Origin of the sequence: Bradyrhizobium macuxiense (genome assembly GCF_001542415.1) — a bacterium.
GTDB lineage: Bacteria > Pseudomonadota > Alphaproteobacteria > Rhizobiales > Xanthobacteraceae > Bradyrhizobium > Bradyrhizobium macuxiense.
On the sequence record NZ_LNCU01000070.1, the window covers coordinates 57,672 to 173,014 of the forward strand.

At 58.0% G+C, this 115,343-nt stretch carries 78 protein-coding genes and 5 pseudogenes; 36 read left to right on the top strand and 47 right to left on the bottom strand.

Annotated features, from left to right (window positions below; translation table 11 throughout):
* Positions 1–1,146 precede the first annotated feature (1,146 nt).
* Together AS156_RS19675 and AS156_RS19680 are read left to right on the top strand one after the other, a co-directional pair.
* Entirely contained in the window at positions 1,147–2,265 is a 1,119-nt protein-coding gene (locus tag AS156_RS19675) for a branched-chain amino acid ABC transporter substrate-binding protein (RefSeq protein ID WP_066507745.1), read from the top strand.
* A 57-nt stretch (positions 2,266–2,322) separates the two neighbouring features.
* Positions 2,323–2,559 (top strand): hypothetical protein, encoded by a 237-nt coding sequence (locus AS156_RS19680; RefSeq protein WP_066507748.1) that lies wholly within the window; start codon positions 2,323–2,325, stop codon positions 2,557–2,559.
* A gap of 177 nt (positions 2,560–2,736) precedes the next feature.
* Here the strand turns inward: AS156_RS19680 and AS156_RS19685 are convergent, their stop codons facing one another.
* From AS156_RS19685 to AS156_RS19710, 4 genes are all read right to left on the bottom strand, one after another.
* Positions 2,737–3,198 carry a hypothetical protein gene (locus tag AS156_RS19685; protein ID WP_066507751.1) on the bottom strand — a complete coding sequence of 154 codons (462 nt, stop codon included), beginning with the start codon at positions 3,196–3,198 and terminating at the stop codon, positions 2,737–2,739.
* 1,108 nt (positions 3,199–4,306) lie between these two features.
* Positions 4,307–4,861, bottom strand: coding sequence for a hypothetical protein (locus AS156_RS19690; RefSeq protein WP_136626317.1), 555 nt, complete (start codon positions 4,859–4,861; stop codon positions 4,307–4,309).
* Between the two features lie 1,064 nt (positions 4,862–5,925).
* On the bottom strand, positions 5,926–6,345 hold the full coding sequence (locus AS156_RS46075; protein ID WP_136626318.1) for a DUF7694 domain-containing protein: 420 nt from the start codon (positions 6,343–6,345) through the stop codon (positions 5,926–5,928).
* A 1,074-nt stretch (positions 6,346–7,419) separates the two neighbouring features.
* Complete coding sequence (locus AS156_RS19710; protein ID WP_066507760.1) at positions 7,420–8,754, bottom strand: DUF3422 family protein; 1,335 nt, start codon at positions 8,752–8,754, stop codon at positions 7,420–7,422.
* A gap of 544 nt (positions 8,755–9,298) precedes the next feature.
* Here AS156_RS19710 and AS156_RS42215 point away from each other — a divergent pair.
* On the top strand, positions 9,299–9,670 hold the full coding sequence (locus AS156_RS42215; protein ID WP_136626319.1) for a hypothetical protein: 372 nt from the start codon (positions 9,299–9,301) through the stop codon (positions 9,668–9,670).
* Between the two features lie 765 nt (positions 9,671–10,435).
* Here AS156_RS42215 and AS156_RS40960 read toward each other — a convergent pair.
* Positions 10,436–10,702, bottom strand: coding sequence for a cold-shock protein (locus tag AS156_RS40960; protein ID WP_082747613.1), 267 nt, complete (start codon positions 10,700–10,702; stop codon positions 10,436–10,438).
* 261 nt (positions 10,703–10,963) lie between these two features.
* Between AS156_RS40960 and AS156_RS19720 the strand changes: the two genes are divergently transcribed.
* From AS156_RS19720 to AS156_RS44660, 12 genes and pseudogenes are all read left to right on the top strand, one after another.
* Positions 10,964–11,842: a LysR family transcriptional regulator gene (locus tag AS156_RS19720; RefSeq protein ID WP_066507764.1), complete on the top strand. Its 879-nt coding sequence runs from the start codon at positions 10,964–10,966 to the stop codon at positions 11,840–11,842.
* A gap of 1,474 nt (positions 11,843–13,316) precedes the next feature.
* A complete protein-coding gene (locus AS156_RS42220; protein ID WP_136626321.1) occupies positions 13,317–13,661 on the top strand; it encodes a hypothetical protein in 345 nt (114 codons plus the stop codon).
* A 909-nt stretch (positions 13,662–14,570) separates the two neighbouring features.
* On the top strand, positions 14,571–16,040 hold the full coding sequence (locus tag AS156_RS19735) for an acetyl-CoA carboxylase biotin carboxylase subunit (protein ID WP_066507768.1): 1,470 nt from the start codon (positions 14,571–14,573) through the stop codon (positions 16,038–16,040).
* A gap of 1 nt (position 16,041) precedes the next feature.
* Complete coding sequence (locus tag AS156_RS42930) at positions 16,042–16,545, top strand: acyl-CoA carboxylase biotin carboxyl carrier protein subunit (protein WP_066507772.1); 504 nt, start codon at positions 16,042–16,044, stop codon at positions 16,543–16,545.
* A gap of 1 nt (position 16,546) precedes the next feature.
* Complete coding sequence (locus AS156_RS19745) at positions 16,547–18,154, top strand: acyl-CoA carboxylase subunit beta (protein ID WP_066507773.1); 1,608 nt, start codon at positions 16,547–16,549, stop codon at positions 18,152–18,154.
* Between the two features lie 772 nt (positions 18,155–18,926).
* The gene (trpD, locus tag AS156_RS19750; RefSeq protein ID WP_066507774.1) at positions 18,927–19,952 is read left to right on the top strand and encodes an anthranilate phosphoribosyltransferase; all 1,026 of its coding nucleotides are present in this window, start codon (positions 18,927–18,929) and stop codon (positions 19,950–19,952) included.
* 3 nt (positions 19,953–19,955) lie between these two features.
* A complete protein-coding gene (trpC, locus tag AS156_RS19755; protein ID WP_066507775.1) occupies positions 19,956–20,771 on the top strand; it encodes an indole-3-glycerol phosphate synthase TrpC in 816 nt (271 codons plus the stop codon).
* 238 nt (positions 20,772–21,009) lie between these two features.
* On the top strand, positions 21,010–21,339 hold the full coding sequence (locus tag AS156_RS44650; RefSeq protein WP_245312973.1) for a nucleoside-triphosphatase: 330 nt from the start codon (positions 21,010–21,012) through the stop codon (positions 21,337–21,339).
* Between the two features lie 462 nt (positions 21,340–21,801).
* Positions 21,802–22,257 carry a flavin reductase family protein gene (locus tag AS156_RS19760; protein WP_245312982.1) on the top strand — a complete coding sequence of 152 codons (456 nt, stop codon included), beginning with the start codon at positions 21,802–21,804 and terminating at the stop codon, positions 22,255–22,257.
* Between the two features lie 1,802 nt (positions 22,258–24,059).
* Positions 24,060–25,598 carry a class I adenylate-forming enzyme family protein gene (locus AS156_RS19770; protein WP_066507778.1) on the top strand — a complete coding sequence of 513 codons (1,539 nt, stop codon included), beginning with the start codon at positions 24,060–24,062 and terminating at the stop codon, positions 25,596–25,598.
* Positions 25,599–25,816: 218 nt separating this feature from the next.
* Positions 25,817–26,146, top strand: a pseudogene (locus AS156_RS44655) (preATP grasp domain-containing protein); the annotation flags it as partial.
* A 600-nt stretch (positions 26,147–26,746) separates the two neighbouring features.
* Positions 26,747–27,094: a peptide ligase PGM1-related protein gene (locus AS156_RS44660; protein WP_245312983.1), complete on the top strand. Its 348-nt coding sequence runs from the start codon at positions 26,747–26,749 to the stop codon at positions 27,092–27,094.
* A 196-nt stretch (positions 27,095–27,290) separates the two neighbouring features.
* Here AS156_RS44660 and AS156_RS19775 read toward each other — a convergent pair whose 3' ends face one another.
* Both AS156_RS19775 and AS156_RS40980 read right to left on the bottom strand, forming a co-directional pair.
* Entirely contained in the window at positions 27,291–27,956 is a 666-nt protein-coding gene (locus tag AS156_RS19775) for a 2OG-Fe(II) oxygenase (RefSeq protein ID WP_066507779.1), read from the bottom strand.
* Positions 27,949–29,184, bottom strand: a complete 1,236-nt coding sequence (locus AS156_RS40980) for a GFA family protein (protein ID WP_082747614.1) — start codon at positions 29,182–29,184, stop codon at positions 27,949–27,951. Before AS156_RS40980 ends, AS156_RS19775 begins: the two co-directional genes overlap by 8 nt.
* 821 nt (positions 29,185–30,005) lie before the next feature.
* Between AS156_RS40980 and tcuC the strand changes: the two genes are divergently transcribed.
* Complete coding sequence (tcuC, locus tag AS156_RS19785) at positions 30,006–31,625, top strand: MFS transporter (RefSeq protein ID WP_245312974.1); 1,620 nt, start codon at positions 30,006–30,008, stop codon at positions 31,623–31,625.
* Positions 31,626–32,183: 558 nt separating this feature from the next.
* On the opposite strand, the gene AS156_RS19790 is transcribed toward tcuC, so the two are convergent.
* The 12 genes from AS156_RS19790 to AS156_RS19845 all read right to left on the bottom strand — a co-directional run bounded on the left by AS156_RS19790 (position 32,184) and on the right by AS156_RS19845 (position 47,066).
* The gene (locus AS156_RS19790) at positions 32,184–33,026 is read right to left on the bottom strand and encodes an electron transfer flavoprotein subunit beta/FixA family protein (RefSeq protein WP_066507935.1); all 843 of its coding nucleotides are present in this window, start codon (positions 33,024–33,026) and stop codon (positions 32,184–32,186) included.
* A 502-nt stretch (positions 33,027–33,528) separates the two neighbouring features.
* The gene (gene nifA / locus AS156_RS19795) at positions 33,529–35,313 is read right to left on the bottom strand and encodes a nif-specific transcriptional activator NifA (RefSeq protein ID WP_245312975.1); all 1,785 of its coding nucleotides are present in this window, start codon (positions 35,311–35,313) and stop codon (positions 33,529–33,531) included.
* 153 nt (positions 35,314–35,466) lie between these two features.
* Positions 35,467–36,246 (bottom strand): SDR family NAD(P)-dependent oxidoreductase, encoded by a 780-nt coding sequence (locus AS156_RS19800; protein ID WP_245312984.1) that lies wholly within the window; start codon positions 36,244–36,246, stop codon positions 35,467–35,469.
* Positions 36,247–36,823: 577 nt separating this feature from the next.
* Entirely contained in the window at positions 36,824–37,843 is a 1,020-nt protein-coding gene (locus AS156_RS19805) for a nodulation protein NodZ (RefSeq protein ID WP_066507782.1), read from the bottom strand.
* Positions 37,844–38,108: 265 nt separating this feature from the next.
* Entirely contained in the window at positions 38,109–40,142 is a 2,034-nt protein-coding gene (locus tag AS156_RS19810; RefSeq protein ID WP_066507937.1) for a carbamoyltransferase family protein, read from the bottom strand.
* A 166-nt stretch (positions 40,143–40,308) separates the two neighbouring features.
* Positions 40,309–41,097: an ABC transporter permease gene (locus AS156_RS19815; protein WP_066507784.1), complete on the bottom strand. Its 789-nt coding sequence runs from the start codon at positions 41,095–41,097 to the stop codon at positions 40,309–40,311.
* Between the two features lie 4 nt (positions 41,098–41,101).
* Positions 41,102–42,022 carry a nodulation factor ABC transporter ATP-binding protein NodI gene (gene nodI, locus AS156_RS19820; RefSeq protein WP_136626324.1) on the bottom strand — a complete coding sequence of 307 codons (921 nt, stop codon included), beginning with the start codon at positions 42,020–42,022 and terminating at the stop codon, positions 41,102–41,104.
* Between the two features lies 1 nt (position 42,023).
* The gene (nodU, locus tag AS156_RS19825) at positions 42,024–43,733 is read right to left on the bottom strand and encodes a nodulation protein NodU (protein ID WP_066507786.1); all 1,710 of its coding nucleotides are present in this window, start codon (positions 43,731–43,733) and stop codon (positions 42,024–42,026) included.
* A gap of 13 nt (positions 43,734–43,746) precedes the next feature.
* The gene (gene nodS, locus AS156_RS19830) at positions 43,747–44,376 is read right to left on the bottom strand and encodes a nodulation methyltransferase NodS (protein ID WP_066507789.1); all 630 of its coding nucleotides are present in this window, start codon (positions 44,374–44,376) and stop codon (positions 43,747–43,749) included.
* A gap of 51 nt (positions 44,377–44,427) precedes the next feature.
* A complete protein-coding gene (gene nodC / locus AS156_RS19835; protein ID WP_066507793.1) occupies positions 44,428–45,759 on the bottom strand; it encodes a chitooligosaccharide synthase NodC in 1,332 nt (443 codons plus the stop codon).
* Between the two features lie 15 nt (positions 45,760–45,774).
* Positions 45,775–46,413 carry a chitooligosaccharide deacetylase NodB gene (nodB, locus tag AS156_RS19840; protein WP_245312985.1) on the bottom strand — a complete coding sequence of 213 codons (639 nt, stop codon included), beginning with the start codon at positions 46,411–46,413 and terminating at the stop codon, positions 45,775–45,777.
* 17 nt (positions 46,414–46,430) lie between these two features.
* Positions 46,431–47,066 (bottom strand): NodA family N-acyltransferase, encoded by a 636-nt coding sequence (locus AS156_RS19845; protein WP_066507940.1) that lies wholly within the window; start codon positions 47,064–47,066, stop codon positions 46,431–46,433.
* Between the two features lie 496 nt (positions 47,067–47,562).
* On the opposite strand from AS156_RS19845, the gene nodD1 reads away from it, so the two are divergent.
* From nodD1 to AS156_RS19880, 7 genes are all read left to right on the top strand, one after another.
* Positions 47,563–48,507: a transcriptional regulator NodD1 gene (gene nodD1, locus AS156_RS19850; RefSeq protein ID WP_066507797.1), complete on the top strand. Its 945-nt coding sequence runs from the start codon at positions 47,563–47,565 to the stop codon at positions 48,505–48,507.
* A 625-nt stretch (positions 48,508–49,132) separates the two neighbouring features.
* Positions 49,133–50,140: a LysR family transcriptional regulator gene (locus tag AS156_RS19855; protein WP_082747647.1), complete on the top strand. Its 1,008-nt coding sequence runs from the start codon at positions 49,133–49,135 to the stop codon at positions 50,138–50,140.
* Between the two features lie 517 nt (positions 50,141–50,657).
* The gene (locus AS156_RS19860) at positions 50,658–51,371 is read left to right on the top strand and encodes a MerR family transcriptional regulator (protein ID WP_082747617.1); all 714 of its coding nucleotides are present in this window, start codon (positions 50,658–50,660) and stop codon (positions 51,369–51,371) included.
* A 734-nt stretch (positions 51,372–52,105) separates the two neighbouring features.
* Positions 52,106–53,209, top strand: a complete 1,104-nt coding sequence (gene hisC, locus AS156_RS19865; protein ID WP_066507799.1) for a histidinol-phosphate transaminase — start codon at positions 52,106–52,108, stop codon at positions 53,207–53,209.
* A gap of 296 nt (positions 53,210–53,505) precedes the next feature.
* Complete coding sequence (locus AS156_RS19870) at positions 53,506–54,534, top strand: LLM class flavin-dependent oxidoreductase (protein WP_066507801.1); 1,029 nt, start codon at positions 53,506–53,508, stop codon at positions 54,532–54,534.
* 1,099 nt (positions 54,535–55,633) lie between these two features.
* The gene (locus AS156_RS19875; protein WP_136626325.1) at positions 55,634–56,107 is read left to right on the top strand and encodes a NolY; all 474 of its coding nucleotides are present in this window, start codon (positions 55,634–55,636) and stop codon (positions 56,105–56,107) included.
* Between the two features lie 724 nt (positions 56,108–56,831).
* Positions 56,832–57,563 carry an outer membrane protein gene (locus AS156_RS19880; RefSeq protein WP_066507805.1) on the top strand — a complete coding sequence of 244 codons (732 nt, stop codon included), beginning with the start codon at positions 56,832–56,834 and terminating at the stop codon, positions 57,561–57,563.
* Positions 57,564–57,910: 347 nt separating this feature from the next.
* Here the strand turns inward: AS156_RS19880 and AS156_RS19885 are convergent, their stop codons facing one another.
* From AS156_RS19885 to AS156_RS19905, 4 genes and pseudogenes are all read right to left on the bottom strand, one after another.
* The gene (locus tag AS156_RS19885; RefSeq protein ID WP_066507807.1) at positions 57,911–58,636 is read right to left on the bottom strand and encodes a LuxR family transcriptional regulator; all 726 of its coding nucleotides are present in this window, start codon (positions 58,634–58,636) and stop codon (positions 57,911–57,913) included.
* A gap of 881 nt (positions 58,637–59,517) precedes the next feature.
* The gene (locus AS156_RS19895; protein ID WP_245312976.1) at positions 59,518–60,264 is read right to left on the bottom strand and encodes a ferritin family protein; all 747 of its coding nucleotides are present in this window, start codon (positions 60,262–60,264) and stop codon (positions 59,518–59,520) included.
* A 1,089-nt stretch (positions 60,265–61,353) separates the two neighbouring features.
* Positions 61,354–62,742: pseudogene (locus AS156_RS19900) on the bottom strand (alpha,alpha-trehalose-phosphate synthase (UDP-forming)); the annotation flags it as partial.
* 341 nt (positions 62,743–63,083) lie between these two features.
* Positions 63,084–63,317, bottom strand: coding sequence for a hypothetical protein (locus AS156_RS19905; RefSeq protein WP_066507812.1), 234 nt, complete (start codon positions 63,315–63,317; stop codon positions 63,084–63,086).
* A gap of 135 nt (positions 63,318–63,452) precedes the next feature.
* On the opposite strand from AS156_RS19905, the gene AS156_RS19910 reads away from it, so the two are divergent.
* The 8 genes from AS156_RS19910 (at position 63,453) to hemN (ending at position 74,526) form a co-directional block, all read left to right on the top strand.
* Positions 63,453–66,608 carry a DUF2169 family type VI secretion system accessory protein gene (locus AS156_RS19910; RefSeq protein WP_160331119.1) on the top strand — a complete coding sequence of 1,052 codons (3,156 nt, stop codon included), beginning with the start codon at positions 63,453–63,455 and terminating at the stop codon, positions 66,606–66,608.
* Entirely contained in the window at positions 66,598–67,674 is a 1,077-nt protein-coding gene (locus AS156_RS19915) for a pentapeptide repeat-containing protein (protein WP_066507815.1), read from the top strand. Before AS156_RS19910 ends, AS156_RS19915 begins: the two co-directional genes overlap by 11 nt.
* 3 nt (positions 67,675–67,677) lie before the next feature.
* Positions 67,678–68,085 carry a DUF4150 domain-containing protein gene (locus AS156_RS19920; RefSeq protein ID WP_201456071.1) on the top strand — a complete coding sequence of 136 codons (408 nt, stop codon included), beginning with the start codon at positions 67,678–67,680 and terminating at the stop codon, positions 68,083–68,085.
* Positions 68,086–68,139: 54 nt separating this feature from the next.
* The gene (locus tag AS156_RS19925; RefSeq protein ID WP_066507819.1) at positions 68,140–69,096 is read left to right on the top strand and encodes a hypothetical protein; all 957 of its coding nucleotides are present in this window, start codon (positions 68,140–68,142) and stop codon (positions 69,094–69,096) included.
* Positions 69,097–69,113: 17 nt separating this feature from the next.
* Positions 69,114–69,770, top strand: a complete 657-nt coding sequence (locus tag AS156_RS19930; protein WP_066507822.1) for a DUF3540 domain-containing protein — start codon at positions 69,114–69,116, stop codon at positions 69,768–69,770.
* Between the two features lie 5 nt (positions 69,771–69,775).
* Positions 69,776–71,548 (top strand): tetratricopeptide repeat protein, encoded by a 1,773-nt coding sequence (locus AS156_RS19940; RefSeq protein ID WP_082747620.1) that lies wholly within the window; start codon positions 69,776–69,778, stop codon positions 71,546–71,548.
* Between the two features lie 794 nt (positions 71,549–72,342).
* A complete protein-coding gene (locus AS156_RS40985) occupies positions 72,343–72,543 on the top strand; it encodes a hypothetical protein (protein WP_082747621.1) in 201 nt (66 codons plus the stop codon).
* A 648-nt stretch (positions 72,544–73,191) separates the two neighbouring features.
* Complete coding sequence (gene hemN / locus AS156_RS19945; protein WP_066507828.1) at positions 73,192–74,526, top strand: oxygen-independent coproporphyrinogen III oxidase; 1,335 nt, start codon at positions 73,192–73,194, stop codon at positions 74,524–74,526.
* Positions 74,527–74,990: 464 nt separating this feature from the next.
* Here hemN and AS156_RS19950 read toward each other — a convergent pair whose 3' ends face one another.
* Positions 74,991–75,506 (bottom strand): hypothetical protein, encoded by a 516-nt coding sequence (locus tag AS156_RS19950; protein ID WP_245312977.1) that lies wholly within the window; start codon positions 75,504–75,506, stop codon positions 74,991–74,993.
* Between the two features lie 930 nt (positions 75,507–76,436).
* Between AS156_RS19950 and AS156_RS19955 the strand changes: the two genes are divergently transcribed.
* Positions 76,437–78,041: a carbohydrate porin gene (locus AS156_RS19955; RefSeq protein WP_082747622.1), complete on the top strand. Its 1,605-nt coding sequence runs from the start codon at positions 76,437–76,439 to the stop codon at positions 78,039–78,041.
* A gap of 92 nt (positions 78,042–78,133) precedes the next feature.
* Entirely contained in the window at positions 78,134–78,259 is a 126-nt protein-coding gene (locus AS156_RS45645; protein ID WP_283807933.1) for a hypothetical protein, read from the top strand.
* 235 nt (positions 78,260–78,494) lie between these two features.
* On the opposite strand, the gene AS156_RS19960 is transcribed toward AS156_RS45645, so the two are convergent.
* The 10 genes and pseudogenes from AS156_RS19960 to AS156_RS20005 all read right to left on the bottom strand — a co-directional run bounded on the left by AS156_RS19960 (position 78,495) and on the right by AS156_RS20005 (position 90,651).
* Positions 78,495–80,966: an AAA family ATPase gene (locus AS156_RS19960; RefSeq protein WP_066507832.1), complete on the bottom strand. Its 2,472-nt coding sequence runs from the start codon at positions 80,964–80,966 to the stop codon at positions 78,495–78,497.
* Positions 80,966–81,205, bottom strand: a complete 240-nt coding sequence (locus AS156_RS19965) for a hypothetical protein (protein WP_136626326.1) — start codon at positions 81,203–81,205, stop codon at positions 80,966–80,968. Before AS156_RS19965 ends, AS156_RS19960 begins: the two co-directional genes overlap by 1 nt.
* A gap of 984 nt (positions 81,206–82,189) precedes the next feature.
* Positions 82,190–82,665: pseudogene (locus tag AS156_RS40990) on the bottom strand (IS5/IS1182 family transposase); the annotation flags it as partial.
* 310 nt (positions 82,666–82,975) lie between these two features.
* Positions 82,976–84,019 (bottom strand): IS110 family RNA-guided transposase, encoded by a 1,044-nt coding sequence (locus AS156_RS19980; protein ID WP_066507836.1) that lies wholly within the window; start codon positions 84,017–84,019, stop codon positions 82,976–82,978.
* Positions 84,020–84,087: 68 nt separating this feature from the next.
* Positions 84,088–84,942 (bottom strand): annotated as a pseudogene (locus AS156_RS19985) (IS5 family transposase); the annotation flags it as partial.
* Between the two features lie 433 nt (positions 84,943–85,375).
* Positions 85,376–85,582 (bottom strand): cold-shock protein, encoded by a 207-nt coding sequence (locus AS156_RS19990; RefSeq protein ID WP_066507838.1) that lies wholly within the window; start codon positions 85,580–85,582, stop codon positions 85,376–85,378.
* Between the two features lie 279 nt (positions 85,583–85,861).
* Positions 85,862–87,328 (bottom strand): XopAG/AvrGf1 family type III secretion system effector, encoded by a 1,467-nt coding sequence (gene xopAG / locus AS156_RS19995; protein WP_201456072.1) that lies wholly within the window; start codon positions 87,326–87,328, stop codon positions 85,862–85,864.
* Between the two features lie 752 nt (positions 87,329–88,080).
* Positions 88,081–88,593 carry an Hcp family type VI secretion system effector gene (locus AS156_RS20000; protein ID WP_146990136.1) on the bottom strand — a complete coding sequence of 171 codons (513 nt, stop codon included), beginning with the start codon at positions 88,591–88,593 and terminating at the stop codon, positions 88,081–88,083.
* Positions 88,594–88,787: 194 nt separating this feature from the next.
* The gene (locus AS156_RS42230; protein WP_136626327.1) at positions 88,788–89,147 is read right to left on the bottom strand and encodes a hypothetical protein; all 360 of its coding nucleotides are present in this window, start codon (positions 89,145–89,147) and stop codon (positions 88,788–88,790) included.
* A 22-nt stretch (positions 89,148–89,169) separates the two neighbouring features.
* Positions 89,170–90,651, bottom strand: coding sequence for a type VI secretion system Vgr family protein (locus AS156_RS20005; RefSeq protein WP_082747624.1), 1,482 nt, complete (start codon positions 90,649–90,651; stop codon positions 89,170–89,172).
* Between the two features lie 228 nt (positions 90,652–90,879).
* On the opposite strand from AS156_RS20005, the gene AS156_RS42235 reads away from it, so the two are divergent.
* Both AS156_RS42235 and AS156_RS20010 read left to right on the top strand, forming a co-directional pair.
* Entirely contained in the window at positions 90,880–91,083 is a 204-nt protein-coding gene (locus AS156_RS42235) for a hypothetical protein (RefSeq protein WP_136626328.1), read from the top strand.
* Between the two features lie 803 nt (positions 91,084–91,886).
* Entirely contained in the window at positions 91,887–93,284 is a 1,398-nt protein-coding gene (locus AS156_RS20010) for a hypothetical protein (protein ID WP_066507842.1), read from the top strand.
* 351 nt (positions 93,285–93,635) lie between these two features.
* Here the strand turns inward: AS156_RS20010 and AS156_RS20015 are convergent, their stop codons facing one another.
* The 12 genes from AS156_RS20015 to AS156_RS40995 form a co-directional block, all read right to left on the bottom strand.
* Positions 93,636–94,370 carry a sulfite exporter TauE/SafE family protein gene (locus AS156_RS20015; RefSeq protein WP_082747625.1) on the bottom strand — a complete coding sequence of 245 codons (735 nt, stop codon included), beginning with the start codon at positions 94,368–94,370 and terminating at the stop codon, positions 93,636–93,638.
* A 432-nt stretch (positions 94,371–94,802) separates the two neighbouring features.
* Positions 94,803–95,693 (bottom strand): serine/threonine protein kinase, encoded by an 891-nt coding sequence (locus AS156_RS20020; protein ID WP_160331120.1) that lies wholly within the window; start codon positions 95,691–95,693, stop codon positions 94,803–94,805.
* Positions 95,694–95,943: 250 nt separating this feature from the next.
* Positions 95,944–99,510, bottom strand: a complete 3,567-nt coding sequence (gene tssM, locus AS156_RS20025; RefSeq protein WP_136626329.1) for a type VI secretion system membrane subunit TssM — start codon at positions 99,508–99,510, stop codon at positions 95,944–95,946.
* Between the two features lie 13 nt (positions 99,511–99,523).
* Positions 99,524–100,399, bottom strand: coding sequence for a type IVB secretion system protein IcmH/DotU (icmH, locus tag AS156_RS20030; protein ID WP_066507848.1), 876 nt, complete (start codon positions 100,397–100,399; stop codon positions 99,524–99,526).
* Between the two features lie 14 nt (positions 100,400–100,413).
* The gene (gene tssK, locus AS156_RS20035) at positions 100,414–101,754 is read right to left on the bottom strand and encodes a type VI secretion system baseplate subunit TssK (protein ID WP_082747627.1); all 1,341 of its coding nucleotides are present in this window, start codon (positions 101,752–101,754) and stop codon (positions 100,414–100,416) included.
* Positions 101,755–101,831: 77 nt separating this feature from the next.
* Entirely contained in the window at positions 101,832–102,338 is a 507-nt protein-coding gene (gene tssJ / locus AS156_RS20040) for a type VI secretion system lipoprotein TssJ (protein ID WP_160331121.1), read from the bottom strand.
* Complete coding sequence (gene tagH / locus AS156_RS20045; RefSeq protein WP_082747629.1) at positions 102,301–104,043, bottom strand: type VI secretion system-associated FHA domain protein TagH; 1,743 nt, start codon at positions 104,041–104,043, stop codon at positions 102,301–102,303. The genes tssJ and tagH overlap by 38 nt, the downstream gene beginning before the upstream one ends.
* 582 nt (positions 104,044–104,625) lie before the next feature.
* On the bottom strand, positions 104,626–105,639 hold the full coding sequence (locus tag AS156_RS20050; protein WP_245312978.1) for a pectinesterase family protein: 1,014 nt from the start codon (positions 105,637–105,639) through the stop codon (positions 104,626–104,628).
* Positions 105,640–105,829: 190 nt separating this feature from the next.
* Positions 105,830–107,119, bottom strand: a complete 1,290-nt coding sequence (locus AS156_RS20055) for a glycoside hydrolase family 28 protein (protein WP_066507855.1) — start codon at positions 107,117–107,119, stop codon at positions 105,830–105,832.
* A 544-nt stretch (positions 107,120–107,663) separates the two neighbouring features.
* On the bottom strand, positions 107,664–108,602 hold the full coding sequence (locus tag AS156_RS20060; RefSeq protein ID WP_066507857.1) for a hypothetical protein: 939 nt from the start codon (positions 108,600–108,602) through the stop codon (positions 107,664–107,666).
* A gap of 706 nt (positions 108,603–109,308) precedes the next feature.
* The gene (locus AS156_RS20065; protein ID WP_082747630.1) at positions 109,309–111,330 is read right to left on the bottom strand and encodes an acyltransferase family protein; all 2,022 of its coding nucleotides are present in this window, start codon (positions 111,328–111,330) and stop codon (positions 109,309–109,311) included.
* Between the two features lie 698 nt (positions 111,331–112,028).
* On the bottom strand, positions 112,029–112,844 hold the full coding sequence (locus tag AS156_RS40995) for a Ulp1 family isopeptidase (RefSeq protein ID WP_066507859.1): 816 nt from the start codon (positions 112,842–112,844) through the stop codon (positions 112,029–112,031).
* Between the two features lie 789 nt (positions 112,845–113,633).
* Between AS156_RS40995 and AS156_RS41000 the strand changes: the two genes are divergently transcribed.
* Positions 113,634–114,188, top strand: a complete 555-nt coding sequence (locus tag AS156_RS41000) for a DUF2478 domain-containing protein (RefSeq protein ID WP_082747649.1) — start codon at positions 113,634–113,636, stop codon at positions 114,186–114,188.
* Positions 114,189–114,352: 164 nt separating this feature from the next.
* Here the strand turns inward: AS156_RS41000 and AS156_RS41005 are convergent.
* Positions 114,353–114,645, bottom strand: a pseudogene (locus tag AS156_RS41005) (insulinase family protein); the annotation flags it as partial.
* Positions 114,646–115,343 lie beyond the last annotated feature (698 nt).

The following is a 115,343-nucleotide window of genomic DNA, read 5'->3' on the forward strand; positions in this document are numbered from 1 at the left end:
TCTCCCGTATGAAGCAATCGAACGGCGCCAAGAGCGGATTCGTAAATCACCTCAATATGAAACCCTGTGCCGTGGGTCCGCCATACCCCGGGATGCATTCCGCTGTGAAGTCGGAAATAGTTCGAAAGTCAATAGAATGATCATGACGTTGCGATAGCGACACATCTAGAGGGCTGCCGGCGACATCGCCGCGATTGCAAATGCCCCCCCCCTCAACCCGCTAACTGGGGTACCACCGCAATAGCGGTGGCTAAGCGCAACAGTGGTGGCCGGAGCTCTGCCTGGATCGATAGTCTCTCGTCCAGCCCACTGACCTACCCAGCACCGAGAATTAGGTGCCGGTCGGAGGAGACCTATTTGTGCGTGCCATACTGATTTCCCGTGCTTGGGTTCCGATATGTGCCGCCTTTGTGAGACGATCCCATTCCGCCTGAGTAGGAACCGCCGTGGCTCGAGGTGTGGTGACCTCCTCCGTAAGAGACGCGCCCGCCGTGGCTGCCGCCTCTCGCCTGCGCGAAGGATGTCGAGCACACCAGGACCAATGCGAGAATCGCTATTCGTTTCAAAGTAACTCTCCCTCAACGTCTCAGATTCAAGACCACGACACTTTTTCCGAAACTCTCTGCCCGTGCGCAACCGGCACTCGCGCTAGTCAGATTTCCGGCGTGCTCGCACGAAGACGGATATGGAGCTAACGCGCAGGCTGGTTGAAGGCAATGCCTACACCGTTTTCGGGCAGCCGATCACGGGAAACGACGCGCTCTGTACGCTGCGGACAGACGTATTGCTGTTAGGAACTCGCAATTCGTCTAGTGTTCATAGCTAGCAACCATGTGCCTCAGTTCGCGGGGATCAATCGTGCTGAACAAAGGAGAGACCAGTCGAACGCATTGTAAACTGCGTCTTCTTGCGCGGGTGACTTTCTCCCCTGCGCATGCATCCCAACTCGGTGTCTTGCTGACGCGCCGGAGGCCCGACTGCTCTCGCGTCGACCCAAAGCAGGGGCCAATCTGCGGTACATCGAGTGTGAATTGATGGACCATCGTGACCTTGTCTCCAGTAGCTTCTTGGCACTGATCGCGGCGGGGCTCGTGCTGCTCGGCTCGAGCCTGCTTGTCTTTGCCTTCACTTTGTGAGGACCATCCCATGAGATCATCCAAGCTGATCGGCCTCGCGCTCGGCGCATCTTTCATGCTCTCCACCGCGGCACTCGCGGACGACCTCACCATCGCCGTAGCCGGGCCAATCACCGGCGGCGAATCCGCATTCGGCCGGCAGATGAAGAACGGCGCCGAGATGGCGGTGGACCAGATCAATGCTTCGGGCGGCGTGCTCGGCCAGAAGCTCGCGCTCGACGTCGAGGACGATGCCTGCGACCCCAAGCAGGCGCGCTCGGTCGCGGAAAAGATTGCCAACGCCAAAATCCCGTTCGTCGCCGGGCATTTTTGCTCTTCATCGTCGATCCCAGCATCGGAAGCCTATGCCGACGGCGGCGTGCTGCAGATTACGCCGGCTTCAACCAACCCGCTGTTCACTGACCGGAAGCTGTGGAACGTGGCGCGCGTTTGCGGCCGCGACGACCAGCAGGGCCAAGTCGCCGCCCGGTACATCATAAAGGACTTTAAGGGCAAGAACATTGCGATCCTCAACGACAAGACAACCTACGGCAAGGGCCTTGCCGACGAGACAAAGAAGGCCCTCAACAAGGCCGGCGTCATCGAGAAAATGTACGAGTCGTACAATAAGGGCGACAAGGACTTTAACGCGATCGTCTCGCGTCTCAAGCGGGACAATATCGAGCTTGTCTATGTCGGCGGCTATCATCAGGAAGCGGGCCTAATCCTGCGGCAGATGCGCGATCAGGGTTTGGAGACCGTGCTGATGTCAGGCGACGCCTTGGCGGACAAAGAATATGCTTCGATCACTGGAGCCGCCGGCGCAGGCACGCTCTTCACATTCGGACCCGACCCGCGCAAGAAGCCAACGGCGGCCGCGATCGTCGAAAAATTCCGAGCCAAGAACATCGACCCTGAAGGCTATACGCTCTACACCTACGCTGCGATACAGGTGTGGACGCAGGCGGCGGCCAAGGCTGGTACGTCGAATCCGAAGAAAGTGATGGAAACGATCAAGGCAGGCTCTTGGGACACTGTGATCGGCAAGCTGGAATATGACGCCAAGGGCGATATCAAGCAGCTCGACTATGTCATTTACAAGTGGGACGATAAGGGTGGCTATGCTGAGGTGAACCCGAAGGGTTCCTGACTTATCTCAACCCGACACAAGACGTTGGTGTTTGACGGCGGAGTTAGGCGGTGATCAATGCCGATCAGTCGGTTTCTCCTGGGCAACAAGCTAACCCCGGAAGAAATTGAGCGTCTGAACTCGGCCTACATACAGACGCTGCGCTCGCTTGGTTTGGTTGATCGTAACGACCCCATCGCCGAACTCGTCGCAAGAAAGATTCTCCAGATCGGAACCGCAGGTGTTCGCGATCCAGCAGAGATTTCTAAGCTCGCCGTCGAGCAGCTTGGCATCGGCAGACCGCCATCGCTGTAAGGCCGGCGTGGCGAGTTCGTGCGGATATTTGGTTTCCCGGAAGCCAAACAGGACGCTCTATGAGTTCATCTCGGCATACGGGGTCGTATAGCCTTTAAGATCGCCGAGCATGCTGCGGTCGGCTGACGCGCTGCAGCCAGCAAGATCGAGCGCGGCCGCGATGCGCGATTTGGTCTGTCACCCGGATCGCTCCGTTTCGGATCCACGATCGTGCTTCACGTCAGATTGACAAGATGACGGCTCGGATGCGGGCCGCGGGTGGCGCCGCTGCGGCGATTTTCCTTGAGTTCGCCGGCGCGCGTACGGCGTGATCGGTGGGACTTCGCAGACAGCACTTGCAAACTCGGGAGCATCTGCATCGACGGCTGGCGATGGTTCGACAACCTGAACCAGGCTTTCCATGTATTCCAGCACGGCGCGTCCTTTTTCTGTGATGTGCCAGCCGCACGAGTCACGTTCGACAAGCTTCATCGCGAAGATATTCAGATCAGGAACGCGGGCGGCAAGCCGCCTGGTGCGCTCGGACCAGTCCTTGCCGCTCTTGGCCAGAATGGCCATGTCGCACTTCAGAGCGTCGAGGCTGGCTGCGCCATTCGGATAGCTAACGAGAAGCTTCAAGATGGTGACTTGAAGGTTCATGTTCACTGCGTGCGAACTAAAAATGGGCGAGCTTTTGAAGAAGACCAACGCATGAACATCACACAAAAAATATGACCAACAAATGTGCCTCAAGCGCTCGCACTGGACAAGCCCAAACGTGGACGGAATAGGACGTACGCCTCAGACGTTTGCACACGGACCGCGTAGCTGCTTCCGTGAGACTGGAGTATGGGTTTACGTCCGCTTGGAGAGCTTGAATCGTAAGTAGAGCCACATCCGATGATCTCGAAGTAGGTCACGAACGAGCCTTCGGCATGCACCTTACTTTTGCGGGATAGATCCGGCTGAGTGGCTTGGCGGCCAGCCTACAGGCTGATTCGTCCGATCGGCCGCGTTGGCGCCGCTTTGACGGGAAGAGACTGTTTAGCGGTATCTGCCAGCGGTCGCGTCGACGCATCGCCATGACCACAGACGACATTGCGGTCACAAGCAATAACTAGACTTGCACTTAATGCGACCCTTGCCGGCGAGCAGAATGGTAGACCGGGCCGATCGTGCTGCCCGTTCGTTTGAGCACTCATGTTGAGCTACCGACAGGGCTGCCCTTGAGGAAATTACCGGTCGGTCCAGCCGGGCCGCAACGCGGAACATCCGAGACGCGCCCAGGAAGGGTATTCGCGACGAAGAAGCTTACATGGATGGTTTGGGTCACGAACGAGTCGCTCGTCATCTTGCCATCGCCGCTAGTCGCTAGCTTCTCCTATTTGTCGCTCCGGCGCGTCCGAAAGTAAACGCAGTATAAGATGAAGTGGCGCAAGATGGAGCGGACGCGGACTACTCGAACACGTCGCAAGCTGCGCCCTTTTCGACATTCAATAGCGCAGACCACTTCGTGCATCTCGCAATCGGCGATACTTTTGGTGACCAGTCCAGCGAGCCCGTTTAGCCACGCTTTTCCTCGTAGGGGCAATGCAGCTCGTCTGGTGATGTGGTAGCCTGTAGCTCGCGCCTTTCGTTCAGTGGGAGGCGGGTGCGTCCGCCCTATACATCTTGCGCTTCAAACCCGCAGATGGCTGGCTGCGCATGGCGCGACAGAAACAAACAGGATGAGAGCGCTATTCCATCGCTAGCTTAACCGCGCCGATATTCAGTTACGTCGAGGATGATGGATAAGATAGACGACCAGGCTTTGATCAGAGCTCAGCAGCCGGTTCGGATTGCTCGACCGTATGGTCAACTCAGCCGTGTAGCGCTCACCATTGATCAAGAATTCCATCCTCCAACGGCGCCCCAAGGTCGGCAATTGCCCCCAGGCGAGCAGTAAGTCCGTCAGCTCCTTCGATACCTCTTGGCCGCCGTTACCCCATTGGCGGTGGTCCCAGTCCCGGCCGACGAACCTTCCGAAATCCTGTAGCCCGCTGCCGTCGACGGAGGATATCCCAACTGCCCCGGCGACCGACGATGGACCGGCTTCCTGGTCGTCCCCGCCGCAAGCCGCACGGGAATCGTACGGCGCGCAGGGCCCCGCAGCCTCAACGAACGATGAGGGGGAGATTTGATCCCACAGGATTGGTGGCGAGGCAGGCTCGGTATCACGACCGTTCCATGGTGAGGCCGGCTCGATGCCAAATGCTGGAAGCTCATCGGACGCAGCATCCTGCAGCGCGCTCTGTTGTGACGACGGCGCCGCGGAGAACGACATCTCGGCCTCGCACGCCGATGGGTAGTGAGGCTCGTCACGCAACCTGGCCAAATTCAGGCCGCTATCGTAGTACGGAGTGTCCGACAATGATTTCAGATCGCCACGAGTCGAATAAGGCTGCGCAGCTCCAGCCGACAACGATGTCCCTTCAACCACCCCGCAGAAACCGTCGTTGCGCCCTGCCGCTAACCCGTGGGGTGCCATTCCAAACGCGTTGGGCCTAGGGACAAGATCGATGTTAGTGCCTTGCGGATTGTATGGGGTCCGCTCCCTTATTCCTGGCGCCCACTGCGCCGTGTAGGGCCGACCACGGATGCTCACATCGCTCGGTTGGAACTGCCCCGGCAGTTTGCCGCTTCTGCGCAGTTCACCGATCAGAACGTCCGGCGCCGGATCTCTGCCCGGCTGCCAGCCCGAGCCAAGAACATATCCGAAATCCTCCGCGGGCAGGTCTCGACGGAAGCCCGAGGACTGCTCCCCAGCGCCGGCGGATGACGATGGTCCAGGGGCCTGATGGCTCGGCGACAACGCACTGTCGAGGCGTCCCCCAGATGGGGGAAATCCCCGCAATGCGCCGTGCTGTGGAGCACCTTCCCGGGCTGCCATACTTTCCATGAATGGCCTCACCAGCTAACCTTCGCAGCGAGTTTGCCATCAATCGAACGTAGTTTTCGGTGAGGTCACCCTTGTTGGCTTCCCTTTCGAAGTGCGAAATAAGTGCCGCATCAACTTCGAAGTAGAGCGCCTCCTCGTCAGATGGCCTATCGGGCGAGCTATGCTTTTGCTTCCGATGCGACGGACTGCCCGTCATGGCCCATCTCCGAATCGGACGAGACTGTGTTTCAGTATGTTGGCAGCAAGGGGCAAGCCAACAACTCCATGCTGAGCCTCGGAACGATTCGCGGCGCGACGGCCTACTTCGAGTGCCGTGTTGCTTGCCGCAACTTTCCTCTTCCGAACGGCAAACGCTGAGAGGCGAGCGGCGCGGCCGGCGCCATCACACCCATATCCTCCCAGTGACGGATCGCACAGAACGACGGAAGCCGTGGCGTCGATCTAGGCTATCACGAGATCGCGCTCATCTGGGTAAACAACATTGCAGCTTCGGACGGCCCAAGCCCAATGATGCCCACAAAGCTCGCCGGCGGCATCGGAATGTCGCGATCAGTGGGCTTCCAGAGATGCAGGCAATAACGGCTATTGTTCACGTACCGCGAATGAGGCGGATGCAGCTGCATCGCGCATTCCTCTTCATCCCAGAACAGGTCTTTGACGAAGGACATCTCTTCCCAGTTTGGGCAACGCCGCGGAGTCGAGACGGACACTTGCTCCCATCCTGGGCGCACTAGTCCGCTGATCTTGAGCTCACATCCGCAAGGCCCCTGCACAAAGAAGAGGCCACAAGGACCTGATCCAGGAGCGCTAGCGAAGCGGCCATATCGCACTCGGCCCGCCTCCAGTTTTTCTAAGATCTGCGAACGCACTTCCCCTCCTTTGCCTCGCGGATAGCCTTGAAATCCACATAAATAACGTTGCTACGCAACTCGCCAAGCGGTGCCAGCTGAGTCTTCGACATAACGCTCCGGTACCATTCTCCAGCTTGTATTAACTGCCGCAGTTCGAACAATCTGCCGAGCAAGCCGCAGATGTCGATCATTCCTTGTCCTCCGCTGCACTCCATCGCACCATCATGCCCTTCTCTCGGCGATCAGCCGAACTGGTATGAGCGACACGCCCGGGCAGCACATAGCCACCCGTCATCGCTGGATCGTGCACATGAGCACGCGCTCGCATCAGCTCGAGCTGGTCGCGAGAGCCTTATCGGGCAGCCCTTGTTGGTTTTCAGCATTCAGCTTTTCCTCTCTTTCGCTCCCGCCGACCTCGTACGAGCCTGCCGCAAGACGCATGACGCGGTCCTCGCGATTGGCAGAGGTTTCTCAACTGCCTTCAAGAATAACGCGCCGACGGGCTTTGCTATCACTCTCTGCCAGTCTGTTCGGATGAAACCCCGCGTTGAACGTCTTGGCTATGAGCGCGTCTCGTGCGAGCAGCAATTGACTATCCATCGATGGCGGCTACGCTTACGTTTAAGCGAGCCCCTCTGTCCGGCGTAGGCAGCGGACGAGCGCGGGCGGGTCGCTTGCCTCGTTTGCAAACCGCCGCTTATCGTCGCGCGCGTTCAGCGCTCGTGAAGACGCACCAGCATATGAGGTCTGCGTCACCAGATTCGTTGATCGCTGATACGTCGAGAATCGATATGCTCAAGCCGGTTCTTCGTCAGTGTGTTTTCCATCGTAGCAGGGCGAACCAGCTAACGCTTTCAGCGATCGAGGATCCCCAAAGCCGACGTTGTCCAATACCGGCTCTCCACTTAGCATTTTCGTCCATCAGCCCTCGCTGCTCTCCGCAGCCTGTAACAATGCCAATGAGTCATCTATGTGGCCACATGAACCAGACATGGTTCGAACTACGCTACGTCTTTAAGTGGAGATCGATTCAATGAACGCGATTGTTGAGACGATCTGCGAATTTCGTGAGGTATCCACCGTAACCTCACCCTAGGAAGTTCGTTGGCCCGCCACTGAGGATATGTTGTCGTGCTTGAGGTGCCGCTTTCGAACATTGTAACTCACGATCCAGATCACGCCGACCGCGATTGGCACGAAGATTGCGGTTAGAAAAGAGGAGTCTACACGCAGTCCGACGTCTTGCGCCCCCTTCGCGAGGTAACCGAACAGGCTGACTACATAGTATCCTATCGCCGCCACCGATAATCCCTCAACCGTGCACTGCAGCCGAAGTTGCTGTCTCGTACGCTCGCTAATCGCGTGCAGAAGATCACGATTCTGTTGCTCGATCTCGACATCGACGCGGGTTCGCAACAGATCGGCCGCGCGCGCCAGCTTGACCGACAGACTCGCCTGACGGTCCTCCACAGTTGCGCAGGTCCGCATCGCTGGCGCCATCCGCCGCGCCAGGAAGGACGACCAGGTCGGATAACCCGCGACATCGCTGCCTTCAATGATCGACAGTCGCGATTGGACCAGCTCATTGTAAGCTCTACTTGCGCCAAAGCGAAACAGGCTGCCTGTCGCGCCCCTTTCGAACGAGGCGGCCAGCGCCGTCAGTTCGGCAAGCAGATGGTTGTTGAATTGCAGCCCCTCTGAGCCCTGCATTTCTTCCAGCGCCTCAACAAGACGACGATCGATGCGGTCGACGGACGGCGCAAGCTCAATGGCCGCTGACAGTCCAAGCAGCGCCAAGGGACGGTAAGTCTCGATTTCCAGGACCCGCTGGACCAACGCGCCGAGATCTTGCGGTTTCAACCCAAGGTCGCAGACAAGGATCCTGGAGAAGCCCCTTGAGTCCACGCGAAAGTCTGAGGCCACAACGCCCGTGGCCCCCTTTGTGGCAACCATAGCGAGGCTGCTCTTGTCAAAAAGCTGTTCAGCGCGTTTGGTCGGCGAGATCCCCTGCTCTACTTCCAACTTGTTTGCGACCAGTAATGGTCCGGCTTGCCGCAAGGCGCGGATCAACGATTGAACGGTTCCATCAACTTCCTCGAATTGACGAGCCTCAGGACCATTTGCGGCACTCCAGATCCAGGTGAACGTCGCAAATTCCGAATGCTGCTCCCAGCGTAGCATAGCAGGTCCGATCACGATCTGATGATGTTTCGCCGAAGGTTCGGGCGGTGACAGATTGTGCTGCTGGCAGAAATCGACAAAGCGGTGGCGATCGCTGGCGGCCGCTTCGTCCTGCGCAAGGAAGGCGAAGTGAATCACACTGAATGGCGCGACAAGGCGCGTGAAAGGGCGCGCGTGCACTTCATTGAGCACGGCGTCGCGTTGCGGATGCAACTTGAAGGTCCCCAAGTCCAATTGGTCGAGCATGTACTGACGCCTCGCTTCAGAAATGAGCAAGCAACGGTGAGCAGCCTCGATACAAGCGGCATTGGCACACGGAAAACGGGCGCGCCGTCCGCAGATCGAAATTGCGTCAACGATCAACACAGAGGTCACCTTCGGCTCGTGAAAGTTCCCCTGCGAGAGCACTATCAAGGCTGGAAATTAGGACCGCGACGCATACTGCATTATCGATCGACACGTCGAGGCTCAAATACGACTCCCACCCTGTTGCAACGCCAGCTTGCTGGCGCGCGAAAGCGTTGCAGGATTTGGGCCAGTGACATTCGCTTTCGTTGCTATGTCGATTTTGAAGGCGGCGACGGGTTTCTGGCTTAACGCGCGCACCTTTTGACCGCAGCGCGCAAGGCTGCGTACAGCATATCAGACTGGCCACTAGAGCAAGCTGACCGCGTCTAGCCGCTGCCAACGCGTCGGACAATTCGACAAAGTCGAGGAGGCTTGCAACAGGGTCCTGGAATATCTGACGAAAGAAAAAATGACGTGAGGTTTAGAGCCACGCCGCGGTGCGATGCCCGACGCTGTGCGTGGCGCGAAGCTGACAAACGTCGCAGCGTCTGATGATGCCAATCAATGGAGCCGACTGCTCGATGACGACGGGCTGGTACGGCAGATGGGCTGTCTCAATGTTTGCGGACTTCGCGGCGTATGGGGCGCGAAACAGCGTAATGAGCGGATTTCTAAACAAAACGCTGGCGTATGGGTGCTGGAGCCGGCCTGCATTGTACCGGCCAAGCCCGATTCTAGACGTCGATGCAGGGACCTGACGGCTCGCCAAATCGTTCCCGCACGCGCTGGCAAACATGGTCTTCTCGTCGCGGGAGATGCGCAGCAGTTCTCGCCGGTGGCACGCCGATTGCTCAGCTGGAAACGTTCGAGCTGAGAGGCGGTATGCTGCTGTCCTTGCCATGATCGCCGGCATCGAGCAGATGTTCGTCCGGCTTGGTGACGTTTTGCAGCGACCCCCGCCATCGCTCAGCCGACTAGCGCATGCGAGAAGGTGTACGGATGACACATTGGCGGACTTCAAAACATGCCATGTTCGAGAATGACAAAGCCGCTCGGACGCCAGGTGCTAGAGCTCCACAGGCGCAGAGAGCCTGGAACTTCTGGCCGCTTGCAGCGCTTCTTCTTAATGCGCTCCTTTGGGCCGGGATCTGCTGGCTCGTCGCGATATTATCGTGATCGACGTGGCGCCGCGCCGAAGAGGCAAGCCTGCGCACAGGCAGGGCGCGGTAGAAAGTTCCGCAGGAACGGCCAATCCGAGATACGTCACCGGTTAACGTGCCGCTGAGCCGCTCCAGGCCGCGACGATTTATGACGCCCTATCGGGTTTGGCGACGTCAAAGGCGGTGCAGAGTTGGCATTGTTACGCAAACAGAAGCACTCAGTGCCGGCCTGATTGGGCGCTGGCGGAGGACCCAGCATCAAGCTGAAGCGTTCGATCAACGGACCTGTTCTTGCGTGAGTACGCCGACGAGACTCCTGCATGGCAGGCGCCTACATTCAAATGGTGCACCCACCTTTGCCTTGATCACGACGACGACAATCCGCGCTTCCCGTTCGATTTTTCCCATACTTTACGCGAGAACGGCGTTATCCCGCGGCCGCGTTGTTAGGTCCTCTCTTTGGCTTGCATCTGCCTAGCTCAAACGTAAGCGTCATCTTCAAGCCAGGACTTTGAGAAATTGCTGCAACATGCATTGGGTGACAGAAGGCGCAGATTTTCCGCACGCACTTTTCCGTCTCGGCTTATCACCGTGTCGAAGCTCACCCGAGCACCCAACGGAAGGCTCCCATAACTTGGCTTTCTCCAGGGCGTTCGCATGCACAAAAATATCCGCCCCCCTTCATCCGGGGTGACAAAGCCATAGCCCTTGGTTGTATTGAACGCCTTGACTAGACCCTTCGCCATATGGCGTCCCACTTCATTGCTCAAGCTGACAACCGGAAGAACAATTCCGAGGGCAAGCAAGCTTGAGGTTGGTCAGTCCTATCGGACAGATCGAGGTACTGTCCAACAGGCGAATTGAAGACGCGATATGTACGTTACGTACATATCTTTTTCTGTCAGCAGCCACTTTACCCGAAATCTGGTCGTGCTTTGCTGGCCGCGTATGATACTGAGGCTACCACTTTAGAGCCGATACAGTTCGTCTTCACGTTGCGCTAAAGAATGCTCCGAGCACTAAACATTCCAATTGAAGCAATCCGCACTATTGTGGCCATAGCCGAGATGGGCAGCTTGTCGAAAGCCGCAACCAAGCTCGGACTCAGTCAGCCCGCCGTGAGCGCTCAAGTTAAGCGATTACAGGGGCTTATTGGCGGGCAACTGTTCATCAAAACCGCGAATGGTACCACCTTCACCGACTTGGGCAAACTTGCCCTCCAGCAGGCACGGATAATACTCAACGCGAACGACCAGATGCTCAGGCTTGGAGGCGATGAGAACGCATCCCTTCATCGCATTGGCCTAAGCAGCCTTTTTGCTCAAAGGCTTTTCGAGCGCGCAGGGAAGAGCGATCTTTCGGATTTGTCTATACATGTTGATCAATCTGGTGCCATTCGCAAGGGTTTGATCGAAGGCTACATAGACGTAGCTTTCATTTTCGCTCCTCATGTCGATGCTGACCTTGCAAAGACCGTACGTGAACAGCGAGCATTCCCGGCTATCTGGGTTCGCTCGCCCGATTTTGTTCTCAGTCCGGGCGCTCCTATCCCAATAATAACGCTTCCTGGCCAAGATTGGATGATCGGACCATTGGACAGAATGGGATCGGCGTACAAGGTTGTTCTTCACACCTCTGACTACCTAGTGAGGTTGACGGCCGTACGTCTTGGCATCGGTTTGACCGCACTGCCTTCCTTCTCCGTCCCGGACGACTTGATTGAATCGCCCGACTACTATTTGCCTCAATTGTCTGATCTGCGAGCCGTCCTATGTGCGAGGCCAGGACTGCGTGGTGACGTTGCGACCAGACTTGTAAAACGGATCAAAGGGATATTCGACGACCACATTCCCGACCCACGAGGTAAATCCGCGCTCGGCAATTGACTCTGGGATCATTAATGACCGGGTGCATCGTGACAGCCGTGGGCGACAATGAGCAAAAGCGGCGCGTTCGGTGTAGGAGGCGGTGCCAGGACTACCCGGGTTCGCGCTAACGCGGGGGAATCTGCAACGGCAGGCAACGCCCCTGGCCGGCCTCGATGCTGCTGCTAAAGGCCGGCCTTGCCAAGGCCAGCCGACCCGTATGTTCCAGCATCAGTTCGTGTACGCTCAACCGCAATGGCAATGTTTACCATCGGCGAGGTCTCGGTAACGGGCTCTGCTTTCTGCTCCGCCTCCATTCGCCGTACCGCCGCCTTCCGGTCACCTGCCTCTAGCCGACCCCAGCTTGGATTGGCGCGCAGTCTCAGCTCCGACAAAAGTGTAAGCACCGTTACTTTTCGCTCGGAGATCGGCAGATATCCCACCTCTCACCAAACGATGGCATCCAAGCGAAACTCACTGTTCTCCTCGGCTGAGAAGATGGAAACCCGACGCACCTTGCTGGGGACAACGTGCGCCGGGTCAGTTGGAGCGTTGCTGCGACACAGGGCTGTCTCGACGATTCACAAGCAGCGGATCGTCTCAACGCTCCCTGGTACTCAAGCAAATGTCATGCCTGACTAAAGCTGCCGTTCATTCGCCTGACCGCGGCAGCCCGCTCGGATTCCGACGGCGGCACCAACTCCTTACGCACCACGGAGCTCGGAGCTCAGGCCGGACCAGAATATCCTAGCCAAGCGTTGGACTCAGGAACTCCTGCCGGCGAGCGGTTTTCTAAGAAGCGACGAGCATTAGAAGTGCTGACTGGACTCTGGCTCGCCGTCGCTTCCGTTCGATTGCCACTCTTGGGCACGTCGAGCCAGCTTATCGTATTCCTCGGCAATCTTGAGAAGCCGATCTCTCGACTTTCCGAACGCCAAGGATTCCGCTTTGGTTCGCGTTGCTTCCGCACGACCTCGCCAATGGTTGGCATCGCAGAGTTTACTCTTCAAGTTCATGGCGCCAACATGCAATCCATAGATCAAGGGAATGCGACACCCGATCTCCGTATATATACGTAAGCCGCACCCGCGAAACCCGACCACGCTGCCGCTCGCATCGCCATGCTCCCAACATCGCTTTGCTGTCAGCTTGCGCTTCTATTCTCCGAAGCGGAAGACCCTGCCGGCGAGTACCGCGACGCGCAATTGATCGCAGCGGATCACGCAAGCTTCCGACTTTCTCGCACAAGTAGGTGAACGCTTGCGATACCGCAGATCATACGTGCTTGCGGATCATCAACGTGAGCGGAGATCTTCAGTCGGACGGGGACTCGCCTTGTATTTGCGCCTGCGCTCGGATCTGCGAGCTCGATAATTCACAGGCTCCTTCAACGAGGGACTTGAATCGTACGTAGCGTGAGATTGTACGGTCTTCGACAAGTTAGGACGACCTCCGACACACGAAAAAGCTGACTGACAGGTAATGGGAACTGCAAATGTCTCAAAATTCCACACTTGCGTTGCGACAGTCAGCCGCGGTTCTCAAGCATTATACCGAACTCGGAATGCCCTGCGCACCGGATGACATGACAGTCAAGCCGCGACCGAACGCCGGCGAGCAAGTCCAAATCGAGGTACGCCGCTCTCTCCTCAGCGCGTCTGGGCCTGCGATGAAGGATGGAACACCTTGCATTGCAGATGGCGTGCGCAGTTATTCAAACGACTGGGCGATTAAACCATGGGCCTTCACCAGCCATGGTTCGGACGCATCGCTCCTCGATGGTTCGCTATTCTCGGTCGCGTGCGATCTTGGCGACACATCCAATGTCGTTCGCTTCTGAACGCTTCACCGCTACTTTGCGTCTCGCCCGGGCCACAAGAATGTCATTTCGCGTGGCGACTACGGGCTCATCGGTCGCCTGCCGACCTGCTGGCTCCCGGCAGGGCGACCCGGCCACGTCGCAACCCAGGCCAGACCTCGAGATATCCTGCCAATGAGAACGCCAATTGCACAGTCATTTAACCCTCGTAGCTCGCCTGCCTGGTCAGTTTAGCTGCGGCGCCGCAGGACGCTCAAATTGAGCGGCCGGTTGTACAACGGCTCATGTCAACACCGTCGCATGGACATGACTAGTGCAGTGTTGAGTTAGCAGACACGAACGCGCGCTTCTGCACCCATTGATCCTTCGGTCTCTGCCTGCTTCCGGTAGGCAGGTCATGACCACACCCTGCGCAGAAACAACAGACCAGATAACGGAATACGATGGAGGACATCATGAATCAAACGCAAGGAACACATTGGTTTTCGCTCTTCCAGGTCCACCGGCTTGCAACTGCTCTCTTTGTTGCGACGACCGCTCTATGTCCTGAGCGGGCGTTTGCGCGCGACCAACCTCCTACGACCGAGGAGAAAGAGGCCTGCATCGACGACGTGTTTCGCTTGTGTAGCAGCCACATACCTGACCGCACCGCAATCACTGCCTGTCTCAGAGCCAAGCAGGCGAACTTGAGTAAGCAATGTCGGTACGTAATATCGGTCCGGGATAGTGACAAAGGCAAAGTCGATTCGAAATAGGACAACCACCCTCCTTAATCGGTACCGGCCGGAGCCTATTCGCCAGCGCGCACCGCAGTAGCGGTAACGGCGGATTTCTCATGTCAGCGGCCGAGTTAGAGGAGGCAGTCGAGAGGCGCAAAACCGACGGCCACCCACGGAACGCCTTCTTCAGGTGTTACTCGGACAGAGGCAAATGCACACACCACCGTTTGATACAGTACTAGTCGCCAACAGGGGCGAGATTGCCGTACGGATCATCAAGACACTGCGCAAGCTTGGGCTTCGTTCTGCAGTTGTCTACCACGAGATCGATTCGAACACTCCAGCCATCTCCATGGCGGATACAGCGATTGAAATCAGCGGTCTCTCACCCATCGCAGCCTATCTGGACATCGCGCAAATTGTCACTGCCGCGCACAAGGCTCGCGCTGACGCGCTGCATCCGGGTTACGGCTTTCTCTCCGAGAATGCGGAGTTCGCCAGGGCAGTAAGGAAGGCCGGCATAGCATTTATCGGACCGGCACCCGAAACTATAGAACTAATGGGCGACAAGATCCGGGCCCGCAAATTCGTTCAGTGCAACGGCTTTCCGGTCGCGCCATCGGCGGTCGACGAAGATGATCCTGAGGGGTTCGTTGTTAGGGCGCGGGCTATTGGAGCCCCTTTGCTGGTAAAACCATCGGGGGGCGGTGGCGGCAAGGGCATGCGGATTGTGCGCGACCTTGATTGTCTGGAAGATGCGATTGAACAGTCACGTCGTGAAGGTCAGCGGTATTTTGGGGATAGGCGCGTATACGTCGAACGATACATCGAAAGACCGCGTCATATCGAGGTGCAAGTACTCGGCGACCGCTTCGGAAACGTCGTCCACCTCTTTGAGCGCGAGTGCTCAGTGCAACGCCGCTTCCAGAAGATCATTGAGGAGACGCCCTCGCCAGCACTATCACCCCAGTTGCGACAACGGATCTGCGAGACGGCGGTTGGCATCGCCCGTGCCGCCAACTATCAAAATGCCGGCACCGTGGAGTTCATTTTCTGCGCTGGAGAGTTCTACTTTCTTGAGATGAATGCCCGCCTACAGGTTGAGCATCCGGTAACCGAGTTGATTACGGGCGTCGATCTTGTTGCCGAACAAATCCATGCTGCCGCCGGCCGAGCGCTTGGATTTTCGCAGTCAGACATCGTCTCGCATGGGCATGCAATCGAGATCAGATTGTACGCGGAAGCTCCCGAACGTGGATACGCACCGACGACCGGCAAAGTCCTTCTTCTCGAGTACCCCGATGGCGTCAGGATCGACAGCGGCATCTTGCAAGGCCAAAACATCACGACGGCGTTCGATCCCATGCTCGCCAAGATCATCGCGCACGCGCAAACGCGGGGAGAGTCGGCGCTGAAGGCGCATCGCGCGATCCGTGAGATGATTCTGCTCGGATGCGAGACGAATGCAAGCTTTCTCGCGCGCATACTCGCCGACGAGGCATTCCTCGCAGGAGAGATCCATACCGGATACCTTGAGGAACATCCACACATCGCAGCGGACAATTTTTCTTTCGGTTTATCCGCATTTCTGGCTTCAGCCGCGCTTCTGACGAAGCCAGTTCGTGAATCGGCCGACGCTGTTCCCCCGCTTCATGCTGCACTGGGCAGCTGGAGGAATTGACGTGTATCACTGCTTCGAGATTGACGGCGTAGATCATCAGGTATGGCTTTCAGCGTCCCGGCGGGACTACCGCCTGCACTTACGCGACCAAGTGATTGCGCCGGTCGGATTCGCGCATCATAGCAACAGTAGCGGCATCTTGAACATTGCCGGCGAGAGCGAGCCGGTCAGGTTCGTCATCGACGGCGACATGATTCACGTGCACATCCGTGGCAGGACGCGCACGTTACGTTATCGCGATCCCTTGCAAACGCTGGCGTCCGTGAGCCAAGAAGCCAGTTCCCTAGTGGCCCGCGCGCCAATGCCGGGCGTGGTCGTCACGACCACGGTCTCGCCCGGCCAATCCGTCACCGCTGGCATGGCGCTTATGATGATTGAGAGCATGAAGCTGGAGACCATTATACGCTCTCCGCAGGATGGCGTGGTCGACCGAATTCACTTCAAAGAAGGCGAGAGCTTCGAGCGCGACGCCGCGCTGGTCACGCTTTCGAAGGAAGGACGTTGACATGCAGAGGATCGCTTCTGTGGTGGACGTCAACTCACAGGTATTTCGACACAACGAGCTCCACAACAGGCGGCTTGCAGCCGAACTGAAGGAGCGACAACGTTCTGCTCGATTTCATCGACCCGAGCGAGAACTTCAGCGACTGCGCCGTCAAAACAAGCTGTTTGTTCGTGACCGGATCGAGACCTTGCTCGACCCTGAAACTCCGTTCCTCGAGCTTTCGACCTTGGCCGCTAACAAGGCCTACGACGGCGAGGTGCCTGGCGCAGCGCAGGTCGTCGGCATCGGCATCGTCGCGGGACGCGAGGTGATTGTTCACGCGGATGACGCCAGCGTGAAGAGCGGTGCATGGTATCCGCTCTCTGTTAAGAAGATCGTGCGGGCGTTGGACATAGCGATCGAGAACCGTTTGCCGGTCATCCACCTGTGCGACTGTGCCGGTGGCTTCCTACCTTTGCAAGCGGAGTTCTTCGCGGATCGCTACTACGCGGGCCGAATCCTCCGTAATCAATCCATTCTCTCCAAGATGGGAGTGCCGCAAGTCGCGATCGCCATGGGCCATTGCACGGCTGGCGGCGCCTACGTCCCTGCGCTTAGCGAATACAATATAATTGTAGAAGGCACAGGAGCGATTTTTCTTGGCGGTCCGCCGGTCGTAAAAGCGGCCACCGGCGAAAATGTGTCGGTCGAAGAGCTCGGCGGCGCAAATATGCATACGAGCGTATCTGGCACGAGCGATTATTTGGCAAGCTCCGAGATGCATGCGATTGCAATCGCCCGAGACATCGTCGCCCGCTTCCATCGTCCCGAGAAGACCCTGATCGACCGAGCGGCTCCGGAGCCGCCATCATACGATGAGTCCGAGCTGTACGGTATCATTCCCAAAGACACTCGGGTGCAATTCGACATGCGACAGATCATTGCTCGCCTTGTCGATGGCAGCCGGTTCCATGAATTCCAACAGCGCTATGGCACGTCTCTGGTGTGTGGCTTTGCGCGGCTTCATGGATATCAAATAGGGATCCTTGCGAACAATGGTGTGCTGTTCGGCGATAGCGCACTTAAAGGCGCTCATTTTATCCAATTGTGCGACAAGAACCGGACGCCCCTTCTTTTCCTGCAGAATGTTACGGGGTTCATGGTCGGCCGCGAATACGAGCGGCAAGGCATCACCAAGCATGGCGCCAAGCTGATCATGGCTGTGTCCAGCGCATCGGTGCCCAAGTTCACGGTCATTTGCAACGGCTCTCACGGCGCAGGCACATACGCTATGGCCGGACGCGCTTTTGATCCTCGCTTTGTCTTTACCTGGCCACAATCAGAAATTTCAGCGATGGGCGCCGAGCAAGCTGCGGGCGTTCTCACCCATGTCAAGGCGAGACAATTGGCCCGTGAGGGCGGCCGCTTGTCCGATCAAGAATTGGCAACCATACGCGAACCGATTCTCCAAGAGTATCGGGAGCGATCGAGCGCTTACTATGCTACTTCCGAAATCTGGGACGACGGCATTCTTGATCCCGTCGACACCCGAAGCGCCCTCGCAATCGTGTTGAGTGCTTCGCTAAACGCTCCGATCGCAGCGCCGCATTACGGCGTCTTCCGAATGTAGGAGGAGGACCCAACGGCCGTGTGAATTTGCCCTCCGCCGCCCGGAGCCAGAATTCACTGATAGCAAGTCCCGCCATCCGCTTGGACGACGCCGCTCGAAACGTCGGCGCCGGATCAGCCGCAATGTCATTCGCGCCGCCATCCTGCCTCGACTGTTATGGTAAGCTTGCAAGTTTGGACTGCTGGCACTGGCGATACTGCGGACAGCGGGTGTATTGGCACATTGCATGGCTCGGCCTGACGGCTCAGGAGCCGATGAATCAATGCTTTCGGGGCAGACGGGAATGGGGCTTGAATCCCACGTAGCGTCAGGTTGTAGGCTTGCAAAGAACGCTAGGATCAAGCCCCCCCTATGATCAAGCCAACGGGTCACAGTGGCTTCACTACGCCAAGGGACGGTTGCTCGGCTGCAACGCCAATATGGGTGCGATGCCCATTCGGCTCGAGTCCGGGCCTGAAACCTTGGAGGATTTCATGTGTACTCGCAGTCGGACAAGGAGCGTCCCGAAGACCCGTACAGGGTAGAGACGAATCCATCTAAGTCCGGCGCAGTTTGAGATGAAACATGGTTGAAAACGCGATGAAGTTTCTACAGGCATGCGCGAAGAACAACCGCCCCCGAGACAAGGACGGCTTTGATACTTGTCGAGCCACGTGTGATGCAAGGTCGTCAGCCGTCGTGGAGGCAACACACATTGTATCTCGGTCTGCGATCTCACCTCTCCGCCCACCTCGGCTGCGATTATCAACGAAACGGAGCGCTGTAGCGCACGATGGACGTCCTTAGATCGATCATTGGCAAAGTCGCCACCGGCGCCACTCTGACCCGCGACGAAACTGCCCTTGCCTTCGACAGCATGATGTCGGGGCAAGCGACGCCCTCGCAGATCGGCGGTCTGTTGATGGCAATGCGCGTGCGTGGTGAAACGGTAGAAGAAGTCACCGGCGCGGCGTCCGCGATGCGGACTAAAATGCTGCGAGTCAGTGCGCCACCCGACCCTGTAGACATTGTCGGCACGGGCGGCGACGCCTCAAGCTCGGTCAACGTATCGACGTGCGCGTCCTTCATCGTTGCCGGCGCAGGCGTTCCCGTGGCAAAGCATGGCAACCGCGCGGTATCCTCACGATCAGGCGCCGCGGACGTCTTGGCCTGTCTCGGCGTGAAGATTGATCTCAAGCCTGAAGACGTTAGTCGTTGCGTGCACGAAGCCGGCATCGGCTTCATGTTTGCGCCAACTCATCATCCGGCGATGCAGCGCGTCAGCCGGATCCGAACCGCACTTGGAGCCCGCACCATCTTCAATCTAATCGGACCGCTCTCCAATCCGGCAGGCGTCAAGCGGCAGATCGTCGGAGTATTTTCACGTCAATGGGTGCAGCCTTTGGCTCAGGCGTTGAAGAACCTCGGCGCCGAGTCGGTGTGGGTGGTGCATGGCTCGGACGGACTAGATGAGATCACCCTCGCCGGGCCTACCTTCGTTGCCGCACTTGAGGCGGGTACGATCCGTACGTTCGAAGTGACACCGGAAGAGGCTGGGCTGCCTCGTTGCAGCACCGAGGCGCTGAAGGGCGGCAATGCCGATGCCAATGCGGTGGCACTGCAACGCGTGCTTGATGGTGCGCCAGGCCCCTACCGCGATGTCGCTCTTGTAAATGCGGCGGCTGCATTGATTGTGGCTGGCCGGGTCACGACCTTGAAAGATGGCGTCATGCTTGGACAGAAATCGCTCGATAGCGGTGCCGCGGCGGCGCGATTGGCGCACCTAATCACAGTCTCCAACGTCCGGCCGCCGAGCTGACCGATGTCCGACATTCTGACCAAGATCGAAGCCTACAAGCGTCAGGAAATTGCGGCTGCTAAGCGCTCGTTGCCGTTGCCAGACGTCGAGGCGCTCGCGCGTCTTGCCCCCCCTCCGCGCGGCTTCGTCAGCGCGATCCGCGCTAGACACGCCGCACGTGAGTACGCTCTGATTGCTGAGATCAAGAAGGCCTCCCCCTCCAAGGGCAGCATTCGCGCCGATTTTGATGCGCCTTCACTTGCGAGCGCCTATGAGGCGGGCGGTGCGGCCTGCCTCTCGGTATTGACGGACACGCCGTCCTTCCAGGGGCATCTCGAGTTCATGGCCGCCGCACGCGCGCAGACGGCTCTTCCGGCGCTGCGGAAGGATTTCATGTTCGACACCTATCAGGTTGTTGAGGCGCGCGCCCATGGCGCCGATTGCATCCTGATCATCATGGCCGCGCTAGATGACGGCGCTGCCCGGGAGATCGAAGCTGCCGCCCTGACCCATGGCATGGACGTGCTGGTCGAAATCCATAACGGCGCGGAACTCGAGCGTGCTCTCACCCTTCGCTCGCCGATGATCGGCATCAACAACCGAAATTTGCGCACTTTTGAGACGACGCTTGCAACCAGCGAGGCTCTGGCTCCGTTCATTCCAAAGGACCGTCTGATTGTCGCTGAAAGCGGCATCCTCGGGCCCAACGATCTCGCCAGGCTTTCACGCGTTGGCATATCCACTTTCCTGGTCGGCGAGAGCCTGATGAGACAAGCCGATGTCACCGCGGCGAGCCAACTGCTGCTGCGCGCTGCATCGATTGGGACCGGATGGCACTGATGACTGGCAAACCCACTCAACGAGGCCGTAATAGCTTCGAATTCTCATCGCAAACGGCATCAAGGTGCCGCGGCAGCTCTATAGACGACTCAGAACTCGCTAGTTCATGGCATCCAATCAGGCCACCCCTGAGGTACCACTCGCTTTCAATCCACCCGTGGGCCGCAATCGGCACGCGTGGGAGGTGGTTGTGCTGTATGCCTCATTACAGCGCCCCCGCCGGGGCGGAGCAACGAGCTTGGCGTATCAGGCGAGGCTCGCCTGGCCATGGATCGCTACCAGCTCGCAATCTCCGCTGCGGCAATCGGGCCATCAATACACTGTTGGCGAGGCCAACATTCTCAGCATCACGCGCGAGCGTCAATGGATTCAATCAATGACGGCCTCACCAACGATGGAAGTGTTGGATTCAATCGCACAGATAGAACGCATCGTTCGCAAATTTCGAGAACTGATCGACACAGACGCATCGATCCCGCCGGAGTTGCGCGGTGTGCTGCACGCGACGCTCGATCACCATCTTCTCGCCGCTAAAAAGCGCGTTCTCAACGTTGTCAGAATGCAATAGAGGCCCTGATGCCCTACGACAGGGAGACGCGGAATCCGCTCGACACTATGGAAATCGACGCCAGCCGGCGTCCGGGTGCCTTCCGACGTCTTTCAGGCAACCGGTGCCGATCGCGGTCGCGGGTTCTGAAAGCGCTTTACGGTAAGGATTTCGTGCAGCGAGCGGGAAATGGCGAGGTTCTTGAGACTGCGGCGGTCGAGCGCGGTTCGGCGCGATGCGGCGAGCCGTTGCCTGCCTTCTAGGTTCACAATCGCCACCGATCCACGGACAGTCGCAGCTGCACACCGTCCATCGCTAGTCGCATCGAACAACCCGCACGAGAAGCCCGATTAAAACAAAGCAATATGCGCACAACGATGCGCTGGAACCGCGTACCCACTCTATAGGCAGGTTATGAGCTCCCAGTTTCCGTTCGATATGTACGATATGCCATCCATCCAGGCGACAGAATTCCGTCAGGCCATGCGAAACCTGGCGAGTGGTGTCGCAATTGTAGCGACTGGAAGGAAGGTCTGTCGACGTGGGCTGACGGTCAGCTCTGTGACCTCAATGTGCATTGACCCGCCCTGCCTGCTGGCCGCCATCAATTCCAGGTCTGAGACTCATGACGCGATACTTGCCAACAGAAGTTTTGGAGTGAGTCTTCTCCGGGGTGATCAGGAGGACCTCGCGCTACGATTTGGCGGCCGGGATGCCGCCAAAGGTTCCCATCGCTTCGATACAGCACAGTGGGATCAGGGCGTTCTCGATGTGCCACTCTTGCAGGGCGCGGTATGCACGCTCGAGTGCAGTTTGTACGATCACAAGACGATCGGCACACATAGCATCTTTATCGGCCGAGTTATCGCGACACGGCCAGGTCATGGCGCGCCATTGATCAACTTGCAAGGCGCGCTTCGAACCTTACCGCAATGCTGAGTGCAGTCTGCGCGTATTCTTATCGGGAACGAACATCGGTCAGACTATTCGAAGGCCGCAATGAGGAGCCGAGCAATGGTGATAGAATATTCGCCCCAAACGGGACTCCAATTGGTGAATCCCTATGATTTTTGCGACTTCAAGGTCGTGTTGAAGGGCCCAGTTAACCCTACCACTTCAGCCTTGAGAGGGATCACGCTCGTTGACCGAGGTAATGCATTGGTCCCTATTGATCTAGTGCCTACACTGCCTGGTCGCCCCCAGGACTATGAGACCTGGGAAACAGGCTATGCCAAGATGGTCGCAAGCGCCCGGAAACGGGGCTGGATTGACTCCGACGCTGATGCCATTCGCGCACACATCGAAAGCAGCCTCTGATTGGAGCAGTTCCAATCGATTCGATCGGCGGCGCAAAACTAGAGCAACCGTGCAATTGGTCGTGTGAACTCGACGTCGACCGCGCTACCCGTCAGTTCGGCAACAACAGACCAATATCGAAACCAGCATTGCTGGCGTGAAGACCGAACTGAGTCGCAAGCCCTACTACAATTGGCAGGCTGGTAGATCTTCCCACGTTCGCCCGGCGAACGTAATCTTGCAAAGTCGCAGCTTCGCGAAGGAGGGCCTTGCTCGTTGCCGGTTGGTCCGCTCTCGCCTTTTCACCAACGTCCCCGTAAATGCCGGGCTCCCAATTCGTGCCGGACGCGCGGCTGCATTCAGCCAGACTTCTTTTCGTCGAGCTCCACTCAGCCGCGGAGCTTCGGACATACTCACAATGCAGAGCCAAAGGGCTTGAATCGGACGTAACGTTAAGTTGTACGGTCTTAGGGAGGTGGCGCCGGTCTCGGAACAGGCAGGGTAAGGATTGCGAATGTCTCAACGTCTAAGGATCCCGCCGCAGGTGTTCGCTTCAATCATGAGTCCCGGTGACGGGCGTGTCGAACTGATTATGCGCCGGCTGATAATTGTATCGCTACGGTGGGCGAACAATTATGTCGGATTCGGCAATTGCGAACCGACACTATACACCTGTTCTGATCGGCATCACTGGAGAGACGGTGAGGGTCCGAGGGCGTCGAAATCCATCCGACTTCGCCCGCCTCCTGGGATTCACCCGTTCGAAACCGAGATCCTCGACTGGCTCCAATACGTCACGAAGCCGGTTCGACGAGCGACCCTTTCGTTCTGCTGGTCTAGGTTGGTGTGCGCCGTTGACATGGCGCCAGCATCTCGCAGACGGGCGGGGGATCATGCGATCGCTGGCGTTCTCAACGGGCCCGGGTTGTAAGTATCGCTCGGCATGACTGGTACGACGTTGGAAACGATTGCCCGGCATCTTGGAGCGGCACGGTGAAGAAACCCGATGGCGCAAAGAAGGTCCTATTGATCGACCACACAGAGGGCCAATGCCGAGCCATTGTTGGATTCAAAGATGGAGATGCCAGAGCGGCCTATATGTGCGGCGAGCCTGTCATTCGAAGACCAGGCAAGAAACAATCGTCGTGGTGCGACTATCACCACTGGCAGATGCACGCAAGCAATGCCGAGCAAAACTCGGCAGTTGAGCAGGCACCGAGACTTTCAGCTCTTAAGGGGCCTCCATCGAGGCAAGTTCCGTGACAAATGGCATCGTCAAAAGCTGCGCTTTCTTGCGGAAACCGCCTGATGATCGTCCGCGCCTGGGACATCCCGACGGAACAGCCCCAGATTGGGACCTCACGATGGACTTCATTGGATCAACGATCTGATGCCTGAAGGCACACTTATTGTGCAGATCTCAACGATGGGGGGGGGAAACTGAGGTGAATCTCTGCACGCTGATTGAGCGTAACGCGTCATTCGCTCCCGACAAACCCGCGATCCATTTCGATGGTGAGACTCTAAGCTACGCCGCCTTCCATCAAAGGATCGAGCATGTCGCCCGCGCCCTACAAAGCCAACTCGGCGTCGAGAAGGGCGACCGCGTCGCGATCCTCAGCCAGAACCGCCCTGACTACCTGGCCCTGCTTTATGCCTGCGCACGGCTCGGCGCAATTCTGGTTCCACTGAACTGGCGACTTGCGGTCGGCGAGCAGCTCTTCATCCTGTCCGACGTTGGCGCCAAAGTGCTCGTTCTTGAGCAGATCTTCGACGCACTCCTGCCCGCTCTGACGAAGCAACTGCCCGACACCCTCGTTGTCGGGCTGGATTTTGAGCCTTCTGGCGGCAGCAAGTGGGACAGCCTGCTGGAGCGAGGCTGCAGCGACAGTCGCAATTCCGATGCAGACCTGTCCTGCCCTTTTCTGATTGTCTACACGTCAGGGACCTCGGGACGCCCGAAAGGGGCCGTGCTGCGCCAGGAGGCGCTGCTGTGGAATGGGGTTATGAGTCAGCACATGCATGACCTTGGCTCGGCCGATCATGTCTTGACAGTGTTGCCTCTATTTCACGTTGGCGGCCTGAATATCCAGACTACGCCCGCGCTGCATCACGGCGCGACCGTTACCATCCATTCGCGTTTTACACCAGAGGCGACGCTTGCTGCGTTTGAGCGCGATCGACCTACGCTGGCCGTTTTGGTGCCTGCCACAATACAAGCTCTGACCAACCATCCTCGATGGCCGACGACGGATTTATCCTCCGTGAAGGCAATTTGCACCGGCTCGACAATGGTCCCGCAGCACCTTATCGAACGCTTTGTCGCGCGCGGGGTGCCAGTTTTGCAGGTTTACGGCTCGACGGAGACTTGCCCCATTGCAGTATATACGAAACTCGGCGGCGACCTTGCGCGCAAGGAGACGATCGGCTTACCGGGTCTATGCTGTGAAGCCACGATCATCGACGATGCAGGCAATACGTTGCCGCCATGCAATCCAGGCGAGATCGCAGTGCGCGGGCCCAATATCTTCAGCGGATACTGGGGCAATCAAGAAGCAACCCGCAAGGCTTTTCATGACGGCTGGTATCGTACTGGTGACATCGGCCGCCGCGATGCCGATGGGTATTTCTCAGTCCTTGATCGCAAGAAGAATCTGATCATTTCCGGCGGAGAGAATATCTACGCGGCGGAAGTCGAGCGTGTGCTGATGGAGCACCCCGATGTCGCCGAATGCGCCGTCATTGGTCGGCCCGATCGGCGGTGGGATGAAGTGCCAATCGCCTATGTGATCAGGCGGCCGGGCGCCCGTACTGAAGCGGAAGCGCTGACGGCGCACGTCCAATCGCAGCTCGCCCGGTTCAAAACGCCGCGCGAAATCATCTTCACGGAAGAGCTCCCGCGAACGGCGTTGGGTAAGGTCCAGCATTTCATGCTGAAGGAGATCGATCTCGATCAAGCCAGCAAGAAAGCAGCACTTGAATAGCGCGGACTGTCGGCTGGCAAAGCCTCCGTTGCCAACCGCAGGTGAGCTTGCGTCTCAAGGTTCACGAAACTCGCTGGGGCCAAGTCTTTCATGCGAATGCGCTGCTGCGGGTTTTCTCGTGGCGACGGACCGGGCTCTCTGTCCAATAGCGCGAACGCGAAATGCTCCGGAGATTGTTGATGCCACGGATCCTGATCATGAATGCCGGCACCGCGCAAATGTCGGGCACGGATCTGACGGCGATCCAACTTACGCTCGCAGCCAAGTCAGCTTGGCGCTCCGTTTGGTTTGCACAAGAGGGCGACCTAATAGTCTCTCCCGTAGCAATCCCAACCGAACTGCTAGCCTTGGTCGGCTCCACGCTTAAATTCGACCCTTCGACCCTCTCGGTGCTTGTGCCCGAAAGCGCCCGCGAAGCGACGGCCCTTAGTGATTCCACCCTGCACTCCGACACCACCGTTGAACGAATCTACCGCCATATCCGTCGGACAACACCTTGGCGAATATGTGCTTGCTATCCTACTGAGGGAGTTGCGCGTCTATCCGCGGCACTCGGCATACCCCAAAACGGGGACGACTTCACCCTGCAGCGGGGGCCTGATCTATTGAATCGCAAGAGCCACTTCCGTCAATTGGCTACAAGCGTCGCAATTCCGATGCCCAATGGATGCGCAACAACAAGCCCAGACGAGCTATTCAGAGCAGTCGCCTCCCTGAGGTCTGAGACTGGCAGCGTGATTGTAAAGCTGGATAATGGAGCCGGTGGGCTTGGAAATGTCATACTAACCAGCAAGGAAAGCGATCCATTACCGGGGGCAAGAGAAACCCGGCAAGTCCTTTGGTCGTCGTTTGACCCAAACGCAGTTTGGGCAGAGATGACAACTCCATCATGCAGGACAGCGGTTGTAGAATCATATCACTTGGCTCGTTCTATATTTTACCTTGAGTTCGAAATCGAGGCAAATGGTTCAATCGCATATGTCAATAGTGGGAACATCCGTCTGCGTCGAAGCAAGGATAGATCCGAAAGGGCTCTCGTGTGGACTGGACTCGAACTTCCAAGCGATCTGAGCAATCAGCAATGCCTGACAGCTCGCGCGCATGCCTATCGATTTGTCGAGCTTGCGAGGATCTTGGGATATCGCGGAATGATCAACATCGACGGCATTTTCGCAACCGATGAGCGACTGTTGTTTAACGAAGCAAACGGTCGATGGGGCGGAGGCTCGGTATTACACAGCATTGCTACCAGGCTGCTTGGTCCCGATTATTCCGATTCCTACGTGATTTCATCTGTGCGAAACGTCCGATTAAGCTCCCTCCAAACAGCAATTGACCATTTCGCCAATGAAGGATGTCTGTTCGACAGCCCACGGAAGGAACGGGTTATTCCGCTTGCCGCAGACCAAGACGCAGGCACGGTAGAATGCCTCGTGATCGCGCGAAGTAGGCCGGCGGCCCGCGATTTGGAGGATAGACTATTGAGGATGGCCTGATCGGAGCCACTGCGCGGTGTTCCAACTCTTCAATTCGCTCGAAGCGGCCTTCCTATTCCCAAACTAATGTGCTTGAAATCTGGTACTTGCCTCCGTCTGCTTCGCCTGTCCGAAGCCAGACAAACCTCCTGTGACTCCGAAAGGTCGATAGATCGGTTCGGACGACATCTCAACCATTGCTCCTCGCTGGCCGAGCTCAGCGGCCAACGGCGGAATTCTTGATGATGCGGCGGTTCGCTCCGCCGTGTTTTGAGCAAAAATAGACCAGCGACCGGCGCTCCCCGGCGTACACCGGCTTTACTTCATGCCGGAACCTGCATGTGGTGATAAGTACGGTCCCCAATAGAGGGCGAAATACTTGGGGGTCGCGCTCCGTTGGATATACCACGAATTCCCCTCCCTCGAAATCTTTGGCGAGCTGAACGATCACCGAATACTCGAAGTCAGGGTCGCTCTCAGCGTCCAAATGGATGCCGACAAAGGACCCAGGCGGCATGCGATGCATTTGGCATCGGCGAATGACGTACTGAGATGACGCTCCGAAGATACTTTCAAGCGCGAAGGCCCGGTCATTGCTTTCGAGTAGTTCGATGATCTGCGTTGAAGCAGAACCATTCACGTTGCTGGGAAGACGGCCGGGGTGATCTTCCCGCAACCGCTTTACAAAGACCTTGTGGGAATCGTCAGCATCTCCCTTCCGAACGTCCGCTTCGGGAATGTCTGACTGCAGCCGATCGATCTTCGCCAAGTCCTTTTGGGTGAACAGCATCCCCGGGGCAACGAGGACCGTACCCTTGTCTCTCAACTCTACGCGGTACCTGGCGAGGGCCTCTTGTGAAAGAAAACTCGATTTATCACTCACAGTGCGCGCCTTTCAGGTTCATTCGAAACTCCAACTTCTGGGAGCCTTCTGATGCTCCTGGCATCGCGCAGATCGCCCGCTCCCAATCCTCGCCGTCGAACGTTTGTATTCTTACGCTTTCAATAGTTGTTCTATCCAGGCATCGAACATTTACGCTGAATCCGGAAGGATTCGACCGCGGTCGATAAAAAGGCTTCACACCACAAACCCGACAAAATGTGTGTTGAGCGATATTCTTGTTAAACTGGTACGTAGTGAGGAGTTCTTCACCGCACTCGATGCTTAGGCTATCGCCGGGAACGAGCATGTGCAAAAATCCGGACATTCGGCAGATTGAACAATTGCACTTCACCGCGGAGATCTCTTCTGACGCTCGGACGAGAAACTTGACGGAGCCACAATGACAGCGGCCACGGTGTACGACCTGCGGTCGATTATCTCCGTCGAATTGACCAATTCGGATCAGATTCCGGCACCACTCCAAGCTGACGCCATACGCGCGATCGAATTCATCCAGGAAACGGCCATTGTCTTCGGCCGTGATCAGTTCGCCAATCAGCCTGCTTGTCATCTCTGCGTGATATTTTTCTGCAGGATCCTCGCTACCCACATGGATCTGGAAATAGTGGAGATCGTCGGACCGCACATCAAACGTATTGACAATGGTAGTCCAAAGCGACTGGATCATTTCCGCAGCATGCAGCTCAAACGCAACCATGTGAGCGCAACGCACTATGGGATCCCTCGACGCCAAGCCATGATATAGCGCGCGCAGGTACTTATTCGTTGTGGTGCTGTAGTTCGGCTGTATTGCTCGTCCAAGCAGTCGCGATGCATCTCTTCTAAACAGTTGTGAGTGGAACTTTTCTGTGTCCAGAATACGCGGCAGCGCAGCATTGCCGCCCTGAAGAATCCGATTATGGCCTCCCGTCTCATCCCAGCAGATGAAATTCGCGACCACACTGGTCATCTCGACGTCCCGAGGAATGTCTCGATTTTGATGTATTGCGTCGAATATGAGCTCCCTTTGCGATCCCGCTTGCAGGTATGGGAACGCTTGTGACATCGCAAGATACTCGGGTAGTAGCTTGGCTATCTCATCTCTTGTCATCTCCGCAGTGAACGGATGCCGGCCGAACACAGCCCGGACCTGGTCGGCCAAGGACTGGCCGATCGGCACCTCCGAATGTTTGGGCAGTTCAAAACGAGAACGATGGGAAGACGTCATTTGAACACCGGCTATGCAGAGAGAAGTTTCGTTGGACGAAAATCGAAAGAAACAAACAATGGCGAACCGATATGCGCTGAGGTCTCCCCCACAGCCCGTACAGCGCTGGCCCTCTGCAAGACGTGCTTTACATTGTAGCCTCGTGTCAGCGCCAACGATTGGTACTCGCAGTCAGATTTACGACCGATCCAGCAGTTCTTAGCGTGAATGAATGCAGCAACGATGCCGTCCTCGAATTCAGACGCGCCGATAATCCTCGTGTCGCGAATGCCAGTCGCCTCAGCAATCGATGCAAGATTCTGGTTTTGGCTTGGTCCCACACCGAGGACTCGAGGAGACTTTTGCTCGAGTTCGATGAAGCCTAAGTAGGCGGCCCATGAGCGGGTGTGCGCCCCATCGCCAGTTCGAGCTCAATATCGATCTGCCGCTCGCTCCAGATCGGGCAGCCGGCAGGCTGGCACGACCTGCAAGATAATCGACTTCCGATGCCGCTCTCGTTGAGAGCGGTTGTCTCAGTGAAGACATGTTGGTTTCCATCAACGGATTGGCAAACTTTTCTGCATTGGGGAGATACGGGTCCAAGGAGAGCGTCGCCCGTCTTGCAAGTATGCGTACACTTGGCGTCGGCCCGGAGGGGTTGCATGCACATAGCAACCGCCGTGCCAGAGCGCCCTTGGTCCTTAAGCTTACGGCTACGCCGGAAAACTTGCCGCCGGCTAATCACTCCAGGTGTTTCGAAGCCGACAGGATTTGTGCAATGGTTCGAAACGACACAACGATCACAACGACTGTTGGCAACTCTACTTCCTGGCCGGTATGCCATGAAGATTGCTCTGACGGCGGATCAGCTTGTCCTGAAGATCAAGGCAATGCTCCGCTTGGTCCCCGGCTGGTTCCTCGCAGAACATGCGATAAATCCTGAAAATCTGTGCGAGCGTGCGACAGTTGCCGAAAATATGCCGAAAAGATCAGGCGCTTTCGGGTCGGTCGGTAGTGTCTATGATGAGAGATTCCGGCCCAAGTTGCAGTTGGGCTGGCGTGAGGTTTTCCGCAACCGGCCATTTCAGACGGGGAGGAAACTCGCAGTGCCACAAATCTTCATCGCGCAGGCACCTACGGTAAAATCGCGCATCGGCGCAATTTTGCGTGCGACTAGCGGCAATTTTCTGGAGCAGTTCGACTTTTTTCTGTTCGGCTTTTACGCCAGCGCGATTGGGAAGGCATTCTTCCCGTCCGAGAGCGAGACGGCTTCTCTGCTCAACACCTTCGGCGTGTTCTGGCTCGGCGCCTTGATGCGTCCGGTCGGCGCGATCGTGCTCGGAGCCTATATTGACAAGATTGGCCGTCGGCAAGGTCTGATCGTCACGCTCTCGCTCATGGCAATCGGCACTGTGATCATTGCCTTCTGTCCCAGTTATGCGACGATCGGCATTGCCGCCCCCATCATCGTGCTAGTCGGACGGCTGCTGCAGGGCTTTTCCGCCGGCGTCGAGGTTGGCGGCGTCTCGGTCTATCTGTCGGAAATTGCAACTCCCGGCAAGCGTGGTTTCTACACGTCGTTCCAGTCCTCCAGCCAGCAGGTCGCGATTTTTGTCGCGGCGATCGTTGGCTACGTGCTAAACGAATCGATGTCGGTCGAAACCGTAGCTGCCTGGGGCTGGCGCATCCCGTTCTTTCTCGGCTGCCTCATTATTCCGCTTATCTTCTTCCTGCGCCGGACGCTGGAGGAAACGCCAGAATTTCTGGCCATGAAGAAGCATCCCACGGCGCGCGAGGTCTTTAGCTCGGCCCTCACCAACTGGCGCGTCATCATTCTCGGCATGATGATCGCGATCTTGACTACAACGACGTTCTATTTCGTCACAGTCTACACGCCCACATTCGGCAGGAATGTCTTGAAACTGTCGACTCAGGACGCTCTCTTGGTGACGCTTTTGGTTGCTGTCAGCAACTTCATCTGGAATCCGATTGGCGGCGCCGTCTCCGATCGAGTTGGCCGCAGGCCGGTTTTGCTAACCATTGCGGGCCTTGCGCTGGTGACCACCTATCCGGCCTTGCATTGGTTGGTAAGCGTACCCACTTTTGGCAAAATGCTGGTAGTCGCAATGATGTTCTCGTTCTATTTTGGCATCTATAGCGGCACTATGCTGGGCGCTCTTGTTGAGATCGTACCGTCGCATGTGCGTACAACCTGCTTTTCTCTGGCTTTCGCACTCGCTGCCGCGTTGTTTGGCACCTTCACGCCACTCGCCTCGACTTGGTTAATCGACCGAACGGATGATAAGGCTTCACCTGGCCTTTGGCTGATGTTAGCAGCCCTGCTCGGCATCATCGCGGCACTCACCGTCTATCCAGGGACCGCCAAGCCATCGAAAGTTGCGAAGCCGTTCCGGCCTGAAGAGCCGGACAAGACTTTAGGATTGCAAGCCGCACCGCGCTAGCCAAAGGTCCCACGCTTCAGTCAAGATTCTCCCTTGCGGCCACATAATGAACCGTGGCCAAGGGCGTCCAGACAGTGCTGGTCCTATACCACTGCATGGATCTTCAGCCACCTGATCATCCTCTACCCGGCCCTCCACCGGCATCGGCGCGTCTCTTCGCGTTGATGCCGGTGACCTGATCGTCCGCGCCAACATTGTCCTTTTGTTGGGATATGTCGACCAGCCAACCTCCGTCGTTCGCGCCAGTTCGGCCATTTCTGGCTCGGCCGGCTGCCCCGCAGCATCGGGCAGAGGCGAGGCAGGTTAGCAGATGCGGCTATTGCACGGCTGGCGATGCGGCGCTCCGCTCTGGCGAGCTGTTATTCGATCCAGGAATATTCCCGGCTCGAACTACAGCATATCCCTGCTGCGCTTCGCCATAGTCGACGCTTTCGCGTTTGCGGCCCTGGCCCCGACCATTGCTATCGACCTTTTGATTTCGATCATGCCCTCTCCTTCCTGGCAATGGAGCGTCGCCTTCACGCGTGATATCATTGCTCATGGCCTAGCTTCTCAAGCTCACGCATCTCGTGCCAGTGTCGCAAGGTCGGTCTCAAGCTTTGGCTGGTGTTTGAATATGGCATCGATCAACGCTTGCGCCGGCTGCTCGGAGGCCTCCACCAGCGCTGCCTTCTCAGCGCGCGCAGAGGGCGCAAACACCCGCTTGACAACTGTCGGGGAGCCCTTGAGACCGCATCTGGATAGGTCTTCGACGCCGGCGTCTTGCGCGCTCCATTTCACGATTGGCACGCGAGCGGCGCGCAAGGCGTCGGCCATGGCACCGCGGCGAATTTGGTTGGTCGCCTCCAGCATGGTAATGAGACAAGGCAATCTGGTGTGCAGGACCTGGACACCGCCTTCGGAGCGCCGCTCCGCTTCAATTGTACGCGCGGCGAGATCCAGGGCTCTGACCCTGGCGACATAGGTCAACTGCAGCACGCCGAGCCGTTTCGCGATGCCGGGGCCAACCTGCGCGGTGTCACCGTCGATCGTCTGCTTGCCGGTAAAGATGAGGTCTGGCGGAGCATATTCCTTAGCGATCTTTCGAATGGCGGTTGCCAGTGCGTAAGTTGTTGCCAGCGTGTCGGAGCCCGCGAAGCAGCGGTCGGTGAGCAGAACGCCTCGATCGGCACCAAAAGTCAGCGCCTTGCGTAGGGACTCCTCGGCAGAGGGGGGGCCCATTGTAAGTACGGTAATTTCACCGCCAAACTGATCGCGCAACTGCAGCGCGGCCTCCAGCGCGAAGAGGTCGTATGGATTGATGATGGTCGGCACGCCCTGACGCATGATCGTATTGGTCACCGGGTGCACGCGGATCTGCGCGGAGTCAGGAACCTGCTTGATGCAGACAACGCTGTGCATATGCTCCTCCAGAAGTTGCCGTAGCCTGACCAAGAGAACAGCAAGTGTCGTACCAAAGTGCAACGGGCTCAACGAATGACATCGAAGGCAGAGGCTTCGGCGAGGCGACAGTATTGCGGCCTGTCGTTGATGACCCACGAAACAAACTCGACATTCGTGGCGGTTGCGACAGCGCGTGCCCAACGCATGATGTGTCGCTGATCGAGGAAAGCTCAACTTGCAGGAAATCACTGCTACTATGCGATCATCTCGCCGCAGGGGGTCTGGCGCTTAGGCACTCCCCTGACTCCGCATCCGGTTCGCGCGGCGGATGCCTTGCACCGCGAAGAGCACATCGACCGGTCGTGAAGCAAGTGCACTTCTCCCGAGACCGCTGATCTACCGCGGAATCGTCGATCATGATCATATTCCGCGCCGCCGCGCGTGGCGCAACGTATCCTGCATCCAATTGTCTTGGTCACGACTGTTGCGGTTTTGACAGAACGCGAGTCCGAAGGCTTGTTCAAAAACGCTTTATCTCGATGCCGTATTTCCTCAGCGCGTACCCTATCTGGCGCGGCGTTAATCCAAGCAGGCGCGCTGCCTTGGCCTGCACCCACCCGGATTTTTCCATGGCTGCAATGACCCGCTCACGATCGGTTATTTTCGCACCACTTACCAAGGCTGCGCCCGGAGGTGCCAGGGCAGCGAGTTCGCCGCTGACAGGAGAGGCCGGCGCAGCAGCTTCAGTTAGCGGCCCAGCGAGCTTCACGGGCATGGATGCGCTCGGTACCGGCTCGCGCGCCGTCTCGTCCGATTTGCCCTTCCACAGCACCGAAGACAGACACTGGCCATGGCAGCACGCAAAGTCATTTCGCAAGATCGAGGGTCCGGGCGCTAGGGTCGCAGTGCGCGCAACGCAATTCTCGAGCTCGCGGATGTTGCCGGGAAAGCCGCACTTCATCAGGATTTCAATAGCACTCACATCGAAGCTCAGCGCACGGCCGTTCTCGCGGTTGAATTTTTTGAGGAACTCAGCGGCGAGAAGCGGAATGTCGCTGCGTCTTTCGCGCAACGGCGGCAGCAGCAAAGGAACCACGCTGACCCGATAATAGAGGTCAGCACGGAACTCGTTCCTTGCCACAGCCTCTTCAAGGTTCTTGTTGGTCGCGGCAACTACACGAACATCGACCTTGATTGTCTGGTTACTACCGACACGCTCGAATTCCTGCTCCTGCAGGACGCGCAGCAACTTGGCCTGGAACGAGGCCGAGATCTCGCCGATTTCGTCCAAGAACAGCGTCCCTTTGTCGGCAAGTTCGAAGCGCCCCTTGCGCGAATTGAACGCGCTGGTAAAGGCTCCCTTCTCATGCCCGAACAATTCGGATTCCAACACCGTCTCAGGGAGCGCCGCGCAATTAAGCTTGACGAACGGCCGTTTGGCGCGCGACGAGAGCGCGTGAATAGCCTTGGCGACCAGCTCCTTACCAGTACCGGATTCGCCGCGCACCAGAACCGTGCTGTTCGATTTGGCTATCACCGCAATCTTCTCCAGCAGCGCTCGCAACGGCGGGCTGTCGCCAATGATCCCGTCGATATGAACCTTCTTACGTTCCCGCGGAGGTTGCCTGAACTCTTGCTTTTGCAGGCGATCTTTCTCGGTCGTCAGCCGCTCGCCGTCGTCCGCTGACAAACGATGTAGTTTCACGGTCTGGCCAACCAGATTGGCGATCATGGCGAGCAGCCGCACCTCGTAATCGAGGCGGCCGCTCGAGCTTACATCGAGGATGCGATCAATGCTCAGCGTACCGACGACTTTCGCATCAATCCGAATCGGAACACCGATGAACGACACTGACATGTTGACGCAGGCACCGAGCGCATTTACATCCGCAGCACTGAAAGCCGCCTCCGTTGCTACGTTCTCGGCAATCAGCGGTTTGTCGGTCGCTACGATATGGTCAATAGCCTTCTTCGGCAGGCACGTCCGGTAGCGCTCGTCGCTGCCCTCGCTCCAGCCGGCGCCCACGGTCAGGTCTGGCATTCCATCATCGTCGAATAGCAAGACGATGCCGTTTCGCATCTGCACAAACGATTGAAGAAGATTGACGACATTGGCCAACGCAACTTCGAGCCGACCGGGCGCAGCCAGCACCTTCGATATTTCGGAAACGGCAGTCAGTACGCTCTCGGGTGATGATTCAATAGGGACCTCGCGTTCGCCCTCTGACTGTGAGATAAGCTTTTCGCGTGCGGAAGGGATATGCAGCATGACACCTTGTTCGGGTTTGCGAGTTTCGTGTTGCATGTCATTGTCGATCTAACGTCAAGTCTTGACGAGATGACATAGAAAGATGGCATCTTTTCCTGCACGGCAATCAATTGCATACGCGGATTTGGCGGCAAGCAGGAGTTTCATTGGCGGAGCTCAAATCAACTGCGAATTGCCGCGTCTCGCCGACTATAGGTGTTGGCCACCATTGATCGGCATTTCGGTACCCGTGACATAACTTGCCGCATCCGAACAGAGAAAGAAGATGACCTTAGCGACTTCTTCGGGCGTACCCACGCGGCGCAGGGGGATGTTTGGCACGAGACGCGCTTCGGTGTCCGGCGACAACATGTCAGTCTTGATTTCCCCGGGTGCGATCGCATTCACGCGAATGCCATGCGGTGCATAATCATGCGCCATTTCGCGAGTAAGACTCGCGAGCGCGGCCTTCGAGGTCGCATAGGCGCTGCCGGCAAACGGGTGCACCCGTGAACCCGCAATTGAGGTGACGTTGACGATCGATCCTGACGCGGCTTTCAGCTCGTCCAACAGACCTTGCGCCAGCAGGATCGGTGCCACCAGGTTGAGGTGGAACACCCTCATCCATGTTTCGATTGATGTCGTCAACGAGGTCAGCCGGGTACCATCTAACGTTTTCGGTGAAATGCCAGCATTGTTGATTAGCGCTTGCAACGGTGCGCCCGCGAGGCGGTTTTTAACCTCGGCGATTGCGCGCGGCAGCATCCGATGGTCACTGAGGTCGACCTGCAGATGGTCGTCGACCCCTGACTCCCAGGGGCAGCGCCCGCCATCGAACGGCTGACGGGCGCAAGAAATGATACGCCAACCCGCTTCCGAAAACAGCTTGGCGGTGGCGTGACCGATGCCGCGCGATGCCCCGGTCAGAAACACTGTCTTCCGTTCTTCGTGCTGGGCGCACGGCCTCTCAGCCTGAAACCGGCGACCCACATCTACCGCCGACCGCGGACCGGTCACCGGATTGCCGTTTGGTAGATCGATAATCAAGGGGCACCTCCCATCCTCTAGCCGCGCCCGTGCGCGCGCTGCAGGATTTGGGCCACTGCGACGACGAGGAATGCTTGGCAGTTCCGCGCGCAAATGTCCTGTTCTGGCGGATTCCAGACACGTCTCGTTTGCTTTCCGACATCAGCAACCGCGCGATAGAGCCTGCCTCAAATGCTTCTCAGGCGTGAACAAGCGTTGCGATACCGCGTATCGTGGATCCTTAAGGATTAACCAACCAAGGCGCGACGCTGCTTGATTCCAGCGACTCATCTACGGACGGTTCCAAGCGTATGAGACTGGCCAGATGGCTGCGGCCTCTGATCTCATTGACACCCTTAAGCAAGCCGTCAATCAAAACTGCGCGGGAGAGACTTCTATGTCGATAGCTCCACCGGGAACCATTCTTCTGCTCCTCAAATGGCGCTGCAGCTGACGCGAAGGCGGATCTGACGTGACCAGGCTCGTACGTGAGCTTTGTCCCCGACGAGCCCACAACTGATACTCGCCTGCATCATTTGCCTCAACGGGGGGGATCGACCAGATTTAAGCTTTCATGAAGCTCAAGATCTTCTGGCAGCTCCTCAATCAGGATTATCCGACTTGGATCGTTCAAGTCGAACTCAAGACTCCGTGGCGCGAAGAGGCGGGCGTAGCGCGTAAAGGCGCTCGTCGGCGGGAACCGAATCACGGTGTCGCAGCGCGCGAGGAGATACATCTCGACGAGAGCGGAGACGCCGCCATCGACCCCGAGCGCCGGACTATGTAACGGGCCAGCCTGCTGGGTATGAAAGTGCTTTGGGATAGTGATGATATCAGGAAACGCAGCCGTGAGCCGGTCAAGCACTTGCGCACTGTCCGTGCACAAAAGCACCTTTACGGACTTTGGGTGCGGTAACGCCTTTGCCTTGTGAATGGCCATGCATACTTGCTGCAACGCGAATTCCGGATCGGCCCAGTAAGGCGCATGACCCATGATATCTTCGCCATTGCCATGCCGCACATGAACGCCGATTATGCTATATTCTGCAAACTGATCTCGATAGATGGCGTCAATCCGCCTCTGGATTTCAGGCCGCGGTTGGACGCTCCGAAATACCTGTCTTTCTGCGTCTTCATCGCAACCCCACATCAAGCAGGCGTCACACACCACCGTGTTGGCGTCGCAATCCTCTTGGCTGTCAAACAGCTGACGCAGTTCGTCACGCTCTCGGAAAATTTGTTCGTCCGGACGGAATACGCTGTCGATTGAGGGCTTATTCCACCACCGTGGGAAGAATGGGCCGGGGAACGAGAATTCGTTAATCTGATCATCGCAGATGACCCGTACGCCGGCAATGTTCTTAATAGGTTCGAAGAACACTGGAAAGGCATTAAGGAATGGCTGATCGAGATAACAGGAGCCCCGCCAGTCGATAGCGAGCGTCCGGTTTGTTCGATTTGCGTAGCTCCAGGCCGCCGCCAGCGACCATAGGCAATCACCGAACCCTGTGCGTCGGCGAGAAACCACAAACCGCTCATTCATCGAACCACTAACACGCATTAGCCTTGCCTCGTTCCCTGATACCGGCTGGATAGCGGAGCATGTACACCAGACTCTTCCCGAGCCATCGTCCCCGATCGTAGTGCAGATCAGTTCCGCTGCTAACACTTCACCGCATGAGCCGCCGTGTCGGGCTTGCTAACTTCTTACATGCCCGCGGACGTTGCACCGCGCACCTTGAACCCAGTCGGTTAGTACGCCGCGCTACTAATCTAAAGCAACCTTGTGTGAGCACATAGAAGACCGCCACATCATCAGCTCCCCTCTACATTTGAGCGCTGCTTGGATACACGCGAATAACGTGTGGGGGATGCAGGTTGACGCGGCGCTGCTCCCACAGACGCCGCAGTTCGCTGACGAGAGCTTCACGCCTCGCCTGATCGATTGTCACCGTATCAAGGAGTTCGCCGAGAACGCCTTCGCCCTTGATCCGCATCAGCAGATCGAACAAATCATGTGAGATCCGCACACTGTTACGACTGGCGTGACCCGTACGGATTTCGCAGACGGTCTCCTGCCGATCTCGCCCGGTATACGCACGAACTTGATAGAGAGATGCATACGGCGGCAATGAAATCGCGAGCGCTGTCCAGTCCTCCAGCTTCGTAGCCCGTTTCTTGACGAGGAATGGCCCGACCACCAGTCCATCCAGGTCGGTTGTCAGAAATGTTGCGATTGCGTCTGCCACCGAATCCACAATCGGCTCGGCATTATTGTTAAATGACGTATTGAGCAGGACTGGGATGCCGGTCCTCCGCTTGAACGCATCAATGACGTCCCAGTAGGCAGGATTTGTCTTGTACGATACCGTTTGCAGCCGTGCTGTGCCATCGACGTGAGTGATGGCGCCCAGCAAGCCGCGCTTGTCGTTGCGGACGCGAACGACGAAGTTCATGAAGGGGAAATGGCGCTTGCCATCCGGGAGTTCGAAAAATTCGTCCGCATCCTCCTCGAGTACGGACGGCGCGAAAGGTCGATAGCCCTCCCGCTTCTTGACCATCGCGTTGATTCGGTCCCTGTTAGCGGCGGGCCGCGGATCGGCAAGAATGCTGCGGTTGCCAAGAGCACGGGGGCCGAACTCTGACCGACCCTGAACCCAGCCAATCACAGCCCCGTTAGCCATCCAATCTGCTGCCCTGTCCGCAACGTTATCACTGCGTTCGATGTCGAGGTGACGGGCCCATGCATTCAGTTCCTGCTCCACCGCGCCATCACTGCCGAGGTCGGGGCCCCAATACCCCCCCTCAAGGCGCTCACGGGGAGCAGGTCGCCCCAACTCGTCGGATACCATGAGGGCAGCGCCTAACGCGCAACCAGCGTCGTGTGCCGCAGGTTGCACGAAAATGTCTTCGAAAAGTCCTGAATACAGAATCTTACCGTTCACAGTGCAATTGTGGGCAACACCGCCAGCCAGGCATAACCGCTTCATCCCAGTGAGGTCGCGATAGTGCCTGAGAACATGAAATACGATCCGCTCCAGAGCCTCCTGCAACGAAGCGCTCACATCTCGATGCTGCTGCGTGAATGGCATTCCCTTTTTCCGGACCTCGATGTTGCGGAGCAACGCCGGTCCGATTCGGTCAAGGTGGACGCGGTACCCGCCATTGGCTGAGAGTTCGTAGAACTGCTCGAAGACCTTGCGATATGTGGCTGGATTACCGTAAGGGGCGAGCCCCATCACCTTATACTCGTCGAATAGCCCGTAACCTAGATATCGAATCGCCTCAAGATAAAACAGCCCCAGAGAGTTATTCTCCGGGAAGGTCGTCAGTTGATCAATTTGAGCGCCAGAGCCCACCGCGACGAGACCAGATAGAAAGTCACCGCCTCCGTCGATGGAGAGGATCAGGCTCTGCTCAAAGCCCGACATCGCAAATGCGCTAACGGAATGGGTCAGATGATGGTCCACGAATGAGATGCGTGATGGATCAACCTCGGTACCGAACTCCTGCAACAGCAGATTTTGCAGCAACAGTTTGGCATCCAACGGAAGCGAGAGATCCGGCTGTGAAATGACCAATCGTCCGAGCATAGCGTTGCAATAGGCCTCGGTCGCGTAGAACGCGATGCGGTCAATGTCGCAGAGCTGCACCCCGGCTGATGCTAAGCAGTGCTGTATAGCATTGCGTGGGAACTTGTTCGAATGCTTGATTCGATTGAGCCGCTCTTCCTCGATCGCTGCGATCACACGTCCGTCGCGGACCAGTACGGCGGCCCCATCGTGGAGAAATGTGTTCGGGAGATCGAGTGGATTTTCGTGGACCTTGTCTAGACCGCCGCTCATTCCAAGACACAGCATTTTTCTCTCCATTCACCCGATAGCGAGGCCGCCGTGGCCTGTCACACAATCATTTTCTTATGCGTAAGGTGCGTAAACGCACGCCGAGGGTCGTCGACTTAAGAGGCGCCCAGGCCGGGTTCGTAACAGCACATCAGTTGTCTCCTTGCTTCCGTCGCGCTCGGCGTTAACGCATGAGGCGCCGACGAAATATCGCCGTGGACAGGAAGAACGGAAGCACCGCATAAACGCAAAGTGCACTGACATGCAGGGCGATGCTGCCCGCTGGCCGTCCAAGCATCGCTGGGCGGATCAGTTCGACCGAATGTGCCAGAGGCAGGACGCTCGCCACATGCTGCAATGTGCTTGGCAGTTGATCCAGCGGAAACACGGCGCCGCACAGGAACACCATAGGTGTCATAACGAGCGTTTGGTAGAACACGAAATAATCGTAGCTGGGCGCGAGAGATATAACGATCATGGCCAGGCTTGCGAAAACGACGCCAGTGAGCGCAATCGCCGGCACCGAATAGACAATAGACGGCCACTCCGCATAGCCTAGGATGGCTGCAACGGTCCAAATAGCCGTTCCTGCCAGAACCGCCTTGCTGGCTGCCCACACCAATTCACCTAAGACGATGTCGCCCAGTGTTAGCTGCGTGGACAGGATTGCGTCCCAGGTGCGCTGAGTATCCATGCGGGCGAACACCGCATAGAGAGTTTCGAACGTGGCGGCGGTCATCGCGCTAGTTGCGACCATGCCAGCCGCGAGAAATGCGATATATGGAGTGCCGTCAACGCGACCCACAATGATTCCGAGGCCAAAGCCAAGGCCAAACAGGTTGGTCATCGGATCGGCGAGGTTCCCGAGAACCGATGCGACCGCCACTTTCCTCCATGCCAGAAAGTTGCGATGCCACACCGCAGCCCAGTTGTATGCGTTAGCGGGCATGACCGGTGAATAACCTTCACTCATCGCTTCAATTCTCCAACTCCCGCCCGGTCACTCTCAAGAACACATCCTCGAGGTTCGGAGGACGCTGCAGAAGCCGTAGACCCGCGCGCCCACGCAGTTGCGCGCGCACCTGCTCCGGATCTGATGAGTAGCAAAATAGCGTCTCGCCGCTTACCTCCATGTGCCGCACATAGGGCCCGACCTGCGCACACAGATCACGCGGATTTCCGCCATAGATCTCGACCACGTCACATCCGATATGCGCGTCAATCAATTCTTGAGGCTTGCCTTCAGCAATCTTGCGGCCTTGCTCGAGCACGCAAAGCCGGCTGCATAATCGCTCGGCCTCTTCCATGAAATGGGTGGTCATAAGTATCGTCTTGCCGCGCGCCAGCAACACGCGTAAGCGCTCCCAGATCAGGTGCCGCGCATGAGGATCTAGACCGGTTGTCGGCTCGTCCATTATCAATAGATGCGGATCGTTGATCAGTGCACGTGCCAGCGTCAACCGCCGCTTCATACCACCGGATAGCTCCGCAACGCGCACCTCCGCCTTGCTCTCGAGCCGGGCGAACTCAAGAAGTGATGGCGTGAGCGCTTCGATCTCGCGTGCGCTCTTATTGAAGTAGCGCCCGAATACGAGCAGATTCTCGCGTACGGTAAAGTTGAGTTCAAGGTTGTCGAATTGCGGGACGACACCGATGCGCACCCGGGCCAGGCGGGCGCGTGTCGGTACTGGCTGGCCGAGCACCGTAATCTCGCCCTCGTCCGGCGATACCATCCCGAGGATCATACGCGTAATCGTGCTCTTGCCCGCGCCGTTCGGTCCCAGTAGACCGAAGCACTCGCCCCGCGCGACCGAGAACGATAGCTCGTCGACAACGATCTTGCCACCAAAGGCCTTTCTTACGCCGGCAAGGTTGATTGCTAGGGTCGACATGGTCATTTCAGGCTGAAAGAAGTCGTTCAGCCGGCGACGACTTCTTTACGGCTGCTTTGGTCCAGAGTCGTCCGTCGCACCAAATATGCTCAACACCTCCCCATTGACAGGCCGCCGCCACATCCGGGAAGAAGCCACGCCCGAGGTGGTTGGCACTTGTATTGCAAAGCAACGGAATGCCCGTGAGCCGCTCATACTCAACGAGCAACTCGGCGATCACATGTTGAGAGGTTCTGGAAATCGTCTGCAATCGGGCAGATCCGTCCAGATGCACAACAGCGGGGATTTTGTCCCGCCATTCCGCCCGTGTCTGGTGATCGAAAAGCATGTAAGGATCTGGAGTACCAGGGCTGAAAATTTCCGGCGCGCGATCCTCCAAACATATCGGCGCTACCGGCCGAAAACGTTCGCGACGTTTGATGTCGTTGAGATGATCCTTCATTTCAGCGGACGTCGCCGCTGCGAGAATGCTTCTGCCCCCCAAGGCTCGTGGTCCGAGCTCGGCGCGCCCCGCAAGGAAGATCACGGGCTTGTTGTTGGCAAGAAGTGCCGCAAGCTCGCGCATGTCGCAAGGCGCGACCTCCCATTCGGCGGGGATCTCACTAGCTTGCAGGGCCGGACCACTGTAGACCGACCATTCCAACGGCAGGAAACCATTCTGGGCTGCCATCGCACAGCAAGCGGCACCGATCGCCGAGCCGCTGTCATTCGGAAAGGGCGGCACCCAGACATCGTCGAACAACCCCGTATCGCGCAAGGCACTGTTCCACTTGATATTGAGCCCGCACCCGCCAGCTATGCATAGATTGCGCGCTCCCGGAAGCGACGAGTGCCGCAGCAACGCCATCGCGATCTCTCGGACCAGAAGACGCTCGAGGAAGCAATGAAATGAAGCCAGCACATCTTCATGTCGCTTGTCCTTCAATCGCAACGCGCTCGCCTCGAAGAGCTGATGCGTAGCTGCGAGTAAGGCTTCCGCGCTATTAATATCGGCGCGGTAGCGACGAGCTGCTTGCGTGTCGGCTGCAAAGTGGCTTTCATAAAGCTCGTGAAACACCGCAATAACATCTTCATCAATAGACCCAAGCGCGATGTACGCCATCAACTTGCCTGCGACACCCAGGTCCCAGTTGGTGCGATCTGCCTTCCGATAGGGTCCGAAGTGATGGCCAGCGGCAGCATAAACATGCCCAATCATCGGGAAGAGACATTCAATGAAGCGCGCACCCCGACGCTCTACATGGTATAGCCGTGGTGCAATTGAGCCGTCCCACACGAGGCAGAACGCCGGCTGTCCGGCCTTGGCATAGGGGCTGGTGCAATAGGCGGAGGCCACATGACCTGCGATGTGCGGATAGCTTCTATAAGGGAAGTCGCTTCCGCCGAGCATCAGGCCGAGGCCGTCACGTGAATCGAGAACACCATCGGCATGGCGCTCAACATAGGGTGCTCCTTTGAGCGTGAGCGATTCCGCGCCGCTGAGGACTTTGAACTGCGACTCGATCTCCCCGTCCCAACCGTCGATGACAAAGTGATCAACATCCTTTGGGCCAAGACCATGTTCCGCCAAGGCGGCGACAACTGCGTCGAGATTGTCGATCACCTGATACCGCGGATTATTTCCTCGCTTCTCTTGCTCCACGCAAAAGACCAGCCGCCCGTCCTCGACAAGAGCGACCGCCCCGTCATGGGTCAGCTTGATACCGCAGATGCGCATCGTATCTCCGTGCCTAATGCTGTAAATTCAATTGATTCGACGTTCGATCGGGATTTATGAAGCTTGCGAGCAAGCAATCTTCATTGACCGACTCTCCATGACACTCTAGCCGCTCGACCTCGACCAACGATTCATTCAGCATGGCCATTACCGTCTCGGCGCCAGCAGCATGCCCCCAGCGCTGGCATGTCGCGTCACGCGCGGAGCCGAACACCAGACACCCTTCCGGCGCGAGCATCTGCACGAAGTTGCAGACGGCCGCACGCATTCTGCTTACGTCATCGAGGTAATAGAGAACTTCGGCCACGACGATGAGATCGAAACGCTCCGCGGTCGAAAATCGTGAGATGTCGGAGACTGTCCACGTAATATGCGAGAATCGCTGCATTCGTTCGCGCGCGCGATCAATCGCCCGCGGAGCAACGTCGACGACGGTGAGCCGTTTGCAATACGGCGCGAGCTTTGTCGTGAAAGCGCCGGCCGCACATCCGACCTCCAGAGCATTCCTGATCGCTCCCCTTGAACGTGCCAGCCTGAGCAACTGTGCGTGACGTTCCCGCTCGAATGGGTTACTATCGAGCCGCCACGGATCATCGACGGCCAATTCCCGTTCCAGCAATTGATTAGTCTTGTCCAGGCTCACGAGTTATTCCTTCTCGCCAGAAGCAGCTTTGACTCGCCACAGCACACGATTTCAGACGTCATCAACGTCGACGAACCGCGTAACAACTCCCTTTCCGATCGGGCCGCCGCTTCGCGAGATACCTGTCGCGTTTGCTTCAGCGATCGGATTTAAGGAAATGACCCGCTCTCTCGCCTGGTCTGCGGGGTTCGCGGAATTGCGCGACAGCCAATCGCTATTGCTCAATGTGCACAACGCATACGCCTTGACGGGAAGTAGGAGAAAGAGATTGATAGGAGTGTGAAGCGAAAAGCCGATAAAGCGACTTTCGCGGGCTCGGAACGCGGCGACGCAGCAGCGCACCATGGTCATCGCCGCGATCGTCACTACAGTGAACCACGGCACGGTCGCGGTGAATGCAAATTGCGAGAGCCCCGTCAACAACGCCAGGGCGAGCAACAGCGGACCGAGATTCTGTCCGATCACGTCCAGGGTGAGATAGCGCCCGAGGCCCGGCAGCAGGTGCAGCGAGAGTAATGTGTCCCGGAATGTGCTTCTTGCCCAACGAAGCTGCTGCCGCAGATAAGGTCCGAGACGATCAGGCACTACTGTCGCGGCAATTGCGTCCGGAACGTATTCAGTTCGAAAGCCGGCTTGCAGCATGAGGATCGTGAGATGACGATCTTCGCCGAAGTCACTCGGCTTCCCGCGGAACACCTGCGTCTCGTACTGATCTAGAAGCGAGAGAAGAGCGGAGCGGCGGTACATTGCGCATGGGCCACAGCAACACATAACGGCGCCGAAGCGCGCTTGTGCCGCTCGCTCCTCGTTGCAGGCCAACCAATACTCCATGTCGATCAATCTAGTTAACCAGGTAGCGTCCCGATTGCTAGCTGTCAGCTGGCCCATAGCCGCACCAATCGATGGATCCAGCATCTTCAGTGCGAGCTTTGTGACCACGTCGGCGGCAATCATCGTGTCGGAATCGACGTTCAGCACGAGATCTCCCCGCGAGCGACGTATCGCGGTAATCTGCGCCTTACGCTTTCCAATGTTCTTGCGCTCCAGAATGATACTGAACCTCGGGTCACGCGCGTAGGCGTCATATACCGGTCGGACGGCGTCACGATTCGAAGACCCGTCATCAACCACGTATACCCGCAGCTTTCCCGAGTAATTCTGTTTTGCGATGGACTCGAGGCACGCAGACAACGTTTGCGGGCTCTCATTAAAGCAGGGAACGATGACATCCACGCTCGGCAACGCGCCAGCGTCCGGCTCATCGTCTGATAACGCTTGGCCGTCGTCCTTCATTGCATAAATCGCTTGTGCACTTTTGTAGACAGCCGAAAGCAGCGCATAACAGGAGATCGCAACAGTGCTAGTTGTGGCAAGCAGGTTCATGGGGCCCAGAGCTGTTCAGTGGGGTTGAGGAAGCGGGCGAATTGCAAATCCGCGGTCGCGCATTGCTGGAATCAGGCGGGAAAGAGCCTTGACGGTCTGCTCGCGCGGCCCCCTAGGGTCGTCCCGTTGCAGCTCGCCAGGAGGACATCCGTCATGGAGGAGCACAATTGCTCCCGGCCGAACGGACGCCATTACCGTGCCGACAATCGTGTCGACGCCCGGACATGACCAGTCGCGCGGGTCGACTGACCAGTGCACGGCAACGAGTCCGGCCATCGCAGACGTCGTCAATACTTCTCTGGTCCACACACCATACGGGGCGCGTATGTGCCGCAGGGAGGCATGGGGGCACACGCTTCTGATCGTTTGGCTGGCAGTCAGGATCTCGTTCCGCACTTCGTCGGGCTCGCATCCAGACAGGTCCGGATGACTCATCGTGTGGTTGGCGACTTCGTGTCCCTCTGCGACTATTCGTCGGATTAACTCCGGCCGATCGCTCGCGTAGACGCCGATGGCAAAGAATGTGGCGGGAGCGTTGTATTCCGCCAGCACATCCAAGACATCCGGAGTGCAAACGGAGTGAGGACCGTCGTCAAACGTCAAATAGACGCTGCGACCCTCGTTGGGGTCAGCGTACTCGCTGCGCACGTCCAGTCCGACGTCGGGATGTCTCACAGCTCTGGCCCGTTCCGATCAATCAGCGTACCGCTCGGCCACTCGCTCATCGGCCGACCAATCGGCAACACCACTAGGAGCGCTTCCTCAACGAGCGTTGGAGGCACGTTGAGAAAAACGTCTCGGCGGGTCGAGCGCACCCGAACTCCCGTCAAAATGTTGGCCATCCCGTTCCGGCCAATACGTTCGATATGCTTGCGCATCGCAGGGCGCACTGCTGCGAAGCCGAAGGGTGCATTAAGTTTGTGCAGAAGCGGATATGCGAACCGCACTGCGCCCTGATAAGTGACTCCATGCCCCTCGACATCTCGACGTACGGCGTAGAGACCTAATTCGGCCACCAGCAGATCGGTCTCCCCGACCTTGATGAAACGTCGCAGTATGCCGGCATGGCCTGCTACGCCGTTTGAGTCGTACGCGATTATGCGAAGCTCAGGTCTTGCGCCGGCCCAACTTCGACTGCCTTCAAACGGCGCTGCATTAAACTCACCACTTGGCCCGTACGCTCTTCGGAAGAACTCGGCGAGTTCGGTATGATCGGCCAGCGCTAATTCATTCTCCCAACACAATCTCCACCGCACCTGAGGGCGCGCCAAGAGATTGCCTGTAGAGCGGGGTACAGACATATTCATCGGTGCCTCCGACGTGCAGCCGAGCATTCGAGAGTTGACTTGCTATCAAACGATTTGACTGCCCAGAGGTCATCGATTGGGCCTCTTGGCAGAGGCATTTGACACCTGCAATCGGCAGCTCGCTTGGCCGCGAAAGTAGGAACAACTCGACACGACCTCCAGCCTACGGAGGTAAACGGCCGATATGGAAAGGGTTGGAAACGCTATACGAAGGTTTATCGGACAGCTTCTTGAGTAGGAACGTGCTTGTCGTGGCATACCTTCGCGATGCATCTTGCGCGGCTTGAAGCACGAGCCGGCCACGACGCCAGTTCGTCTCCCTTGCTGCGCGGAACATAACTGAGACTTCTTGCCTGAGCCCGTGCGAAGACCGCCAGCCATCTTGGTGTGCCTTGTTGTGTTTTCTATAAACTGATGTTTGCTATCCAACATTCCCCGTTTTGGTAAAATCGATTGTATTGATCGAACGCATCCACCCGATGGATAGAGTCACAGCATGCGGTTCAAGGGCCTTGATCTAAATCTCCTCGTCGCGCTCGATGCGTTGATGACTGAGCGCAATCTCACCGCAGCGGCACGCAAGATCAATCTGAGCCAGCCGGCCATGAGCGCCGCCGTCGCTCGCCTGCGCACCTATTTTCGTGATGAACTATTTACGATGAGAGGCCGGGAACTCGTCCCAACATCGCGTGCAGAGGGACTTGCGGCCCCGATTCGCGAGGCTCTGCTGCATATCCAGCTCTCTATTATTTCACGCGACGCATTCGATCCGGCGCAATCGACCCGCCGCTTCAGGGTGATCCTTTCGGACTTCATGACGATCATCTTCTTTCGAAAGATCATAGACCGCATCGCACGGGAGGCCCCGGCCGTCCGCTTCGATTTGTTGCCGTTTTCAGACGAGCCCGACGAACTCCTACGACGGGGTGAAATCGATTTTCTGGTCGCGCCGGAGCTGTTTATGTCGAGCGCGCACCCGAAGGCGACATTATTTGAGGAGACGCTTGCGTGCGTAGGCTGCCGCACAAACAAGCAGCTAGCACGTCAGCTTACAATAGAGGGGTACATGTCAATGGGACATGTTGCCGCCAAGTTCGGGCGGGCACTGAGGCCCAATATCGAAGAATGGTTTTTGCTTGAGCACGGCCTCAAGCGACGAATCGAGATCGTCGTGCAAGGGTTTAGCATGATCCCGCCAATCGTGCTGGACACCGTCCGCATCGGGACCATGCCTTTAAGACTGGCTAGGCATTTCGAGAAACTGATGCCCTTGCGGGTTGTCGAACCGCCGCTCCCACTTCCCGCATTCGCCGAGGCTATCCAATGGCCGGCCTTTCATAATACTGATCCGGCGAGCATTTGGATGCGGCGGTTATTGTTGCAGGAGGCCTCCAATATGGCTCCTCCCGGTGAGCCCCTCTCAAGCCGAAGACGCTGCTAATTTTCACTGCGACTCATTTCCACTCCTGGCATTCTACCAGTGGGCACCTTCGGTCCTTTGCACTGGAACGGTTCCTAGTCTTATGCCTGGATGCCTTTCCAGACGATCTGCTTGCAGCGGTATTGGCGGTGCTGTGACGCTGCTCAAAGACCGCTAGCCACGCGGCCACTCACGAACCTCCCTTAACGTTGGAATCGAACGCTTTGCAGCAAGCGTCGAATTATCGTCCGTTGGTCGTAACGTGACCTGGGTGTGCCGCACTGTCATGCATACTGCGTTGTGACCAAGCGGCCCCACCGAATGCAAGCCGCTTGAACCCGACGTGGCGTCAGGTTGTAGATTTGCAAAGAGCACACGCAAAGTGACCACGGCTAAGCCACGTTACGGACCGCTATTGCGATCCCACTTCGCCGGCACCAGGGGCGCCGCTAACGATCTTTGCAGTGATCGACGTGGTACGGCAATCCGGTGGCAGGGGCGCACCACAGGTCCTTTGGATTGTACGGACTCAGCGATGCGCCCGATCGCTTGCAGCAACAGTCGCGGACACAAGCGGCGGGATTGAGATTGTCACAGGGGCTGCGCCGTGCACAGCAACGATGTAAACGCTTTCAAAAGAGTGAGCATGCGCTTCAAGGGCCTGGATCTTAATCTTCTCGTCGCACTCGATTCTCTGCTGACTGAGCGGACACTCACCGAGGCGGCGCGTAGGATTAATCTCAGCCAACCCGCCATGAGTGCCGCCGTTTCCCGGTTGCGCGCTTATTTCGGCGATGAGCTATTTGCGATGAGAGGCCGCAGACTCGTCCCAACATCGCGTGCATTACGCCTCGCCGCCCCTGTCCGCGAGGCTCTGCTGCAGATTCACCTTTCCATTATCTTGCATTATGAGTTCAACCCAGCCGAATCGGATCGCCGGTTTGTGATCCGTCTTTCGGACTGCAGCACTCTTGTGTTGTTCCAGAAGGTCGTGGAGCGTGTATCGCAGAGTGCTCCCAACGTCCGGTTCGAGTTGCTGCCCCCCGCCGACGATCACGATGAGCTTCTCCGACGTGGTGAAGTCGACTTCATAATCTTGCCCGATACATTGATGTCCAGCGCCCATCCTAAGGCGAAGCTATTCGAGGATCGCCTCGTATGCGTCGGCTGCCGCACCAACAAGCAGCTATCACGGCGGCTCACATTCGAGAGATATTTGTCTACGGGACAAGTCGCAGTTAGGTGTACACCTGCGGGAACGTCCGCGATCGAGGAATGCTTTTTCTTTGAGCACGGCCTCAAGCGGCGCGTCGAAGTTGCCGTGCAGAGCTTCAGTATGGTCCCGCCCATGCTATTGGGCACTGGCCGTATAGGAATGCTGCCCTTAAGGCTTGTTAAGCATCTCGAGAGAACGACACCACTACGGATAGTTGACCTACCGTTCCCACTTCCTGCATTCACCGAAACCATCCAGTGGCCGACCTTTCACAACAGTGATCCGGCAAGCACATGGATGCGGGCGATAATCTTGCAGGAGGCGTCCTGCATGGCCCCACCCGACGACTCCACGCAAGCTTCTAGTCCCGCTAAAGCGGCTCCATGCGTCTCGTCACCCACTCCACCTAATGATCGGATCCGCCTGGATCCCCAGTGAGAACCCATAGCCATCCCATCATAACCGTCGCTTCTTTAACCGCCTACGCTCTGCCGCAAGACGCGAGTTCCGGCTACTCCTTTTGCGTGCATTGTACTCTCGCCGTCCGCCTCCCGCCTGCGCGCCGGACGCACGACAGTTCGTTGCCATTCAAGATCCATCTTCACGCTATTGTGCACACCGCTGCAAATTGCTATCGAGCCCGCCGCGCGAGGCACCGGCTCAAGCCATCAGTTGGAGCCGCTGTGGATATAGGATCCAGCAATCGACAGCAGAAGCGAAGTGCGATGCCCGGAGACTAGAACAGCAATCGCCAGGCTTGTGCTGAGGCGTGCAGACGTAGGCGAGGTAGCGTCATTAGTGAGTTTGATGGACGTGATTTCCCCTGGAGCTTGATCTAACGACGATACACGAAACATCCACATGCTTGCGCCGGAATGGAAGAAGGTTCAGCTAGTCCCTTGAAATAGCTTGAATCTCACGTGACGTCAGGTTGTAGGCTTTGAATCGAAGAACCATGACCAAAGCTACACCACGAAGGCGTCGATGGCGCATTGGAGAACTCGCAGATGCTACCGGAGTTACGGTACGCACTTTGCATCACTATGAGCACACGGGTCTACTTGCAGCCTCGGAGCGTACCGACGGCGGTCATCGAATGTACGACCGCGAAAGTGTACAGCGAGTTCATCAGATTCTAGCACTACGTGAGCTTGGCTTCTCTCTCCACGAGATACGTAAGGCGATGGAAGGGCGCACTTCGCTTACTGACCTATTGCGTTCACATTTGGAGCGGATTGAGCTTCAGGTCACGCGCGCGACGCTGCTGCGAGATCGTCTGCGTAATATGACAACCGATGGTGACGTGCAGGTGAGCGTAGACGAGCTGCCTGCCACCTTGGACGCGATGTCGAGAGTCGAGAAACGCGCTCAGCCCCACCGATGCACATGCAAGCTAGCCGCTGAGCGAGAGGAGCGGTGGCGACGAATTCGCGATGAATTGCGCGATTGCATGGATCACGGCGAGCATCCTTCCAGCGAGCGCACAAGGGCCGTGGCGCTGGAGGCGCGCTTGCTATTCAGCGAAATCGCAGGAGTTGAATCGACGGTCTCGACAATCCTGAAGGTTCTTGCACGATTGAGCGCCCCTCGTAGTCTGGCGGGCTGGGATCCCATTCTAATGCAGTACCTCGATCTCGCCCTTGCGGCGCTGGAGAATCAGTCGCACTGACGTTACCCAGCGCGGTGGATGCGTGACCACTCTGAGTTCCAGGCCCCTCTGGAAGTCAGCGAAACGCTCGATCCGGACTCGCCTCGCGCTCAATCGCGCTGCTCCTACTCCACTTGCTCTACGATCCACACTGCCCGGACGTAATGATTGGCTTGCGCGAATCGGAAGGGGCTTGAAACGCACGTAGCGTCACATTGTACGGTCCACTGCAGATAGCCAGCGCTCCCGGGCAACGACACAATCTTGCTGTCGAAGCCGTCAAGTAGAACTGAGTGTCCTGGCCACGCGGCGCCCCGTGGATCTGGCAAGGGAATCTAAGTGATGAGACGCATTGATAACATCGTTGTTGCGATACTCGCGTCCTTTCTCGCGCTCGCAGTTGTCGCGACGTTTCTGCTGCTGGTGACGGGGCTCGCTGAGTTATCCAATGCTGACGTGCCAGACTGCCAGTCGATACCGGACGGCAAACTATTGACACCATCGCGGGTCTGGTACGGAGGCTCTCCACTGCGGAAGAGACTGTGACAGCGGGTCTGGTCTGCTTCTCCAGATTCTTCTTCGAAGAGACTCAACCTCGCTTGACGATCGCGTCGGCTTTCGATCGTCCGGCCAGTTTGGTTTGCCGCTTTCCTCGCCGCAAACGATAGCGCTCGATTGCCGCAATATCTGGCAAGCTAACGGGCTCTGCATACTGACGTTGTGGCAGCGCTCTCGGTGCCCCATAGGAGACCACCATGTCGGACGAAAAACTGCAGAACGTGCTTTCTTCTCTTACTCCAGTGGCGCGCCAGTTGGATGTCCTGCCATCGGGCCGGCCTGCCCCAGACGCGAGTTACGTGAAACTGGACACGAACGAGAACCCATTCCCGTTGCCGCCCATTGTCATGCAAGGCGCGCGCGCAGCTCTTGAGCGGCAGTACCTGTACCCAGAAAATGACAACATCAGCTTGAGGGAAGCAGCCGCCCGCGCCTACGGCATCGCAACGGATCAAGTGATCGCCGGCAATGGCTCATCTGAACTTCTTGGGCTGATCTACAGAGCCTTCCTAACGCCCGGTGATCGCGTTGCAATGCTCTCGCCCGGCTTTTCGTTCAACCGCAAGCTCGCGATGTTGCACGCCGCGCAACTCCTCGAGATAGACAGTGCGGGGCCCGATTCCTTACCGATCGAGGAGTTGCTTTCCGGCCCCGCGACAGACGCCAAGTTTGTTCTATTGGCTAATCCGAATAATCCAACCGGCGTCTTCGTTCCGCTCGCCGATATCGAACGTTTGCTGGTACGATCGGATCGCCTTATCGTCCTAGACGAGGCCTATGTCGACTTTGCGCCCGACAATGGCCTACGGCTTCTGAGCCGTTATGCGAATCTTCTGATTCTTCGAACGCTCTCGAAAAGCTATGCTGCCGCTGGCATTCGCGTCGGCTTCGGTTTCGGCCATCCTGCGCTTATCGGCAGGCTGCGTAACATCCAGAACGTTTTCAATATGAACGTTATCGGCCAAGCAATTGGCATCAGCATCCTTTCGCATCTCGCCGCGTACAATGATAACCATCGGCACATCAGAGATGAAAGGCAGAGAGTTGCAGCTGAGCTATCTCGGATCGGTTTTTGTGTAACACCGTCCCACGCAAATTTCGTGCTAGCCCACGTCCCTGTCGGACAGGATGGCAGATGGTGGCAAGCGGCCTTGGCGGAGGAGAAGGTTCTTGTCGCTTCCTTCCCCGATGAGAGTCTTGAAAGCTGTATCCGCATTAGCATTGGTACAAAAGATCAAATGGATGCGTTTCTGGCGGCGACCAATGCGATTTCAGCACGCACAACGCGCCGCGGTTGCTAGCTGCGCCCCTTACCCAGCCGATCGGTAGGAAACTGACATGAGGGCAGGATGCTCGAGATGGTTTCGTGTTGCTTTGGTCGGCGAACAATGCAGTGCACTGGCCCGGGCTCCAATTCGGACAAGAGCCGCCAGCGCTTCGACGATCACGTTTGCGGACCGGGCATCGTGATCAGCCGCCAAGCAACACACCCAGAATAGACCTCTAACGGCGATCATACGACAGACGTTGACCAGCCTGATCGCTCGCGGCCTGAAGTGAACAGGACTTCCTGCATTCTAAAATTGGAGACAACCGAGTGACGAATCGCAATCCTTCGAAACTGACGTGCGGAATTTTCGATCATCTGGACGACGATGGCCGCGATGCCGCGCGACAGTACGCAGATCGCCTGGCGTTGGCGGAAGCGTGCGACTCTCTCGGCTTCTATGCATACCATTTGGCCGAGCACCATTGTACGCCGCACGGGAGAGGTCCGTCGCCGAATCTGTTCTTGTCAAGCGTCGCTCAACGCACGCGGCAACTTCGCGTTGGTCCTCTGGTAATGCTACTTAACCTCTATCACCCACTGCGGGCATTCGAGGAACTCTGTATGCTCGACCAATTGAGCTGTGGCAGACTAGAGCTCGGCATCGGACGGGGCTCACTGCCGATCGAATTGGGCTATTTCGGCATCAGTGCCAACGATGCTCCAGGCCGATATGAGGAAGCTAGCGAAATCCTCTCGAACGCGATGAAAGACCAGACGCTTTCCTACCATGGGCATCATTTTGAACTGAACAATGTTCCCTTGACGCTAAAGCCGGTTCAACGTCCATGTCCTCCAACCTGGGTCGCCAGCAATCGGCCTGAATCGGCGGCCTGGGCCGCTACGAACGGCGCGAATCTCGCGTGCGTAGGCCCCTCCTCTATCATTCGAAAGACTACGGATGCCTTCCGCGCGCATTTACCCCGTACCACTAGCCCGGATGATCGAGAGCCATTCACGGGATTGCTCCGCATGATCGTGATTGCGCGTTCTGATGAAGAAGCATACCTGCTGGCGGCAACTGCGTACCAACGATGGCTCGAGAGCTTTATGTTCCTTTATGAGCTCAACGCCGTTCCGACACCACCTAACCTGCCGCTGACCTTCGATGCGGCACTTGAGAGCGAATTGTGCGTCGTTGGAAAGCCCGCTTCCGTCCGACGACATCTTCTTAACCAGATGGAAGAGGCAGGTGCCAACTACCTGCTTTGTCAGCTTGCGTTTGGCAATCTTCCCCTGGAAGTTTCGGTTTACACCGCGGCCAAACTCCAATCTGAGCTTGTCGCTCGGCCTTGCTGAGGATGCATCTTTCGACTGCTTGAGCTCACTCGGTCACACGCCCGCTTCTTCCTCAATCCAGTCGCTACGTGCCACGGCGTGGCACGTACACTGGCTCGCGATCAGCCGCCCATCGCCTTGCTCAACAGGAGATCCACGGACTATCTCTGCGAGCCGCTAAGCGGGGCGGCGTCACCGCATCTCGCGGCGAGGCCATTCAGAGTGGTGCGTCTTGAGCACGAGGCATGCCATCGCTGCTGTCAATGTCTCAGATGCTGCGAGCACTGCCCCTGGATCGCGGTGGTAAAGATCGACATCTACTCAGTACGCGCTTCGTTCACCAACTTTGATAAGCGCGCACGGCACGTCGCGGATGGCCCATCGGCGATCTGGATGTGTCCCATCAAAACAATCGATTGTACCGCTTTTGCACGAATACAATACATAATCGCCTGCCTTCAGGAAGTCGTATTCCGGACCACCGTATGACCATGAATTCTCCACCTTCAGCACATTTTTCATGTGAATTTGACATGGAAACGTCAGTGGTTATTCGCGGTGCAGCGCATTCCCGCTGTCCAGATGGAGAGGTGTACCGCAGCGATTCTCGTCCCGGCTGCACTCACACGCGGACCCATGCCGGGCGACGCAATGACTTCGCGCTTCTCGCCTGGTTTTGGCATCTCATGACCACCACTATTTAATCCCTCGTTTGCTCGGCCCCACTGAGCGAGCGTGCACTCCATGAACCTGTTTTCTATAACCGGCTCCATCGCAATCACGTGTCATGCGCAGCTCTCGACAATCATTAGAAGCGCGTAAGCGATTTATGCAGCACCAACGTCGCGTTCGCCACAATGTAGCGACGGACAGGTTCAACGATCGTGCCATAGATCGTGGTGCATTGGCGCCACCGGCGCCCGTTGTCAACAATTGCGAATTTCAGTTTTTCTCGACACACCTATCCCGCGCTCTCTCACTTCCTGTGACACCTGATGCGCAGGCCACAATTGGGCAATAGCGATTGGTCCTCACGCAAGGCTGGGGACTCATCAAACGGGAATGAAGGACCGGCCGTCATCCGCACCACCACTGCATTTAGTTGATCTGGAGAGACATCATGAACTTGGACTGTTGCAATTCGCGCGTCGATCACCTCAAGCAAAGCATTGGCCGCCAAGTGGAAGCAGTTGCCGGACTGATCTGCGAGGACAAGAACGCGCTCCACGCGATGCAACTGCTCAACAAGCTCACAAGCGCACTTGTTCGAGCAGAGCAAGATCGCGAGCGGTTAGGCAACACGACAACCCGCAGCGAACTTGACGATAGGCGGACCGCCCCGTTACGACCGGGGCACAACGGGGTTTGCTATCCAGAAGACCTTCTGGTTTTGGGGACGCTTTTTGACCGAGCAGTCGCGACCTTGCCAGCCGTCATGCAAACTACGGCCAATCGAGCTACGATCGCGCGGTTTATTCTAGCGCGTGCAGTGGTCGTTGAAGGTCGAGTAGCTGTCTTCGATGCAATCGATGAAGCTCTCTGCTTCTGTCAACTCATCAAAGAGACCGCCGGCTCGAGCTTGTGCTCTGTTTGATCAATGCCGTCACTCGGCCCAGCATTGCTCGACGCCCTTCCCCCTCCAAATGAGGTGGGTTCACGCCGCTGTCGGGTCGCCGCTAATTTTCTCGGCGCCGAACGAGGCTACCCTTGCTCCCATGACTAAGGTGACGACCGCGTTGTTATTCGCCGCCAGGCCCCGCACGGCCGAGAGGACACAACTCCGTCCTCTCGGCCGCTCGCTACTGAAACAGTAGGATGCACCTAACTGGTCCTTTTGATTGGCGCCTGCGTCGACGCATTAGATCCCGATAGGAACCCGGTCAGTCATACCCCCGGGATTATTCTCTCACTCGCACGGTCTCTCTGGCCTGCGAAGGTCTTCGAAGATCGCTTATAGCGTCCAACCGCCGGAAAATGCCCGCTTAGGCAACAGGCGCGTGTTTCCTTGCGTCTGGAAATCGAGACATCATCCTCGTCCGCACGCTGGAGCAGGCGGCAAGTCGCCTTCTCAAGAGAGAGCGCCGCACAATTTGCTCAACCCGCTACCTGTTCCACGGCATAGACAGCTGTTGTCGCCAGTCAACGTCAACTCGTATGCTTTGAACGGCGACTGGATGTTTGAAGCTGGCTCAACAACCTCCCGCCACGTGAGATTACGGCCATTTCTTGCGCCGACTTGTTGTGTTGGGGTTACAGCAATTCGCATTGATGTTGCTATTACGCACAGCGCCGGGGCAATGGAAAGGAACGAAACTCGAATGAAGAATTTTCTGCTTTTGACTGCAAGCATCATCGCGCTTAACGCGGCGGCGCCCGCATTTGCCGCGGATCTCGCTGCGCAGCCGGTCTTCACTAAAGCGCCACCGCCGCTAGTGCTTCCTCCAGCGATCTATGACTGGACCGGTCTATATATCGGCGTCAACGGTGGCTGGGGATCGAGCAACAATTGCTGGGACCTCTCTGCAATCACTCCCGAAGGCTGCCATGATGCGAGCGGCGCCACCGTCGGCGGTCAGGCGGGTTACCGCTGGCAGATATTCAATGTGCTCTACGGCGTCGAAGCGCAAGGCAACTGGGCCAACTTCAGCGGCTCCAATATCAGCGCCGTCTTCCCTATGGACAGCAATCGTACCAGGATCGATGCGTTCGGCTTGCTCACGGGCCAGATCGGTTACGCGTTCAATAACGTGTTGCTTTTCGCCAAGGGTGGCGCTGCGGTGACCAGCAACAGCTATCAGATCAGCTTGGCGGCCACCGGCGCGGAGTTTGCCAGGAGCAACAACCTCCGTTGGGGTGGCGCGCTTGGCGCCGGTCTAGAGGTCGGTTTTGCGCCAAGCTGGTCATTTGGCGTCGAGTATGACCACCTTTTTATGCAGAACAATGATATCATCTTCCCCTCGGCCGGCGGATCCAGCGACCGCATCCGACAGGACGTTGATCTTGTCACTGTTCGGCTCAACTACAAGTTCGGTCCGGGATTCACCAGATAGTCACATCTGCACGCACCGCGTCGCGGACCGAGAGCCCCGACCTTCGGCCGGGGTTCTTTCTTCAAATGTTTCTCACCTGCGGTAACCTGACTCGCTCGGCTGGCCATCACGATGTGCCCGTCAGCGCCGCATGCCAAAATGAAAGCCGAGCGTCTGTTGCGTAGCGGGAAAGGCGACGATCCAAGGTCGGAGGCGATTGGCCGCGACGAGCAATGAGTCTCACATCGGTGTCTATTTGCGGGGTAGGATTTTCGTGCGAACGACGACCATCACAATTTTTCCGCTCGATACCATCATCATTAAGCGCCGTAGCTTCGCTCACGCAATATCAACGCCACTGCGGCGATTCAGATGAGATCGAGCCGGATCGTCATCACGATAGCTTGGACCCGACTGGTTGCGCCCAGCTTTCGCATTGCGTTCTTGAGATGAAAGTTCACCGTATTCTCGCTGATTTGCAGTATCACGCCAATTTCCCACGACGATTTTCCTTCTGCGACCCATCGCATGCAATCTAGCTCCCGCTCCGATAGTGTAACTTTCCTATTGCAACTTCCCTCCGAGGGACGCGATATCTCCACACACGCGGTGTGAAAGTGCCAAGCCAGTGCGTTGAGATGACTTATGCGATGCTGAGGATCGGCATCATCGAACCGAGATGCAAATGATACCACCGACAGTCGACCCAAGGGTCCAAACAATGGCACACTCATGCCGTGCTTCAGGCCAGCCTCTCTGGCCTCAGCGAGCACGCGCCGTTCGTCCGGCTGTAGTTGATATTGCTTGGCGAGTTGATCCCACAGAAATGGCCGCGAAAGCATTGGTGTCCGCCGCACCACCGGATCGATTGTATAGTACTTGCGCTCAAAGTATCGTTCGCACCATTCGGATGGCCAGTTCACGGCTACTGTAGGTGGTGGATACTCCGGTAGGCGAAGCGGCTCCACAAAATTGAGTGCTCCGTAAGCGACTTCGCTAAAGCCCTCCACGGTCGCGCAGTTCACAAGAAGCTCGAACAGCGCTCTAAGGGATTGCGTTCGGTTTGCGCATTCTGTGAAGCTAAACATGTCCATTCTAGGCGCCTCGGGAGGCCGGTCCAAAAGACCGTTGGTGCGCCGTTCGATCGGTTTCGTTTCAGGCGGAGCTAGATTCCATTCCATGATCTGAACTCTTGGCTTCGCTCTTCGTGCAGTCTGAACGCTCGCGCGCTGCGGCGGATGCTCTTCCCGAACTGCCTAGTCTCCGCGGCGCGGTCTCTGGCCGCGGGCGGGTCGATCAAACAGTGGGGCTGCACCGGTCGACCTGGACCCAAGCTTGTCCGGCGCGCCACGGCCGCCGCGCGAACATCAGTTCGTCGTCCGCCCGCCTCGCCGATAACGCGACCGGTAACGACGCTGATGACGACCCAATCGAAGCTCGGCACCAGTTCGTCTGGCCTGATGGCGACCATCGGGTCTGTACCTTCCATCCCGAGCCGTATCGCGCCGCAAACACTGGCGGTAACGCAATCCTTTGACAGCTCGTCATGCAAACATGTCCGATCAGCCGATCGGACCTGATCCTACCTTTCCGCAAAGCTTTGTAAGAGCCGCCCCCTCGTATCCGAATAGCGGTGCGTGAAGAGGTTGGTCAACGAGAGTACCGAGACCCGCAAACGATCGGTAGACCTGCGTGGTGCAGAGAACACTTTGCATCCGCATCTCCAGTAGGAGAGGACCTGGGATGGAAGCAGCAAGTGTCGTACCAGTTTTAGCGCTCGCGAAAACTAGGTTTTGCGGCAATAGCTTGAGAGGATTGGGGGATTGTTCGAATCAAAAGCATTGAAGCAATCGCGACATCGGGAGGGAATGCGACAACACGATGTGACTTCGTTGATCAACTGAGCGACACTCGATACGCCGCGCCAGCCAGACGACCAGGTCGGCGCCGGGTTCACTCCACAGGTGCGTTGCTATCAATTTGCCCGGCGGTTGCTTCCGTCTTGCTCTGCCGGCGTGAGCGGCTTGGCAACATTTCTAAGGATCGTGGTCCGGCAGTTGGCCAGCAACTCCTTCGTGTACGCCGTTCCGAAATAATCCAGAACGAAAGTGCCAGTATAACTCGTATCGTCGGTCATGCCGCTGATGAGGCTCTCGAGGATTGCCCCCACCTCGCTGACGCGATCGCAGTAGCGGCTGCGGATAACGTTAACGGCGTTCATTGAGTGAACCGCCTCGTCGGCAATCACTTCCCTCAGCCAACGCAGAAAACGACTATTCCCAAGCCCAGCATAAAATTCCCTCTCCGCAGCATAGGCGCGGCAGGTACACATTTCATCAAATGCGATCATAACGATGAGTGAGAATTCATCCTTCAGGAACTCGCTGATCGCGCTAAAATCATGCGATCGGGCGTCCAATCTTTCTCGAAGATCCGTTTCGGATCCGCCAGCGACGAGTTCCATGATTTGGATGAAGCCATCGGTATGCCGCTCTTCGTCCGCGGCCCAAGCAGTGAAGAACGCCTTCGCTTCGTTGGTTTTGATCAAGTTACGGATACACAGCTCTTTTTCTAGATGCCGTGCGTCATATTCCGTATACAACTCAGGCCACAATCTGTCCCAACGTGCCCGCACAACCGACGGTTCAGCGGTAAACATCGTTGGCGTCAGGGCATTGAACAATTCTTTTGGACTCCAGTCCCGTCGAACCGGCGCGATCATTCGATTACCCTGAATTACGAAAGGCGTGAGCGATCCGGCGGATACATTTCACCCCTCATGCTCGAACCGATGTTTGCAACAGACAGGGTATGCTGTCGCCCCCTTGTTTTGGGGGGATGAGATTTAGGCCATACTCCTTCAACCTCCTCCCAAGCGACAGGCTTGACATCAACAGAAGCGGTCAACTCGATCATCAAGGCGCCTTCGAATGTAGTATCCGGAGGCCAACGTCGTATGGCATTACCTCACCGCTTGTGGTGAGCCTCGAAGTCAGCAGCACCGGACGTTTGTGAACCGAGGCGAGTTGCTTGGGCTCGGTCGAAGACAGCGGCTAACGCAAGGCGCCCCGACGCACTTTGCCGGGATGGAAGTGCGCCGGGTCGACCCGACCATCATCAGTACGTCCGTGATGATGATGCTGGGAATGAAACAAGCAGCGTGGCGGAATTGAGGCTCGTCGCTTCTTTGATCTTACAGTCCAAACATTTCGTGTGCGGTCTCCAGAAGGGGCTTGAATCGCACGTAGCGTCAAGTTGTACGACCGTAACGTTGTCGCGCGGGCAGGACAATTCGGTGCCTGAAGGCCTGTGATGATTGCCCGTTGAGTCGAAGAGCCTGATCCACAAGGGAGACAGTTCTTGCTCTTCTTACGGGTCACCCAGCCCGATTTCCGCAGCCTGCCGGCCGTCGGGTCGCAGTCCGCGCCGTTCAACCGCCTTTAAGTCGAGGGATGAGATAGACCGCAACGCCTAGCGGATTGTTCGGAGTGGGCTTGGTTGTCCCGCCATAGCCCGCCGAGTAAGCATAACCGTGAATGTAGAAATGTGGCGTCCGTCGGAATGGCCTCGGGAGGGCATCTATTCTGTTCAGTGCATCGACCACGCGCCCCGGAGCCGGTTGCAGACCGTGAGTCCAACCAGCGCCTACGATCGATGTCAAATCTTCGACTGGGACCCCAGCCGGAACGTCGCTGACGAGATATAACAACTGCTTCGGCAGGTCCGAGTGGCTCGAAGTCCCAACTGCGTCATCCTCGAATGTCGGTTTTGAACCACTCGGCGCACCTATATCTTGCGGAATGGACTTCCCAGCCGTTTTCTCGGCCTGGATGTTCTCCAGCTCCACAACAAAATCTGAGAACCATTGTTGGATCGTGTAGCCGCGAAGCTTTTCTATCATTCGATTCCAGCGTGAGGAGCGCTCGCAGGGCGGCATCGATATCGCCCTCAAGATCACATGCGACATTTCCTCGATGTTGTACGGATCGACAAGAAGGGCTCCGTCCAGCTCTTTGGCCGCGCCTGCAAATTTCGACAGGACCAGCACGCCAGGATCGCTCGGGTCTTGGGCGGCGACATACTCTTTCGCTACGAGATTCATGCCATCGCACAACGGCGTCACGACGCCAACCTTCGCGGTGCGGTAGAGACCCGCGAGTACGGACTGACTGAAGCCCTTGTTGTGATAGCGGATTGGAGTCCAGTCATCGGCGCCATGACGGCGGTTAACATCGCAAACAAGTTCGGCAACGACGCTCTGTAGATCCTGATAGACCTTAATGTCGCTGCGCGACGGGGTTGCGATCTGCAGCAATGAGATGCTGCGCGGCTGCTCAGTCCACAAATGATCGAAGGCTCTGACCCGGTTGTCGAGGCCCTTCGAATAGTCGATCCGATCAACGCCGATCGCAAGCTTCCCGCCATCGAGGCTGTGCCGCAACGAGGAGACGCAGGGATGCGAGACCGCCTGCTCGCTATACCGCGCGATCCTGTCCGCATCGATACTGATCGGGAACACCCGGCATCGGGTCCGGCGGCCGCAGCGCGAGATTACAACAGAGTTCTCGATCATCAATCCGAAATCGGGACCGACATAGTCGATGAAATTCTGTCGATGCTCATCAGTCTGGAAGCCGATCAACTCATAAGCGAGCATCGCCTCGATCAGTTCGACATGATATGGCAGACGGCGGATCGTCGCAGGCTTTGGCCATGGCGTGTGCAGGAAGAAGCCGACGGTTTTCTTGATATCGACCTTCCGCTCAATTTCGAGCTTGCGCAACTCGGCGCCTAGCGCAAGGAAATGATAATCGTGCACCCAAAACGTTGTGTGATTGCGAAATTGGAGCAACTCGTCCGCCACAATGGCGTTGATCTTACGATAGCTGAGATAGTCGAGGTCCGAGATGTCGATCAAGTCAGGGCGCGAATGCAAGGTCGGCCACAGTGCCGAATTGGAAAATCCCTTATAGTAGCGGCTAAAGTGCTCCGCAGGCAGATCCAATGTCACCAGCGTTCCTCTGCCGAGCTTCTCGACGGAAGGCTCCTTCAGACCACCGGATTCCGTTTGATCCGGGGACCCTACCCAGATTGCTCCGGATTGCTCCACAACGGGGAGAAGGGCCGCGGCAAGGCCACCTGTCATTGGTTCGTTGGGATTGCCGCTTGTAACGCGGTTCGAAACAACGACGAGGTCCACAGATCATCTTCTCTTTGTTTCGCCGCTGCTTCGATTCATCAATGGCTTGACGAATCGCTTCAAGCAAATGAAGCGAACCGTATTCATGCGCGCATCGGAACTTGATCCTCTCGCTTGAATGAGCTTCTTTGCACGCAGTCTTCGCAGTGCGACACTTCGCGGACGTCGTCAGGCTCTTGGTAAGACTCTCGCGCGTCTGCCTTAACGCTCAATCTAGCAACCGGTGCGAGCCGCCCTGACCGGGATCGACGATTTCATGCGCAATTTCGTCGACTGTTAGCATCGATTTGAGTGGCAGCCCCGGGACACACATCCTCGCTGACCTCCACAGTTAGACATGGTCACTCGGAAAGCTGCGCAAAGAGCAGCATGTTCCTGCGCCAGCTTTCGTACGAAGGAACGCCGAAGCATCCTTTTGAACGGCCTTTGCCTTGGGAAATCAACGAAAGCTCCCTTACGCTGCCTTGTGCTTGCGCGCTCGAGGCGAATCCGCGGCGATTGAGGCGCCGCGCAAGCAAGTCGCAGATCTCGACGATGCGGTCGACGACCACAATCTTCCAGCTCGGATCGTTCATGTACACCACCGTGGCTGATCTTGACGCCCACCTGATCTGGTAAGTGACACAAAGACGCGTCGGCACCGCCGCACCGTAAGTTCGTCATGCTCGAGACATATGGCTAAGAGGCGAAAGATTGTCTCGGCGGGTCTCATGCCCATTCTTGTAAAGCCACGCACACTGGGTCTGTTGTCCAAATGCGAGCGTCGTCCTCCCGGGGCGAGCCTCATCATTTCCGCTTTTGCGATGTTCGACCTTGCCAACCCAGCCGCCGAACGCCTGGAAGGCGAGCAGGAGCTTTGGGTTATGGCTGCCAAGGAGCTTCCGCCCGGCAGCCCTCTCGACATCGGCATGCCCAAGCCGCAAGCGGAGGTGCTCGTCGGTGGACATGCCGCGGCGCCTCAGGGGCGGCCGATCGAGCGCATGCTGTTGGGCTGGAAGCTCGGACTCATGCAGAAGCACCTTCTGGTGACCGGCGACCGTTATTGGCAGATGACAGTCGCCGGCTGGCGGCCGACAGCCGCTCAACCTTTCCGGCAGATGCCGCTAACGCGGCAACGCGCGTTCGGCGGGCCCGGCTTCGTCGCAAACCCGGTCGGCGCCGGCCATGAGGCCTTTCACCGCAGCGCGGCTGGCGAGCTGGTGGCCCTGCCCAACGTGGAGAGCCCCGAGCATGCGATTCAATTCATCGACACGGTCGCGCCGCCCGCAAGTTTCGGACCAATGGCCCTCGACGACAGGAAGCGCCTTCAATACGCGGGAACCTATGACGCGGCCTGGCTGAAATCGCTCGCCCCCGCTCTGGCGAGCGATGCCGATCCACGGCTGTTCATGTTTGCACCGCCGGAGCAGCGTATGGCCGGCTTTATCTCAGGCGGAGAGCCCTACGCGCTGCAGAACTTCGCCGCCGAGCATCCGTTGATCGAAGGCCGCCTGCCGGCCTTTCGTGTGCGGTGCTTCATCGGCTGGCGCGATGCGAGGCGTGGCGTCACAGAACTGCAGACGCGCATCGATACGCTGTGGCTGTTTGCCGGCGCCCGCCGCGGCGTCATGATCTACCGTGCCGCGATCGCCGTACACGAATTAGACGGCAGCGACGTCAGCGACATCATGGTCGCTTACGAGCGACAGAGTGAGCCCGCGCGGCCATTAGATCATTACCACAACGTCCGGCAGCTGCGGCTCAACCCGACGACGGCCGCGCGCTATGCTTTTTCGGAATATCAACTTGCCCCTGCGCTCTCGCCTGCTGAACGCGAGCGCCGCGAAGTCCGGCGCCAGGCATTGGCCGACGAGCGCGCAGCGCGGCAGTTGGCGTCCATGCGCTGGACGCTCGATCAGGAGCTTGCGCGCTTCGATCTTCCACCCTCGCTCCGCCCCACGATCGAGGTAGCGTCGACCGAACCGTCGAGCATTCCGGAGCTGTTGCCGGAGGAACTCGAGAGCGGCGAGATCGATCTGGCCGCGATTCTCGATGCCTTGGATGCGGTGCAGGCCAGGGCGGAGTCCGACGTCGAAAATCTCGCCGCTGAATACGAACCCCTGCGCGAGTCCTCTGAAACATTTCCCGGCGGAAAAGCCACATCGAGCGATATCGACGCCTTGCTCGCCACGATCGGCAACCTGGACGGCGAGCACTCGACGGATACAAGCCTTGATCAGGCCCCGCCATTTCCTTCGCTGCCGCCGGAGACCGATCCGGCCGTCATGCGGGATATCCAAGACAAGCTCGCGCGGGCGAAGAGCTGGCGTGCCGAAATCCTTGGCGCTGCAACAGATCCGCCCGATGAGCAAACGCAATTCGAACTTGCCCATGCCCGCTTTTTTAACCTGGCAGCTGGACGACCGCTCGAGCCGATACGCAACGCGGTATCGGACGACCTCCTTTCACCTCCTGAAATCCCGGCGTCTATGCTGCCGGAAGCCACGCAGAGCGTCTCGCCAGAGCCGCCCCCGCGCCTGACCATTGACGAGATACTGGCGCAAATCGAGAGCCCCGGGATACCACCTGACACCGGCGAACGTCTGCGGATGGATCTTGCCGAAGCTGAGGCCGCGCTCAGACATGTCCTCCCCTCACCAACAATCGAGGGCCTCCCGCCGTCTGATACGTTGAGCGCAACCCATCCGACTGCGATCACTGGAGTGCCCGAAGCAGCGATGAGGACGGCCGAAACGGAATCGACGGAAGCATTAACCGTGCTGCAGGCAGAGATCGACAAAGCGGAAGCTCAGCTGGCAGCCGGCGTGGCCGTAGCCAGGCTCGCCTCGCCGAAGCCGCTCAGGCCTGAAACGATGCTGGCGCCCGCTGTCGCGCGCGCTCTGGGAGATGTGGTGGAAGAGGAATTTAGGCGCGGCGGCACGATTGCCGGGCGCGATCTCGCCGGCGCCGATCTCTCTGGACGGCAATTTACGAACGCAGACTTCTCCGGCGCGTTTCTTGAACGCGCGAAGTTGAACGGGACCAATCTCGCCGGTGCAAGGCTCATGAGAGCCGCATTGTCCGGTGCAGCGCTCGTCAACGCTGATTTAAGCTCGACCGACCTCACTGATGCAAACCTTGGTGAGGCCGACTGCCGCGGAACCCGATTCGCAGGAAGCAAGCTTGCTCGCACGAATCTGCTCGGCACGCGCATGGCCGGCATATCATTCGACCAAGCGCAACTCATCGAGCTGCAAGTCTTGCAAGTGCCGATGATCAGGGCAACCTTCCGCTCTGCACGGCTCCATCAATGCTCTTTTATCCAAGCCGCCCTCGATAACAGCATGTGGGAGGACGCCGTCCTCCACCGGACGCAATTCATGGATTTGTCGCTGTCCGGTGCGGGCTTTGCCCGCGCGCGGCTGGAGCAAACCTGTTTTCTCAAGGTGGCAGCGTCCGAACTCGATTTCAGCTCTTCGCAACTCGACCAAGTCAGCTTCACCGGCGATATCGATCTGCGAAACGCCCGCTTCGGCCGCTGCAGCGCCGAGGCGCTCTCCTTTCAGGCGGCCAACCTCGGCGGCGCCGATTTCACTATCGCACGGCTCGACGGCGTCTATTTCGGCGAGTCGACCTTATCGAACGCGACGTTTCGGATGGCGTCGCTCAAACGCGCGGTCTTCACTGGCAACGATTTGCGCGGCAGTGACTTCTATGCCGCCAATCTGCTCGAGGCACATCTTAATCGGAGCGACCTGACCGGCGCCAGCCTGCGCCACGCAAATCTCTATGGCACCGACCTGATGGACTCCACCTTGGTCGCCGCCGATTTGAGCAGCGCAAATATCGACCGCACGGTCCTGATGGTCAGGCGCCATGTCAATTGATCTGCTATTGCAGTCGGTTTCCCATAACTTTCCGGTACGCGAGGCAGACCTCGATGGCCAGATGCTCCCCGGATTGCGCTTAAACGATGGTGTTGTGCTGAGCTCTTCTTTTCGCAACAGCGACTTCAAGGGCGCGCGCTTGACCGGCACGATGTTTCACGATTGCGACTTCAGCGGCGCATCGTTCGCCGAGGCTTCGCTCGAAAAATGCATGTTCGTCAGTTGCCGCGCTGGCGCCTCCAATTGGCGACGGGCACGCTTTGCCCAGTCGACATGCATATCATCGGATTTCGGCCATAGCGACTTCAGCGAGACGCACTTCGCCCAGACGACAGCGATGCGTTGCGTCTTGGCGCACGCTGTCCTGCGTGGCGCCACCCTGTCCCAAAGCGCCATAATGGATTGCGCGCTTTCCGATATCGTGCTCGACCGCGCCACGCTAGCGAACGCCGTCATTACGCGCGCCGACCTGCGTAGCGCGCAGTTCGCAGGGATGCGTTGCGACACAATTCTTTTCTCGGAATGCGATTTGTCGGAGCGGGACCTCACAGGCCTGACGTTTGCCCGAGCGAACCTGAGTGGTGCCAAGCTGGACAACACAAACCTGTCCGGCGTCGACCTGTCTGGCTCGGTTTTGACCGATGCGAGCCTGACGGGTGCCGACCTCTCGGGCGCAACTGCTCCAAACACACTGTTTGTAAGGGCTGACTTACGCGCCGCAAGGCTGCGCAATGCCAATTTGACCCAGTCGATCTTCGTTGAGGCGCGCCTCGACGGCTGCGATCTCTCGGGCACAAAGCTGGAGCTGGCCGTTTTCACGCGCGCCTCGGCCAAGTCCGCCTCGTTTGCCGCTGCCGATATGTCCTATGCGCTGATGCAGCATGCCAAACTCGATGGCAGCGATTTTTCCGGCTCTCGCTTTCTGCGCACTGACCTTCATTGCGCGTCAACAGAAGGCTGCCTGTTCACGGCCCAACATGGTAGCGCCCTGAGAACTGTGCCTGAACGCGCGGTCGCCGAGCTCTACGATCCAAGCCGCATTATCCCTTTCAACGGAGCGTACTGAACGATGCCCTTTGTCAATGCAAATGGCCCGATGCCGGCCCAGGATCTCGGCTTTCCCGACGTCTGCAATACACCATCCGGTCCGGCCGTCGTGCCCGTCCCCTATCCAAATATCGCAGTGAACACGATGGCCATTCCCACGCAGTCTCGCTGCCTTATCATGTGTATGCCTGCACACAACATGACGACCGAGCGCGTGACATCAACAGGTGACAACGCGGGTGTGGCCCTCGGCGTCATGTCTGGGCTTGTCATGGGCCCTGGCCGCGCCAAGGCCGGATCGAACAATTTGTCCATCGGAGGGTCACCGGCAACCAAAATGGGGATGCCGACAAAGCAGAACGGCGCCAGCCCGAACGCGTTCGGATTTTCTATATCGCCCTCTCAAATCCGCTTGATGGCGCTGCGCTAAAGTACCGACAGGGTTAGCCGACAGAGTTATATGATCAGGGAGGGAGCCTCCACTATGCCAAATGCTTTTACGCGATTAGTCGTTCCAGAGACGCCGATCTCTCCGCTGACGAAGTCAACCTATCTGCGTCTTGGCGCCTATTCGAGCGAGGAGGCAAACATTGTCACTGGACTGACGACGACTGTTGACGAAAGCCTGACTGCAACCAGCAAGCAGGGAAGCGACAATGCGGGCATATTTGCTTTCACCAATCAGGACCTGCAGGCAAATGTCGAAGGCGCGGCACTGATGAAAATCGGTCGTGGTCAGACCACGGAGGTCGCGAACGGCAACTCCCGACATATGGTCTCGAAAGGCACCTATGAGATCGCAGCCGAGAATGGGGTATCAATCACCGCCGGTGCCAACGGGACGCCCGCCGACATCACCTTGACGGCCTCGAACCGCATCAAGGTGATCAACAAAGGCCACAAGTCGGAAACCAATGACGGCGACGCGGAAAAGCGAACGATGGGTAGCACTAAGGAGTTCTTCCAGGGAACCAGATTCACCTGCATGAAAGGCGCAGTCACCACCCTGACGATGGCCCGTAGCGTGTGCCTGTTCTTCGGGGAATCGTTCACGTACAAAGTCTCCCGCGAACGTTCGGTCAATCTCAGTGATATGATCTCTGTAACCATCGGCAACAAACTCCAGTTTGTCAAAGGCAACGACATCAAGCATGTGATCGGCAATTCGACCAAGTCTGTCTTCGGGCCCGATTACAAGTCGGCTGATAGTGACACCAAGATCCTTAGGACGAACGATTTCAAGCTCGCGCCAGGGGACGATTTCAAGCGGGTCGGCCGCGACGGCAAGGTCTGCAAGACCAGCGTGTCCGTAATTGAAGAAGAAGTGAGCAAGGGACAGTTACACACCGAGGAGCACAAGATTGTGAGGCGAGAAGCGGAGATCATGTCGAGCACCGGCAACGAGGAAGTCATACAAAAGAAGTCAATCATTTTCATGTAGCCGGTTGGAGAGCAGGAATGACGATGACGTTCCGTGCCACAAACACCGATATCTTGGCGATGGCCAAGCGCTTGCTCAAGCCTGGATATCACACTGCTCGTGTCGTGTCGGTCAGCGATGATGGCGCGGCGGTGGAGGTCGACGTCTCAGGCGCTCGTCACACGGCGGCGGTGGCCGTTGGCTGTCTGGTCCGTCCTGTTGCTCAAGATGTGGTTCTGCTGTTCAGCGAGGCGGAGCAAGCCTTTGTCTTGACCGTACTCGAGCGAACAGGTTCCAGTTGGGGCACGGTCGGTCTACCGGGGGATCGCAAAATGTCGATCGATGGCGGGACCATCACCATCGCCGCTCGCCAGCGCATATCACTGCGCGCCGATAGTATCGATCTGCAGGCTAAGTTGTTCGCCGTTCTCGCGAACAAGGGGACTTGGATCGGCAAGCTCTACACTTTGATCGCGGACCGTTTCCGGAGCTCGGCGGGCATCCAGGAAGCGAGCGCCGATTCACTTACGATAAAGGCGGTCAATCGTGTCGCGATGATCGAACGTATCGACTCGTTACAGACCGAAACGCAAGCCATTAGGATCAGCGGGATCGCCTCCGAAACGGCGCATAGCAAGGTCATCGCGGTGAGCGAGGATCTCCGCCTCGACGGCAAACGCGTGACAGTTGCATAACGCGCATGCTGTCCACGAGCATGCCGGCTCCGACCCGGCAAGACCGGCTTACAACGGCGCAGGAATTTATTGCGGCCGGACGGCTCGATGAAGCTGAGGCGCTGCTGGAGGCGCCCGTTGCCACAAGCGATCCCGATACGCTCAATGCAAAGGGCACATTAGCGCTCGCGCGGCAGCGAATTGATTTGGCGTTCGACCTGTTGGCAGAGGCGGCGACCTGCTATCCTGATCACGCCGGTCTTGCTGCTAACCTCGGTATCGCCCACGAAATGCTCGGCCGCCTTGACGAGGCGGTCATTTGCCTCAAGCGCGCAGCTGCGCTCGCGCCGCGCAAACAAGAGATCAAGCTCGCGCTGGCGCATGCCCTGGAACGTCGCGGCGACATTGCGGAAGCCCGCGCGATCGCGGAGGCGGTTGTCCAAGACGAGCCAGGCAATGCGCGCGCCCTCCTTCAACTTGGCACCATCGATCTCGCCTTGCGCGATTACTCGTCGGCCGAGACCACATTGCTTCGCGCCCTGGACCTTGCCCCGGACGATCCCGATACGCTACGCAATTTGTCGGTGCTCTTGCTTGAGCGCGGCTGCTTCGACGAGGCGCTCAACGTTGCGGAACGCGCGCACCTGCGGTCGCCACTCGACATAGCCGGGCTCGCGCATCTGGCTTATTGCCGTGCTGCGACCGGGCTCTGGGCAGAAGCGGAGACCACCTGCAGGAGGTTGCTCGCCTCTGCACCGATCCATCTTGGCGCGCGACAGATCCTGGCTCGCGTCATGATTGCCAATGGCCAGGAGGATAGGGCAATTGCGGAGCTCACACAGTTCGTACGTGCACACAAATCGCATCCATCCGCGACGCTTGCGCTGGCAAGCGTTCTGCAATTCGTCGGCCGGTTTGATGAAGCCCTCACGCTTGCCAGCCACGTCGCTCATACGCGACCTGACGACGAATCAGCGAGGTCTCTGGAGACGACACTTGCACTGTCGCTCGGTCGCTTCCCGATGCCCAAACCGGCCGACTTGGCGCTGGCGACGCGGATCCTCGTGCCGCCGGCGACTTGCGCCCTCGAATTCGTAGCGCTCCTTCGTCTATTGCCTCGGTTGGCTAGCCAACAAAATGTGCACGTCGTCGCAGAGCCGCGTTACCGGGCTGTTCTTTCCGGCCTGGCCCAGCAGGTCATTTTCGATGAGCCGGGGTCTGAGCTCTCAGCTACGCCCCTGCAATCGTTATTGAGCATTCTGTCGACTGACACGGAGAACATTGCCGATGGCATTCCCTACCTGCGACCCGAGGCTGAGCTCTTCGCCAAGTGGCGGGCTTCCCTGGCCACGTTCGCAAGGCCCCTCCTGGGGATCGTATGGGAGGGCGGCGCTCTCGGCCTATCGATGGAGCAGGTCGCCGCCGTGCTTCCTCAGTCCGGTACGCCGGTCAGTCTGATGGCGGACGCGCGACGACATAGCATGAGCCGATGGAGCCGCCCGATCGATGCTGGTGTGCATATCGAGTGCCCCGCGGACTTGATAGCGGTGATCGCCAATCTAGATGCCGTGGTGGGGCCCGATAGCTTCGCTATCCATATCGCCGGGGCGCTCGGCATTCCCGGCGTGGTCTTGGTGCCGCGCGGTTATCCCTGGTATTGGGCCCAGGCTGGCGGAAAGCCAATGTGGTACCCGTCATTCAAAGTCGTCGTGCAGGAACGGCTCGGTGACTGGGATGCAGCAATCAATGAAGGCCGCCAACGGCTCGATGCCCTGCTGCGTGCGCTAGCATTGGATTGACGGCTGGTTCCCGAGCCCATCTGAAAGTGTATTGTACAGGTTTTACTGCAGCTGCTGCATGAGGCGTCGTTTTCGAGCGGAAGATTCAGCCTCCGATACACGATAGTCGGGCAGGCCAAGGATTCCTCAACAAAAGGGGCCCAGCGGGCGCGCCGGGCCCGTCTCCTTGGAGATGCGTCTCCCCAGAAGGGGCCAAGGGAAGCGCGAAACCACACTTAGTGGAACAACTCACGCGTGTCCCGCTCAAAGTTTATCTAGGTAAAGGCTGTGGCTAGGATTGGGCTTGTCATCCCATCAGCAGCCAACCGATGCTGAGGACGAGCGCGATGAACGACGCCACCGCGAAGCCGAGGAAACCGTGGTCCACTGCATCCAAGTGATCTGGTTTGAACATGGGGATAGCGTTGGCCTCGCTCGGGTGACCGCATGCAAATTTGCAAGTCATGGCAGTGGCCGTAGTTCCCGTTTGCGGGTGTCCGAATTCGGGATAGGGACCTTACCTTCGGGTGCTGTCCGTGCCAAAACCCGGGGCCCTAGGTGTCCTGGTTCGGATTGAGCAAAGGAAACCGAGACTTAACTTATGTTTGTCGGCAGACTACCTAGGGGTCCACAGATGTTCTCCCGGCAACAAATGTGATCGGTCCCTAAATGTTCACCGTGATCTCGCGGGCCGGAAGTTCCTTGCAACCATCTTTGGACGGCATCATTGTTGCAACATCACCGGCGAAGGCTCTGTCCGTAGGCGTGGGTGACACCGGACGCGCTCAAGCCTGCACAATATGGGAGGGGAGCACATGACCGAGCTCCATCTTTCCAAGCAAATCGATCGCGTCGACGGGAACGCCTGTGCGGAAGCTGAACGGCTGCGCAAAGAGGCCCGTGGAACCCCGCCAGGAGTTGAGCGCGACCGGCTTATTCGCCGGGCGCGGCAGGCTGAAGCAGTCTGCCGGACGGCGAAGTGGCTGGCCTCGCGGGAGCTGCGGCCACCAACCTAACAGAACTACACTTCTCGTAAGGCAGCCTCAGTTGGCAGCCCAGCCGCACGGAGACTGGTCGGCCCCTTGATGACCCGGTCTCGGGACCGCGTACCCGCTCTGACAACTGATGCCTGAATTTTCCAGCCGAAACTCAAGGGGATTGAATCGTATTGCTTTGAGTACGGATCACGCCACTGGTTGCGCTCGGCGTTGCTGAGCGGGTTGGCCATTGGGGATTTGCTAGATACCGTACTGCTGCTGGAGTCAAACCAGCTTGCGGGTCACCGGAACTTTGACGGTTGAGCTAAGGCCGAACACTGCTTGGAGTACCGTAGTCTTACGGAGGCGACTATCCCTTTTTGGCCATGAAAGCTTTGCGCGCTTCGTGCAAATTATTCTTCATCAGGATTTTGCCACATCCCTCCTGGGGCTAGAACCAGCGCCGTCCGCGTGTATTTCAAGCGGGCGGCGTTGTGCGTTTGGTAGCGGCACAAACAATGAGAAGCGCCCCGACGGGGTCTGGTCGAAAGCTGCGAGCATCCGCATGAGCAACGTCGACGGGATGGCGGATTTTCCGGCTGAAGCGGCGGACCAATTGACATAGCGCAACGACACAGGCGAGCGCAGCGGTCACCGTCATGCTGGTAAAGCCATGGGGCGGTACCATTGCAGATCTCGCTCCTAGAAAAGTATTACGATGCCCGCCTGCCTTGGTACACCATCTATCCAACTGTACCGGAGTTCTCCGCGGTTGTCGGCGCCGAGACTTGTGAGAAATGGCTGAGGGGCTTGCCGGCTGACGGCGCCGTGTCGCTCTATCTCCACATTCCGTTCTGTCGTTCGATCTGCTGGTATTGCGGCTTCCCCACGACCTTCACTCGTCGGAATGCACCAATCCTCGATTATTTGGCGGTGCTGCGTGAAGAGATTCGTCTGGTAGCGGAGCAGGCGCCGCAAGTTCTGCCTGTGAGTGACGTGCACTTTGGCGGTGGCACGCCGACCCTCATCGAGCCCGCGGAGTTTCCGGCCCTGATGGAAGTCTTGCGCAGCCGCTTCGCCTTTCGGAAAACGGCTACGATCGCAGTCGAGATCGACCCGCGCACGTTTACGATGGAAATGGCCGACGCCTTGGGAGCAGCCGGCGTGAACCGCGCGAGCCTGGGCGTGCAAAGCTTCGATCCTATCGTTCAAAAAGCGATCAACCGCATCCAGAGTGAGGCGCAGACGACGGCTGCCATCGAAAATCTGCGCCGGCATGGAATAGGCCGCATCAACTTCGATCTCATCTTCGGCCTGCCACATCAGACGGTGCAGTCCTGCGTCCAGTCCGCAACGACGGCGGTGGTCATGCGTCCCGACCGTCTGGCGGTTTTCGGCTATGCGCACGTTCCTTCGTATATGAAACGTCAGCGCCTGATCGATGAGGCGGCGCTACCGGACTGCGCGAGCCGTGCCGACCAGGCTGCGGCCGTGGCCGATACGCTGGTCGCTGCTGGCTACCACCCAATCGGGCTCGACCATTACGCGTTGCCAGATGACGAACTCTCGCTGGCGCAGAAAACTGGTCGCCTGCGGCGCAACTCCTTGGGTTACTCAGCCGATACCTGTAATACAGTAATCGGCTTGGGCACGTCGGCCATCGGCCGTCTCGGTGACGGCTACGTCCAGAACGAAGTTGTAACGGGTCCCTACATCCAGCACATTAGAGCCGGGCGTTTGGCGACGTCAAAGGGGTACAGTCTCACTGACGAAGACCGCGTTCGAGCCGCAATCATCGAGCGGCTGATGTGCGATTTGGAGGCCGACGTGTCGGCGATCTGTACGGCCCACGGATTTGATGCGCTCTCTTTTCTCGATTCAGCTGAACGATTGGCAATGCTCGCCGCGGACGGGATAGTGGACATCCAGAACGGCTTCGTCCGCGTGAGGCAGGAGCACCGCTTCATGATACGCGCCGTTGCTGCTGCTTTCGACGCCTATCTCGACCGCAAGCCCTATTAGCAGAGCCAACCAAGCGGATCCAAATGTCGTGCCGCCTGTCGCGAGCCCGTAGATCGCAAGAGGCACGAGCAGCTTGGCGAGGTTTCCGAGAGGATAAGTGACGTGTGGCGGGTTCAGGCTTGAGCTTCCAGGTCATCGCACGCGCAACAGCCAGCAGCGCGTTCACCATCGTGCGGCATCCGCGAGATCCATAGAAATGGCATCAAAACTAGCCAGCTCGATTTCAAGCGTGGCGCGGCGGATTTTCGTCGCTCAGCGGATCGCCTAGATCCGCAGAAATGGTTCTGCGAAATCTGCACCAGACTGCAGTCGGCTACTGCAACGATGGCGACGACCTCAGCGAAGTCTCGTTGGGAACACCAGCACCGCGGTAGGATTCTGGTATCGTAATCGAAGGCCGCTTAGCGAGAAGCGGCGTACCCATCGAACGGCAACCGGTAGCGCTGGACTAGACCTGTAAGGCGTCACCTGGGCTCGTCGGTTTTCGGTCCAAGGATGAGTGGCGCGCCCCCGACGGAAACCGCCCCTGCTGGTTTGGCCGGCCGCACGAGCTTCTTGGTGAGCCTCGAAACGGCGTGGGCTTGCGGTGAAGGTGGAACGGGAGGAGGAGAAGCGGAGGGGACCGGAATCTGCAACGCGTCTATTCGTAAAGTCAGGGCTGCGATTTGATCCGAGAGTCGTTTCAAGTCGGCCCGCTGAGCATCGAAATTACGATTTAGCTCCGCGATCTGATCGCTCGCCTTCTGTTGTCCCGATTGAATCTCAGACAGTGCCGCCCTGTCCTCCGATGACAAACCTGGCATTGGGGCGACTTCACGGGCCGTCGCCGTGTCGACAAATTCTGCGACGGTTCTCCAAAAATAGGCTCCTGCAGCGCACAGGCCGAGGAGAAGAACCATGAGCGCTAAACCCCACGGCACGCGTCTTGACGATCCTTGCAAGACCGAGGGCAAATCCGAATCGGCGGCTTGATCCATCATCTCCATCATCCCTCGTCCGTCGTCCCCGGTCCGCATTGGCTTTCTCGTTGAGGCGATCCCCAAGCTGATCAAGCGTTACCGCGAATCATGACGGTCAACAGTATCGTTGTCCGCAAATCGTCGGATCGTCCGGTCATCAGCTCTCACAAGGCGAAGCTTAGTGAGCAGCGCAACGTGACACTTTGCGCAAGGCCGCCTCCTACATCTAGCGCCATTGCGAAGCAATAGTTCTTATCTGCACTGGCGGCGGCGCAGCATTTTGTCGTCATTCGAACGAACCTTGCAGATTATCTTGCAGGACCTGGCCGAATTCGCCCCTTTTAGAGATAGGCGCGTGAAAGGCTGAGCGGGCGTCGCTCACGAGTCCCGACGTTCGGCTTGCATTGACGAACCACCTTCGGAGTTCGTCAAGATGACGACCTGTGTCTCCCCCGAACGGTGCGATCCGCGATCCCGCATCGGCGCTCCAGTCAACTACCAACCCTAGCAATTGATGGAGATGACGAACGCGTGGCAATCGTCGTCAACGAACGTCGTGTGGCTCACACATCAAGGAATTCGGGATGCAAGATAGATCCGGCCGCCCCAATGGACCTGATGGATGTGCTAACTCGTCGCCTGCAACGGTCAGGTCTGCCCCACCGCGACCTCGCCTTTCTCACGGAAGTCCATGATGTACTTTCGGCCCCGCTCGCCGAGCGCGCAGCTTTCAAAGCTGTCCGGGCCGCCGTCGGACACGTACGCCGCGGAATGTCATGGCGTGCCCATGAGTGACGAGACTCGCAAAGACTAACCGGATCTCGCCGGGACAGACAGCTCTCAAGCGAGACGGCAGCGGCGCTCAGCCGTCAAAGATCAGGATCAGTCTGGAGCCATTCAGGCCGAAGCGCAATCCATTCAAGGCCAGCAAATACGGTCGCGGAGTTCACTATGCATGCTCGCGTTGTTGCGGCGATTTCGATTCGGATGCGCTCTGTCGCAGCATCCATTTCCATCTTTCAATCAACTCCAAAGCGTGCAGCGCTTTTGATCGCGCTTTCGCTCGCAGCGGATCTCGCCAGCAATTCGACGCTGGCACAAACCACCAGCCTTCTTACCCCAACAAGCGACACTGCGGGTAGGGATGCCAAAAGAAGAGCCCAAATGGATCCGGCCCCGAAGCTCCAACGCAGCCAGCTCAAACAAGCAACGTGTCCTTCCGGTCGCCCGACACTTGCACGACTTTCCAGCATGCCTCTCACAAACTGCAACAGCGCGAATACGGTTACAACGAACAGAATGCAAAAGACGGCCGACCCGTTCGCAAAATTCGAAACCCTCCGCGAAAAGGGTATGTGGCTCAACATACCTGGTCCTGCCGATACGATAGATCAGGATAAAGACGGCGTTAGGTCCGCGCTGGCAGACGTCGGCATCGGTTACGTTGGCGGCACGGTAAACAGCCTCGTAAATAATCAACTGCCAGGCGCAGCCAGAACCAGCATCGCCAATCAATTATACATGGGGCAGAATCCGACGTTCGGTTCCGTCAATTTCATGATCGTAACCTACGATCTCAGCCGCTTTGGTATTGCCGATGGCCAGATCATCGTCGGCGCTCAGCAGCAATATTGGACTTGGAAGCCTGGCGGGCCCGATAGGCTTGGCATCAATACAATTGCCTACTACCAGACATTCTTCGACGGGAAACTCGAACTCAAAATGGGTTACCTCCGAAACCAAAATGAGTTTGCGGGCACCGTCGTCGGAGGCAACGCCGGAGCAAGCGTTTTGGGCCCCTCCTCGAACATCCTGTTTCAAGCCGGGATGAGCAACAATGCAGCGCCCACGCCAGCTTTCAACCTGAAGTATAATGTTGATGATCACATATATAACAAGCTCTCAATCCAGCGCTCACTCAGTCCAGATGGTCACTATGCGCAGATAACCGAAAATCCCACCGGCCTGGACTGGAGCACTGCCAATGCGGGGATTCTTTGGCTCGATGAAGCCGGCTACAAGTGCAAAGCTGCTCCGGGCCTACCCGAGACTTGGTTACGGGCTGGCATAGGCTTCAACGATAGCAGCTATACGAATTTGCAGCATCCGACGCAGCCGAGAACCAACGCGAACAATGTCTACTATGTCGCTGCGGATCGACAACTCTGGCAGTCCGATGTCCAGGGCTTGGCATCCCGCGGGATCTATGGCGGGCTCTCGGTCATGTACGCTCCGCCTGACCTAAATCGAGCCAGTCAATATTACGAGCTTCGTCTCTACGCAAAAGGGCTGTTCGACGGCCGGCCCAGCGATCAGATTGCTATTGTTGCCACCAACACAGTCTGGAGCCACTTTGCAGTGGATACCGCCTTAACCAAGGGGCATCTCGTACATCGTGACAGCACAGCGATCTCAGGAACCTATACTGCACATTTGGCGCCAGGTATATATGCAAGCGCAGGATTGACTTACATCAACCACCCGACAAGCATTATACATACGCGCGAAACGGGACATGCTCTGAATCTGTTGGTGTCTACCTCGATATTTTTCTAAGTCCTGGCAGACCGAACCGACCGTTCGCTTGCGCTGCCCGTGCAGACCTTTGGCGCGAACGCGCAGGGACCAGTTCCTCAGGATCGTCAGTCGTGATCGCCGTACACCAACGTGCGGCGGATGAGCTGGCAATTGCGTTCGCCGACGCCATCGTGCTGGGTGTTGGCTACCATTACCGCTCGATAATCGATTTCATACAGTCAGCTGCCGGCACGTAGGCTCGGCCTCCGCTGTTCGGCGGCAACACCAGCCGGTGACATCCGCTCAATCGCGCAAATCCTGGCGAAAACCAGTGCCTGGTCGTTGCCGCCTGCGTGCGCTCTATCCCTGAACGACCGCCTTGGAGCGTCCAAAAAACTGGCATCGCGACGAGGACACACCATCCGGTGGTCTACCTGGCGAGCCCCACCCGTTGGATGACCTTACTGCGGGGCTTGGAACGGCGCACCGATCTCAGCTTTTTTGGCTAAGCGAGCGGTAATAGCGGTAGTGGCCCGAGCCTGCCGGATCTTCGAATTGAAAACAACCCGCGAAACTTTCAATCGCTTGCATGACGCCCTTAAGCGAAGGGGCCGTGAAGGCGTGGGTCTGTCCGGTCGACCAGTGAGCCAGATAGTTGCTCACTATAGTCGCAACCGAGGTGCCGAGGCCCGCGAGTTGGGCCGGCTCTAAGACCAGGCGCCCAGCGGCATGGTGGAGGTCGACGGCCGCCTTGACGGCGTCTATCAGGTTTTTCGCCATGTGTTTATCATCATTGAAGGCAATGGCAATCGGCACGGGAATACCGACCCTTGAGATCACCTCCTCGAGTTTGAACTCGAGGTACTGTCTGATACGGGGGGCCGCATCATCGGTGTTTCCAGTATCAAGAAGGGCGCGCGTCGCATCACGGATCCTATGGATTGCGCCCGATTGCGGCAGCACCGATGTCCGTGCGGTGCCCTGGATGCATTGATGCCACCAGCCGCCGTCTTTGACATTTGTATTGAATAGCTTCTCCAGGACGGTGTCATGGCTGAGCAGAATGACCTGCGGACCATCGACGACACCAGGGCGGGCAAATTGTCCTTTGATCACGTTCATCAGATGGAATTGATGCCCAGAATCAAAGCTGGATGTTACGTCATCGAGAATTAGAAACCTGGCGCCCCCGCCATAGAGCGACGCGGCCGCCAAATAGACGCTGATCGCGAAGGCGTTGCGATAGCTCTCGGAGAGGACGGCTTGAGCTGAGATGCCCGGCAGTGTCCAGAACTGTGCGAGAGAGATGGACAGATCTTCGCTGCCCGCCCGCTTTTTGAGGGCTGGCACGACATCGGTGTACATGATCGCCGCGAAGATTTTTCGCGTGACGGGTTCGATCGCGGCGAGCCGGCGCGCGCTTGCGGCGGACTCGGCACCGGCGAAGCATGAATTGGCTGCGTCAAGGAACTTCTTCACCCGAGCAATGCGCGCAAGCTCCGCAGCGATAGCGGATTGCTCGCTCAAGGCAGCGCGCAAGTCCGACAAATTGCTCTGCAGCCGGCGTGCGGCCTCGGCCTTCTCCACGACAGCAGTGAGCTTGTCGGGAAGGCTCTTCTCCAGGGCCACTTTGTTTTCGGTGAGGTCTTTCACCTTGGACACTGCGCGATCTGCCAGGGTCTTCAGCCATTCGGTGACGGCGCGTGCTCGCGCGCCGTCGAGCGCGCCCTTCAGTCCGACGTCCCTTGCCTCGGCGAGTTGGGCTTGCTCTTCTGCCTGGCGGCCTAACCGTTCTAATTCATCGAGCTGATTCCAGCCTTTTTCGGTCCATTCTTGCGCCAGATTGGCCGAAGCTGATTCCACCGCCTCAAACGCCGCGTTCTTGTGGCGAACATGATCGAGAACCGAACCGGCGTCCGATCGATCACACGTCGGGCAGACACATTTATCTCCCCAACTGTCGTCTGCGAGGATGATTTCGCTTACCCCGTAGAGCTGGCGGAACAGATCTCCCTGAGTGAGCTTCAGGGTGGTGTCGCGAGCGTCGGCCAGTTCCACCAGGCGCTTGGCATCCTCTTCGCTGGGCGCGGCTTTCAGGGCCTCGGACCACCTCGCCTCATCGCGCAGGATCTTCGCAAGTTCCGCCCTCGCCTCACCTCCTTCGGCAACTTTCGCTGCATCGATACACTTTGAGGGGTCGATTTCCTCGAACGTCCGACCCTCGCAGAGCGGCTTGAGCAGTTCGATGCCACTTAGGGCGGAATGCGCCTTCGCAAGCATCGTTGCTTCGGCTTCCGCCGGATCGTACTCTTCAGCGACCAGCGCTGTGAAGGCCTCCTTGACGTTGGTCCGTGCTCGCTCGAGGCGGACGTGGGCGCTGTTTTGCTTGGCTTCCTTGCCGCCGATGGCGAAGTGATTGTTAAACGCCTTGGTATTTGCCAGCGACGCCAGTCCCTGCCGCAGCGATGAATAGCGTTTCAAGCCCAGCAGTCCAGCGAACGATCGGCCGCGCCTTTGCGGCGCAAGATCGATGAAGTCCTGAAATGTCTTTCCGTCGAGCAGGACGAACTCGCGATTGAGGTCCGCCAGGATCGCATTTCCGTCTGCACCTGCGCTGGCCACAACAGTTCGCGTCCCAGCGGCGTCGCGCCGAACGGTCACATCGACCTCGGCGCCACCATTAGCCGGCACAAGGCTCAGGACGATCGTTCCCACACCACCCGCATGGAAGCGATTGAGATAATAGGACGAGCCCTTTTCGGTCGCAGGCAAGTCGTCCAGCTTGGGAATGCGGCCCGTAATCGCGTAGACCACCGCATCAAAAATTGATGTCTTCCCAACCCCATTCGGCGCGGAGATCGAGTTGACGCAATCCGGCTTGAGCTTGAGGACAAGTGGTGCACCCTCGTTGTTGATCCCGCGAAACCCTTCGATAGAGACCTTCTGAAGATACCAGCCGCTCATTAGGCAGCGCCTTCTTCGGAAGGCATTTGCTGCGGTTCGACCGGCGCCGTCGCCAGGTACAATGCATCAAGGATCGCCTCTTGATCGAGAGCGATGTCCAGGCTGAGCTTCGAAAGTGCATTTGACAGGACGCCTGCCATTGGATCGTCGATCCCGTTGAGCGCGATCGAAAGTGCACAAATGTTTTGATCAACTGTTTTAGTATCATCGATCTCGAACACGAGTTCGTTCTTCGTCACAATAATCTCCGAGCGTACTTTGTGCTTCATGCCCACGCGCTGTCGTAAGGCAAAACATCTCCGCTCTATCTATACTGCTTTGCGGGCGCGGCCATGGCTATCTCGGCACGACCGGCTGAATTGTCGGCCTAAGTCTCACGAACTTTGTACGCTTCGTACGGAATATCGATGATCCTGATTGCTGCCTTGAGCTTGTCAGATCGCGGGAGGAGGTGGCTCATTCAATGAGATACCTTGAACAACAGGCACACGGAGAAGGCCATTCGTCGTTTGACGGGACCTTCCAGGGTCGGCAGCTTCGGAAAGCTCGATACTTGTGAGGTTCGATTTGGCCGTCTTGGAGAATGCGCCAATCAGCATAGTCGAAATTCTTCCGCCAGCGTTGCTCGCTTCAATGAGATAATCATCGGTTGCGATCCAGGTCTATTGCGCCCACTCGTTTATTCATGGATCATTAAGCCGTGCGTGATCGAAAGAAATATCGATCACGTCGGACATTTTGGATTGGCATCGCCATGAAACACCGAGGCGGTGCGCACCGGCATGGTGACGCCATCCGTCCGGATCGCACAAAGCTTGATGTGCGTCCCCCCGGAAGCTTGTCCCTGCCTTTCGTATGCGGTAAGGCACATACGCCGATGATGGAAATACAGATGCACCAACGACGGATGCGCTTGTTCGCTAGCGGTTGGGGCTACTTCGACATCCCGATTCGGATAAAGCTATATTAATTGGAGAACTGCATGAAACGAATAGACAAGGGTGGTCAATTTGTTTCGGGAGCCGGTAGCGTACTACGCGTTGCGCCCAACAAACCAGGAACAAAGAAACTGACGGCGACGATGAAACGCCGCGCCTTGAAAGTTCGCAAATCTGAGCGACAGCGCGGCTCGTCTTCGTAAGCGGACATGTCCGCCCCGTCGGAGGTCATTCAAAACGCACAGCGTATCTGGTCGTTCGTGAAGAACCGGCGCGCCGCCGGGCTCAGGCGATATTTGGCGCCGGGATGGTCTCAAGGAAGGCTCGGATGATGGCACGCAGGAGCTCTGCGAGCCATCGCAGGAGCAGGCCGAAGTTGTAGCCGGCGGCGGCGAGGACAGCGTTGATACAGTCGCCGGGACGCCCTTTGAGATAGTTGCGGTCCATGCGGTGCTCGGCCTTGATGTGACCGATGACGGGCTCGACAGCCGCGCGACGCCTCATCTCGCGGCGGATGGGAGCTGTGACGCGGCGACCTGACCCGAGATCCAGACTCTGAACCGATGCGGGTGATTGTGGCCGCGATAACCTTTGTCGACGTGGATGCGGCGAGCCTCCACGCCGGTGAGCTTCTCCATGTCGGCGATCACGGGGCCGAGCGTGTGCCCATCGAAGGGATTGCCGTGCAGGGCCTTGGCGTGAAGCACGAACTGGCCGCCCTTCGGAGACGTCACGGGGGTGGCGATACTGACCTTGCAGCCGATCTATGGACCACGCCCGCGTTGCAAGAGGAATCGACAAAAGGATGTAGCGGTCTGCGCCAATCTATCCGGCTTCAATTTGAGGCTGTCGCCTCGAGCCAATATGGATATCCGCTCACTCCTGTCCTCAATAACTCGACGGCCTCGACAAGGGGCCCATGGCTGCGAACCAGGCTTCAGAAGTGTCGGTGGAACCGTTTCTCCATTCGTCTTTTCCGTCTCGCAAACCTCGGCGGGATATTGTGCCCTTCCGATTGAGATCGTGGATCCTTCTTCCCGTGGATCCTTCTTCCCTTCCCGGTCGTGTGTCTTAGGCGGTCTGGCCTAAGAAATTGGCGTCGTAGTCATGGCCCTTTGCGAGCATGCTCCAGGCCATGCGCGCGAGTTTTGCGGCCAAGGCGACAACCAGTACATTCGAGTGAAGCCGCTTGGACGCTGCTTCCAACCAGGCTCCGAACCCGTGCCTGGGCCAAGTCTGGCGCCTCAGAAGCACTGCTCTGGCCCCTTGAATGAAGAGCGTTCGCAGGTACCGGTTGCCGCGTCTCGATATGCGGCCGAGAATGGTTCGATCGCCGGTCGAGAATTGTTTCGGTACCAGGCCAAGCCATGCTGCAAAGTCGCGGCCTTTATGGAAAGCATCACCAGTTCCGATCGCGGCGATCATCGCGCTTGAGATGATCGGTCCGACACCCGGAGCAGTCATCAGGCGGCGACAGTGTGCATCTTGGTCGACGAGTGCGTCGATTTCTTTCGTGACTGACGCCACCCGCCGGTCGAGATAGCGCCAGTCCTCGGCCAAGTCCTGAATGAGCTGAACCACTCGAGGCGACAGGTTATCCGAGAGCATCGAGAGAAGCTGAGGGAGGGCCAATCGGAGTGCAGCCGCGCCCTGCCGGACCGGCAGGCCTCGCTCGAGCAGAAAGCCCCGGATTTGATTGATGACCGCTGTTCGCTGCGTCACCAGTCGACTGCGAACTCTGTGGAGCGCCTGCAAATCGAGCTGCTCGGCCGATTTCAATGGGACGAATCGCATTGTTGGGCGCTGAACGGCTTCGGCGATGGCTTCAGCGTCACGGAAGTCATTCTTGTGACCCTTGAGATATGGCTTCACATATTGTGCTGGCAAGAGCCGGACTTGATGGCCTAATTTTTCGAGCCTCCGACCGATATGGTGTGCTCCTGCACAAGCCTCCATTCCGATCAGGCAGCACGGAACATTGGCCAGCGACTGCTCCAGCTGATTTCTCGATCGCTTCTTGCGTAGGGTGATTGCTCCCATGGCATCGAGCCCCACCACATGGAATGTGTTTTTCCCTAGATCGATACCGATCGTGACAATGTTCGTAACGGACATGGCTTGTGCTCCTTCTCTTGCCGGGGCTTTATGTTGCCGCTGAGAGCGGGCGTGGTCCATGCCATTAACTCGTAGGGCGCGCGGGCTTTACCCTTGCCGATGCACTCGACCTCCGGGGCGTGCAATGCATAAACCTTTGGACCGCGCTGGTGCTGATCCTGGCTGCGCACCTGCTGCGCTAAACCGAGCAACGGGCCGAAGCGAGCTTCCAGCGCTGTATCGCCATCAATCTTGCGGCGGATGTCGCGGATGATCCGGCCGAGCCGTGTCCGCAGGAACTTGAGCTGCCGCCGGGCGCGTTTGAACTGGTGGGCGTGGGTATAGCGGCCGACCATGATGGCGGCGCGCTTGGCCAGGCGCAGATAGCTCTGGCGCAGCGGCACACGGTTGCGCCTGGCGAGCCCGACCAGCTTGACGATTGCTCGATGCATCAGCCGCGCGTCGGTCGGATGGGCGACCGCCTTGGGCTGCACCGTGGTATCGACGACCACCCGTTCCAGGTCCTTCGCGCCGATCGCGCCGGTCTTGCGCGCCACCGACAGACTTTCCTGGATCAGCGCGACAAGCTGCTCCTCGCCGAGCCGCTGCCGCCAGCGCGTCATCGACGATCGATCGAACGGCAACCGGTGGCAGAAGCTCAATTCGCCGCAGAAGTGCTGGTAATAGGGGTTCTCGATCCAGCGGGCGCACAGCGCTTCATCCGACAGGTCGTGCATGTGCTTCAGAATGAACAGGCCGGCGATCAGCCGCGTCGGCAAGCCCGGCTGCCCTGACCCTGCCTGGCACACCGAACCAAAGCGCTCATTCAGCACGTTCCAGTCGATCAGCGCCGCCAACCGCACCCGCGGATGACCCATGTCGATGATCTGATCCAGGGCCGGAAGCAGCAGGTCCTTCTGGCGATCATCCCACGGTTTGCTCATCGCATTCCCCAATGTCGACGACGCCGTCAGGGAATCACGAACCGCCCAAAAACGAAATCCCAAAACGCAGGAAAGTGAGGCCCCACACACCGCTTTCCTGCAAAATCGAATACTTTCTCAAGACCATTCTTGCTTATTTTTCAGGTCAATCCGCATTCTTCACGGACGACTATCTGCAAGCTGCTTCAATGACGAAACCGCTGGAGTTACGCCTCGAATGCGAGGACTCCTTGTACCCTTCGCAGCCTTGAGTGTGGTGGCGGCGCGCAGCCGCCACCACAAGGGCTAGTGCTGCGCCCGACAGCACCTATGCCTCATGTTCCTAAGCCGCGGATCTGCCGTGAGCCGCAGACTATTCGAGCTTGCACGCAAGGCCGAGAGCGGTCATCGTCGTTACGATCGGCCGCCAGGCTTCGATTTGCAATGAGCGACCTCATCCAATCCGCAGGTTCTCAGCAGAGGCTTTACCGGAACTGCCAGTCTTCAGTTCGTAGCTTATCTTCGCTCCCTCAGCGAGATCCGGGTAGCCGGCCTTTTCAACGGCACGCATGTGTACGAAGACGTCGGGGCCACCATCATCCGGTTTGATGAAGCCATAACCCTTGGTAGGCTTGAACCATTTCACAGTACCAACTGCCATGATAGAACTCCTAAATGAACCCTTGCGATCTAGCCAAACTCTCACAGGGGCACAAGCCCCTGGGTTGCGCCGCTCGGCGAGCCTTATGACGTTGCGCGGCCCTTGGCGCGGGGGGCAAAGGCAGACGTCCATCGGACCAGATCGTCACGCTCCCGCGCCAAAATTGGCTCCTCAGGCTAGCCCTAGCGAAAGACGAAAAAGATTAGCCACCTCCTTTCGCGCAAGCTCAGCAAACTCATCAGCCGTGAGCGCCACCTTGCTTACCGAGAACTTACGGTATCAACTCCGCTTGGAGAGATTCCTGCCACCGTAGTACTCCTGCGCTGCCTTGTGACAGACTTCCTCATAGAACTTATCCGCATCTTCGATCGTGTAACCGGCGCCGGCAAAGCAGCCGCGCGCTACCTCGTGGAGCGTATGCCGTATTGACGTTGTATCGTCGTATACGGCGTTAAGGCATGCGATGATGACGATGACATCCTCCCTTGAGAGGCGCGGTTGGCCACTCATTAATCGAGCGTGATTGATGCAGGCGACGGCGTTGACGCAAGTGAACGAGTCGCCCATTCCGGAGCAATCCTCGAATCCATTGCCCTGCTCGTTCAACTTGAAGTGCGCGACAGGTAGATACTTCGCGCCCCTGATCTCACGGTGATTCAAGTCCTCGCCTAGCATGGGATCACGGCCCGACCGCATCTCGTGAAGCCAAATGTCGAGTTGGTGTAGCCCAGGGCCAATCCAGCTTCTGTTGCGCTTGAACGGGTTCTTGTTCGGATCCTCGAACATGAGAGACGCATCGATTCTGTCAGTTTCTGCCAGCGAAAGTAATCCCTGCTTGGACAACGTCTGCATCACGACTTTCTCAGCATGTCCCCAATGCGCGTCATCAGCATAGACCTGCCTGAAGTTTAAGATGGCCTGGCCAGCTGCGAACTGGGCGTCCTCGCCAAGGCCGTCGTCCTTGAGAACCAATGCCTCGAACTTCTCGGTGCACTGCTTGAAAGTCACGCCCTCGCTCTTGAGGGCATCATGGAAGTGCTGCACGCCCTTGTTCACGAAGGGTCGAGTGACCGACCTGGAGGTGTAGCCGTAAGCACCAGTTTCCTCGTTGAGTACCCCCGAAAGCGCGTACTTGTTCTTTTTATCGTAGAGCGGACTCCTCGTCAGATCTGGATCCCTTGGCACCTTCGGTGGACCATACTTGGCTACGCACTCGTCCTTCACGAGATGGCCCTTCATGCAGGCCAGATTCAAAGCGAGGGAGTCGCGCGCCTGCCTGGAATTCACCAGGCGAGCAACGTGCACATAAGTCGCCGCCCGGTAGTCGATCATCGTCACGAACAGATTGTTGCCGCAGGTACGGATTGGATTGAGGGGGCGCTCGTTCAGACGCTGTTCTTCCGGGCTGGCAGCGTGATATCGCGTCGAGTATTCCCTTGCCTCGGCCTGGGCCAACCTGAGCCGTTCGTTGCTGGTGAAACCTTTCTTGCCATCGTGCAGCGAGGTTGTCGAAAGGAAGAAGTCGTTTGCGACCTCGTCATACGCATAGGCTGCGCCGGCGAGACACAATCCGTATTTCACCGCGCGCGCAAACCTTGGTTGGCCGCTCCCCTCGTTTTTGCTGCCGTCTCCCGCGCGCTCCCCCCGTCCGAGCGGTGGCAGTGCAGGCCTTCTTCCCGTTGGAGTCTGCATACTCTGCGAATAGAGCGCATCAAGTGATAATCCATCTTCGGGAAGCGCAAGCATCGCAACCGGCGCCTCCGCCTGTCCACCGACGATTCGCCAAATTCGTGAACGAAGGGCCGCAAGTGAATGTCGGGCGTCGTGAAATGGGCTCGTCGCTATCAGATCCTCAGCATGTCCGCCGACGACCCGCCAAACCCGTGAACGCAAGTCAGCAAGTGGATGCCCCGCTTCATGGCACGCAGTCATCACAGTTTAGGCCTTGGGCACGCCATGAAAGGGTCTGGATGTCTATTGCCGAAAAGCCGTCAAGGGGGCGTTCCCACTTCACATCTCGCTCTCAATCAATGCCCATTTGCCCGACTCGCAAGTGAGATACTCGCATTCCCGATCGGTTACAAACTGCGAACAATCGGATCCGAACCGCGACCGATTCAATATCCGGCAAGGTTCTAAAGCCGCAAAATGAGCTGCTGTCGCCATGTCGCGTCCGCGCTTGCGCGTCGGACGATTGGTCTGATCGGTAAGCATTAGCCGGCCCCCGCCCCGCTCGTCCGGCCTCGATGCGCCAACTAGCAATGGCCGTACCCGTGCCTTTCCGAGCCGGCGTGTCCCCAAGAACCAGCCTGCCTGCTTTTTGCATCCGGTCCGCTCCTTCCAATTGAAGCGCATCCAGCATGCGAGCCTCCCAGTGCTGCGAGGACTGCGTCAAATTTGCGCTATGTACCCAGCATGGGACCCAAGTCGCGCCCTCCCGATTTTCGAAGGACCGCGGCAGCGCTTAGTACCGCGACGGCGCGACACTTACGGCGTTGTCACCATTTATCCTCTCCGCTGGTGCTGCCAGGAACGTGCTCCCATTTGACTTCCTTGTAGGTGAAGGACCAATCTTCCATGTTCTGGAAGAAGTTGTTCTGTGGATTGATCGTGAGCGGCACATAGGCCTTACCCTCGATCAACGTCGCGTTCTTCCAGGTTATTTTGAAGAAGTTCTGCGGTTGCGGCATGCCCCCCGGATCGGTCCGGTAGAACTCGCAGACCACCTGTTCGAGTACTTCGTTGGTGGCCAGCGCCTGCCATAGCAGCGGCGAGGAACGATCGAAGAACTTGGTGAAGAGTACTGGTTGATGGTTCCGGGCGCCCGTGGCGACCCCGCTCGTCATATCGCGCGGAACGACGATGCCGCTGGTGAAGGCGACGACGGTGATCTTCGACTGCTTACCCGAGTCGCCTTTGGCGACCTGCCCGATGCTGTCCGGCTTGGAGGCATCTTTAGAGATGTCCCCCTGCTTCTTCCCCTTGATTGTCATATAGGCTTCAAGTGACACGTTCGTCTCCAAGACTTTCGATGCGCCGGCACATACCGGCACGATCGATATCGCAACATTCGTGCCAAAGCCCGTACGCATCTGAAGCTGATATTGCGGGGATTTCTCCGGATCTGAACGTCAAGACAGCACCAGAGATGTCGGTGGACCGACACCATTTCGAGGATGACGTCGTCGTGTCGGGACACGATCTGTCACGGCTCAATACGGCCGGCTGGGTCCAATCGACATTCGACATCGAGAAAGGCACGCGTGGCAATGTCGAGCACAGCCTGCCCCGTCACACGGTAACCTAGGGAGTTGTCGACTATGGCATTGCCGTGCAGCGCGTAGACGAGCACCGTGCAAAGTGCTCGTTGCTCTCGCTCAAGGTACTGTGTGGACAGGCTGAGGCGCAATTCTCTTCCGTCACGAAGGCGTTGCGAATGAACGCCATCAGCCGATGGCGGCGGTATATTGATCGAAGCTGTCGGCAGGATCGTCGCGCGCGCCGTATTGGCGATCGCTTCAACCAGAGGATCGATCTCGTGACTTGCAGGCCTCCAGACGGTCATAAGGCGTCATCAGGAGAAACAATCACGCAGGGCCGTCGCAAATATCGATCCTGGCGCCAGATTGCGACGTTATGCGGTTGAACACGTGCGTGTCGGAGGTCACCCCTGGCTTCATATCAGGATTGTGGACCGCTCCGATCACCACGGGCCGGTCAATGTCACCGTTCATGTAGCCGACCAGAACTTCCGTACCGGGAACTAACGGAAATTGCAAACCGGTTCGATTCGGACCAGCATAAGGTTCAAGCTTCCGCACATAGCCGCTGCCACGGCCCTTCGCCAGTTCTTCGGTAAATGTGAACTGCAGCTTGTAGCGGCCCTGGTCGTCGATCTCGGCCCGCCCGTTCCACGCTTCTCCATCGACCTTGGCGGTGTGAAGGCCGGCGCCAAGTGGTGCAGGCGTCATAGCGACCGGACGGTAAGGCACCTCCGACCGGATACAATGGACCATATTTTGGTAGGCTCGCCCGTTCTGCGCGAACGCGCGGAACCCAGCCGGTGCGGGCCGATAGGCCGAGTGATCCGCGGCGACGACGAGATATTCATGATCAAAGCGGGGATGGCCCTGCAGCTTGAAAATAGCGCCGGCGCGGAGTTCCGGTGCGTCGCTGAGAGCGATGTACATGGTCTGGCTGGCGCATACTTGCTCGGCACGGATCTGCGCCAGCGTGGTCGCTTCTGCTTCGCTGGTCAAATGCCCGCCGAACCGCGAGGCCTTGCCCAAGAAGCCGCTCCCTTGTCCGACCTCTCGATCGACGGATACGACGGAGGGCACCGTTTCGTTGTAATCGCGCAGCGCAATTGTCTTTGTCGAGAGAACGCGGCGCTGCCGGAACGACAGGACGGCACTTTCGTCGACGCCCCGCGGCACCTTGCGGTCGCGCTGGTGCGCATAACTGATCGCGGGCCTGCCGCCGAACTTAACGCTGGTAAAGGCCAGATTCTTGTCGCCGAAGACAACGGTCTCACCACCGTCTTCTTGCTTGAAGTAATAGAAAATCCCATTCCGTTCGCAAAGGCGCGAAATAAAGCTCAAATCGCTTTCATTGTACTGCACGACATAACTTCGCTTGGGATAGCGATCAAGATTGAACTCGGCGGGAATGCCGATGCTCGCCGTGTTCAACTGCTCCTTAATGATGTCATCGACGCTCATCGGTTGGCCGGGGCCATAAATGCGGCTTGCAACGGAGAGTTCGGCGACCGCAAAGCGGGGGCGCAGAACGAACTGAAACACTCGAAGTTCAGTTACTGTTGGGTCCAGTTCCTCGACCTGTGCACAGAGGCCGGAGGTCATCCACTGCCCACATGCAGTCTTGACAGTCAGTTTGGCGCATTCGCCGATTAAAGCACCGGTATCGACATCGCTTGAGGTCGTGGCGTAAATCACATAGCTGAACGGCAGGGAAATGCACTCTGTGCCCTCGAATCCTTGCACGTCGAGCTCAATGTTGGGCTGGCTGTGAATGGCGAGGTTAATACTGAGGTTGGAGCTGTCGTTCATCGGTGTACCAAGTCAAGCTTTGGAAGTGCCAACAACGTCTGCGACAGTGTCGCGCAAAGGGCGCCCCCAAGCGCGGCGGCACAGAATGCTAAAATCATATCTGACCTCCTTACTTGCTTTAGGACGGCATGCACGGTCCGCAGAATCGGTAAACTCAGTACGCGAGACCGGGGCGTCGGTCGAACTCCCCGACGGCCTCTCCGCGATCGCCGCAATCGAGGACAAGGCTTGAAGCGAGAACCCGAAGTTGCGCTGGCGCTGCGGATGACAAACTGCCGCTGCTATGCGTTGCCTATCATCGTCGGCGGGCGGCGCCGGGATGCTGCATTCAAACACTGTGCCCATGTCGATGCCGTCGGTGCTGGTGTCGACACCGTCGAATATGATTTTCGAGCGTGCCAGTGCGGTCTGAAAGTTGAGACTGGCCACTAAGCCCGCGTCCCACAAAGCCACTTTTTGACCGCGAACGCGTGTTTTGCGTTGCAGCCCACGGATCCAGCGTCGTCTCCGATGGTTCCGAGTATGAGATGCATTTCACACCCTCAGCCCACTAGCATCTGTCGATAGCCGAACGTCGCATTGGTTCAGTGGCCGCATTACTTCCTCTCATAAGCATGGATGAAGCCGATCGTAGCTTGCGCGCCCGCTGCGCAAGAAGGACACGGAAAGATTTTCCTGAGCCCACAGGTGCGGTGGAGGATGCGCTGGGTTTCTATCAAAGGCGCAGTATACGGTTTGAAGGAAAGGACTTCGACGTGCACTCCCCCGATCGGTGTTGTGCTGCCTTCTCAATAGCAATGGTCGTGCCAATCGCGCCTCCTCATCAAAGCTATCAATCAGCCTTTCTAGAAGATCAGGTTTGGCTAATGACTGCGGTGTTCCCGACCTGGCTGTCAGGTACCGGACAAGAGTCGGGGGCGGAGATGAGATGGTTTCCGCCGGTGACGAACCAACTTTGTGGGCAGCGTCGCGAACGAGTCTGGGGACGTCCCTCGCAGCATAAGTGGCGCTGCCTGCTCACGATCTGAGAGCCGTTGGAGGACCGAACGGGCCGAACACCAGCGCAGATCGCATGGCCGGATGCCAACTGGAAACATGCTGGCTGTAAGCAGGCTCCCGCGGCCTGCGCGCTGCAGGTCAAGCGAGCGTTGACGCTGTAATCGGATTTATCACAGGAGGATCACACGAGTAACAGCAGTAGCCGCGGCTCCAATGAGGGGCCCGGACCCCATGAGGTGGATAAACCGCTTTATGAGGCCTTCTGGAATTGGCTTACCTGGAAGCTTCCGGACCACCGCTCCGACGGCGCCGACAATGCCACGGGCGATATGTACGATTTCCTCGAGTGGATCCACGAGACCAACAGGCCCCCAATGACCGGTCGAATTGCACAAACCTCGTTGGATAACGATGTTCGGGCCTATGCAGCTGACTATATTGGACGCGAAGTACCTGCGATTGCCGGGTTTCGTAATCGTCTCCTGAACTTGAAAGACATGCTTCGGGACTTCTATTTCCGGACCTGGGCCCAAGAGAGGCGTATGATGTTTCAGGGCTTCGATGGAGGGGGATCATCGTCGCCACCACCGGATCCCAGGGACGGCAGCAGGCACAGCGGCAGAAGCAGCAGCGGCTCCAATCAGGGCCCCGGCCCCTATGACGAGGATAGGCAGCTTTATCAGGACTTCTGGAACTGGCTTACCGAAAAGCTCTCGGACCGCCGCTCCCGGGGCGCCGACATTGCGGCGGGCGATATGCACGATTTCCTCAAGTGGATCCGCGAGACCAACAGGCCCCCGATGGCCGACCGGATTGCGCAACCGTCTTTGGATACCGACGTGCGAGCCTATGCAGCGGACTATATAGGGCGCGAGGCATCCGCGATTGGCGGGTTTCGCAACCGTCTCCTGAACTTACGGGATATGCTTCGGGATTTTGAAATCGAGAACCGGGTCAGCGCGCGCGGTGCGATGTTTCAGGGCTTCGAAGGTGGGCCATCGTCATTGCCGCAGGCGCCCGCAATCCCCTCGGATCGCGAGACTTCTGCAGCTGACGCCCGGACTGGGATGCCAGAGCGTGATTTCGGAGCTTGCGTTCCCTCGGATTGGAGGGGCGGCGCCGCCCCGGACACACTGATTGCGGAATTGCGCAAAAGCCACCTCCTGCCGATGCAGTTGCGGCCACGAAATGTGCTTATCAATGGGATGTGGTACGTCGCGGCAGTGTGGTCGGGGCGAGGGCTCGTGACCCCAAACAATCCCGAAGGCGAAAACATTATTCTTACGGCTGCATACAGGGAGCTAGCGCTGCAACCCCAGCGTCGACTTGAGCCAATGAATGAAGTCGGGCCCTCGTCGTCAGTTCGGCCAGCAGAGATACGACCCGCCTCAGGCAGTTCAGGAGGACGTTATCAGAGACCAAATTTACCCGATATCGGAACGAGAGTCGGCGCGGGCTGGATCCACGGCCCTCGGGTGGCCGACACCGCCCTAATCAACGTACTGAGAGATTTCGGCCTCCTGCCGACCTCGGAGATACCGATGCCATGTTTTTACATTCATGATGAGCCCTACACCGCTGAACAGGGACCGAATGGGAGCATTCTTGTGGTGCATCGCCCCCTAGCTCGATGAAGCACGCGCTTGGGCAAGCAAATCCACCATTGCCTCGGACAAATGAACCAAGCGGAACCTGTAAAACGTTCATCTGACGCGGCGTCCTTGCACGTTGTGGCGGACGCATCTCCACTCCGCGCAACAGGCGTTCGGAAGAGGCACTTGAACCTAGCGAGAACTTGTCCGTCGCCCGAGTGATTGTGAATGCCGTCTCAGCCTGCCAGCGACGTTGAACACGGCATCCGAAAACGCGCTTGTCAGTTCGCAGCCAGTGACGCAGTCATCCAGCTCGCGCAATGGAAATATCGCCCTCAAGCCGCCTCGAAAGTCCGGAGGCGGGAGAGAAAATGCCTAAATCCGGCCATTGCACTACTGAGACAACAACAACCTGACGCCAGCAAACAGCAGGATGATCGCAAGCACATAACGAGTGCCACGATCGGTCATCCACCGCAGCCCGATACAGGTGCCCAGCATGGCTCCAAGAACTGCACCGAATATGTAGAAAACCGCCTCGGGGTTCACTGACTGACCTGACAGCAGCACGCCAGCCAGCGCTAGCACCGAATTGCAGAGGATGAATGGTGGGGAGAGCCCAGCAGCCTGCCTCGGGGACGCCCAACCTAGCATCAGGATCAGTGGGACAAGAAATACACCTCCGCCAATCCCCGTCAATCCCGAGAGCAGGCCCGTGACAGCGCCTACCAGCGCGGCACGATCAAGCCGCACCTGACGAACCTTGATGTTATCAACACGACGCTTGAGTAGCATCAAGAACGAGGCCGCAATCAGCAGCGTACCGGTCATGATACAGTAGAGCGAGCCGCCGATCGCTAGCAAGCCGCCGATAAAGGCCGTCAACATCGACGGGATCGCGATCTGCCAAAGCAGATTCCATTCAATTTTTCTCTGCTGATGCAGCCTCCAGGTCGCGTAGCCGGCGGCAACAACATTTAAGACAAGCGCAGTCGGTCGCATCTGCTCGGCCGAAAGTCCTGCAAAGGACATAACCGCAAGAAACGCTGTCCCCCCGACCTGACCGGCGGTCGAGTACAATAGCGAGACGAAGCCTATCAACAAGGTGACGATCAACGTAAATTGCATGATCCGTGGATGGCATAGGAGACAAGAGAAGAGGGACCATGTTAGTCTGTTTTTTGGTTAGCTCATTTGAGCTTTCGCAAAGAGCGGCGCGTGATTAGCACGCTTGTGCGTCATTGCGGTCTCTCCTTGCGCTGAAAATCTGTCGCTCACCGACGAATAGCAGCCCGGGTCAAATCAAGCCGCCTACGTTCGACGCCGACAATCCTTGTCGCCAGCCAGACAACAGACGCCGTTTGTGCTGCGCAGGGCTGCGCCATCTTACCGACGAGCGGACCGATGGGATTAAGGTCTGGATCAGCACGTCATCAGTGGATTCTCGCTCGCGCGTAGTGCATGAACACTCAGAAGAAGATCCCGCCCGCTATGGAAACGCGAACATTCGCGCTTCCTCTGCGGACTGCCTAAAATGTAATTCAAGCTTAGCCCATTCGGTTACGGCAGCAGCATACGCTGGCCGAGCAACCAGTAGAACCACGGTGGGCGGCCGAGGCGCTCAACAAACTCGTCAACGGTTTCGGTACGATCGCGGCGGTTGAGGGCAAGTCCTGACGCGAGCACCCGCCACTGCGCTGGCGAAATAGTCGGCGGCGGTGCGGGTGTGAGGTTTGCCTTGAGTGCCTCGTCAGCTGAGCGGTGCGCATAAGGATGCGTGCCGGTCAGCGCCAGATAGGTCACCACCGCGAGAGAATAGACGTCGTCGCTTTCCGCTCGCGGCTCTCCCATCAGCATCTCTGGCGAGGCATATGCCGGTGTCAGCAGGCCGATCTGGTCGAGCATGGCCGTGGCCCTGTCGTATTGCGGCGAAACGTCGAGCATGAGCACTGTCCCAAAATCCAGAATTTTGATTTCGCCCGTCGAAGTTATGAAGATGTTGCCTGGTTTGAGGTCGCCATGGACGACACCTAGACGGTGCATGTGGGCGAGCGCCTGCCCGATATCACGGACGATCCGAAAGGCTAGCGAGGGTGACAGCGGCTGTCCCTGACGATCGATCAGGATCTGCGCTAGCGAGCGGCCCTTTAGAAGCTCCATGACCAGGTAGTGGTACTTGCCGTCGTAATCGGAATCGTAGATTTGTACCAGGTTCCGGTGCACACAGTTACGCAAAAGGCGAGCCTCGCGATGCAGCAGCTCGACAAATTTCTGGCGCATCTTCGAATGTGGGTGGATGACCTTCACTGCCACTTCGGGATTTTGTTCTCGCGCCCACAGGCCGATCCGATCAATCGCTCGATAGACAGTACTGGTGCTACCCTCATTGATCACCTCTAGGAGGTCGAAACGACCGCCAAGCACGTATCCCAAGGGGGCAGCCGGATTCACTGTGCAGCTCCAGGCAAGCAATCGACGATCGCATTGATATCGTCGGTTGCCTTTCGCATGAGAGGGCAATGCAGGATCATTTCGAAGCCGATGCTACATATCGACGACGTATGGTATGGCCGCTTGCGATCATCAGAAGGTGGAATTCTCTCGTCTCGGTAGACCCGAGCACGTGAGCCAACTTGCCGCTGGCAATGATTGCCCCCTAATATCTCCAAAAAGACTAGGAGAAGCTCCCACGGCGTTGCCGTCATAGATTATTCGGACAGCGGAACGAGCGAAGGACATTCAAGCTGAACGGATTGCTTACACTTTCCGCGCGCAGTTCGTAGGCCGCATTGGGCCGCTCAGGTCTTCCGATCGTGATGGTGAAGCGATCAGAGGTGCCACGCGACGACAGCCGCGAGGCCCCTACAAGACGGAACAATGCCCAAGGACCTGAGCTCTCAATCTTCTCCTCGGCCCCATCCACGGCGGTGAGTGTGATGGAGGCAGTGCTTGCTTCGGTTCGGGTCGGCCATTCGAGGTCGTAGGAGCGAGGCGCCTCGTGACGATAGACGATCTCCTTGCCATCCATGACGAAAGTCGCCCGCAGCAGATCGGAGGCGAGATAGACAGGCTTGATGCTGAATTTCACGGCCGGTGCGGAGCCGGAGCCGCTGAAAAACGCCTTCCGGATCTCCTGCGCGCGCTGGAATTGAGCCAGGGCATTCGCATGAATCGGCACCGCCGCGCCATCGATGGTCGCAGGCACGAGGCCGTTTCGGCCCTGGGCGACCAGCGGCGACAGGTATCTCTGAAAAAAGTCATCGAGAACGCCGCCGGGTCGGAAAAAATCACTGAAGTCCTTCAGCGTTACGTCCTCGGTCGCTGTCGCATACATTGGATAGCGCTGGAAGATCGCAGCCGCGCAGAGCGGGACGACTTCGCCGATCCAAACTGCGTTGACATAGTCGTGCGCCTGTTTGAGCAAGATGCTCCATGTCGCGAGCGCGATGTCGTTCATGATGGTGCGGACCAGCTCCGGCCGCAGCGCCGAATCAGCGCGCAAGGCGCCGAAGGAATCATTGTTTGGGTCTTTGGCACGCCGCTGGACGAGCTGCAATGCCGTCCGGCCAGGATCCGGCGCTGACGCGATGTTGGCCATTGCCGCGTAGAGGCCGCCGAACCGATCGCGGATTTGATCCATGCCGGCCGGCTGTCCTGGGACTTCGGCTGTGGTCAGTTTGGCCAGAGGCCGGAACGCTTCGGTAATTCGTGTTCCTGGCCAAGGCGCATCACCGAATGCCGCAGAGAACACGGCAGACGCGGCAACACCGGTCTTGGCGCCGGTCAGCTCCCCGATTGGTGGCAGGTTTGTGTGGTCGCGTACCAGGGAAATGACCTGCAGCAGCGAGCTTTGTGAGCCGGCGAGCCCGCGCAGAATTACTGCTCCGCGTTGCATGTCGTCAAACTTGACGACACGAATGTTGTTTAGGGCGCTCGTCCAAATGCGAATATAGTCGTCAACATACCGATCAATGACCTTGAGTGCGAGCTGCTGCGTATCGGCCGCGTCCAAGGGACTACCGGCAAGGATCCAGTCGTCACTTTGCTCTTCTTTGATGATGGGCGGGAGGCGGTGCAGCAGAAAATCGAGGAACCCATCGCGCGTGAAGATGCCAGGGATGATGGCGCCTTTGCTCGAATAGGAAGGGTCGTGCTGCATGATGGCGGGAGCGACAATCTGAGGAGCTCGCAGCTCAAGCTCGCCGGAGCCGAGCAGATTGACCAAGTCGATTGGTCGGAGGTAAGTGTTCTGCGCTGCCTCGCGCAACAGACGGATGTAGACCTGCTCGACCAGGGGGCGCTCCAACAGCCGCGAGCCGACCGCGATCACAAATTTCTGGTCGGCGGTGATGGGTTTCGGCAACAACTCAATTAGCCGTGCAAAATGCTCCTTAAGTTCACTCGCTGATGCCGTATCGAGTGCGAACGCCAGTGCGACTTCGGTGAGCGCAGCCTGCTCGACCTTGTCGCGGTCGAAATGCCTCGGATTGCTCAGCATTAAATACGTGCGGAACGCTTCCTTGGCCTGGTCCAGCAAAGCATCGTTGCCGGCACGCAATAGCGCCTCAATGCGGGCAGCAAGCCTGCTGGCGAAAACCGGCAGCAGTCGGTCGATCAGGATATGGTCATAGGCTTCCTGCGCAGCCGGCGCCAGCGCGGGGGTCGCCGAGATGCCGAAGCCTTCAAGCCACGCATACCACGTTGCCTCGCCGGCAGCCTGCGGCAACCTGCGCGCGGCATTAAGGACCGGCAAAAGCTTCTTGAGGTCCAGCGGTTCGCGGACTTCTTGGAGGTGCGCCTGCAACGTCTGTGCGGCGTTTCTGGTTTCAGCGATGCGCACATCGCTTCGGGTGAAGGCACCGTACCACTGGGCCAATGCAGCCATCGCCAGCATGACCGCCGCGATATAGCCGCAGCCATGCACCAGCGCGAGCTTGTGTTCCAGTCTCACATTGCGACCGACCAGGCCCTGTTCAGTGAAGATCACGTCAGTCATCAGCCGCTTGATGAAAAACGCCTTTCCCGGCCCGATTGAAGACAAGGGCGGCGCGGACGGCAGACCGAAACTGCGGCTGATCGCGCCCCTGACCCGCTCGATCGGCGTACCTTCCTGTCTGCCGCTGGTAAAGTAGACCCCGCGCAGCATCGGTCGTATCTCGAAGCGGCTCATCCGGAATACCTCGCTCACGAAGCCGGTGACCGCTGCCCGGATGCCCCAGAATTCCTTCGGAAACGCATACATGATTGCACGACGGCTGAGATTGCGTTCCGCCTGCATTCGAAAGGGCAGTTTGCTCTCGAGGCGCTCGGCAAGCTCCTCAATCTCAAGGGTTACGACGTCACTGACGTGATCGCCCGCTGCATCGAGGAGGAAGGTCTTGCCCCAAACCTGAGCACGGCCTTCCTGGTCGAGATTGTCGAAATATTCAGAAAAGCCGGACAGGAGATCGCATTTGGTCACCAGAACATAGACCGGAATGCGCATGCCACACTTCTTCAGCAGTTCCTGTATCCGCGAACGAATTGAGCCGACGAGCCGCCGCCGCCGATCCTCGTCGCACAGCAAGAGATCAGATAGGCTGATTGCAACCAGGACCCCGTTGATCGGCCGTTGGCGCCGATGCGTGATGAGAAGATCAAGAAAGCCGTGCCAAGCCGCGCGATCGACCTCGGCATCCGTTTCCTGGGTCGTATAACGGCTTGCCGTATCGATAAAGACTGCTTCGTCGGTGAACCACCAGTCGCAGTTTCGCGTGCCGCCGACGCCAGCGACCGGCTCGATGCCGAGTTGTTCGGCGAGCGGAAACTCAAGGCCCGAATTGCGCAGGATCGTCGTCTTGCCCGCGCCCGGTGGACCAATGATGATGTACCAGGGCAGTTCGAACAGATAGCTTGGGCCCCGCTTGCCGGCGAACACCGTGTCGCGCAGGACTTTGAGCGCACCCTCGAAGCGCTTACGGATCAGTTCGACCTCCTCCCGACTACGATCACTGGAGCTTGAGATGAGGCCTTCGCTCTCCATGAGCGACTTAATGACGCGCCGATTGGCGCGTCGCGCCAGCCAGTGTCGGACAAGGATGACGAACATCATCGCCAGGAAAACGCCGACGATTGTGCCGGCGCGCACGGTAACCGACTGGAGTGGATGTCGATCGAAGAGGTCGAGATAAGGTCCGCCGAACCAAATGAGCAAGCCGATCGCTGCCGAGCCGATCAGCGTCATGATGCCACGAACCGAGAACAGTGCCGCGAAATGCGCGCCGAACACCTGCACCCTCCCCTTACCGCGGCCCGGAGCGGCCGATCAGGTCAAGCAACTGCTCGACGGGTGCCAGCTCTCCAGAGAGGCTCCACCAAAAAAAGCCGTAGCCGATGAGGACCGTAAGGGCAGCAGCCGTGAAGACGATCCTCAATGGCACGTAACTGCGCACGCGCGCACGCGCACCGATGCCGCGCCATTGGCTCGATAGCTCGGCGGGCGGTGCAGTCGTATGGTCCCGCAAGCGACGCTCAACCTCACAGCGCAAGTCTTCGAGTAGCTCGCGGCCGCCTTCCGCCACGCGATATTTGCCTTCAAAGCCCATCAACAGACAAACATTGATGAGCTTAAGCAAGGCGAGGTATTTGGCTGGCTCCGCCTGGATGTGCTCGAGAATCTGAAAGACCTTCTCGCCGCCCCAGGTCTCGTTATGGAACTGGTTGAGCAGGCTATTGTCACTCCAGGCACTTTCAGCGCCCCAGCGCGTCGTCATCACGGCCTCGTCGATTAGCGCGCATATCACGTAACGGGCGGCTGTCACATCGCTCGCCTGATGCTTGATGGCTCGCTCTTCGAAGCGCCGGATTTGCTCGATAATTCCGCGATGCAGCGCGCCGATATCGGCATCGTTGACGAAGCGAAGCTGCGCGACGACCAAAAGGAGTGGTGCCGCGGCCGCGACCAACGTGTCTTCCACGGCCTTTGGCTCGAGGAGACCGAGGGGCACGATTTCGGCATGGCCGACTGCCGCGCCTCCACCGGCGTCAGATGTAGGCACCGGCGCATAAGGGACCGTCGCGGCAACGACCTTCGGAGAAACGCGACCGGAAGATTGCTCGGCTCGATCGTCTCGGATTGGGCCAACTGGCCTGCGTCCAATCACCGTCGGCTCGTCCATGTGTTTAGGCCCCGTCACGCGCGCTTCCCGCGGATGGCCCAGAATTCGAGATGCAGATCCGAGTAGCCGCCGCTGACATGGAACGCAAAGGCCACCGCGCGCGGCAAGATGCGCCACAACTCTACCGACTGGTCCAGCTCGAAATAGACGGCATCCTGGATGTAAGGCAATTCGCGAGGCGCCACAGCCAGGGCGCGGATCGGAATACCGGGGAGCTGAAGATTGACGAGATCACGAATCCGCTCAACCGATCCTACCTTGATCTGGGCGGGGAGCTGTTGGCGCAACGTCTCGGTCGGAACGCTAGCCACGGCGACGAGAACGAAGCGAGCGTCCTGGAATAACGTGCGATCGGTAATGACGCCGATCATGATGCCATACCCGCGATCCTGCAACGGGAGCGATATTGCGGCGCTCTGTATCACGACGGACAACATCTTGCGCAGGATGTCAGCGAGAGGCGTGAAGCTGCTCTCTAGATCCTCATGCCGATAGGCATGGATATTCTGCGGTTTACGGCGGTCGCCAACCAAGCTCGACAGCTGGCCTGCGAGGCCAAGCAGCGAGCGGAAGAGCGTTTCAGGATGATGCCCGCGTGTTGCTGCGAAGTGGTCGAAAACGGCTTCGGCGCCGTTCACGATGGACAAGGTGACAAGATCAATCAGTCCTCCTGCATCTGCGGTCGCGCGCGACGGATCGGCACGCGCGGCAAGCGCCTCAGCGCGCGTCCGTAACATCGATCTGATCTCGTTCAACAGCGCGATGAGCGGTTGGACGGCATGAACATCGATCGTCGGCGGAACGTAAGTGTCTGACAATGTGATCGCGCCCGCCGAATCGACGTCGTGAATGCGACCAATAGGCAGCGTGATCAGGTCACCTTGGTCCTCGCCTTCGAAAACAAGATGTGCTGTCAACGGAGCAACGCTGATATCGACCGGAGCCTTCCCCGGCGTGCTCGCATTGCGGACCCGCAAGACCTCCTGGCCGTGACGGCGCGCAGGTGTATCCTCCGAATATAGGTCGCTGCCGCTATGCCGGCGTCGGGCCACGGCGATCTTGACCAGCAGGTTCTTCGCCGCCGGCGGAGGGATTCGTCCACCCGGAAGCTGCGCATATTCCGGCAAGCAAAGCGCCGTGCCGTCGGGTAGAATGGCGTCAAGTTCGGTAACGGCAAGTTGCCCAAGCGCCATAAGACTACGATCAAAGGCACATCTGCGAATGCCCCAGCCATAGCCGATTAGACCCGCAACGCGGTTCTCGACCAATTGCTCGATCCAGCGATCATATTGCTGCAAGTGTTGCGGCCGCACCAACATGCCTTCCGACCAGATTGGTTTGCTCGTCACAGACATTGCTTAAGCCGCCTGCTCGTTGGTTCCTGTAAAAGATGCTTCCGCCAGGCGAACTGCCGCCACCGCAACAGACAGGGTCATAAAATCTTCCACCAGTTACGGCTGGCCTCCTCCTCAATGTTGATCGCTTGCGCCGTAAGTTTCACGAAGATCCTGTTGTCGCGGTCGGGTTTGATTTCGGCAATCGAGCGCCATTGCGCATCGTCACCCATGCGAAAACCGGCGATCACGCCGATATTTCGAGTCTCGAGCGGCGTGTTGCGCTCAAAATCGACTGTGCCGCCTGGCATCAGTTCGATCTCCCGCTTAGCCACCAGGTCGGGGCCGAGGCGTTTGGCGTCATTATCAAACAGTTCAAAAAACTGCGCCTGGGTAAAACTGGTCGCCGACTTCAGCTCATAGATGCGAACGACGATCGGCGACGGCTTGCCGTGTGCATTTGGATTGACCAGCTGATCGGCCTGGATCACGAACTTGATTGGCGTGGTCTTCAGGCTCTTGTCAGTCGAACAACTGACCATGGCGACGACCACCAGAAACACACCGCTAACGGCGGACAAGGGATGACGTTTTTTTGTCGACATCAGTCGTCTTCCCTTCATCCTCGTCCATGGTCGAAAGCTGCGAGTCGTAGCTTCGGGCAAACTCTTCCGCGATATAGGTCCGCGCCGTCCGATCAATGTCGTTGACCATCGATGCATGCAGTTCGACAAATCGGTCCCATAGCTTGGCCTTACTGATGTGAGCGCCGAAATGCCCGCCATTTGTGCCGTCGCTTTCGATCCGCTGAGGACTCATATGGGTAAGCAGGTTGCTGACCGTCCCCCGCATCGCCGCTATGGCTGCGGCCTCATGCGCCTTGATGTCGTCAAAGCCTTCGCGCACCGACCGGGACAGCAGAAGGGACCCATCCTTCGCGATCGCGGCGCACAGAGCGTCATCATTGTTCTTGATCAACCTGAATGCATTGTCGTTGTCAGCGCGTATCCGCGTCGACTTGATGTCGCACTCACTCCTGATCTTGGTCCATGCCGTCAGGATCGAATGCAGGCCACTCGCCATTTCGGCGATCGCGCGACCAAGTTCGGCCAGGAACTCCCGGCGTTGCGCCGGTGGCACAAGGTCCGAGTTGAGCCCGAGGGCATTCCAGAACCCCTGCAGTTCGTCCGCCGAGGGCAGATGCGGAGTCGTGACGGCTCCTGAGTCGCTCAGCTCTGCAGCACCAGCGGGTCGCTGCGCAGCAGGCTCGCTCTGGCCTGCCAAACGCTCAAGCTCCTCCTCTGCAGGCCGCGGTACCAATGGGTTCGCAACTTGCAATGTCGCGAGATCATTGCCGAGATCGGCATCGAGCCGCTCTTGGACAAGCTCGCGCGTCTCGTTCGTGGCTTCGAAGCAAAGATTCGCTCGTGGCGGAACAGGCGACACTTCGCGCGAGGCTTCTGCCGGCAGCAGATCCATAAGGTCGAGATCATCAGGAATGAGTGGCGCGAGCGAGCGAGCCAACGGAGCACCATGACCACGTAAAACCGCCGACGGCAACCGATACGATTGTCCGACAAGTGGGGACTCTGGTTTGTTCGACGGCACATGCGAGGACAGCCTCTCCGTGACGCCTCCGCCTGGTCGTGGTGGAAGCAGGTGCGTCGGCAGACCTAAATCGACAGCGCCTGCCTTGTTGATGAAGGTGTCATCTCCAAGCAGGCACGATCGAGGGGCGCTCGCCTGTGGTGAAGGGGCGGCCTTGGGTGCCTCTTGTGCCGCCGAAAAGGAGCATGACCGGCGGCTGCCAATCGCCAGCAACGGATCGCGTTGAAGGTCCTCATCACTTGTCAAGTGTCCGACATGCTGAAGAGGTGCCTTGAGGCGCTCCTCGGCAAGCGACGGCGAGCGCAGTGCCCGCGTTGCACCGCCAAGGCACACGGCATTCGAGCCGATCAACCCCAGCCGTTGACGTTCCTCGGCAGGATCGTTCTCGATCACGACCGAGATGATATAGCTCGCCATATAGAGCGTGTCGCCATCGGCCAACGGCGCCGCATTGGCGCGGCCCAGCGGCGTGTCCACGGTGTTGATATAGACGCCATTTGTGCTCGTATCGGTGACCGTGAAGCCGATCCCATTGAATGCGATCAATGCGTGGTTTGCCGACAGCGTGTTGGTTGGATCAGGAAGCTGCCACGTGCAGCCGAGCCCGCGTCCCAGGGACCCGCCTTCCGGTCCAAACACCTGTCTTGCATTACGGCCCAAGGGCTCGGCGCTCTCTCCGACGACTCCGAGTATGAGATGCATCTCACACCTTCAGCCTTGCTCATCAGCACGGTCGTATCCGAGCGTCGCATGAACGTTGCCTGCGGCGGGGCATCGTCCCCCGCTCTGCGCCATTGTTGAAAGCCGATCAACCGACTGATGCGTCTGTTGCGAAGCGAACGGGGCTCTTTCCGTGCACGCAAAGCCCATGCCGGGACGCGCTGGCATTCTCTCTCCGGAACGAGGCGCTACGGCCAAGGCAAGGAGAGCATCGCTCGTCTTAGGCATCTACGTGCACCAGCCACTCAGTGTTGCGGCATCTCAATAGCAACGCTCGTGCCAGCAGGTTAAGCTACTGATTAGGTTTTTGAATATTGAGACTCCAAAAGACGGAAGGTGTTCTCAAGCTAACAAAGACAGCATCGTTGTCGGATGCCGGACAAGTGTCGATGCGGTCGAGCCATGACTTTCGTTCTCATCCCGCCACTGTCGCCCAAGCTTGCCCGATCGCGCTAACCGTCACCTCGGCTATGGCTCATTTCGGACGTGGAGCGATGACCGACTTGAGTCCGGTGTGCCCACCAAACGGACTCTGCCGGCTTCTACAAACTTTTTGGGTTTGCCCTAATTTGGTTGGTACGACAGCCAATCTGCGGCACCCGCGAAAAATGCTTTGAGCGACCATTGGGCGGCCTCGCCGTCAGTGAGCTGATGCGCGTATGGCTCGCGGCGTGTGGGATTGGCCCCAATGCCGGTCGACTTATATTCGGCATAATAGGCCGTCGTCAGGGTCCTGGTCTTGCCGGGTGTCCATTCGCGCCACCCGTCGGGGATTACCGGCGCATCTATCTCGGTTGACAAGAAAATCACCGCAGCATAGGGGCGCCAAGCGCGGCCGAGGGCAATATCGCGCGCGGCCGTATCGGCGGTCAGCCTGCAATGGTCGAAGACATAAGCGCTATCTTCGTCCGGCGATGCTCTGCTTTGGGCGGTATAGACGACCGCATGGTTGGCGAGGCCGTGCAACTCACATTGCCGGAAATAGGCCTTGGCATTGCCAAAAATGAAATCGACATGTCCCTCTATATAGCAGCCCAAGAAGTACTGGCGCGACATCCGGCCATTCGGCCCCTTGTTGGCGAACAGGGTATCCTGCGCGCCGAGCAGGCGGACCCGAGTGATAACGTCCTTATCTCCTGTCAAGGACAGCGCCACTGCCTGCGAAGGCGGATTAGCCGGATTGAGGGAGTAGTCGTTCTGAACCGTCAGATTGTCGAGCCGAAAGTCGTCACCTGAGGCGTCCAGCGTCGCGGAATGGGAGGTTCCCCCAACATTGATCGCACCATCACCGTAGACAATAACCGTGTCATGCGGTTGCTTGCCGGTACCTTTGATATGAACACCTGGTTTGGAGACTTTGACTTTTTCGCGATAGGTGCCCGGCGCAATCAAGATAGCGCCGCCTTGCGGAGGTAATGCGTCAATGGCTGCGTGAAGGGAGTGATAGGCCTTATCGTCGGATTGCGAGACCAACAGTGGCTGAGCAGATGCTTGCGAGAAGCGCAAACACCCAGTCAGTATCATAGCGGCAAGCGCGAGAGCTTGGATCATGGTCTCACCTTCGTCGAGCAAATGCATGTTTGCATTTCGGGCACGCTCTGATGATTGCGCCTTGTCTCATCAAGAAACCCGCAACGAAGCCACGATCCCGTCAACGTGCATGGCACGGCAGCTTTACTTGGTGGTTCCGGATCAGCATTCGCGGGCATGCTTCTGATAACCTTGCGATCCCTGAGAGCGTTCGGCGTCATGCCGTTCTGATTGCTACCTAGCGGTCAGGAAATGCCTTTGCACACTTCCATCCACGAGATGGTAACCCGGCCGCTCGGCTCGGGAGCGGCGGCGACACGCCGGAACGCCCCACGGTCACATTGGTATTTTCCATCTGCCAAGTTGCGGAATCGGCAAATCGCACATCATCCAGGGTGATTTCGAGGGGATGCGTCTTGTCGATCCCACGCATCACAAGCGTCCCCCCATCGCCACGGACGTGGCGCAGGACAATCTGGCGATAGAGGGGAATGCTGTCGCCTTGGGCGTGACGATCATATCTTGTATCGAACATGATCGGCCAACGGTTGCCGCGCAGGCACACATTCTCATAGGTCACCCGCTCCACCAGGCCGCCCCTGCTGACATCACTCTTGATGCGCAAGCCCGATGTTGTGCCGTCGAGAATGAGACCGCGTACCAGGATGTCGCTCACACCGGAGTTCACCTCGCTACCGATCGACATTCCGTGTCCCCAACTGAAATAGTTATCGACGATGGAGACATAGCGGGTGGGGCCATTATTGCCAGCCTTGATCGCCACGTTGTCGTCTCCAGTTCGGATGACGCTTCGGGTGATGGTCACATCCTGGCTGGCGCCAGGATCGATGCCGTCGGTGTTGCGGGCGTCGGCGGGTGCATCGATGGTGACGCCCCAAAAGGTAGCACCTTCGACGCGGTTCATCGCCACGTGAAAGTTGGGCGCATTGCGCAACGTAATGCCGTGGAAGGTAATGTCCTGCGCGTGGTCGATCTGGATCAGGCGCGGGACGTTCTGATTGCCACGCTCGGTTTGGGCGCGGCGGGCCAGCTCCCACCAAGTTTCGGCACTGCCGACCATGGGTGCGCCGCCCTGGCCATCGATGATGCCTTCGCCATAGATGCCGCCACCGCGCGTTTTGGAAAAGCTGATGAACGGGCGGCAGCCATCGCCTTTACCTGCGATGCGACCGCAATGTCCCGAGCCCCTGTCATAGGCGGTCGGATCGGAGATCGCAAAAAGCGTGGCACCCCGCTCGATCCATAGCGTGACGTCCGATTTCATCTCGAGTGGACCTGACAGGAACTCGCCACGCGCCAAATAGACCGCTGCACCGGCGGGGCAATGGGCAATGGCATCTTGCAACGCGGCCGTATCGTTCGTTCCAGAGGCCACCGGGCGGGCGCAAACATCACGCGGCGCGACTGGTTCGGCGACAATGCGGCGGTCTTTCGCCTGGGCAACCGGGCAAAATGCCATTGAGATTGCCATGGACAGTAGAGTCCAGTAGCGCAAAAGGCTTGTCATCTATACCTCATGCGTTGCTGCGCGCACTTTGCCGCGTGATAGCTGTCCTCGGCCGAATGCGAACTTGAGCGGGCGCCGGCCTTCTCGGTGACGCGCGCAAGAAGACCTCAGCAAGACAACATAGGATGGCAGTGGCCCGCCCGGTTGTGAGAACGCCGGCTCTGCGACACCACATCGCGAGCGCTTCGAACCGCTTCCGACTCATGCGCATCACCCTTGCCCGTTCACGCGCATCCAGCCTTGAGCGGTGCGGGTCGATAGAAACGGCTGATCCGCAATACGACCAATTTCCGTCAGATTGCGAAGACGCGACGTCCGGAAAGGCGGAGCCTCGAGACGCCGCAGAGGGGATACGATCCAGCCAGCGGTCGCCAAGCATCCGCGCGTAGCCCGACCAGGCCGAAACCTATTCACTCGATCTCGATCGCTGCAAGCCGCAGTTCCGATCGAAGGATCGCCCCGGTATCGGTTTCGTCAACCTCGAAGAAATCCTCCAGGACGTCGCTAGGCCACACCCAAGGCAATCATCGGACAAGCGAATCCGTCACGGCTCCAGCGCGACCTGCAAGCCCTCATTGCCGTCAATATGAACATAACGGGGCCCGATCGGCCGCCCCCTGCCGCTGGCGACGGTGACCATGTTTTCCAGGGGGTTGGCACGCGCATCTGCCTCAGGGCGGGACAAGATCAGATCGGCGTGAAACAGCCCTTCCGATTCAAGGCCGGCCGCATCGACGCCAAGCGTCGCCAAGATAGCCAAACAACTTTCAAACTCTTCAGCATCGCGAAAGCGACGCTGAATGAATGTCGCGCCGGTAAGACGTTCCGTCACAAGGCCGCGCTTCGCGAACGTCGCAGCCAAAGAATCAAATGGGAACATCCTCAGTACGAAGGAGATGATCCATGGACGCTTCTCCATCGCATCGAGAATCTTGCTGAACGTCTTCTCGGTAACGTAGCCGATACAGCCCGTCGACATGATAACGTCAGTGGAGCGGATGATACGCGCGCTGTCCGTCGATAGCGTCTCCTTTTCAAGATCAGCGACAATGCCCTGCTCAAGGAGACCAACACCCGCTGCATAGTTGATCGCCGGCGCCGATACGTCCAGACCGATAAATCGCGCCAGACCGACATCAGGCCAAGCTGCATAAAAATTGCGATCGAGCCGCACCAGGGTCTCAGAACTAATCGCCCTCATCTCGCGCCGGGCGTAGCGATGACGCAAGCCCCCGAAGGTCAGTGGAAACCGATGCGCCGCGGCGTTGATGCCGTATGAACAGCCAACATCAAGCACGACCGGCTTAAGGCCGGTTGCCGAAGTTTTCGCTGCCAGAATCTGGCGCACAACCGGCTCAGCCACGTCCGGGATCATATAGTCCAAGTCTCCCAGGACAGAGAAATATGCTCTCGGATCATCCGAAGCATAAATATCATCGAAGATGGCTTTAGACTGATTGATACGCGAAAATTCTGTCCGCAACTCAAGTTCCCCATTTCATTTTGCAGTCTGCTCGACGGCTGTGGTCTCCGAGCACTCGGTGCCTTATCGCAGAGATCGGCCGACGCATAAACCCCACCGCGCGCTTTTTTCAGTCTCGCTTCGCGGAGCAGATGGCCCACCTTGTTGCAAGCACGTACGAGAAGATGAAGCGGCTTTAAACGCGATCACGAGATTCTTCGGCATTTAGGTTCTGACGATGAGGCTTCCGCCGAATGGCATCAATTGCAAGGACCACACGTTGATGGCACGATTATGAGTGCGAGCGAGCATAGAGCCATCCGCTGCATCGTCTGATCCTACTGATCGTCATCGCCTCGATCGTGGATCGCGGGCGTAGCGAACGCCATCGCGACCATCGGACTTTGTCCGCGCAAACGGGCCGGGCATCTGATAGCAAGTGATCAGGCCAAACGTCTGTTACCATCCTGTCAAACGGAGAACCGCCCACATCTGCTATCTCTGTAACGTCACGACAAATCAAGCCCCGATCCTTGCCTTGTTTTGTAATCAACAGCCACGTCAGCAACCTGCCCTGTGAACAGTGTATTTGAGGATTATCCTGCCATGCGAAACGCTGGCGGCGGGCACAAGATGGTGGACCGAGAGTGCGAGCGGTTGCGCTCAGCAGTTGAAGGCGGATTCCTCATCGAGATCACATTTTACAGCACCATGGTCCGCGTAGCGATCATTGAGGAGGGGGCGCGATTGCATTGAGTATATCGTCCACGGTCCGAGCCGCAAGGAAGGTTGCCCCGGGCACAGTCAGGTGCCCGGAATCGAACGCCGTCAATTCAGAATCATTGGGACCGATCCGGCTCAGACAACCGCTCTCGTTGCAAAAGATATCGCGGACCGAAATGTAACGGACGCCGAGTTCGTGCGACAGTTCCTGCAGTTGCGCATCGCGTTGCCTCGTCCATGTATCGGTCGATCCGTGGAACGTCCGTACAGGCAGCACCTGGTGAGTTTCCCGATAATGGTAGAGGATGTTCTGCGACAGGCCGCCGCCCAGCCAACCCGGTGGCGGTCCCATGATGACGATATTGGTGATGTGCGCCGCCTTGAGCAATGCCACTGTGCGCGGCAGGTCCTGACGTAATACGGTTTCAGTCTGTCCCCAAGTGGCGTCGAGAATGACAACGTCGGGCCGCAGGCGCTTTATCCGTGACAGAACATCGTCATTGATGCTCTTGCAGTACGGCCGCTCGGACAGGCTGTAACCGATTAGAGGCGGACAGGCCGACGCCGTATACTGCGCGACATCATACCCGCGTTCGGCGGAAAAATGGAGCAGCCCGGGATAAAGGGCGGCACCGTAGGAATCGCCCCAGATCAGCAGCAGCGGACGACCACCTTGGCCCGCGCATTCGCTCGCGAACTCCGATGCGGGTTGACGCATCAAAAGGCACGCGGCACGTCGCCAATGGCTCTCAGTTTCTGTGCCAGACAACATGAGGTTGCGGATCGGTTGTGGGAAGCGTACCGGCAGGCCCCGTGTATTGACCGCAGCAATGCCGATGAGCCCCGTTGCGGCCATCGCGACAGCCAAGGGTGCGATCTTCCATCTGATCGCAGCCGCGCCAAACCTGATCGGCTGCTCGATGAACCGATAGGTCAACCACGCCAGCAGCGCGCTGAGCGCGAGAAGTTCGGACATCAGCAGCGCCGGTACGGCGCCGTTCATGTTCATCTTGGCAAAGGCGATCAGCGGGAAGTGCCAAAGATAAAGGGGATAGCTTATACGCCCGATGATGACCAATGAGCGGGCCGACAGAATGCGGCGATGGACGACCGTATTGGCCGTCGCGATCAGGGCCGTGGCTGCCAACACGGGAACGGCCGTCCGGAGGTCAGGCCAATGTGAGCCGGCACTGAATGCGCAGAATGTGAACGCGATCCCAGCCAATCCTGCCAGAGCGAGCGCCGTGGCGACTGAGCGAGCCGGCTCGACCGGTCTGTTGCACAGGCGGAGGCCTACGAGCGATCCGGCGAGAAGCTCCCATGCCCTGGTCGTGGGCGAGTAGAATGCCCAGGCGGACTCGATCGGCGGCGTCAGGAGGCAGACAAAAAGAGAGCCGAGTGCAAGCGCTCCCACGATTGCCATACGGCGCGCTGGCCAACGCGAAATCAGCAACAGTGCAACCGGCCATACGATGTAGTACTGCTCCTCGATTCCGAGCGACCAGAGATGGAGAAGCGGAAGACGTTCTGCCTGAGGATCGAAGTATCCGACGATCTGTTCGTGCAGCACCAAATTCTCTATGAAGGCGGCCGCGCCCCTGATGCTGGTTCCGAGCGCCTCCATCTCAGCGGCAGGGAATGTGAACCATGCGATGACGAAGGTGACAAAGATCACGACAACAAGGCAAGGAAATATCCTTAAGATTCGACGAGCGTAGAAGTTTGCGAAGCTGAAGCGTTTCTCCAGCGACTGCCGAATGATGATTCCAGTTATCAGGTAACCGGAGATGACGAAGAAAATGTCGACGCCGGCGAAGCCGCCGGGCACGGCTCGTGGAAACGCATGATATGCCAGCACGGCCAGCACCGCGATGGCGCGCAGGCCGTCAATCTCTGGCCGATACCGGATGGAATCCGGGCGATCAACACCATCAAGTGGAGCGCCATCGTTGGCGCGCAACCGCGCGCGCAAGGCAAACACACCAGATTTCCATACCGCGCCGACGCGTTCGCGCGTGAATTCCATGCCGCCCTTAAAATCGAGGTGCTACCACTAACGCCGGGTTAGCGCGTTCGATGATTTCCCCTGACCTCTCAACGCTAGGCTCAGCGAACCCAAATCGTCGAAGCGTCCCGGAACTGACTCCTTCAAAAGGTCAGATCTCGCGCGCAAGTCCTATTGATGACAGGGACTGGAGCAACTCATACCTTGGTTTAGATATGCTCGGCGCGTATCCGCCGTATCTCATCGATGATTTGATCGCGCACCCCGGCCTCTATCTCCAAGAACCCCACGCTCTCACATGACCGGACAGACAGCGGACGGATACACTTTAGCGATCGATCAGACCTCGCAGGATGGCCTCCGCTCGCATCGAAACGGCAGTGTAAAGCTGCGCCGCCTTAATGGACTTGCGCCTTCCCGGGTCATTCTGAGCGATGTTGGGATCAGATAGGAGGCGCTGGAAAACGCCTGATCGCTGCGATCATAAACACGCCATGCTCGGTGCCTTTTGATTTGTAACCCGAATCTCTACAGCGCGTGCGAGGTGCGGCGCGAGATTGTGCGAGAGCCCAAACACCTGTCCTCGTACCCCGCCAGTCGTCCGAACGCGGATTGACCAAGCTGTAGATCGGCGGCCGGCGGATATTCTGGCAGGCTTTATTGCCGGCAAAAGCAGCTCCAGTGCGCCCCATCAACCCGAGCTCTTACGGAGTTCTGTGTTACAAAGGCGCATAAGCGCTCAGTCGGTCTTGGAGGGCCCGCCGATTGGCGACAAGGTTGTCGAGGCGCAGCAATTCGTCGTCGGTCCGCTCTGTTTGCGCCAATCGTCCAACCAGCGCTCGTGTGGCGTCCAGCACAAAGACGCCGCAATCATAATGGTTTCGCTGCTCGGTTATGGAGGCGGTCTGCAGGCTGGCGCCCAACCTTGCTGCGAGCTGGTTTGCCTTTGCGCTGTTACTTTTCCGGAAGGAATCGTAGTGATAGGCAACCACCGCTCCCGGATCGCGACGATCCACGAGCAGCAGCGACCAATGCGTACCGTCATTGCTTTTATCTGAACTCCCATCGTTCACTGGCAGGAACAAGTAGTTGGCGGTATCATTATTGTTTCCATCCTCGATGATTCCCCACAAGGCGTCCTGTCGGATGAGATCGTCCTCGGTCAAGCGCAGCAGATGTGCTTGTGCGGGCCGCAAAAGCCGCGTCCGTGCGGCCAGATCCGGATTGTCGCTCTGCAACTCCCGCTCCAGGAGGGTGTAGTCTGCCGTGATATGCTCGTCACCCAGCCAATCCTCGGGGCCGAGCTGCAGCGGCTGCGGTGGGATACGCGATCCAGCGGGCTGCCCTGCCGGTTGATCCAGACGGCCTGCCGAGGTTTCGCGACGACTCCGTCGGAAGGATTTGGCAAAAGCTGATTTAAAACACCACCACAGTCCACAGCCTTTGGAACTTTTCGTTGGGATCGCGGACGTCGAAGCGCCGTTCAATGACGATGTATCTCCCCCCTGTTTCGGCACGCCTTCGACGTCCGCCATCACGGGCTCTAGCGATTGAAATCCATGTCCCGGAACGAGCGTAACGCTAAGTCCTCGCGGATTGTTTAGGGTCGCGTCCTTTATCCCTTGCCCGAGCTCAGCCGTGTAAGGCCGACCACTGATGTAAAAATGTGGTCGCGGCTGGAGCGGTGTCGCCGGCAGGACGGCTTTTTTGTCCATTGAACCGATCAGAGGATCGGGCGCCGATTGGCAACCATGGTCCCATCCCAAGCCGACGATATGTGTGAAGTCCTCTGCATGTCTGAAGTTTTCCGCCGGCACGGCGGCCTGTGTCTCGACCGCAATGTATGGCAGCTGGGACGGCAGATCCGAGCAGCTCGAAGTGGGGCTTAACGGCGCGAGTCGCTCAAGATCACCGACGGCCAGGGATGGCTCAGCACGTGTAGGCCGCGATGGCGACATTGGCAACGTCCTCTCAAAGAACCCGTCGCAGGATTGGTTGGAATTGAAGGCAACGTATCCTTCGCAGTCATCAATTCGAGCGATCCGGCGTCGGAGCACGGGACCGAAGGCTAGACCATTACCTCCACTATAACCCGCACTCGCCTCATACGTGAAGGCGTACAGTAGTGAGATAGTTCGAGTCAGACTGAAGAAGGCATTCTTGACGCACAAGCCGCATGGCAAAGGCAGATGGCCGCTCAGTCGAAATCGTGATATATACCGCGATACAACGTAGGAACCGAATTGAACTACAATTTGACGCGGGTATCATAAAATCGCGGCCGTACTGCCGTGGTTTTATTGCGCACAAGAATGAGGCAGGCCATGTTCGATGCCGAATGCGATCTCGCCGCCGTAGTCTATGGAGCAGATCAGAATCCTGACTCGGTTCTGCATGATTTCGCGACAGACCTGAGCGCGCAAGGCCATCGAGTTGTCGGCATGGTGCAGGTTGGTCAATGCGCCGACTCCAGTCTGCACGGTGTGCTGGTCCACAATGGTGAAAAGCTATCTCTTGCCAAAAATCTCGCCCCGGTCGAGCACGGTTGCCGTCTAGATCTCGAACGGCTCCAAAACGCTGCCGCGCGGATTGCCGGCGCGCTTGAGGCCGGAGCCGACCTCATGATCATCAATCGCTTCGGCAGGCGAGAGTGCGCCGGCAAGGGGCTGGTCTACTTGATCGAACGTGCACGCGATGCCGACATTCCGGTGGTGGTCGCGGTCGCCGGCCATCGTTTCACTGATTGGATCGAATTTGCAAATGGCATGAGTGTAAAACTTGCGTGCGATCGTGCCGCCCTAGGCGGCTGGTGGCGTGGACTCTCAAACGGACGTCCACCCCTGCACGAACGCCCGACGATCTGCGAGATACTAAAATAATTGAACCGTGCGGTACGATATTTCCCTGAAGCGATCTCCGCTCACATCCATTCACGAGATGGCGGATGTCCACTGGAAAGCGCTGACACAGCGTTTGCTAAGCGATCGGCCTGGCCTACCACGGCATCTGTTGTGCGACCTCGAAGACAATAGGACGTGGCCAGGATGCTAAACACGGTTTGGGAGAATTCGCCGAGTAGATGCTTGTCGGTGCCCTTGAATACGAGATGTTCAAGAAAATGTGCGAGCCGGGACTTGCCCGGTGTCTTGTCGGAAGCGCCGACCTTGTGCCGGATCATATCCGTCACGACAGGCGTGCGACGATCGGGAATCACGAGCACCTGAAGTCCGGTTGCTGAGCGTGAAGTTGGCAAGGTGGAGCCGATGTGTCCGTTTGGACGATTGCGCCACCTGCGGAGAGAGTGCAAGTCGTGAGCTGTCCCCGATCGGGATGAATACATCGGGACCTTTGTCGACAGCCGACCCCAAACGTCGGAGAAGGAAAGCACGCCGCAGCGTTGTCATCGACATAGAGCTGCCGGATCCGAATGGCCCTTTAGAAGCTCCATTGCGGCGTTTGGCAGCAAGGAAAGAGATCATGATCGGATCCAATGTCTGGTTTTGCGAGGCTCTTGCGATCATCCAATCGAGAGCTTGTGCTTTTTCCGCGGGACCATCGCATATGCTCACATCCCAAGGCATTCCCCGTGCCAGAGCAAAAACTCTCCTAAATACAATGGGTCACCCGAATGAGCCCTGTCGCACGTCCAACACCGTCCTACAACGGACAATGTCGATCTTATCAACCTGGCGCGCGTCGCATCTAACGACGGTTACGCCCCCCGCCGCACAGAATACAATGGTCGGCCGACGACGGCTCAATCGTCACCGCCAATCGTACCTTTGAGATCGCCGTCGCCCTGAACTTCGAGCCACGCTTCGCGCCAGTGGGACGCCCCCAGAGCAACGACATGGCCGAGCCATCGTAACGACCTCCAAACGCGACTATGTGTCCGGATCAAATCTGCTTCCCAACACACGTGAACCGTCTTTCAATTCTGTGGCCGGTTCACCGTAAGAAAATTTGCAAAACCGCCGCCCGGCAGCCGTCGCTAGCTCCGAAGGCCTGCATGCCTTTCTAAAGTTTCTCAGACG

Bases quoted from the DNA above. Each gene is read 5' to 3' on its own strand.
- AS156_RS19675 (WP_066507745.1), top strand. From the start codon at position 1,147: ATGAGATCATCCAAGCTGATCGGCCTCGCGCTCGGCGCATCTTTCATG.
- AS156_RS19680 (WP_066507748.1), top strand. From the start codon at position 2,323: ATGCCGATCAGTCGGTTTCTCCTGGGCAACAAGCTAACCCCGGAAGAA.
- AS156_RS19685 (WP_066507751.1), bottom strand. From the start codon at position 3,198: ATGAACCTTCAAGTCACCATCTTGAAGCTTCTCGTTAGCTATCCGAAT.
- AS156_RS19690 (WP_136626317.1), bottom strand. From the start codon at position 4,861: ATGTCGTTCTCCGCGGCGCCGTCGTCACAACAGAGCGCGCTGCAGGAT.
- AS156_RS19710 (WP_066507760.1), bottom strand. From the start codon at position 8,754: ATGCTCGACCAATTGGACTTGGGGACCTTCAAGTTGCATCCGCAACGC.
- AS156_RS42215 (WP_136626319.1), top strand. From the start codon at position 9,299: ATGCCCGACGCTGTGCGTGGCGCGAAGCTGACAAACGTCGCAGCGTCT.
- AS156_RS40960 (WP_082747613.1), bottom strand. From the start codon at position 10,702: ATGGCGAAGGGTCTAGTCAAGGCGTTCAATACAACCAAGGGCTATGGC.
- AS156_RS19720 (WP_066507764.1), top strand. From the start codon at position 10,964: ATGCTCCGAGCACTAAACATTCCAATTGAAGCAATCCGCACTATTGTG.
- AS156_RS42220 (WP_136626321.1), top strand. From the start codon at position 13,317: ATGTCTCAAAATTCCACACTTGCGTTGCGACAGTCAGCCGCGGTTCTC.
- AS156_RS19735 (WP_066507768.1), top strand. From the start codon at position 14,571: ATGCACACACCACCGTTTGATACAGTACTAGTCGCCAACAGGGGCGAG.
- AS156_RS19745 (WP_066507773.1), top strand. From the start codon at position 16,547: ATGCAGAGGATCGCTTCTGTGGTGGACGTCAACTCACAGGTATTTCGA.
- trpD (WP_066507774.1), top strand. From the start codon at position 18,927: ATGGACGTCCTTAGATCGATCATTGGCAAAGTCGCCACCGGCGCCACT.
- trpC (WP_066507775.1), top strand. From the start codon at position 19,956: ATGTCCGACATTCTGACCAAGATCGAAGCCTACAAGCGTCAGGAAATT.
- AS156_RS19760 (WP_245312982.1), top strand. From the start codon at position 21,802: ATGCGAAACCTGGCGAGTGGTGTCGCAATTGTAGCGACTGGAAGGAAG.
- AS156_RS44660 (WP_245312983.1), top strand. From the start codon at position 26,747: ATGATCAACATCGACGGCATTTTCGCAACCGATGAGCGACTGTTGTTT.
- AS156_RS40980 (WP_082747614.1), bottom strand. From the start codon at position 29,184: ATGACGTCTTCCCATCGTTCTCGTTTTGAACTGCCCAAACATTCGGAG.
- tcuC (WP_245312974.1), top strand. From the start codon at position 30,006: ATGAAGATTGCTCTGACGGCGGATCAGCTTGTCCTGAAGATCAAGGCA.
- AS156_RS19790 (WP_066507935.1), bottom strand. From the start codon at position 33,026: ATGCACAGCGTTGTCTGCATCAAGCAGGTTCCTGACTCCGCGCAGATC.
- nifA (WP_245312975.1), bottom strand. From the start codon at position 35,313: ATGCAACACGAAACTCGCAAACCCGAACAAGGTGTCATGCTGCATATC.
- AS156_RS19805 (WP_066507782.1), bottom strand. From the start codon at position 37,843: ATGCGTGTTAGTGGTTCGATGAATGAGCGGTTTGTGGTTTCTCGCCGA.
- AS156_RS19810 (WP_066507937.1), bottom strand. From the start codon at position 40,142: ATGCTGTGTCTTGGAATGAGCGGCGGTCTAGACAAGGTCCACGAAAAT.
- AS156_RS19815 (WP_066507784.1), bottom strand. From the start codon at position 41,097: ATGAGTGAAGGTTATTCACCGGTCATGCCCGCTAACGCATACAACTGG.
- nodI (WP_136626324.1), bottom strand. From the start codon at position 42,022: ATGACCATGTCGACCCTAGCAATCAACCTTGCCGGCGTAAGAAAGGCC.
- nodU (WP_066507786.1), bottom strand. From the start codon at position 43,733: ATGCGCATCTGCGGTATCAAGCTGACCCATGACGGGGCGGTCGCTCTT.
- nodC (WP_066507793.1), bottom strand. From the start codon at position 45,759: ATGAACCTGCTTGCCACAACTAGCACTGTTGCGATCTCCTGTTATGCG.
- AS156_RS19845 (WP_066507940.1), bottom strand. From the start codon at position 47,066: ATGAATATGTCTGTACCCCGCTCTACAGGCAATCTCTTGGCGCGCCCT.
- nodD1 (WP_066507797.1), top strand. From the start codon at position 47,563: ATGCGGTTCAAGGGCCTTGATCTAAATCTCCTCGTCGCGCTCGATGCG.
- AS156_RS19855 (WP_082747647.1), top strand. From the start codon at position 49,133: ATGCGCTTCAAGGGCCTGGATCTTAATCTTCTCGTCGCACTCGATTCT.
- AS156_RS19860 (WP_082747617.1), top strand. From the start codon at position 50,658: ATGACCAAAGCTACACCACGAAGGCGTCGATGGCGCATTGGAGAACTC.
- hisC (WP_066507799.1), top strand. From the start codon at position 52,106: ATGTCGGACGAAAAACTGCAGAACGTGCTTTCTTCTCTTACTCCAGTG.
- AS156_RS19875 (WP_136626325.1), top strand. From the start codon at position 55,634: ATGAACTTGGACTGTTGCAATTCGCGCGTCGATCACCTCAAGCAAAGC.
- AS156_RS19880 (WP_066507805.1), top strand. From the start codon at position 56,832: ATGAAGAATTTTCTGCTTTTGACTGCAAGCATCATCGCGCTTAACGCG.
- AS156_RS19885 (WP_066507807.1), bottom strand. From the start codon at position 58,636: ATGGACATGTTTAGCTTCACAGAATGCGCAAACCGAACGCAATCCCTT.
- AS156_RS19895 (WP_245312976.1), bottom strand. From the start codon at position 60,264: ATGATCGCGCCGGTTCGACGGGACTGGAGTCCAAAAGAATTGTTCAAT.
- AS156_RS19905 (WP_066507812.1), bottom strand. From the start codon at position 63,317: ATGAACGATCCGAGCTGGAAGATTGTGGTCGTCGACCGCATCGTCGAG.
- AS156_RS19910 (WP_160331119.1), top strand. From the start codon at position 63,453: ATGCCCATTCTTGTAAAGCCACGCACACTGGGTCTGTTGTCCAAATGC.
- AS156_RS19915 (WP_066507815.1), top strand. From the start codon at position 66,598: ATGTCAATTGATCTGCTATTGCAGTCGGTTTCCCATAACTTTCCGGTA.
- AS156_RS19920 (WP_201456071.1), top strand. From the start codon at position 67,678: ATGCCCTTTGTCAATGCAAATGGCCCGATGCCGGCCCAGGATCTCGGC.
- AS156_RS19925 (WP_066507819.1), top strand. From the start codon at position 68,140: ATGCCAAATGCTTTTACGCGATTAGTCGTTCCAGAGACGCCGATCTCT.
- AS156_RS19930 (WP_066507822.1), top strand. From the start codon at position 69,114: ATGACGATGACGTTCCGTGCCACAAACACCGATATCTTGGCGATGGCC.
- AS156_RS19940 (WP_082747620.1), top strand. From the start codon at position 69,776: ATGCTGTCCACGAGCATGCCGGCTCCGACCCGGCAAGACCGGCTTACA.
- AS156_RS40985 (WP_082747621.1), top strand. From the start codon at position 72,343: ATGACCGAGCTCCATCTTTCCAAGCAAATCGATCGCGTCGACGGGAAC.
- AS156_RS19950 (WP_245312977.1), bottom strand. From the start codon at position 75,506: ATGATGGATCAAGCCGCCGATTCGGATTTGCCCTCGGTCTTGCAAGGA.
- AS156_RS19955 (WP_082747622.1), top strand. From the start codon at position 76,437: ATGCATGCTCGCGTTGTTGCGGCGATTTCGATTCGGATGCGCTCTGTC.
- AS156_RS19960 (WP_066507832.1), bottom strand. From the start codon at position 80,966: ATGAGCGGCTGGTATCTTCAGAAGGTCTCTATCGAAGGGTTTCGCGGG.
- AS156_RS19980 (WP_066507836.1), bottom strand. From the start codon at position 84,019: ATGTCCGTTACGAACATTGTCACGATCGGTATCGATCTAGGGAAAAAC.
- AS156_RS19990 (WP_066507838.1), bottom strand. From the start codon at position 85,582: ATGGCAGTTGGTACTGTGAAATGGTTCAAGCCTACCAAGGGTTATGGC.
- xopAG (WP_201456072.1), bottom strand. From the start codon at position 87,328: ATGCTTGCGCTTCCCGAAGATGGATTATCACTTGATGCGCTCTATTCG.
- AS156_RS42230 (WP_136626327.1), bottom strand. From the start codon at position 89,147: ATGACCGTCTGGAGGCCTGCAAGTCACGAGATCGATCCTCTGGTTGAA.
- AS156_RS20005 (WP_082747624.1), bottom strand. From the start codon at position 90,651: ATGAACGACAGCTCCAACCTCAGTATTAACCTCGCCATTCACAGCCAG.
- AS156_RS20015 (WP_082747625.1), bottom strand. From the start codon at position 94,370: ATGCAATTTACGTTGATCGTCACCTTGTTGATAGGCTTCGTCTCGCTA.
- icmH (WP_066507848.1), bottom strand. From the start codon at position 100,399: ATGGACGAGCCGACGGTGATTGGACGCAGGCCAGTTGGCCCAATCCGA.
- tssK (WP_082747627.1), bottom strand. From the start codon at position 101,754: ATGTCTGTGACGAGCAAACCAATCTGGTCGGAAGGCATGTTGGTGCGG.
- tssJ (WP_160331121.1), bottom strand. From the start codon at position 102,338: ATGTCGACAAAAAAACGTCATCCCTTGTCCGCCGTTAGCGGTGTGTTT.
- tagH (WP_082747629.1), bottom strand. From the start codon at position 104,043: ATGCATCTCATACTCGGAGTCGTCGGAGAGAGCGCCGAGCCCTTGGGC.
- AS156_RS20050 (WP_245312978.1), bottom strand. From the start codon at position 105,639: ATGCATTTGCTCGACGAAGGTGAGACCATGATCCAAGCTCTCGCGCTT.
- AS156_RS20055 (WP_066507855.1), bottom strand. From the start codon at position 107,119: ATGACAAGCCTTTTGCGCTACTGGACTCTACTGTCCATGGCAATCTCA.
- AS156_RS20065 (WP_082747630.1), bottom strand. From the start codon at position 111,330: ATGGAATTCACGCGCGAACGCGTCGGCGCGGTATGGAAATCTGGTGTG.
- AS156_RS40995 (WP_066507859.1), bottom strand. From the start codon at position 112,844: ATGGCGGACGTCGAAGGCGTGCCGAAACAGGGGGGAGATACATCGTCA.
- AS156_RS41000 (WP_082747649.1), top strand. From the start codon at position 113,634: ATGTTCGATGCCGAATGCGATCTCGCCGCCGTAGTCTATGGAGCAGAT.